A 111122-nucleotide genomic window follows, 5' to 3' on the forward strand; every position below is an offset into this window, starting at 1 on the left:
GGCGGGGGCCGGGAGTGGGACTGGTCCGAGACGGGCACGCGCCACAGCCCGGGCATCCAGCCCGCCGACATCGAGGAGATTCTCCTGCACGGCGCCACCGACGTCGTCCTCTCCCGCGGCATGGACCTGCGGCTTCAGGTGGGCCGGCAGGTGCTCGAGTTTCTCGAGCGGCGGGGCGTCGCGGCGCATGTCGCCGAGACGACGGAGGCGGTCCGGATCTACAACGAGCTGGCGGCGGCCCGGCCGGTCGGCGGGCTCTTCCACTCGACCTGTTGAGGTTCCGGGCCGGGGACGCGACGGTCCGGTTCTTGTCGTACCCGCCGCCTAGTCTCGCCTGATGACCGTGCACAACCTGTCGCGCACCGACGCGCGCCGGCTCGCCGTGCGTGCCCAGTTGCTGGACGCCCGGCGGCCGGACGGGTTGTTCGACGTGGTGCGCCGGTTGACGCTGCTGCAGAACGATCCCGCCGCGCCCGTCGCGCCCAGCGCCGACCTGGTCCTGTGGAGCCGGCTCGGCTCCGCCTACTCGCCGGCGCAGCTGCGTGACGCCGTCGACGAGCAGGCCCTGCTGGAGCTGCGCGGCATGATCCGCCCGGCGGAGGACCTCGCGCTCTACCGGGCGGAGATGGCCGAGTGGCCCGGGCGCCCACCGCTGCGCGACTGGCAGGAGGGCGTGCGGGAGTGGATCGACGTCAACAACGGCTGCCGCGTCGACATCCTCGCCCGGCTGCGCGCCGACGGGCCGCTGACCACACGCGAGCTGCCGGACACCTGCGTGATCCCCTGGCGTTCGTCCGGCTGGAACAACAACCGGAACATCATGAAGATGATCGACTTGCTGGTGCAGCGGGGCGAGGTCGCGGCCGCCGGCGGTCGCGGCGCCGACCGGCTGTGGGACCTGGCCGAGCGGGTCTACCCGGACGAGACGGTGCCTTACGAGCAGGCGCTGCGCATCCGCGAGGAGCGCGGGCTGCGGGCACTGGGCATCGCCCGCCCCCGGTCGCGGGCGGCCCGGGACGATCCGGACGAGGCGGGCGAGCCCGCGACGGTCGAGGGCGTGCGAGGACGATGGCGGGTCGACCCGGCGCTGCTGGACGAGGCCTTCACGGGCCGCACCGCGCTGCTGTCCCCGCTGGACCGGCTGGTCTTCGACCGCAAGCGGATGACCGAGCTGTTCGAGTTCGACTACCAGCTGGAGATGTTCAAGCCGGTCGCCGAACGCCGCTGGGGCTACTGGGCGCTGCCGATCCTGCACGGCGACCGCCTGGTCGGCAAGCTCGACGCCACCGCCGACCGCAAGGCCGGCATCCTGCGGGTCGACGCGATCCACGAGGACGCCCCGTTCGCCAAGGCGACGGCCGCCGCGGTGCGACACGAGATTGAGGAGCTGGCGAACTGGCTCGGCCTGGACCTCGCCCTGCCCGCCTGACCGTCCAGGGTGTCCTGAAATCATTCCAGTCCGGGGAGGCTGACATGAGGATTCGACTGCGGCGGTTACGAATCGGCGCGCGGACCTTTGTGTGGCGCGCGGAGATCCGTCACGTGCAGGCCGAGAACGACTGCCATCGCTGCATCCGGGTCCGAGCCTGGGGCGGCGACAAGCGTGGCCGGACACTCCAGGCAGATCTACTGTCGGTTACCTGGCCATCACCGTGGGTCGCATGCGCGACCGACGGCGCCTACCCCACGTCGGGCGACCTGAGGGCCGTCATCGGCTATGCCCTGGAGAGCGGGTGGCAGCCCGACCTGCGGGGAGGGGAGTTCGTGCTCACCGAGCGAGAGCACGCGGCCCGGTTCTCCCTGACCGGCTTTCTACTGACTGATCGCCTGTGCACGGGTGACGGCGTGGATCCAACGGCCCGGGTGATCGCCGTCCACGAGGCGCGTCAGCGCGCCTGACCGGGCGGACGTTCCGCCCCGTTGGGTAGGCCACGTGGTGTGGCCTGCTCCCCGCTGTTGAGTACCGCGACTCAGGACGGCCGGTTGCGGGTCGCGCAGGCTGTGCATCACGCCCGGCACCGTGCCGGGCAGCTCCTACCCCCACTTGGAGAATGTCGTGGCCAACCAGCCGTCGTCCTCGGCCCAGCCCACCGCCGCCTTCGTCGGCGCTTCCTGGGCGGTACTCGTTCTCGGCGTCGTCGCCTTCGCCGTCGGGCTGTGGAACGCCACGATGGCCCGGAGCGAGAAGGGCTTCTACGCCGCCGTTCTGGTGCTGGGCGTGTTCGCCGCCATCTCCCTGCAGAAGTCGGTGCGCGACCGGGCCGAAGGGCTGCCGGTGTCGGCGTTGTACCTGGGGCTGTCGTGGTCCGTGCTCGCCCTGGGCGTGGTGATGCTGGTGGTCGGCCTGTGGAACAGCGGACTGGCGCTCAGCGAGAAGGGCTTCTACGGGCTGGCGTTCGCGATGACGCTGTTCGCCGCCGTCGCGGTGCAGAAGAACGTGCGTGACACCCTGCAGTTCCGTGCGCCGTCGCGCCCCGCCGCCGCGCCGTTGGTGCCGGTCACGGACCACATGAACGGCATCATCACCGGTTCCTCTTCCCGGTGAGGAGATCCGAGGGCCGGCTGCGGCCCCGGGGCACGGGCCGGGGGACCGCGTTCCCCGGTCAGAGCCGGTAGCCGGGACCGGAGCTAGGGCTGAAAGCCGGAGCTAGGGTCGATGGCCGGAGCCAGGGCGAGGGCTAGGGCTGAAAGCCAGAGCTTGGGCCAGGGCGAGGGCTAGGGCTGAAAGCCAGAGCTTGGGCCAGGGCCAGGGCTGAAGCCGGAGCTTGCGCCAGAGCCAGGCCGGAGCCGGGCCGGGGCAAGGGCCGATAGCCGGGGCCGAGGCCAGGGCCAGGGTCGATAGCCGGGGCCAGCGCCGGGCCAGCGCCGGGCCAGGGCCATCGCCAGGGCCAGGGCTGAAAGCCGGAGCTTGGGCCAGGGCCATGGCCAGGGCCGGGCCGGTGCTTGAACCGGGGCCGGGGCAAGGGTCTATGGCCGGGTCCGGGTCCGGGGCCGAGGCCAGGGCCGGGGTAAGGGCCGCAATCCGAAGCCAGGGCCAGGGCCATGGCCAGGGCCGGAGCCGGGCCGAGGCAAGGGCCCAAAACCGGTGCCGGAGCCAGGGCTGGAGCCAGGGCTGGAGCCAGGGCTGGAGCCAGGGCTGGAGCCAGGGCCGGCGCCAGGGCCGATAGGCGGGGCCAGGGCCAGGGCCAGGGCCAGGGCCGCAAGCCGGAGCTTGGGCCGGGGCGGGGCCGGGGCCAGGCCTGAGCAAGGGCCCGAAGCCGGGCCGGAACCCGGGAGCCAGGGCCGGGAGCAAGGGTCGATAGCCGGGGTCAGGCCGGAGCCAGGGCCGGGGTCAGAGCCGGGCCGGGGCCGGGCCGGGGCCGGAAGTTGGGGGCCGGAAGTCGGGGACGGGCGTGTTGACCTCGACTGAGGTTTAGGTTTTAACGTCCTCTCTCAGCGATTCGTGGCCGAGAGGAAAGCACATGACGACGGACTTGTTTCCCGATGTCGAGCTTGCTGCGCAGCCCGCCGCTTACTGGACCGGCGTGGCCTATGAGGCGCTTATCGCGTTCACTCGTGCGCGGCAGGCCGAGCTCGGATTCACCCAGCCCCAGTTTTGGTTGCTGCGCAACCTGTCCGGCAACGACCTCTCGCCGGACGGTGACGGGATGACCATCCCCGAGCTTCGGCAGGCGATGAGGACCTATCTCCGGGCCGAGGACGATCTGGCCGCCGAGGCCGAGGTGCTCGTGGGGCGCGGCTGGCTGAGCCGGGCGGGGGAGCGGCTGCGAATCACCGAAGCCGGTGAGGAGGCGCGCGTCGGCCTCAAACAGCACGCCCCGGCGATCCGCGCCCGAATCCACCAGGGCATCGACGACGCGGACTACGTCACGACCCTCAAGGTGCTCCGGCAGATGATCCGGAACACCGGCGGTCCCGTGGACTGATCTCCCATCGCCCTTGCCTGTATCCAAGGATCCTAGGACGCCCTGCGAGGAGTGTGCCGGCGCACCTCCGCTGGTCGGAGCGAAATCTGGGTAGCGGTCGCTGGACTCGGGTGTCGACGTCGGCGGCGGCGCCGCAAGTGCGGTCGGCGGCTCGCGGGCCTGGGTTGAAGCTCGGTGCCGGTGCCGGTGCCGGTGCCGGAGTTGGAGGTGGAGGTGGAGTTGGCGTTCGCGGCGGTGCGGCCCCGCGGGCGCGGTTGGCGGCTCGCGAGGCCGGGTTGAAGATTGAACGTGGCTCTCTGAGCCTCCGGTGACCCGGGTGGCGGTCAGCGGCCAACCAGTTCCCGACTTCGCTGCCCAGCGCCTTCGACCTGCCGAGGCGCGGAGGCCTTCGGCGAGGCGGGAGATGGCTGGTCTCCCGTTGCCTGCGGTGGTGGGCGTCAGTCGTCCGCGCGTAGGCGTTCGATCTCGGCGCGGGTGGCGGCGTAGGTCACGCCCAGGTCCGACAGCCTGCCGACTGTGGGGTCGGCGGTCGCCTGGAGTAGCCCCAGCAGCAGGTGCTCGGTGCCGATCCGGTCGTAGCCCAGTTGCCGCGCCTGCCGCGCCGCCCGGACCATCGCCTCCTCGCACGCCTCGGTGAACGGGATGTGTGCGGGCGACGGCTGAGGCCCCGGCACGAGGGCGCCGGCGATCGCATCCTCGGCGGTCGCGCACGAGCCGGCCAGGCTCGTCACGGCGCGCGAGGCCATCCCGTGCCGGACGGTGAGCAGGGCGAGCAGCACGTGCTCCGGCCCGATGACGCGGCTGCGCAGGCCGTCGGCGCGGCGCCGGGCGAGTTCGACGGTGCGCTTCGCGCGATCGTCCAGGTGGGCGAGGGGCGACTGGTCGTTGATCACGGAGTCCTCCGGCGTTCACGTCGTATGCATACATCCAGTGTGCCCGAGTGCTTTTCTCCCGTTTTGCACTTGAAAGATCATCCGGGTGTAGCGTCACCGAGTGGATATTTCCAGTTAAATGCGCACCTTAGGAGAACTGGTATGCGCGCCTCTTTCGACCGGCTGATCTCGTGGACCGGAGTGGTGCTGGCGGCGATCCTCCTCGTCGCGGGTGGGCTGCTCACCTACGCGAGCATCTACATCGGAAACGAGGTGGAGAACCAGCTCACCGCGCAGGACATCACCATGCCGGAGGGCGAGGCCCTCAAGGCGCTCCCGCAGGCCGATCAGGACGCACTGAAGCCCTACGCCGGCAGCCTGATGGACACCGGCCCGGAGGCCAAGGCGTACGCGGACCACTACATCCAGGCGCACCTGAACGCGGCCTCCGGCGGCAAGTCCTACTCGGAGGTCAGCGGCGCGTACCTCGCGCTGAGTGCGGAGCAGAAGGCCAGCCCGCAGGGCCTGCAGCTGGCTGGGCTGCGCATGACCATGTTCCAGGGCAACACGCTGCGGGGTCTGCTGCTCTACGGAGCCGCGTTCGCGACGATGGGCACCATCGCGGGCTACGCGGCGGTCGCCGCGTTCATCGGGGCGGTGGTCCTGCTGATCCTCGGTCTGCTCGGCCTGCGACACGCGCGACGCATGGACCAGGCGCCACCCGCGGCCCCGGACCCGGCCACGACCACCGCGCCGCCGCCCCCGACCACCGCGCCCCCGACTACCGAGGCGCCGGCCACCTGACCGCGAGGCGGCGATCTAGGATCGTCGATCATGGTGGGGAGTTCCGGCAGGGTGCGTGTCGCGGTTCAGATCACGCCGGCGCGGGCGGACTACGCCCAGATCCGGCGGGTGGCCGGCGAGGCGGACGCGCTCGGTGTCGACGTGATCTTCAATTGGGATCATTTCTTTCCGCTCGGCAAGGACCGGACCGGCAAGCACTTCGAGTGCTGGACGGTGCTCGGTGCGTGGGCCGAGTCGACAGCGCGGGCCGAGATCGGCGCGCTGGTCAGTTGCGTCGGTTACCGCAATCCCGACCTGCTCGCCGACATGGCCCGCACCGTGGACCACATCAGCGGCGGCCGGCTGGTGCTCGGCCTCGGTGCGGGATTTCGCGAGGTCGAGGCCACCGAGTACGGGTACCCGTTCGGATCGCCGGCGGAGCGGGTACGGGATCTGGGTGACGCGTTGCGGCGCATCGAGCGGCGTCTCGGCGCGCTGAACCCGCCGCCGACCCGGCGGGTGCCGATCCTGGTCGCCGCCGACGGCCCGGTCGCCCTGCGGCTGGTGGCCCGGCACGCCGACATCTGGCACACGTTCGCCTCGGGCGAGGCGCTCGGCGACAAGTCCCGGCGGCTCGACCGCTACTGCCGCGAGCTGGGCCGGGACCCGGCCGAGATCGAACGCTCGACGTTCGTCAAGGGCGACCCGTGGCAGGTCGGGCCCGAGCTGCGCGAGCAGGGCATCGGCCTGTTCACGGTGATGGCCGACGGGCCCGACCACGACCTGACGGAGCTGCGCCGCTGGCTGACGTGGCGCGACGAGAGCTGACGCGCTATCCGGGTTTGCGGGCGAGTAGGGAGTACGAGTTCGGGAGGCGGCCGTTCCATGCGGCCGCGGACACGCCGCCCGCCCGCCAGAACGGTTCCGGGTACTCGCCGAGGTGCCGCAGCTCCAGGCCCGCGCCGAGCACCGCGTCGACCATCTGGCCGAGGGTCCATTGCCACTCGACCGCGCCGTTGCCGGGGAAGTCGTCGTTGACGTGGCTGCGGTGGAAGTAGCCGCGGTCCGCCCGGATGCGCGGGCGGTCCTCGTCCCAGGTCCACAGGGGAGCGGCCGGATGCGCCTCGTACAGGAAGAGGTGTCCCGCGGGCCGTAGCAGGCGGAAGATCTCCGCGGCCCAGCCGGCGAGGTCCGGCATCCAGATGACCGCGCCTTTCCCGGTGTACACGAGGTCGGCGCTCGCGTCCGCCAGCGGCACGCCGGGCACGGCCCCGACGACGTAGCGGCACCGGACGGCCAGCTCGTCCGCCCGCCGCTGCGCCGCCCGGACGGCGACCTCGCTGTAGTCCACGCCCACGACGGACGCGGCACCGGCGTTCACCAGCGCCACATCGTCCAGCCCATGACCGCTCTGCAGGTGTATCACCGAGGGGCCGGCCACCAGGATCCCGCGCAGCAGGTCGCGTTCGGCGTCGAACAGCGACGTGCCGGCGGCGGCCTGGGCCAGCAGGTCCCGATACTCCACGACGTGTTTGCGGGACGCCCGATTCCAGATGTGCTGATTAGCCCGCGTCGTGGGATCCACGTTGCGATTCTGCCAGGTCCGGTGTGGACCGCCGCCGGCGTCGTTCGGCGCGCCACGCGGGCAGGTAGAGCGGTGCGGCGGCGGCGAGCACGGCGCCGCCGGCCAGCATCGCGGTGCTGAGGCTGGTCGCGGCGGCCAGCGCGGTGAGCGTGACCGCGCCGAGCGCGCCGGCGGGCTGCGACACCATGGAGTTCAGCGAGATGACGCTGGTCCGGTAGGGGCCGTCGACCTGGCGGTGCAGCAGGCCGTAGTGCAGCGGGTTGGACGCGCCGTGCACCGTGTAGCAGGCCAGGTAGGCGATCAGCACGCCGACCGGGCCGGCGAACAGGCCCATCCCGGCGACCGTGGCGCCCTGCACGATCCGCAGCAGCGCGGCGCCGGGCGCGGCGCCCGGCCAGCGCAGCAGCAGCGGGGTCAGCGCGGCGCCGGCCGCCGAGGCGAGCCAGGCCGCCGAGCCGGCCGGGCCGAGCAGCGCCGCGGCCCGGTCGGCGTCGCCGACCACCTCGGCGAGGCGCACCGGCAGCAGGCTCTCGAAGGTGACCATGCCGAAGCCCCAGAACAGCTCGACCGCGACCAGGGCGGCCAGCACCTTGGAGCGGCGCAGCAGCCCGAACGCCTGCCGCACCATCCGGGGCGCCTCGGCGGCCGAGGCGCGCAGCGCGCCGGCGCCCTGCGCCGGGCGTACCTCGGTCATCAGCAGGAGCAGGGTGGCGAGGCCGGCCAGCTGGAGGGCGATGGCGGCCAGCACCGGCAGGACGAGCGCGTCGACCGGGCCGACCGGGCCGAGCGCGACGAGGCCGCCGCCGAGCAACGCGCCGGCGGACATCGCCACCCCGAGTACGGTGCCCGCGTGGCCGAGGCCGGGCTCGTACCTGGCCTCGGGGTCGGCGGCGAGGGTGGCGTCGACGTACCAGGCCTCCAGCGGCCCGCTGTCGAGCGCCCGGTAGACGCCCTGCAGGGCCCAGCACAGGAAGAACAGCGCGAAGGAGTCGGCGACCGCGAACAGCGCCAGCGAGACGAGGCTCACCGTCCACGCGGTCGCCAGCACCGGTCGGCGGCCGAGCGCGTCGGCGAGCCCGGCGGTCGGCAGCTCCAGCGCGAGGACGACCAGGCCCTGCGCGGTGGCGGCGAGGCCGATCTGCGGCAGCGACAGGCCGCGGTCCTGCATCAGCAGGATCATCACCGGGATCATCAGGCCGGTGGAGAACCAGCGCAGGCCGTTCAGCACCAGGAAGCGGTGCCGCACTTGGCGTACCGACAGGCGAGTCATGCCTATGCACAATACTTGTGCATCGCAGTCATGCACAAGTATTGTGCATGCCGGGAGGCTACGTCAGGTACTCGCGGACCTGAGCCCGGGCCTGGTGGATGCGGGACTTCACGGTGCCCTCCGGGATGCTCAGCTGCACCGCGATCTCGCGGTACTCCAGCTGGCAGATGTCGCGCAGCACCATCGGCGCGACCAGCTCCGGCCGGCGTGCCTCGATCCGCTCCAGCGCGTCCAGCAGGTCGAGCCGCGACCCGGCGATGACGCTCGTGGTGCGCGGATCCGGAACCTCCACCGGCGGACGCTCGTGCGCCTCCTCGGCGGCGCGCCGCTTGAGCGACCGGTACGTCTGCCGCGCGCTGTTCGCGACGACCACGTGCAGCCAGGTGCCGAACGCCGACCGGCCCTCGAACCGGCCGATGTTGCGGGCCACCTGCAGCAGCGTGTCCTGGCAGGCCTCCTCCGCGTCCTGCCAGCACGGCAGGAAACGCGCGCACCGGCGCAGCACGTTCGGCCGGATCAGCCCGAGCAGGTCGTTGAGGGCCGCCGAATCGCCCGCGGCCGCGCGGCGCGCGAGCTCATCCTGGTCGATGTCGCTCATCCTGGGCCCCCGGTCGGATGTCGTGGCGCGCGGCTCATACTACGTACGTGTCCATGCCCGCCAGGATCGGCCGATTTCGCGTCATCCGGCGGCTGGGCTCCGGCGCGTTCGCCACGGTCTGGCTCGCCGAGGACGACTCCCTCGACTCCTCGGTCGCGATCAAGGTGCTGGCCGACAACTGGGTACACCACCCCGACGTCCGCGCCCGCTTCGAACAGGAGGCGCAGGTGCTGCGGCGCGCGGATTCCGAGCGCCTGGTGCGGATACACGACGTCGACGAGTTGCCCGACGGGCGGCCGTACCAGATCATGACCTACGCCGCCGGCGGCACGCTCGCCGAGCGGCTCGAGGCCGGGCCGATGCCGGTCCGCGCGGCGCTGCGGACGGCGGCGGACATCGCCCGGGCCGTCGCCGACCTGCACGACGCCGGCGTGCTGCACCGCGACCTGAAGCCGTCGAACGTGCTGTTCGCGACGGTCCGGGGCCGCGAGCGGCTGCTGGTCGCCGACCTCGGCCTGGCCAAGTCCCTCGCGCATGCCTCCGGCTTCACCGTGGCGGCCGGCACGCCGGGCTACATGGCGCCGGAGCAGTCCCGCCCCGGCGGCGGCCTCGACGTGCGTGCCGACGTGCACGCGGTCGGCGCAATGGCGTACCAGATGCTTACCGGCCGGCCGCCGGCCGCCGGAGCCTGCGCGCCGTCGAAGCTGCGCGGGGGGATCTCCCGGCAGGTCGATCAGATCGTGCTGCGGGCCCTGGATCCCGACCGCAACCGCCGCTGGCCGTCGGCCGCGGCCCTCGCCGACGCGTTCGAGAACGTGCTCGACGCCAGCCCGTTCCGCCGGCGTTCCCTGGTCCTGCACGGCGTCGGGCTCCTCGTCGCGGTCGTCGCGGCCGCCGCGCTCGGCGGCTCGGCCTCGGCGAGCGAGCAGGGCTGGACGCGGGTCGCGGACGCCTCCGGCCGGCTCTCGGTCGCGGTGCCCGACGACTGGGCCGGGCAGGCGAAGACCGGCGGCTGGAACCCGGCGGCGGTCGGCCTCGCGGACCTGCGCGCGCCGGGCCTGCTCGTCGGGTCCGACCTCCCCCGATGGTCGGACACGGCGAGCAGGGCCCCCGGCGTCTTCGCCGGCGTGAGCACCGCGATCGGCGGTGCCACGCCGCCGGTTCATGCCGGCTGCACCCGGCAGCCCGACCGGCCGGTCACCGCCGCCGGGCTCGGCGGCACGGTGAGACGGTGGACGAACTGCGCGGGTACGACGGTCACCTACAGCGAGGTCGTACTCTCCTCGGGGCGTGGCGACGGCGTCTACCTCCAGATCAGGCAGACCGACGCGATCGACCGTACGGACGAGGTCCTCGCCGGGCTGCGTTACTCCTAGTTCGATGCCACCGGCGGCGCGTTTGTTCGGGCTTTCGGATCACGAAAACATAACGGGGGAGAGTGTGGAGCTGGACCCGGATCGGCGATGGCTGCGGGAGGCGATTGCGGCCTCCCGCTCGTGTCTGCCGAGCCGAACCGCCTACGCCGTCGGCGCGGTCATCGTCGACGAGCACGGCCGGGAGCGGGCCCGCGGGTTCTCCCGCGACCGGGACCCCGTCGTGCACGCCGAGCAGTCCGCCCTCCTGCGGCTCGGTGGGAGCGGTGCGGACCTGTCCCGGTCCACCATCTACACGTCGATGGAGCCCTGCACCGCCCGCCGGTCCGCGCCGCGCACCTGCGCGGATCTGATCATCGCGGCCCGGCTCCGGCGGGTCGTGCTCGCGCTGCCGGAGCCGCCGCTCTTCGAGCGCTGCCTCGGCATCGAGACGCTGCGCAACGCCGGCATCGAGGTCGTGACGATCCCCGACCTCGGCGCGGAGGTCGAGGCGATCAACGCGGCCCTGCTCGGCTGAGTACGGGGGCTCTGTCAAACCCGGTCGGTGCGGTGCATCCTGTGGGTGATCATCAGTGGCTCAGGGGAGGCCCCGAAGTGGAACAGAGCACAGAGCAGTCCGAACAGGTGCCCGTCGCCGACCCGGACGCGGATCGGTTGCGCGCCGCGCTCGGCCGCCTGGTGGACCGGGGAGTGCTGAACGGCGCGCAGTCCGCCGCGGTCATCGCGGAGTTCGCCGGGCTGCCCGAGCCGTCGCGGGACGGCGGCCTGCGGCGGCTCCTCGGCGAGATCGCCGGCTACGTCGGCGCCGCGTTCGTCGTCGGCGCGTGCCTGCTGTTCCTCGGCGACGAGTGGGACTCGCTCGGCCGGCTGGGGCGGTTCGCGATCCTCGGCGGCATGGCCGTCGCGCTGTTCGCCGCCGGCCTGGCCGTTTGGTGGAACGCGATGTCGGCCGATCGCGACGGGCGCACCGCCTCGCCGGGCGACGACCTGCACCGGCGGCTGGCGAGCACGCTGTTCACCGGCGCCGCTGTCGCCGCCGCCTTCGCGGCGTACGCCAGCCTCGAGTCGGGCGCGAACGGCTACGAGACCTACGTGGCCCAGGCGCCGTTCGTCGCCTCGGTCGCGGGACTCGCGGTGGTCGCCGTCGGATACCTGCTCGCCCGTACGGCCCTCGGCCAGCTCGGGACGGCCGTCGCGGCGTTCTCCGTGTACGCGACGCTGCTGGAACTGATCGACGTCCCGTACCAGCACGAGAGCGGCGTGCTGGGCCTGGGCACGGCGGCGCTCGGCGCGCTCTGGGCCGTGCTCGCCTGGCGGGGGGTGGTGGCGGAACGCCGGCTCGGGCTCGCGATAGCGGTGGCCCTCGCCCTGATCGGCGCGCAGCTCATGGTCATCGAGTCCGGCCAGGGCTGGGACCTGTCCGGGTACCTCCTGACGGCGCTGGTGGCCGGTGTCTGCTTCACCGCGTACGCGATGCTGCGTGACTGGGTGCTGCTGGCCGGTGGGGTCGTCGGGGCGACCGTGGTGGTGCCGGAGGTGCTCTACGAGGTGACCGGCGGCTCGCTCGGGCCGAGCGGCGTCATGCTGGTCGCGGGCGTCACCCTGCTGCTCGGCAGCCTGGCCGGGCTCCGCATCCACGCCACCCCGCCGGCCGCATAGCGTCCTGGGGCGGCGCGGCGATCACCCGCCGCGCGGAGCCGCTCACCTGCCTATCCGGCAGTACCGGCGGGGCAGGGGGACGAGCGGTGCGGCGGTGCGCGTGCCGGCCTGGCGCCGGTGCTGCCGGCGAAGGACCCGCTCCACATGCTGGTCGATGTCCGCCGGGGCGAGCGCCGGCAGGCGCAGGCGCAGCGTCCGGGCGATCCTGGCGCGCGCCTGACGGCCGTCGTCGTCACTGTGGCTCATGGGTCAAACCAAGCGGGCCGGGCGCGGTCGCGTCAATTACGCGGACAGGGACTTGACGATCAGGCCGCGCTCGCGCGCGGCCGGTATCGCCGGTCGACCGCATCGCCGGCCAGCAGGTGGGACAGCTCCTCCGCACACCGTTGTGCGGAGGTGACCGCCGCGGCGGCGATCCGCAGCCGCTCGCCGACGTCGATGGGGCGGGCGGCGACCAGGGCCCGCCGCAGGTTCTGCAATTCGCTCAGGTGGGCGTCCACGACGCCGAGGACTTCGCCGTGCATCGGTATCACCTCACCGAAAGCCTACGAGCGAATTGATTCAGGAAGATGTCCGTCCGTGCCCGGTATCGGAGACATTCACGTTCCGGACATCGAAGCGTGGCGTTCTGCTAGCCGTCCGGGTGCAGCGTGAGGGGGCCCCTTCCCTTCATCGAAGCGACGGTCATGATCGCTCTCCCGGTCGTACTCCTGGCAGCTCTCGTCGGCGTCCTGCTCGCGGCGGCCGACAGCCCTCACGTGCGGGACAAGGCGCGGATCGAGCGGCTCAGCCTGCTGCTGCTCGTGGCCGGCGCGGTGACGATGGCCGGCGGCGGCGCGTTCGTCGTGCACGGCTGGCTGGCCGGCTGACGCCCCGCCCGCCAGTCGACGAATGAGTCGCCGGCGGGTGGCCCGGGACCGGGCCACCCGGTACCCGTGGGCGGCTTCGGTCGACGGCTTCCTCGCCGCGCACGGCATCGTGCCGGCGCCGGCGCGGCGGTGACTACGCGCAGGCCACCGCGAGGCGGCACTCCACCCGGTGCGCGACGGCCAGCAGGTACGGGCCCCGCAGCCGGTGCGCGGCGGCGTTCGACGACCGGGGACCGTGCCGGCGCAGCATGTCGGAGATCCGCTGCTGGACCGCCATCCGGCGCCCGCCCGGTCCGACGGTCTGATCGGCGTAGGTCAGGGCGTCGGCGAGCGGCGACTCCTCCCGGTCGAACGCCAGCAGCGCGTCCTGCAGATGGCGCGCCGCGGCCACGAAGCACGCACCCGAGTGGTGCGCCACCAGCGCGCTGATCCGCGGCGGCCAGCCGTGGTCGTCGAGGTAGCGGGCGCCGTCGAGCGGGTGGAAGCCGGTCTCGCGGACCGTGTCGGCGTAGCCGATGTCGTGCAGCCAGGCCGCCGAGACCAGCACCTCCGGGTCCTCGCCGAGCGCCGCGGCGAGCTCCTCGGCGCGCTCGGCGACGCCGGCCGAGTGCTGCCACCGTTCGGGCAGGTCCGCGAGGACCAGCTGGGCCACCCGCCGCGCCTGATCCACCCGGGTCGTGGAAACGGTCCCATACATGTGTAGAGGCTACGAATCCAGCGGGTGCCGACACCACACCTGGCCTTCAAGACATGCAGTGTTCACCCGCAGGACACCGTGGCTTCAGAGTGGCCCGTCGTCGTTGATCACGAGCTCGGGGTGGTCGACGAGGAACTCGCCGAGCCGGTCGTCGGCCGCGGCCCGGAACATCGCCCGGGTGGCCTCGGTGACGCCCTCGCCGCCGCCGCCGCCGGCGGCGGCGAACGTGCCGCCGTTGGTCCGGATCGGGATCAGGTCGGCGGCGGCCAGGCCCTTCAACCCGAAGATGAAGTCGTTGACGGGTACGCCGTTGGTGTCCATCCGCAGCGAGGATCCCGCGGCCGCCATGACGGCCGACACCTTCGCCGGATTCGTCAGGATGCCTTTGCTGGTCGCCTTCTTGGCCATCGCGCGCAGCAGCTGCTGCTGGTGGCGCTGCCGGTCGTAGTCGCCGTTGGTCGAGTGCCGCAGCCGGGAGAACTCCAGCGCCTCCCACGCCGCCATGTTGCGGCAGCCCTTGCGGAACCACAGCGCGTTGCGCGGGGGAGAGGTCGGATCGGCGCCGACGGCGTAGCTCACCTTGCCCTTGGCGTCGACGGTGTAGTGGCTGGACCAGCTGTCCTTGTCCACGCACATGCGCACCCCGCCCATCGCCTCGAGGATGCCGCGGAACCCCTCGAAGTCGATCACGACCACGCCGTCGAAGTCGATGCCGCTCAGCTTCTGCACGGTCCTGGTCGCCAGCTTGGCCCCGCCGGTCCAGCCGCGGCCGTTCATGGACCCGTACGCGTACGCCGAATTGATCTTCTCGGTGCTGCCGTTGAAGCCCATCGACCGGTCCGCGGGGATCTCGGCGATCAGGTCCCGCGGAATCGAGATCATGTAGGCCTGATCGTGCGAGGCGGTGATGTGCAGGATGAGGATGGTGTCGGACCGGGAGAGTTCGCCCTTTGCCTCCCAGCCCTGCCGGGTGTCCAGGCCCAGCATCAGCAGGCTCATCGCGCCCTCGGGCAGCTCGCCGGCGGGCACGCCCGCCGCGGCCGGGTCGCCGAGCACGCTGGAGGTGGTCTGGATGTTGCCGGTCAGCTGGTCGAGGAGGTATCTCGACGCGACGATTCCGCTGACACTGATCAGCATGAGCGCCGCGCCGGCGGCGGTCACCAGCTTCGCCCACAGGGGTGTCCGGCGGGACCCGCGCGTGCCGGTACGGTCGGCCAGTTGCCGGGGCATGCTGTGACTCCTCGGGGACGGGTCGTGGTGCGGGGAGCCAATCCCATCGTCCTGGCGATCTTCTTTACCCGCGGTTAACGGCGCGGGAAGGCGCAGTGTCCGGCTCGGACGCAACGGATGCCCGGCACGCCACGGAGCTGTGGGCCAGCAGCGGTATCAGCACGGCGCCGGCGGCCAGGTGCATCGCGACCAGCGCGGCGGTCGCGCCGGCGCCGACGGCCGAGCCGATCGGGCCGAGCAACGAGACCAGCAGGACGGCGCCGGCGATGCCGGACCAGATCGCCGCGGCGCGCCGGGTGAGGCGTTCGAGCAGGGCCAGCAGCGCCCAGGCCGCCAGCCCGGCGATCACCGTCGCGAGTACCACCGCGGCCGGCGTCACGGAACCGCCGTCAACCACCAGCTCGACGCCGGCGATCTGATGTGCGAGCGTCCAGACGGTGTACGTCGCCCCGACGGCGGCCACGACGGCGAGGCCGCGAGTCAGGCGGCGCATGCGTACGCATTGGATGTTCATCGGATCCTCCTGGAGTGGCGCTGACATCGGACTGTCCACCAGGATCCGGCGCGCGGGCCTCATCCCGGATCGCCCCAGGGACGGAGACCGGCACGGCGCCGGGTCGTTCTCGCGACCGATGAGCCGCGGCGGCCGGCGGCCTACCGTGAGGTGCATGAGGAGCATGCGTGCGCGGCCGGTCGTTTCCGACGCGGGGTGGGCCGGCGTGCTGGCGGCCCTGCTGACCGTGCTGATCCTGGCCGTGCCGGACGGCCCCGGCACCGTCGGCGCGACCATCGCCGCCCTGTGCTGCGGGCTCGCCCAGGCGGCCTCGCTGCTGGTGATACGGCGGTGGCCGGACGCGGCGATGGGCCTGGCGATCGCGGCCGGGATCGGCATCGAGGCGTTCGCGCCGCAGGTCGGCTGGCTGGGGCTGGCCGCCGCGCCGCTGATCGCCTACGCCCGGATCCGGCCGCCGCGGGTCTCGCTGCGGGCGCTGGCCGTGCTGCTCGCCCTGACGCCCTGGTCGTACCTGCACGGCGGCTGGCCCGAGCTGGTCACCGCCGTCTTCGCGTCGTTGCTCGGCTGGGCGTGGGGCGAGCTGGCCCGGACCCGGTGCATCCGGCGCGAGCAGGAGCGCCGCCGGATCGTCTCGGACGAGCGGGCGCGGCTGGCCCGCGAGCTGCACGACGTGATCGCGCACAACGTGTCGCTGATGGTGGTGCAGGCCGGCGCGGCCGCCGACGTCTTCGACCGGCGGCCGGAGCGGGCCCGGGCCGCGCTCGACACGATCCAGGAGGCCGGCCGCTCGGCCCTGGGCGAGCTGCGGGTCATGCTGCAGGCGCTGCGCCCGGACGGCGCCGAGCCGCGGGCGCCGCAGCCCGGCCTCGACCAGCTCGACGCGCTCGCGGCCTCGCTCGGCGCGGCCGGGCTCGCGGTCGCCGTGAACCGGGCCGGGCCCGCCCGGGTCGTGCCGGCCGACGTCAGCCTGTCCGCGTACCGGATCGTCCAGGAGTCGCTGACCAACACGCTGCGGCACGCGCGGGCGACCAGGGCGGAGGTCGAGCTGCGCTGGACCGACGCCGCGCTGCACCTGGAGATCACCGACGACGGCGCGCCGGGCGCCGCCCGGGCACCCGCACCGCGCGGCGCCGGCGCGGGCCTGGTCGGCATGCGCGAGCGCGCCCGGCTGGTCGGCGGTAGCCTCGACGCCGGACCGCTGCCCGCCGGCGGCTTCCGCGTCTCGGCCCGCCTGCCGCTTGGAGCGCCCGCGTGAGTGTCACCGTCGTGCTCGCCGACGACCAGGAGCTGGTCCGCGCCGGGTTCGCGATGATCCTGGAGGCCCGCGACGACATCGAGGTGGTCGGCGAGGCCGGCGACGGGCTCGCGGCGGTGGCGCTGACCGCCGAGGCCCGGCCCGACGTGGTCCTGATGGACGTGCGGATGCCCAGGATGGACGGCATCGAGGCGACCCGGCGGATCGTCGCGTCCGGCAGCGCCGCCCGGGTCGTCATGCTGACCACGTTCGACCTCGACGAGCCGGTCTTCGCCGCGCTGCGGGCCGGCGCGAGCGGCTTCCTGCTCAAGGACATCCGCCCGGCGGACCTGGCCGACGCCGTCCGGGTGGTGGCCCGCGGCGAGGCGCTGCTCGCCCCGACGGTGACCCGGCGCCTGCTCGACCGGTTCGCGGCGGGCCTGCCGGCCGGCCCGGGGCCGGACCGGCGGCTCGAGCTGCTCACCGCCCGGGAGGCCGAGGTGCTGACCCTGGTCGCCCGCGCGCTGACCAACACCGAGATCGCCGAGCGGCTCTTCCTCACCCAGGCCACGGTCAAGACCCACGTCTCGGCGATCCTGACCAAGCTCGGGCTGCGCGACCGCGTACAGGCGGCGGTCCTGGCCTATGAGACCGGCCTGGTGCGGCCGGGCGCGAACTCCGATCCCGGGTAGCGGGGGTCAGCGCGCCGGCCGGGCCCGCCGCCAGACCGCCCGCTGGACCAGCAGCGTGAGCACGCCGGCGACCACGATCGCCGCCACGTTGATGACCAGTTGCAGGGCGGAGCCGACCGCCGCCTCGTGCGCGCCGTACGCCAGCGCGACCGCGGCGTTGGCCGCCGCGGGGATGGTGGTCACCGAGATCAGCACGCCGACCAGCGTGCCGGTCTTGGCCGAGGTGAGCGACAGCATGCCGGCCACGCCGCCGAGGAGGCCGATCACCCAGGACAGCGCGTCCGGGCGCCAGATGAAGTCGGTCAGCGGCCGCTCCTGCAGCAGCATCGACCGGTCCACGAGGTCGAGGGCGGTCAGCAGCCACACCGCCAGCACCGTGAGGATCATGGCGAGCGGGAAGCCGGCCGCCAGGGCCAGCGCCGAGCGGCGCACCAGCCGCCCGCGGCGCAGCACGACGCCGACGCAGAGGGCCGAGAGCGGGCCGAACTCCGGGCCGACGACCATCGATCCGACGATCAGGATCGGCTGGTCGAGCAGCACCCCGATCGCGGCGATGATCATGGCGATGGTCATGAACGCCAGGAACGAGGCCGACAGCTCGGCCTCCTCGCCGGTCTGCTGCTCGAGCTCCTGCCAGACCACGGCGTCGACGCCGAGGCCGGGCACCCGCCGGGCGGCGCGGCGGGCCGACGCCGACAGCGCCAGGTCGACCCGCTCGACGACGATCGCGCCGTCGCCGTCCAGCCCGAGGCCGCGCAGCCGGTCCAGCACGGTGCTGGCGCCCTCGCGGACGACGTCGAACTCCAGCACGTCGCCGCGCGGCGAGCGAGCGGCGCCGGGCAGCACGACCAGGTGCGTCACCGCCTCGTCGCCGGTCAGCTCGTCGAGCACCGCCGCGGTGCGCGGCTCCGGCGTGATCACCCTGACATGCAGCATCCGGGCAATCTAGTAGCCGAGGTCGCGGCGGCGCAGACCGGCGTAGCCGGCCGCCAGGAAGAACGCGGCGACCAGGCCGATGACGAGCAGCGGCGCGACGCCCAGGTGCTCCAGCGGAACCTGCGGGGTCTGCGCGAACGGCGACGCGCGCCGCACCCAGCCGGGCAGGCCGAACGACTCGGCGAAGAGCGCCACGACCGCGCAGTAGCCGACGACCACCCAGGCCAGCGCCGCGGACGCCCGCGGCGCCCACCCGAACACCAGCACCACCGCGGCGACGATCAGCCACACCGCGGGCAGGTAGGCGAGCGCGACCGCCGCCAGGCGCGGTACCTGGCCGGCGTCCGAGACCGTCAGCCCGTACGCGAGGCCCTCGCCGATCCCGAACGTGAGCAGCACCAGGGCGCTGCCGACCAGGGACACGCTGAGGTGACTCGCCAGCCAGGTGCCGCGGCCGGTCGCCGTCGCCAGCACCGGCTCGGCCCGGCCGGAGGTCTCCTCGGCGCGCAGCCGCAAGGTGGCCGTCACCCCGTACGCCGCCGCGAGCAGGGCGGACAGGCCGACGGTCAGCGCCAGGTACGCGTCGACGACGTCCGCGGTGCCGCCCGGCAGGAACTCGGCGACCTCCGGGTTGTCGCGGAAGTACTGCTCGATGGTGTCGCCGATCGAGCCGTACGCGGCGCCGAGCAGCCCGAGCCCGATCGCCCAGCCGATCAGCGAACCGCGCTGCAGGCGCCAGGCCAGCGCGTACGCGTTGCGCAGCGCGGGGGAGGCGGCGGGCCGGCCGGGCCGGGGCGGCACCAGGCCGGCGCCGAAGTCGCGGTGCCCGAGCAGCACCACCGCGGCCGTAACCAGCAGCGCGGTGGTGCCGAGCGCGAGCAGCAGCGGCCACCACCGGTCGCCGGTATACGGAAACGTGCGCTGGCTCCAGCCGATCGGCGAGGCCCAGGACAGCCCGCCGTCGCCGACGTCGCCGGCGGCCCGCAGCACGTAGGCCGCGCCGAGGACGAGCGCGACTGCGCCGTACACCGCGCGGGCGTTCTCGAAGACCTGCGCCGCGAGGGCGGTGAGCGCGGCGAACGTGATGCCGACGGCGCCGGTCGCGAGGCCGAACAGCAGCGAGCCGGCGACCGGCAGGCCGGTGCCGGCGGCCGCGGCGAACACCAGCACCGCGACGGCCAGGTTCGCCAGCGCGGCCAGCGACAGCGCCGCCGCCAGCGGGGCACGCCGGCCGACCCGGGCCGAGCGCAGCAGCTCGGCGCGCCCGGTCTCCTCCTCGGCGCGGGTGTGCCGGCCGACCAGGAACATGCTCATCAGCGCGACCACGATGGACACGAAGCCGAGGATCTCGAACACGACCTCGCCGCCGATGGTGTCCAGCAGCCGGGTCGGGCCGCTCATCGCGATCACGGCGGTGTTGCCGCCGATCGAGTGGCGCAGCTTCTCCAGGTCCTCGGGGGTGTCGTACAGGTTCTGGCTCTGGGTGGACTGGATCAGCACGAGCAGCGTCGCGCCGAGCAGCCACCACGGCAGGCCGAAACGCTCGCGGCGGAGCATGAACCGCAGCAGGCCCAGGGTTCCGGTCACGATGGCACCCGCTCGGCGGCGGCCTGCTCGTCGCCGTAGTGGCGCAGGAACAGCTCCTCCAGCGTCGGCGGCGTGCTGGTCAGGCTGCGCACGCCGAGCGGGGCGAGCCGGCGCACCACGGCGTCCAGCTGGGCGGTGTCGACGTCGAAGCGGGCGTGGTGGTCCTCGACCACCGCGTCGTGCACGCCCGGCAGCGCCTCGATGCCGGCCAGTGGATCGGCCGTCTCCACCGTGACCGACGTGCGGGTCAGGTGCCGCAGCTCGCCCAGCGTGCCGGACTCGACCGTGCGGCCGAGCCGGATGATGCTCACCCGGTCGCACAGCGCCTCGGCCTCGGCCAGGATGTGGCTGGACAGCAGCACCGTCCGGCCCTGCCGCTTCACCTCGTGGATGCACTGCTGGAAGACCGACTCCATCAGCGGGTCCAGGCCCGAGGTGGGCTCATCCAGGAGCAGGAGTTCGACATCCGCGGCCAGCGCCGCGATCAGGGCGACTTTCTGCCGGTTGCCCTTGGAGTAGGTGCGCGCCTTCTTGCGGGGGTCCAGGTCGAACCGCTCCAGCAGCTCGTCGCGCCGGCGCCGGTCGAACCCGCCGCGCAGCCGGCCGAGCAGGTCGATGACCTCGCCGCCGGTGATGCCCGGCCAGAGCGTGACGTCGCCGGGCACATAGGCCAGCCGGGAGTGCAGGGCGACCGCGTCGCGTACCGGGTCGCCGCCCAGCAGCCGCACCTCGCCGGCGTCGGGCCGCAGCAGCCCGAGCAGCACCCGGATCGCGGTGGTCTTTCCCGCGCCGTTCGGCCCGAGGAAGCCGTGCACCTCACCCTGCGCGACGGTCAGGTCGAGACCGTCGAGCGCCGTGACCCGGCCGAACCGCTTGGTCAGGCCGGCTACCGAGATCGCATTTTCCATGTTTCAGAAGCTACACTTGCTTCACACATTTGTGAAAGGTGGTTCGCATGTCCGGCGCAACTGGACGAGACGAGGCCGCGCTACGCGGCTTCGTGGAGGACATGGCCCGGCTGCTGGCCGACTGGGGCTTCCCGCGGATGGCCGGCCGGGTGGTGTTCACGCTGATGGCGGCCGACGAGCGGTCGCTGAGCGCGGGGGAGCTGGCGGAGCGCCTCGACGTCAGCCCGGCGGCCATCTCGGGCGCGGTGCGCTACCTGACCCACCTCAACATGGTGACGCGCGAGCACGTGCCCGGCTCGCGCCGGGACCGCTACCGCCTCGTGGACGACTCCTGGTACGAGGTGACCGTCGCCAAGATGACCCTGCTCAAGACCCTGGCCGACGCCGCCGCGCTGGGCGCCGCCGCCGCGGGCGGGCCCGACACCGTCGCGGGGGAGCGCCTGGCGGGCATGAGCGACTTCTACAACTGGGTGCAGGACAACCTGCCGGGCCTGCTGGAACGCTGGGCCGAGCTGAAGGCCGCGCGGGGCGATCAGTCCTAGGCGCCGACGTGGATGCCGGGCCGGCGGTCCGGGTCGGGCTCGTACTTGCGGACGATCTCGCGGACCACCGGCGCGGTGTCGCCGCGGCCGAGCAGGAAGTACCGGACCATGTGCACCAGCGGGCTGCCCTCGGCCCAGGCGAAGTAGCAGTGCGGGCGCACGCCGGTGGTGTCGCGCAGGGCGAGCAGCACGGCGGCGATCGCGTTGGGGCCGGCGGGCGCGTCCGCGCGCAGGATCCGGTGCGGGCCGACCCGCACGCCCCGCACGGTGAGGGTGTCGCTGAACTCCGACGGATCGATGACGTCGATCTCCAGGAACAGCACGTCGGCGGTGCCGGGCACGGGGTTGTCGCCGCGCTGCTCGCGCTCCTTGAGCCGGTACTCGGCGGTGTCGCCGGCCTGGCGGCGGTTCGCGATGATGTTGATCTGGTGGTCGTGGTCGAGGGTGTCGGTGATGAACCGGCGGGCCGTCTCGTCGAACTCGATCCGGTCGGCGCGCAGTTCCGTCGTGCGGGACACCCGGGAGATCAGCGAGACCGTGATGATGCCGGCGACGAACATGGCGGAGATCGCGATGCCGTCGGGCTTGTCGACGATGTTCGCGATCAGCGCGTACGCCAGGATGCCGGTGAGCAGCGCGAGGCCGGCCGTGGCCAGGCGCTGGCGGTGGCGGAACGCGGAGACGGTGACGGCGAACGCGCCGGAGACCATCATGGCCAGGATGCCGGTGGCGTAGGCACCGGCCTGCGCGTCGACGTCGGCCTTGAACGCGATGGTGAGCACCACGCTGATCGCGGTGTACACCAGCACGACCGGGCGGACGGCGCGGCCCCACTCCGGCGCCATGCCGTACCCGGGCAGGTAGCGGGGCACGATGTTGACCAGGCCGGCCATCGCCGAGGCGCCGGCGAACCACAGGATCAGCACGGTGCTGATGTCGTAGACGGTGCCGAACGCCTCGCCGAACTGCTCGTGCGCCAGCCACGCCAGGGCCCGGCCGTTGGCAGCCCCGCCCTCGGCGAACTCGCCGGCCGGGATCAGGATCGTGGTGACCAGGCTGCTGCTGAGCAGGTAGACGCTCATGATGGCCGCCGCGGTGGTGAGCAGCTTGCGGCTGTTGCGGATCCGCGACCGCAGCCGCTGCTCGGCGTCGGCGCCGTCGGAGGCGACCAGCGGCATCATGCTCACCCCGGTCTCGAAGCCGGAGAGGCCGAGCACCAGCAGCGGGAACGCGAACAGGGCCGGGCCGACCAGGTCGGCGAAGCTGCCGCCCTGGCTGGTCAGCGCGGTCGTCCACGCCGACCACGCCGTCGGCGAGGTGAACACCTCGACCAGGCCCGCGCCGATGATGATCGCGTTGAGCCCGAGGAAGATCGCGACCAGCGGGATGGCGACGCTGACGGCCTCGCTGAAGCCCATCAGGAACACCCCGCCCAGGACCAGCAGCAGGACGACGGTGAGCGCGACCGCGTGCCCGTGCAGGAAGCCGGGCGCGTGCGGGTTCTCCAGCACGTGCAGGCTGGCGTCGGAGGCCGACAGGGTGATCGTGATGATCCACGAGGTGGCGACGAAACCGAGCAGGACGAGCACGAAGACCTTGCCGCGCCAGAACGGCAGCAGCTCCTCCAGCATCGCCACCGACCCGGCGCCGTGCGGGCTCTCCTTGGCCACCCGGCGGTACATCGGCAGCATGCCGCACAGCGTCAGCGCCACGATGATCAGCGTCGCCAGCGGGGAGACCGCGCCGGCCGCCGCGATCGCGATGGCCGGCACGTAGGCCAGGCTGGAGAAGTAGTCCACCCCGGTCAGGCACATCACCTTCCACCAGGCGTGCTGCTCCGCGTGCGCCTCGGCGGCGGCCGGGCCGACCGGCTGCACCTTGTGCTGGAGCAGCCACCGGCCCAGCCCGCCGACGGGCTGTGCGTGTGTCGCGACGACGTCGACCACCGCCGGCACGGCGTGCTCTCTCTTGACCATGGGGCATCACGGTACGACACCCCGGCACGGGTCGATCAGGTACGGTCGGCGAGCGTCCAGTCGCGGACCTCCGGCATGTCCTCGAGATGCTCGACGATGTACGCGTCGTGCCGGGCGAGCTGCGCCACGCACCAGGCCTTGAGCTCGGTGGCGCCGCGCGGCAGCCGCTTGGCGTTGTTGATGGCGTCCATCACCAGGTGGTAGCGGGAGACCTGGTTGCGCACGGTCATGTCGAACGGGGTCGTGGTGGTGCCCTCCTCGATGAACCCGCGCACGTGGAACCGGTCGGCGTCGGGGCGCCCGTGCACCAGCTGATGGATCCCACCGAGGTAGCCGTGGAACGAGGAGATCACGTCGACGGTGTCGGTGAACAGCTCGGTGAACTGGGTCTCGCTCATGCCGTGCGGGTGGTCCTTGGGCCGGGGCAGCGTCATCAGGTCGACGATGTTGACGACCCGGGTCTTGAAGCCGGGCAGCCGCTCCTTGAGGATCTGCGCGGCGGCGACGGTCTCCATGGTGACCACGTCGCCGGCGCAGGCCAGCACGATGTCCGGGTCGCTGGTGCCGTCGTCGGTGCCGGCCCACTCCCAGACCCCGGCGCCGCGGGTGCAGTGCTCGATCGCCTCGTCCATCGTCAGGTACTGCAGCTGCGGCTGCTTGTCGATGACGATCAGGTTGACGTACGAGCGGGACCGGAAGCAGTGGTCGGCCACCGACAGCAGACAGTTCGCGTCCGGCGGCAGGTAGACCCGGGCCACGTCGCCGTGCTGGGTCAGCACCACCTGGATCAGGCCGGGTCCCTGGTGCGAGAAGCCGTTGTGGTCGTTGCGCCAGCACGTCGAGGTGAGCAGGACGTTGAGGCTGGGCACCTTGGCGCGCCAGGGCAGATTCCGGGCCTCCTGCAGCCACTTGCCGTGCTGCACGGTCTGCGAGGCGCTGACCATCGCGAACGCCTCGTAGGTGGCGAACATGCCGTGCCGCCCGGTGAGGTTGTAGCCCTCCAGCCAGCCGTGGCAGCTGTGCTCGGAGAGCACCTCCACCACCCGGCCGTCCCGGCCGAGCTTGACGTCGTCCGGGGTGACCCGCTCCATGAAGGTCCGGTCGGAGACCTCGAAGACCGCGCCGAGGCGGTTGCTGTTCGTCTCGTCCGGGCAGAAGAGCCGGAAGTTGTCCGGGTTGCGGCGGTAGATGTCGCGCATCAGCTCGCCGAGCTTGCGGGTCGATTCCGCGCGCAGCTCCGCCGGGCGCGGCACGTCGAGCGCGTAGTCGCGGAAGTCGGGCAGGTCCAGGTCGCGGGTGAGCAGGCCGCCGTTGGCGTGCGGGGTGGCGCTCATCCGCAGGTCGCCCTTCGGCGACTGCTCCCGGATCAGGGCGTTGGGCGCGCCGGTACGGTCGAAGAGCTCTTCCGGACGGTACGACTTGAGCCAGCGCTCGAGCATCGCCAGGTGCTCGGGGTTGTCGCGGACCCCGGACAGCGGTACCTGGTGCGAGCGCCAGGTGCCGGTGACCTTGATGCCGTCGACCTCGTCCGGCCCGGTCCAGCCCTTCGGCGACCGCAGGATGATCAGCGGCCAGGTCGGCCGGCTGCCGTCCCAGTCGCCCTCGCGCGCGGCGGTCTGGATCTCGCGGATCCGCCGCCAGGCGGTGCCCAGCGCGGCGGCGAAGCGGAAGTGCATGCCGGGCACGTCGTCGCCCTCGACCTCGACCACGTCGTAGCCGTGACCGCGGAGCAGGGCGCGCACCTCGTTCGGGTCCTTGCGGGCCAGCACGGTCGGTCCGGCGATCTTGGCGCCGTTGAGGTGCAGGATCGGCAGGACGGCGCCGTCGTGCTTGGGGTTGAGGAACGAGACGCCCTTCCAGGAGCCTTCCAGGGGCCCGGTCTCGGCCTCGCCGTCGCCGACCACCGCGATGGCGAGCAGGTCCGGGTTGTCCATCACCGCGCCGAACGCGTGGACGAGGACGTAGCCGAGCTCGCCGCCCTCGTGGATCGAGCCGGGCGTGGTCACCGACACGTGGCTGGGAATGCCGCCGGGGCTGGAGAACTGCCGGAACAGCCGCAGCATGCCGGCCTCGTCCTGGCTGATCTTCGGGTAGATCTCGGTGTACGCGCCCTCGAGGTAGCCGGCGGCGACCAGCGCCGGGCCGCCGTGCCCGGGCCCGGTGAGGTAGATGGCCTGCTGGCCGGTGTAGCGGATCAGCCGGGACACGTGCGCGTAGATCAGCGAGAGGCCGGGGCTGGTGCCCCAGTGGCCGAGCAGCCGCGGCTTGATGTGCGCCGGCGTCAGCGGCTCGTGCAGCAGGGCGTTGTCCTGCAGATAGATCTGCCCGATGGTCAGGTAGTTGTTGGCGCGCCACCAGGCGTCCAGCCGGGCGAGGTCGGTCTCGTCGAGTTCGGGGAGCGTACGAGGTTCGGTCACGACCGCGGTCACAGCGATATCCCCTTCGCAGTTCTCGGCTTGTCTCGAGCGTAGATTCGGGCGAGACCCATGCCGAGGTACAGAAGGTTTCCCCGGCGGGACTTTCGGCCCTCCTGCACGTTAACCCTGGGATCCGCCCCGGCGCCGTGGAACGGCGATCGTTAGGGCCGATCGGCCCTAACGGCGCCGGCGATCTTCGGCGATCTTGGGTGGATGCGCGCAGCCGTTGTGACGGGTTTCGACCGGCCGGTCGAGGTCCGGGAGGTGCCCCTGCCCGAGCCCGGTCCCGGGCAGGTCCGGGTGCGGATCGAGGCGTGCGGGCTGTGCCACACCGACGTGCACGCGGCCCGCGGCGACTGGCCGGTCCGGCCGCAGCCGCCGTTCGTGCCCGGCCACGAGGGCGTCGGCGTCGTCGAGAAGGCGGGCGCGGGCGTCACCCGGCACGCCGTCGGCGACCGGGTGGCGATCCCCTGGCTGGAGCGCGCCTGCGGCGTCTGCGAGTACTGCGTCACCGGCTGGGAGACGATCTGTGCCCGGCAGCTCGACACCGGCTACGCGGTCGACGGCGGCCACGCCGAGTTCGCCGTGGCCGGCGCCCGGTACGTCGTGGGCGTTCCGGACGGCCTCGACCCCGCCGAGGCGGCACCGTTGACCTGCGCCGGGGTCACCGGCTACCGGGCGGTCCTGGCCGGCGGCGTCGGCCGGGGCGACCGGGTGGCGGTTTTCGGCATCGACGGCACCGGCCACCTGGCCCTGCAGTACGCCGGGATCCTCGGCGGCGAGTGCGTCGCGGTCGACGTCACCGAGGAGAACCTGGTCCTGGCCAAGGGGCTCGGCGCGGCACACGTCGTCAACGCCGCCGAGACCGACCCGATCTCCGCGATCGGGGCGCTCGGCGGCGCCGATGTCGCCGTCGTCCTCGCACCCGGCCCGCGGGCCGCCGAGCAGGCGCACGCCTCGCTGCGCCGCGGCGGCCGGCTGGTCCTGGCGTCGCCGCCGGGCGACGACGGCATGCCGGTCTTCCAGCCGGTGCTCAAGGACGTCCGGGTGTTCGGCTCGATCGTCGGCACCCGCGCCGACCTGGTGGAGGTCTTCCGGCTGCACGCCGCCGGGCGCGCCCGGGTGCGCTACGAGACCCGCCCGCTGGACCGCGTCAACGAGTCCATCGAGGACCTGCTGGCCGGCCGGGTGCCCGCGAGCCTGGTGCTGCTGCCCTGAACCCGGCAACCCGCCGGTTCAGTGTGGGTGTTCGCCGAGCAGGCGGGTGGCCAGGACCGCGGCCTGGGTGCGCCGTTCCAGGCCGAGTTTGGCGAGCAGGCTGGAGACGTAGTTCTTGACGGTCTTCTCGGCCAGGAACATCCGGCCGGCGATCTCCCGGTTGGTGAGCCCTTCGGCGACGTATTCGAGGATCTTGCGTTCCTGTTCGGTGAGTGAGGCCAGCTCGCGGGGCTGCTCGACGCCGTTGCGGATGCGTTCCAGTACCCGTTGGGTGACGGCCGGGTCGAGTAGCGACTGTCCGGCGGCGACCCGGCGGACGGCGTCGACCAGGTCGGTGCCGCGGATCTGTTTGAGGACGTATCCGGAGGCGCCGGCCATGATGGCGGCGAAGAGCGCCTCGTCGTCCTCGTACGAGGTGAGGATCAGGCCCTTGATCGTGGAGTCGACGGCCCGGATGTCGCGGCAGACGTCGATGCCGTTGCCGTCGGGTAGCCGGGCGTCGAGCACGGCCACGTCGGGGCGCAGCGCGGGGATGCGCCGGGCGGCCTCCTGTGCCGAGCCGGACTCGCCGACCACCTCGATGTCCCCGTCGGCCTGTAGCAGGTCGAGCAGGCCACGGCGGACCACCTCGTGGTCGTCGAGAAGAAAGACCCGGATCATGCGTTCCTTTCTACTGCCGGGGGCCCGGCGTTCCAAGGGCCGAAGGTCCCGGAGTACTCCTGCAGGTCGATGCACCGTGACCACCGGTATCGCCGGACCGGGCCCGCGGGCTAGCCTGACCATCATGGTCGCAGGAGCGGACGGAGGGAGCACCGACAACCAGCCGTCCCTCGGGTTGACGCCGTTGTCGCGGGTGCGCCTGGACGAGCTGCTGCAGGAGATGCTCGACCGGGTCGGCGAGGTGGTGACCAGCCGGGAACGACTGCGCGCCCTGCTCGACGCCGTCGTCGGCATCGGCACCGACCTCGACCTGCGCAGCACCCTGCAGCGCATCGTCGAGTCGGCGTGCGCGCTGGTCGGCGCCCGCTACGGCGCGCTCGGCGTGATCGGCGCCAACCGCACTGAGCTGTCCGACTTCATCACCCACGGCATGGACCCCGCCATCCACGCGAAGATCGGCGACCTGCCGCACGGCCGCGGCGTCCTCGGCCTGCTGATCACCGACCCCCATCCGGTACGCCTGCCGGACATCAACAAGCACCCCGCCTCGTACGGTTTCCCGCCGCACCACCCGCCGATGCACAGCTTCCTCGGCGTGCCCGTACGCACCCGCGACCAGATCTTCGGCAACCTCTACCTGTCCGAGAAGCAGGGCGCCGACGAGTTCAGCGAGGACGACGAACAGATCGTCGTGGCCCTGGCCGCCGCGGCGGGCGTCGCCATCGACAACGCCCGGCTGTTCACCCTCGCCCGGCGCCGGGAACGCTGGCTCGCCGCGACCGCCGAGATCACCGGGGTGCTGCTGGGCACCGTGCGGCGCACCGAGGCGCTGCGGCTGATCGCCCGCCGGGCCCGCGAGGTCGCCGACGCCGAACTGGTCATGGTGATGCTCTACGACGAGCAGAACTCGCGTTACACGATCGAGGTCGTCGACGGCACCGACCCGGACTACGAGGCGCTGGAGGGCAAGCTGATCCCGGTCGACACCGCGCGCGCGGCGGAGTTCGGCCGGGAGAAGTACCGGGCGGTGGAGAACCTACGTGCGGCGACGGAGTGGCCCGGGCCGGTGCCGGACAGCCCGGCGCTGGCGGCGCCGCTGGCCGGCTCCAACACCCTGCACGGCGTCCTGATCGTCACGCCGCGGGCCGGCCAGCACCCCACCGACGAGGACGCCATGCTGCTGTCCGCGTTCGCCGGGCAGGCCGCGCTCGCCCTGGAGCGGGCGCGCGCGCAGGACGAGCGCGAGCAGCTCGTCGTCCTGGAGGACCGCGAACGGATCGCCCGGGACCTGCACGACGTCGTCATCCAGCGGCTGTTCGCCACCGGCATGCAGCTGCAGGGAGCGATCGCGCACGCCGGGCGGCCCGAGGCGATCAAGCGGGTCAACGCCGCCGTCGACGACCTGGACGCGACCATCCGCGACATCCGGCGCTCGATCTTCGAGCTCCGCGCGCCGGTGGGCCCCTCGCTGCGCCTCGAGCTGCGCGACGCGGTCGGCGCCGCCGCCGGGCCGCTCGGCTTCCGGCCTGTCCTGGACACCTCCGGGCCGGTCGACAGCGCGATCCCGGACGACATAGTCCCGGAGCTGCTCGCGGTCCTGCGCGAGGCGCTGGCCAACGTCGCCCGGCACGCCGGCGCCGAGAGCGTGCGGGTGTCGGTGCGTGCCGCGGACGACGAGGTCGTCCTGCAGGTCGAGGACGACGGGGTGGGCATGGACCCGGCGCTGGCCCGCGGCGGCGTGGTCAACATGGGCGAGCGCGCACACGACCTGGGCGGCTCGTTCGAGGCCGGCTCCGGCCCCGGCGGCAAGGGCACGACGGTCACCTGGCGGGTGCCGCTCGCCGGCTGACCGCCCCTGTCTCCTCCTGCTCGCTCCCCGATTCGTCTGCGGTGAACGCTCAAATCCGGATATCATCGGATATTGGCCGCTCGGACGCGACGGGATCGTCGGCGCGACGCCACCGCCCGCCCGCGATGACGCGGACGCCGGGCCGGCTGGGAAACCTCAGAGGTGCAGACATCGACCGAGGAGGACGTAATGACAACCACCAGCCGGCATGCGGCCCACCTCGAACAGGTCGAGGCGCCTGGCCACATGCTCACCAAGGCCGCCGCCCGGGCACTCGCCATTCTCCGGATCTCCGTCGGCTTCGTGTTCCTGTGGGCCTTCCTGGACAAGATGTTCGGCTTCGGCTACTCCACCCCGACCGAACGGGCCTGGATCAACGGCGGTTCGCCGACCAACGGCTTCCTGTCCAGCGTCGACATCGGACCGTTGCAGGGCTTCTACAACGACATCGCCGGACAGACCTGGGCCGACTGGGGCTTCATGCTCGGCATGCTCGCCATCGGATCGGCCATGGTCCTCGGCATCGGCCTGCGGATCGCGGCCTGCGCCGCCACCGCGATGATGGCCATGATGTGGATCGCCGAATGGCCGCTCGCCCAGCAGAACAGCGCCGGCGAGCCGAGCGGATCGACCAACCCGATCGTCGACTACCACGTCGTCTACGCGGTCAGCGCCGTCGTCGTGGCGCTCACCTACGCCGGGCACACCTGGGGCCTGGGCCGTCAGTGGGTGAAGCTGCCCTTCGTGCAGAAGCACCGCTGGCTCATCTGAGCTCTTGACCACGCCCGGCCGATCACCCGGCCGGGCGGCTCATTGCTCGAGCTGATCGACGATCCGCCGCCGGAGCGCCGGGTCGACCCTGCGGTCCCGCATGGACCTGCGCAGCAGGCCGAGGTCGCCGCCGTGCCGGCGCAGGTGCGCGATCAACGGCAGGTAACGGTCGGGGCGATCCCGGACCAGCTCGGAGACCAACCGCAGCTCGAGACGGACCGCGGGGACGAGGCGGCCCTCCACCGCGACGTCGACGTAGTGCCGCCACGGGCCGCTACCCATGCACTCGATCGTGTCGGTGTCGACCGGCCGCTCGACGGTGCTGAAGCCGACGTCGATCTCCCCGACCGCGAAGCGGGCGTAATACTGGCCGGGATCGGGGAGCCAGACCGGCGCGGTGAGACAGGGAAACCCGGCCAGGGCCGCGACGAACAGGTCCACATCGGATCGCCGCGCCACCAGGATGTCGATGTCGCCGGCCGGCAGCCGGACGCCCTGCGCCAGCGCGGCGCCGGTGCCGACCAGCCGGTATCGCGGCACCGGCCCGTCCGGCCCGGCGCGCCGCAGGACCAGCGACAGCGTCCGGAACAGCTCGGCCCGGTCGCGCAACGGCCTTACCGCGCCACCCGGATCCATCGGCCGATCGTGTCACCGGGGTACGACACTTCCCGGCGCGCGACCGTCAGCCGGCGGTGACGCGGTAGACGGCGCCCGCGAGGTCGTCGCTCACGTACAGGGCGCCGTCGGGGCCCTGCACGGCCATGACCGGCCGGCCCCAGCGCGAGCCGTCCTTGCCCTGGAACCCGGTGAGCAGCGTCTGCTGCGCGCCGAGGGTGCCGTCGCGCCAGGCGAAGAACGACACCTCCGGCGCCCGGGGCGGGTTGCGGTTCCACGAGCCGTGCACGCCGACCAGGGCGCCCGGCCCGTACCCGCCGGCCAGCCCGGGCGAGGTGGCGAAGCTGAGCCCCAGCGGCGCCGAGTGCGCGCCCATGCCCTGCTCGACCGGCGGCAGCGCGGCGCAGGCGAGCTTGCCGCCGTCGGCGTTGGTCTGCAGGTCCCGCACGAACGGCCGCCGGGTGTAGCTCAGCGGCGAGTCCTTCTCGCCCGGCTTGAGGTCCGGGTCCGGGTTGCAGTACGGCCAGCCGAGGTCGCGCCCCTGCTCCAGCCGGGCCAGCGGCTCGAACGGGTGGTCGTTCACGTAGGGCTGCATGACCTGGCCCCGGTCCGAGCCGCCGTCGCCGTCGTAGTCGCCGTCGTGCGGGTACGCGATGTTGTCCCGGTGGTTGACCGCGGTCCACACGGCGCCGTCGGGATCTACCGCCAGCCCGGTGCCGTTGCGCACGCCGCGCGCGAAGACCGTCGGCTTTCCGCCGCCGGCGGTCGCCCGCAGGATGGTGGCCCGCTCCGGGTCCGCGTCCCGGTCTTTCTCCGAGATGTTGCCGGTCGAGCCGATCGAGACGTAGAGCTCGCCGTCCGCGCCGACCGCCACGCTCTTGAGCGCGTGCGAGTAGGCGCCGCGCAGCTCCGGGCTCCGCTCGTCGGGTAGCCCGTCCACCACGACCCGCTTGCCGGACACCGCACCGGCCCGGTACGCGAAGGCGTCCACCCGGTCGCTCTCGGCCACGTAGAGCGTGTCGCCGTCGAAGGCCAGCCCGTGCGGCTGGTGCAGCCCGCCCACCAGGGTGCGCTGGGTCGGCGCGGCGTCGCCCGCTCCGGGTACCAGCTCGACGACGTCGCCGAACGCGGGCCGCGACACCAGCAGCCGCCGGTCCGGCGTCCAGGCCAGCAGCCGGGCCTTGGGCACCCGGGCCCACACGGTGACCGTCCAGCCGGGCGGTGCCTGCAGGCGGCGGGCCCGGTCGAACGGCTCCGCGCCGGTGCCGGCGAGCGGGCGCACCTGCGTGGCGGCCAGCGCCGGCACCCCGGCGACGGCCGAGGACGGCACCGAGGTGCCCGGCGGGGTGCCGGCCGGCGGTCGTGCGGCCGGCCGGTCGGCGGAGCACGCGGCCAGCGTGAGCGCGAGGCCGCCGGCCACCGCGGCACGCGCGATCATCTTCATCGCTGCATCTGTACGCACTAATCCGCCGCTTGGCAACCCGCGCTCGTCCTACGGTGTGTCGATGCCGGGTATGCGGGTGACGATGACGAGCGAACCGGCCCGGCCGGGCCGGGTCAACGAGGACTTCGCCGGCGCCGTACCGGCGGCGGCGGTGCTGGTCGACGGCGCCGGCATCCCCGGCGCCGAGTCGATCTGCCGGCACGGCGTCGCCTGGTACGCCGGCCGGCTCGGCGGCAGCCTGCTCGGCCTCCTGTCGACCGGCCCGGAGCGCGCCCTCCCGGCGCTGCTCGCCGACGCCATCGTGCGGGTGACGGACGAGCACCGGGACACCTGCGACGTCGCCGACCCGATCAGCCCGTCGGCGGCCGTCGCCGTGCTGCGCCTGTCCGCCGGCCGCGTCGATCACCTGGTGCTCGGCGACGCGGTCCTCGTGCTCGACCGCGCGGACGCGGCGCCGCTGGTCGTCACCGACCACCGCGAGGCGGACATCGCCCGGTCGTACCTGCCCGCGCTCGCGGCCGCCGCCGGGGACGGCGACGACTACCGGCGGATACTGGGGGAGTTGCGCGCCAACCGGAACTCCCCAGGCGGCTTCTGGGTGGCCAAGGACGACCCGGGAGCGGCGGACCAGGCGGTAACCGGGAGCACCCCGATCGCCGGGCTGACCGGTGCAGTCCTGCTCAGCAACGGCGCGAGCCGCATCGCGGACCGGTTCGGCGCGGCCGGCTGGCCGGAGGTCCTGGCCGTGCTGGCGTCGAGCGGACCCGCCGAGATCATCCGCCGGGTCCGGCGCGTGGAGGCACGCCACGCGGTGACCCCGGACGACGCGACGATCGCGCACTGCACCGACCTCGACGAGACCTGACCGCCGACCCGGGTACGCCGGCTCACACCGGCGCCGCGCCGGCCATCACGTCGCCCGGCCGCCGGGCCAGCGTCCGCCGCCGGAGCCAGCCGAAGTAGGCGGCGAGCGCGACGTAGAGCGCCGCGAAGACCGCGGCCGCGGTCTTTTCGTGCCGCGGGGCGGGCCCGAAAATCATCGCCGCGACGAGCAGGGCCGCGTAGCCGATCAGCACGGCGGCGATGGCGCTGTCGGTGCCGGCCCACCGGTTGGCCGCATCCGCCGCACCCCGCCGCGCCTGCGTGGTCAGCTCCCACACCAGTACGACGGTGGCCGCCGTCGTGAGGAGCAGGTGCGGAGCCGCGAGCCAGGGATCGGCGGACACGTACCCGATTCTGGTCATCTGGACCGTCGGCGACGGGGAGAAGGGCACTCGCGTTTGACGGTCGCCGGGCCCGGGAAATGCCGGTGCCATGCCGGACGAGAAGCACAGGATCCCGAACGAGGACGAGAAAGAGCGCTGGGATCGGAATTTCGCCGATCTGCTGCAGGAGCTGCGGGTGGCGCAGACCGGCGTCCAGATCTTCTTCGCATTCCTGCTGACCATGCCGTTCAGCGCCGGCTTTCCGCAGACCACCGCCGTACAGAAGGATGTGTACATTGTGGCGCTGCTGTCCGCGGCGGTGTCCACCGCGATGATCATCTCCCCGGTGGCGTTCCACCGGGCGCTGTTCCGGCAGGGCCGCAAGCCCGAACTCGTCCGGTACGCGCACCGGATGGCCACCGGCGGGCTCGCGTTCCTGCTGGTCTCGATGGTCAGCAGCATCTTCCTGATCGTCGACTTCCTGCTGAGCCGCCCGATGGCGATCGTGCTGAGCATCTTCGCGGCGCTGGTCTTCCTCGTCTTCTGGGCTGGCATCCCCTGGTACCGGCGCAACTGGATCGACGAGGACGCCGAGCAGGAGTGACCTCCACCCCGGCGTGGCGGGAGACGCCGGCCGGCATCTCCCGCCACCGCGGTGTGCGCTACACGGCCAGGATGGCCAGGACCTGGTTCAGCAGGTCGGCGAGCTGAGCCAGCGGGAACGGCAGGCCGCCGTCGAGCAGGCCGACGATCGCGCAGAGCAGGTTGCCGAGCAGATTGCCGGGACCGGGGTACGCCGTGATGTCGAGGACCACGGTGTTGAGGTGAACCACCAGGCCGAGCAGGTTCAGATCCAGCGGGCCGAGCACCAGGTGCAGGATGTTGCAGGCCGGCGGCAGGGCGCTGTCGGCGCTGGAGCCCGGCAGCTGCACCGGCAGGGTGACCGCCTCGTCCGCGGTGCCGACGACGTCGCCGGCCGAGTCCGTCAGCACCGCGTGCAGGGTGCCGACGGCGACCAGCTTGTCGTCCTGGACGGCGAACTCGGTCGGGCTGAACGTGCCGGTGACCTGTCCGATGCCTCCCACCGCATCGGTGAAGGTGCCCTCGACGGCGGAGGTCATCTCGCCCTCGGCGGCGGCGTTCTGGGCTGCGGGTTGCTGAGCGGGTGCGGCGGCGGCAGGCGCCGCCGCGATCGCGCCGGCGGTGGTCAGTGCCAGCGCGCCGGCCAGCAACACCTTCGGGATGGTCGTCAGTCGCATGTGGTTCCCTTCCATCGATGAACGTCGTAGCGCCACCGGTGCCCGAGCGAAGACCTGCAAAACCGACGATCAGCTCGTGTGGAATACATATGGTGCAAAGTTGATCAATATAGGGCGGATGCCGCCGTTCCGACCTGCCCTTTCGTGGGTCGTCCTCGACTCGATACGTGGACCCGAAACCCAGCCGTCCCACATGGTGATATTCCGTCAAGGCCCGTCGGGGCATGCCGACATGTGACGTACCTCGCTGGAACCGGCCGGGTGCGCCTATTGGAAGGCACGGATGATGTCTGCTCGCCGACGCCGGGAACTGCGGCAATCGACCATCAACAAGGCCGCCATCGGAACGCTGGTTCTCATCACCGGGCTGCTTGTCCTCGCCGTCACGCTGGTGACCTCGGCGGTCGGCGCCGAGAAGCAGGCCTTCGAGCGGCAGGCGAGGCTCAAGGCGCTGGGGATCCAGTTGCAGGCCGCCTCGGACCACCTCACCGACGAGGCCCGCCTGTACTCGGTGTCGGGCGACCGCGCCCACCTGACCAATTACTGGGACGAGATCACGGTGACAAAGACGCGGGACAACGTGCTCGCGCAGCTCAAGGAGCTCGGCGCCACCGCGGACGAGTTCGCGCTCATCGACCAGGCCAAGGCCAACTCCGACGCGCTGGTCAAGACCGAGTCGCGCTCACAGCGGCTGATGCTGGAGGCCGCCGGTGCGGCCGAGTCCGACATGCCGCCGGCGATCGCGCAGACCGGGCTCTCCGCCGCCGACGCGGCGCGCGGCCCGGCCGCCAAGCGCGAGGTGGCCCGGAGGATCATGTTCGACGCCGACTACGCCGCCAACAAGGCGATCATCACCGGGCCGATCGAGAAGTTCCAGCACATGCTCAACGAGCGGTCGGCGCGGGCGGTCGCCGACGCCACCGCCAAGACCGGCGCCTCGGTCGCGCTGCTGATCGTGCTCGCCGTCGTGCTGCCGCTGGCGATGGGCGGGGTGCTGTATCTGCTGCAGTCGAAGGTCGGCCGCGTCATCGTGGCGTACACCGAGGCGCTGCGGGTGCGCGACCCCGACGACCTCACCTTCCGGCTCACACCGGCCGGCACCCGGGAGCTGTCCGGCCTGGCCGAGATCCTCAACGAGGAGCTGGCGAGCAAGCTCGTGCTCGTGCACGGCGTCGCCGCCAGCGTCAACGCGCTCGCCTCGGCCTCGCACGAGCTGTCGATCACCGGCGAGCTGGTGGCCGACAACGCCGAGCGGGCCAGCGCGCAGGTCGGCGTCGTGAACGCGGCCGCCGACGACGTCGCCGGCCATGTGCAGAGCGTCTCGGCCGCGTCCGAGGAGATGGGCATGTCGATCCGCGAGATCGCCGAGAACGCCAACGACGTCGCGCAGGTCGGTACCGACGCCGTGGTGCTCGCCGAGGCCACGAACAAGACCATCACCAAGCTCGGCGAGTCGTCGCGGGAGATCGGCGACGTGATCAAGGTGATCACCGCGATCGCGCAGCAGACCAACCTGCTGGCCCTCAACGCCACCATCGAGGCCGCCCGCGCCGGCGACGCGGGCAAGGGCTTCGCGGTGGTCGCCGGCGAGGTCAAGGACCTCGCGCAGGAGACCGCCAAGGCGACCGAGGACATCTCGCTGCGGATCACGACCATCCAGGACGACACCCAGGGCGCGGTCGCGGCGATCGCGGAGATCACCCACGTCATCGACAAGATCAACGAATATCAGACGATCATCGCCAGCGCGGTCGAGGAGCAGACCGCGACCACCAACGAGATCAACCGCAGCGTGTCCGAGGCCGCCTCCGGATCGGGCGAGATCGCCGCCAACCTCGCCGGAGTCTCCCAGGCCGCGCAGGGCGTCGCGGACGGCATCGCCGAGGCCAAGCGCGCGACGGCCGAGCTGGCCCGGATGGGCTCCGGCCTGCAGTCGATGATCGAGCGCTACCGCTACTGAGTGCCGGTACCGGGCACCGTCGCGGAACGGCGACGGTGCCCGGCTCAGTGCCGGATGCCGGCGAGGGCGAAGAACTCGGCCCTGGTCGCGGCGTGTTCGCGGTGCAGGCCGCGCAGCGCCGACGTGACGGTCCTCGTGCCGGCGGCCCGGATGCCGCGCAGCGACATGCACATGTGCTCGGCCTCCAGCACGACCGCGACGCCCCTGGCGTGCAGGCTGCTCTGCAGGCAGTCGGCGATCTGCTGGGTCAGCCGCTCCTGCACCTGCAGCCCGCGCGAGAAGTGCTCGACGACCCGGGCGAGCTTCGACAGCCCGACGATGCGGTCGGCGGGCAGGTAGCCCACGTGCGCCACGCCGTGGAACGGCAGCAGGTGGTGCTCGCACAGCGAGCGGAACGGCACCTCGCGGACCAGGACGAGCTCGTCGTACCGGTCGTCGTTGGGGAAGGTGGTCAGGGTGAACGGCCCGCTGGTGAGCAGCTCGGCGTAGGCGGCGGCGACCCGCCTGGGCGTGTCCGCCAGGTGCTCGGAGCCGATGTCCTGCCCGAGGGCCCGCAGCAGGGCCCGCACGGCGTCGGCGGCCGCCTCGACGTCCACCGGCACCGCGTCGTGGACCAGCCGCAGCTGCGGCGCCCGGGCGACGCTGTCGTGGTGGTCCTCGAGGGACCAGGCGGTGCTTGTCATGGTTGCTCTCCGTGTCGTCGGTCAGCGGCGGTCGGTCGCGAGGCCCGTCGCCAGGCGGGCCAGGGCGAGCGCGCCGAGCAGCAGCCCGAAGTCCCGTAGCGCGACGTCGTAGTAGTCGCCGAGGACCAGCAGGTTGACGATGATGCCGCCGAGCCAGGCGGCGACCAGGTAGCCGCCGAACCGCGGCATGACGGCGACCACGATGCCCGCGACGATCTCGATCACGCCGACCGCGAGCATCGCCTGGTGCGCCGAGCCGGGCACGAGCCGGTCGAACGCGGGCGCGAGGTAGCCCTCCCAGTCGGTGAGCAGGCCGGCGAACTTGTCCAGGCCGAACAGGATCGGCGCGACGGTGAACCCGATGCGGAGTATCCAGAAGGCCTGGAGCACCGGATCCCGCCGGATCTGCTCGGTGGCACCGGCCGAGAGGCCGGGGTCGATGCGGGCCATGGCGAGCTCCTTTCTAACGGAAAGTTTTACTGACGTTAGAAGGCGCGACGGGATTTCGTCAAGGTGTGTGTCCGTTAGAATGGGTGCCGTGACCGACGACTTCGTGGCCGACGTGACCAGCGTCGCGGCCCTCAGCGAGCCGGTGCGCCGCCGGCTGTACCGCTACGTGGTCTCCCGGGACGCGCCGGTCAGCCGGGAGGACGCCGCCGCGGGCACCGGGGTCGCGCACCACGTGGCCAAGTTCAACCTCGACCGGCTCGTCGCCGACGGACTACTGGAGGTCCAGTACAGCCGCCCGCCCGGTCGCGGCGGACCCGGCGCGGGCCGGCCCGCCAAGCTGTACCGCCGCGCGGGCCGGGACATCGCGGTGACCCTGCCCGGGCGCCGCTACCACCTCGCCGGCCAGGTGATGGCCGAGGCGATCACCGCCGCCGGCCGGGCGGGCGTCCCGCTCGCCGAGGCCCTGACCGCGGCGGCGAGAACGACCGGCCGCCGCCTCGGCGAGGCGGCCGGCGGCCCGCGGCGGCCGCCGGCGGAGCGGGTCACGGAGATCCTGGAACGCCACGGCTACGAGCCGCGCCCGGCGAACCACGAGATCGTCCTCGCCAACTGCCCCTTCCACAGCCTCGCCGCCGAGTACCCGGAACTGGTCTGCGGCATCAACCTCGACCTCGTCGGCGGCGTCCTCGACGCGGTCGGCGCCGGCGACCTGTGCGCCCGGCTCGACCCGGCGCCCGGCCGCTGCTGCGTCACCATCGCGAGCTCATTGCCGGCGCGTGCCTGATTCCTCGCCCTTGTCGGGCGGGCGCACGTTGTTGAGCACGGTCTGGCCCTGTTGATCGACGAAGCGGGTGAACAGGTGCTGCGCGAACCCGAACACGAGCGCCCAGGACAGGATCTGCGCGGGCGTGTCGAGGGCGCTGAGTCCGGGAATGAACTGGCCCCGGATGAGCAGCACGCCGAGAAACGCCGTGATCGCGCCCGTCGGCAGCTTCAGCAGGGTGAGCAGAACGGGCAGGTTGAGCGACTCCGAGGAGCCGCGGAAGCCACCGATCGCGGCGGCGGCCGCGATGGCGGCGGCGCTCAGCCCGATCAGCTCGACGGTGAGGTGGTCCCAGGGCTTGGCGGCCTGCTCGACTCGTTCGTTGAGCTCGGGACCGGGCTGCTGATCGGCGGGCAGCCGGTCCGAGTAGGCGGTGGGGCAGACCACCACGCTCTCGCCGGACTCGAGGGCGGGCTGGAAGCACAACGGCACCCGGGTCGGGTACAACCACCCCAGCGCGGCGATGCCGATGGCCAGCAGCATCAGGCCGATGACGGCGGCCACCAGAACGTTGCGGAAGCTGCGCAGCCGAAGCTGCTCGCGGAGCGCCTCCGAGCTCGCGCCCCGCACGATGGTGACGATCTTGCGGCGCTCGCTCTCGATGATCTCGTCGGCCTCTTCCAGGTCGATCGGCCGGACGGGCCTGTCGACCCGGGCGTGATCCGGGTCCTTCGCGCCGAGCCGCTGCGCGATGCGCTCGAACTCCTGCCGGCGCGGGTCGCTCGGCCGCAGATGCCGCTGCACGTGGTTGAGCAGGCCCGGCATCTGCCCGAGCAGGTACGCCGGCTGGGCGAATCCCAGCAGATTGGCCTCGGCGGCGTCGAGGTTGCTCATCGCTCGCTGGATGGACGGCGCGACGTGGAACGGCCTTCCCATTGGCTTGATCCTCAGGGCCGCCTCCCTGGCGGCCCGAAGGTGCACCGGGACGGCGTCCATGAGCGCCTCGTACTGGGAGTCCGAGCAGTGCCTGCACATCCACGCGGTCAGCGTTTCCAGTTCGGCGGCCCGCGTCAGCGTCCCTTCGCGCCACACGCCGGACGTCGGCCCGCCGATCTCGCCGACGGCGGGGATGGCGGGGATGTCGAGAGGGCTGAGCCTTGCGGCCAAGTCAGTCATTTCGCTGCCTCCTGGGCACGACTCCGGGAGTCGTCACCAGAAATGACGGCCTTGGCGCGGCCCTGATGTGTGCCGCCCGAGTCGGAAGCCGGACAGCACCGCCGGTCAGCGGGTGGCCGCGTCGGCGAGGATGTTGCCGAGCCTCGCCCGGCATTCGGCGACGAAGGCGGGATAGGTGTCGCGGTAGTAGGAGACCCCGCTGACGCCCACCGCGACCGCCCACGCCCGGGCCCGGTCCCAGGTGTGCTCGTCGAGGTCCGCGGCGTCCCAGTACGCCCGCCGCGCCGCCGCCGGCAGGTCCCAGACGGTGGCGTGCTCGGCGTCCGGTGCGCCGACGGAGAGCGCCCCGAAGTCGATGACGGCCCGCAACCGCCCCTGCGCCACCAGCAGGTTGGTCGGCTTGAGATCGCCGTGCAGCCAGACGTGTGGCCCCGCGGGCTCGGGCAGCGCGACGGCGTCGCGCCAGAGCCGTTCCAGGGTGTCGACGTCGAGGCCCGCGTCGGCGGCGGCCCGGCAGTCCGCGAACGCGGCGCTGATCCACTCGTCGCAGGCCTTCAGGTCGCCGCCGCGGTACCAGCTCAGCTCGCCGGCGCGGCTCGCGCCCATGAGGTCGAGGCCGTGCAGCTCCCGCACGAACGCGGCCAGCTCGGTGCCGAGGGCGGCCCAGTCGCGCACGGTGTCCGGCCCCGGCTCGGCGCCGTCGATCCAGCGGAATATCGACCAGGGCACCGGAAACGCGGCGCCGGGCCTACCGGCGTGCACCGGCTCCGGGATCCGGTACGTCAGCAGCGGCGCCAGCCGGGGCAGCCAGGCCTGCTCCTTGCGCAGCGACGACGCCTTGGCCGCGGTCCGCGGCAGCCGCACGAGCAGCTCGTCCCCGAGCCGGTACATGACGTTCTCGGTGCCCGCGCCCGCCGGCGACAGCGGCAGCGCGGCCAGGTCGGGGCGCTGGTCGGCCAGCAGCGACCGGACCACGGCCTCGTCGATCGGGATCTCGCCCTCGTGCAGCATCACACCCGGCATCCTGCCGCCCGCGGGCCGCCGGTACGAGCCGATTTCCGGTACGCCGTCAGGCGATCGACCGGGCCAGCTCGGTTACCCGGCGCAGGTGTCCGGCCCTGGCCGCCGCCCAGTCGCCGGTCCCGGTGCCGGCGCTGGTGATCCGGCCGCCGAGGACGTGCAGCTCGGCGGACTCGGCGCGGGCGCCGATGCGGTCCTCCAGCATGGTGGTTCGCATGGCCGCGTAACACCCCGACGCCTCGAGCTCCGCGACGCTGTATCCGGCCGTGCACACGATCAGCGCCCGCCGCGCCGGCCGCACGCTCATCGGCTGGTACGCGAAACCCACCGTCCACACCCGGTCGAACCAGCCCTTCAACAGCGCGGGGCAGTCGGCCCACCAGACCGGATAGATGAACGCCCAGACATCCGCGGCGCCGAGCCGGGCGTGCTCGGCCGCGACGTCGTCCGGCAGCGGCGCCCCGGCCCGGTAGGCGGATTCGCGCTCGTACTCCTGCGCGCTGAGCTCGCCGCGGAACCCCATCGCGTACAGGTCGGACAGCGTGCTGGTGTGGCCCGCGTCGCGGAGCCCGCCGGTGAACGCGTCGAGCACCTCGCGGGTGAAGCTCGTCGCGCTCGGGTGGGCGTACACGATGTGAACCTGCGCCATGTTTTAAGGCTCTCTTATGAATGGCCGGGCTACGGTCCTGCCGTCAGTGGCCCGACGAGCCGATCGAGGTACTCATGCTGCCAGTCATGGTCGCCGCAATGGACGCCGGACGGCGTCCGCGGCGGGAGCGCACGATCGACCGGCTGGCCGGGCGGAAGCTGGAGTACGTGCGGCTCGGCCACGCCATCGTCCTGAGTTTCTCGGGCGGGCTGCAGGTGCTGATCGAGTCACCGGCCCGCCTGACCGGGCCGGGCGGCCGGTTCGACGTCGAGCCGGGCGAGAATCCCTCGGACGTCCTCGCGATGCTGCTCGGCGACGTCGTCCGGGCGGCGCGCGCGACGAAGGCCGGCGAGCTGCGGATCGCCTTCGGTGGCGGGTCGGAGCTGTCGGTCGGCGTCGACGTCGACTTCGAGTCCTGGGCGGTCGCCGGCCCGGCCGGCTTCCTGATCGTGTGCCTGGCCGGCGGCGAGCTGGCCGTCTGGGGCGAGGCCCGGCCGGCGCGCGACTGACCTACCCGACCGGCGATGACGCGTGCAGCACGTGGTCGAGCAGCTCCGCGATGGCGTGCTCGTCCACTGTGGTCGCCGGGTCCCGCTCGTACTGCTCGATCGCCTGCCGGACGGCCGTGAGCCGGGGGCGCCGGGCGAGCGCCCACCGCGCGGCCCGCGGCTTGGAGCAGTGCGCGTTCTCGACCGCGAAGTGCCAGATGCGGCAGGCGGTGAGGACCATGAAGGCGGCGTGCGCGGCGTCGTCGGTCAGCGATCGCCAGGTCAGCAGCCAGTGCCGGCCACGGTCGACGACCCAGTCGGTGGGCACGGGCCCGATCACCTCACCCGGCGCGGCGCCCCAGAGGGTACGCCCGTCGGCGCGCGCCATGGACAGCTCGGCGAGCAGGTCCGGGGCCGCCACGCGGCGTTCGATCTCGAGTCCGGTGCGGTGGCGGCCGACGTACAGCTCCAGGGCGGGCGCCCGGACCGGCGCGGCGGCGGACTCGGACGTCACCACATGCAGGTCGATGGCGGCCGCGCCGCCGGCGTCCGCCTGACGTACCAGGCGCTCGACGGCCGCCGCCCGCGCGTCGGTGAGGCCGCCGTCGACGACGGCGAGCAGGTCGATGTCGCTGCGGCCGGGCCGGAATCCGCCGGCGGACAGGGAGCCGTGCAGGATCACCGACCGGAGCGGGTCGCCGGCGATGCCGGCGACGGAACGGGCGAGCGACTCCGCGGCGGCCATGGCGCTGGACACCCGTCACAGGCTACCGGCCCCGGCTTGGAAAAGTGATATCACTTTGCTAGTGTCGAGACATCAATCGACACGAAGGAGCCCCACGTTGACGGACCACCTCGATCTGCCGGCGCCTCAGGTACGCGAGCGCATCGCCCGGGGCGCCTCGGGCTGGCCGGCCCTGGCCGTGGGCGCCCTGGTGATCGTCCTCGGCGGCGTCTCCTGCGTCGTCGGCGCGCTGCGGCAGGACCCCGCGGCCCGCTGGAGCCTCGTCGTCCTCGGCCTCGTGCTCGTGCTGGCCGCCTCGATCGCCCTGGCCGGCCTCACCCCGGTCGCGCCGGGCGAGGCCCGCGTCCTTCAGCTGCTCGGCCGCTACACCGGGACCGTGCGCACCGACGGACTCCGCTGGGTCAACCCGCTCACCGCCCGGCGCCGGGTGTCCACCCGCATCCGCAACCACGAGACCGACGTGCTCAAGGTCAACGACGCCGACGGCAACCCCATCGAGATCGCCGCCGTCGTCGTCTGGCAGGTCGAGGACACCGCCCGCGCCGTCTTCGAGGTCGACGACTTCATCGAGTTCGTCGCCATCCAGACCGAGACCGCCGTCCGGCACATCGCCAACAGCTACCCGTACGACTCGCACGACACCACCGCGATGTCCCTGCGCGACAACGCCGACGAGATCACCGCCCGGCTGTCGGAGGAGATCGGCGTGCGGGTCGCCGCCGCCGGCGTGAAGATCATCGAGTCCCGGCTGACCCGCCTCGCCTACTCGCCCGAGATCGCGCACGCCATGCTGCGCCGGCAGCAGGCGAACGCCATCGTCGCGGCCCGCACCCGCATCGTCGAGGGCGCGGTGGGCATGGTGGAGATGGCCCTGGTCCGCCTCGCCGAGAACGACGTCGTCGACCTCGACGAGGAGCGCAAGGCCGCCATGGTCAGCAACCTGCTGGTCGTCCTCTGCGGCGACCGGGACGCCCAGCCCGTGGTCAACACGGGAACCCTCTACTCATAGGCGCACATGGCCACCGAGCGAAAGAAGCTGCTCCTGCGGCTCGACCCCGCCGTGCACGACGCGCTCGCGCGCTGGGCCGCGGACGAGCTCCGCAGCACGAACGCGCAGATCGAGTACCTCCTGCGCACGGCCCTCGCCGACGCCGCCCGCCTGCCCGGCGGGGTCGGCCGGATGCGCCGACCCGGCAGACCACCCTCCACGCCCGAGCCGGAAGAGGAATGACATGGCGGTACCCGACAGCCTTCCGCAGCGCATCTACCTGCTGGCCTACAACCCGGACAAGGGCCGGGTGGGCATGGGCACCAACCTCGGCGCCATGCTCCGCGCGGCGGCCCTCGCCGACCTCTACCTCGCCGGCCGCCTCATCGACGAGCACGGCCGCGCCGCCGTCGTCCGGCGGCCCGGCCACGATCCCGTGCTGGAGGCGCTCGTCGAGGAGATCGCCGGCTCCCGGCCGCGCAAGTGGCAGCACTGGGTCGGCCGCCGTCACCGCGCCGCCGTCGGCGCCGTACGCCGGCAGCTCGGTGACAACGGCTGGGTCCGCCTCCAGCCACACCGGATCCTCGGGCTGTTCCCCACGACCAGGGTGACCATCCGCGACCCCCGCGTACGCAAGGAGCTCCTCGGCCGGGTCCGCGCCGCGCTGAAGGACCCCATCGGCCGGGTCGACCCCGCCGACGCCGCGCTCGTCGCCATCGTCACCGCGGGCGACCTCAGACTCGTCCTCGACCGCCGGGCCCGGCGCGCCGGCAAGCGGCGCATCCAGGAACTCACGGACCTCAGCGCGCCGATCGGCACCGCGCTGCGCAGATCGATCCAGGAGGCCGCGGCCGGTGGGGGCTGAGCAGTGGCATCCTGAGGTCATGCCAAGCGTGTACGAGGCCGCCGGCGCCGCCGAGGGCATGCTCCTGCTGGCCGGTGCCTGGCATCGGCGGGTGATGGACGACGAGGTCGTAGGCCACGCGTTCAGCCACGGCTTCCACCCGCGGCACACCGAGCGCCTCGCCGCGTACTGGGGAGAGGCCCTCGGCGGGCCGGCCACCTACACGGAGCGCTACGGCGACGAGACCTCGGTCGTGCGGATGCACAGCGGCAACGGCGCGCACGAGGAGATGGACCGCCGCGCGATCGCCTGCTTCGACCGGGCCCTGGTCGACGCGGGCCTCTCGGCGGAGCCACTGCGCGGCGTGCTGCACGACTACTTCGCCTGGGCGACCATGACGACGATGGCCCGCTATCCGGATTCGGCCGACGACGTCCCCGCGGGCCTGAGCATCCCGCGCTGGAGCTGGGACGGCCCGGTCACACCATGACCGGGTGCCGCGGCTCGTAGAGGCCGAGCTCGCTGCCGCCGGGCAGCCGCAGCGCGGTGCGCACACCCCAGCGCTCCTCGGTGACCGCGGTGCACTCGACGCCCTTGGCGGACAGCTCCGCCATGGTCGCCGCGAGGTCGTCGCACATGAGGTAGAGCTCGTGCGCCGGCTCGCCGTCGGCCGGGTGCATCGCGAGCTCGGCCGGCGGCAGCCGGAAGATCAGCCAGCCGTGGCCGGCGTCGACGTGCGGGTAGCCGAGCGTGTCCCGGAAGAAGTCCCGGTCGGCCTCCGCGTCGCGGCTGTAGATGATCACGTGCGCGCCATTGATCATTCACCGACCATAACGCCGGGCACCGACGCCTGACCGAAGACCGCGACATCGGCGTGAGCCGTGTCGACGGCTGGATCGACTCGGCCCGCAAAGATCTCAGGACCGAGACGAGCCGGCGATCCGCGGCATGCCCACAGTGTGAAACGCGAGGGCGAAAGCGTGATTTCAAGGGCGGGGCGTGGTCCGATTTCGGGACGGGGCGGTCCGCGCGTGGCATCGCCCGGCACGAAGGGATCTGCGCGATGGCAAAGGTCATCTCCTCGCTGTTCGTCTCCGCGGACGGCGTGGCCGAGGTCGACCCCGACTGGCACTTCCCGTACTTCGACGAGAACATGGGCCGCGCCGTCGCGGAGGACTACGACGCCGCCGACGTGCTGCTCCTCGGCCGGGAGACCTATGACAGCTTCGCCGGTGCGTGGCCCGGCCGGGAGGCGGCGGGCGGTGACGACGCGCCGTTCGCCAAGCGGATCGGCGACGCGCGCAAGGTGGTCGCGTCCCGCCAGGCGCTGGAGTTCTCCTGGCGCAACTCCGAACTGATCAAGGGCGAGCTCGTCGAGGCCGTCGCCGCGCTCAAGGCCGACGCCGGGATCAAGGGCGTCCTCGTCTGCGGCTCGATCTCGGTGGTGCAGCAGCTGTTCGCCGCCGGGCTGGTCGACGAGCTGCGCCTGCTGGTCCACCCGGTGGCCGCGCGCAAGGGCCGCCGGCTGTTCGACGACGGCGACGTGCCGTACCACCTGAAGGTGACCGCGACCGAGGTGTTCCCGACGGGCGTGATCCGCGTGATCTACGCGCCGGTCGTGACGCCCGCCAAGGTCGGCTACGAGGAGATCACCGAGCTGGTGCCCGACGCGAAGTAGCGACGTAGGCCGGTTGGCGACGATCGATTACGGTCATCGAGATGGTGAGCTTCCCGGTCGACGATGTCGTCCCCGTCGTCGAGGTGTTGCCGACGCGGCCGCTCGGCGAGCTCTTCGCCGGCGCGCTGACCGTCGGCGGGGACCCGGCGCGGCCGGTGCTCGCGCCGGACGGCGTGGATCCGCTGTTGAGCGCGGTCGGCCGGGCGTTCGCCGAGCACCGCCCGCTCGTGCTGTCCCCGGACGCGGTGTGGCTGACCATCGCCCGGGGCGTCGCCCAGCATGTTCACCTGCACGCCGAGGAGCTGCGGCCGCGGCTCGTCTCGCATGCCGACCGCAAGCGGCTCGAGGTCGACCACCTCGGCCCGATGCCGGCGGACGCCGAGTCGTGGCGCGGCTTCGTGAACTCGTTCGGCAAGCTGCTCGCCCACGAGGTCGCCGATGCCGGGCTGTTCGCGTGCGACTTCTCCACCAGCACCGACGTCGAGCGCGTCGCGGGGCAGATCGTCCTGCTGGACGTGTACTCGCCGTACTTCTCGCTCTGGCTCACCTGCGTGTGCGGCATCCCCTCGATCACCCTCACGGGCACCGTCGACGACTGGCGCAGGATCCGCGAGCGGGTCGACGCGCTGCCTGCGTTCGGGCTGGAGCGCTGGTGCCGGTCGCTCGCGCCGATCGCCGACCAGTTCGTGCGGGCCGCGGCGGGCGACGTGGACACCGCGTTCTGGCGGCGCATCTACAACCCGGCGGACGCGTACGGCGGTGACGTGATCACCGGCTGGGCGGCGCGGCTGTACCCGTACCTCAAGGGTGACGGCGCCGTCGACCGGCCGAATCCGTTGCTGAAGCTGCCGATCGACGAGCCCCGCGACCTGACGACGTCCGGCCGCATGGGCTACGACGGTCCCGGCGTGCGCAGCGACGCCGTCCCGGCCACGCTCTCCCGGGTGATCGTGAACGTCGCCGACCAGGCTGCGGGACGCCACCGAACGGTCGCCCTGCACGCCGGCCTGGTCGCCGTCGCACAGGACGGCGACGGCGCGCTCGCGCCGATCGCCGGGTGGCAGCTGAGCCGGGCGGAGCCGCAGATCGACGACGTGATCGACCGGATCCTCCGCGATCATCAAGCCACGCCGCCCGACGCCGGCGCGCGCATGTTCTTCGCCGACGCCGACCTCGCCGCGCTGTACCGGCGGATCGGATCGGCGACCCTGCTCGACGGCGCGTGGCGGGTTCGGCCGGTCGCCGACCATGTCCACACGTTCCGCGGCGACGCCGGCCCGAGCATCGTCACGGTCATCGACCTGCCCGACGGCCGCAGCGTCGGCGCGGCCGCCGACGACGAGACGGAGACGATGCACTGGCTCGTCTGCCGGGTCGAGACGAACGCCGACGCCGACGACCCGCTCACCGTCCTGCTCGACCACCCCGCCGACGTCCCGGTCTACGGCACCTCGCTGGCCAGGTTGCTCACCGCCGCCCTCGACAACGGCGGAGACATCGGCCATCTCGAAACGGGCCGGCTCGACGACCTGGACTGAGTCCGCGATCGTACGGGATCGCCCGCACCGGCCGCGTGGATTCCGATGACCTTCCGCTGGCCCGGTTCGCTTGCGGTATTCGGGACTTTCGGCCCCTGTGGATCCGGCAGGATCGGTGTGGAGTGATCCCGGATCGCGTGATCCCACGGGTCGTGGACTGGGGGACTGAGGCACATGGCGGGCGCGGCCGAGGGTGCGGGACGGGCGCTACTTGCGGCGGGCGGGCTGTTGCGGCGGGCCGAGGTCTCCGCCGACGGTCGGACGCTGCACCAGATCGGCGGGCGGGAGGCGGACGCCTTCTACCGGGACCGCTGGTCCTACGACAAGGTGGTGCGCTCCACGCACGGCGTGAACTGCACCGGGTCGTGCTCGTGGAAGGTGTACGTCAAGGACGGCATCATCACCTGGGAGCAGCAGCAGACCGACTATCCCAGCGTCGGCGCGGACCGCCCGGAGTACGAGCCGCGGGGCTGCCCCCGCGGCGCGGCGTTCTCCTGGTACACCTACTCGCCGACGCGCGTGCGCTACCCGTACGCGCGGGGTGTCCTCGTCGAGATGTTCCGCGAGGCCAAGGCCCGCCTGGGTGGCGACCCCGTCGCCGCCTGGGCCGACATCCAGGCCGACCCGGAGCGCCGGCGCCGGTACCAGCGGGCCCGCGGCAAGGGCGGCCTGGTGCGGGTGAGCTGGGACGAGGCGCAGGAGCTGGTCGCCGCCGCGCATGTGCACACGATCGCGCGGCACGGCCCGGACCGGGTGGCGGGGTTCTCGCCGATCCCGGCGATGTCGATGGTGTCGCACGCGGTCGGCGCACGGTTCCTGTCGCTGATCGGCGGCTCGATGCTGTCGTTCTACGACTGGTACGCGGACCTGCCGGTGGCCTCGCCGCAGATGTTCGGCGACCAGACCGACGTGCCCGAGTCGGGCGACTGGTGGGACGCCTCGTACCTGGTGATGTGGGGTTCGAACGTGCCCGTCACCCGTACGCCGGACGCGCACTGGATGGCCGAGGCGCGCTACCGCGGGCAGAAGGTCGTCGTGGTGTCGCCGGACTACGCCGACAACGTGAAGTTCGCCGACGAGTGGCTGCCCGCCCAGCCCGGCACCGACGGCGCCCTCGCGATGGCGATGGGCCACGTGATCCTCAAGGAGTTCTTCGTCGAGAAGCTCACGCCGCGGTTCGCCGACTACGTCTCGCGCTTCACCGACCTGCCGTACCTGATCACGCTGGAGCCGGTCGACGGCGGCGGGCACCGGCCCGGCAAGTTCGTCACCGCCGCCGACCTGGGCGAGACCGGCGCCGAGGCGGCGTTCCGGCCCGTCGTGTGGGACACCGTCACGGACGCGCCGGCGGTGCCGAACGGGTCGCTGGGCGACCGGTTCGGCGAGGCCGGCGTCGGCCGGTGGAACCTCGACCTCGGCGCGATCGTGCCCCGGCTGGGCTGCGCGGGCGGCGCGGCCGTCCAGGTGGCGCTGCCCCGCTTCGACAACGACACGCCGGAGCTGATGGCGCGCGGCGTGCCGACCGCGCGGGTGGCGGGCAAGCTGGTCACCACCGTCTACGACCTGATGCTCGCGCAGTACGGCGTGGCGCGCCCCGGCCTGCCGGGTGTCTGGCCGGCCGGCTACGACGACCCGGCGGTGCCGTACACCCCGGCGTGGCAGGAGCCGATCACCGGCGTGCCGGCGGCCGCGGTGGCCCGGATCGCCCGGGAGTTCGCCGACAACGCCGAGCGCTCGGGCGGCCGGTCGATGATCCTCATGGGCGCGGGCACCAACCACTGGTTCCACTCCGACACCACCTACCGGGCGATGCTGGCGCTGACCACGCTGACCGGCTGCCAGGGCGTCAACGGCGGCGGCTGGGCGCACTACGTCGGGCAGGAGAAGTGCCGGCCGGTGACCGGCTGGTCGCACCTGGCCTTCGCCCTCGACTGGGTACGCCCACCGCGCCAGATGATCGGCACCGCGTTCTGGTACCTGCACACCGACCAGTGGCGCTACGACCGGTACAACGCCGACGTCCTCGCCTCGCCGCACGCCAAGGGCGAGTTCGCCGGCCGGCACACCGCCGACCTGCTCGCCAAGTCGGCGCGGCTGGGCTGGATGCCGTCCATGCCCACCTTCGACCGCAACCCTCTGGACCTGGCCGACGAGGCCCGGGCCGCCGCCCCGGACGACCCGGCCGGCTACGTGGCGCGGGAGCTGGCCGACGGCCGGCTCGGGTTCGCCTGCGCCGACCCGGACGCGGAGCGGAACTGGCCGCGGGTGCTGACGGTGTGGCGGGCGAACCTGCTCGGCTCGTCGGCCAAGGGCAACGAGTACTTCCTGCGCCACCTGCTGGGCACCGACGCGTCCCTGCGGGCGCAGGAGACCGAGCCGGACAAGCGGCCGCGGGACGTCGTCTGGCACGACGAGGCGCCCGAGGGCAAGCTCGACCTGCTGCTGTCGCTGGACTTCCGGATGACCTCGACCACGCTCTTCTCCGATGTGGTGCTGCCCGCCGCGACCTGGTACGAGAAGCACGACCTGAACACCACCGACATGCACCCGTTCATCCACGCGTTCACCCCGGCGATCAGCCCGCCGTGGCAGACCCGCACCGACTTCGACGCCTTCCACGGCATCGCCAAGGCCTTCTCCGAGCTCGCCGGGCCGCGCCTGGGCGTGCGCCACGACCTGGTCGCGGCGCCGCTGCTGCACGACACCCCCGACGCCATGGCGACGCCGGGCGGGATCGTGCGGGACTGGAAGACCGGCGAGGCTCCCGCGGTGCCGGGAAAGACGATGCCGAAGTTCGTCGTGGTGGAGCGCGACTACGGCGCGGTCGCGGCGAAGCTGGGCGCGCTCGGGCCGCTGCTCGACCGGCTCGGCACCACCACCAAGGCGGTCACCGTCGACGTCAAGCCGGAGATCGAGTTCCTCGGGAAGGTCAACGGGACCGTGCGCGGCGGCGTCGCCGACGGCCGGCCCCGCCTGGACACCGACATCCGGGCCTGCGAGGCGATCCTCGCGCTGGCCGGCACCACCAACGGCCGGGTCGCCACCGAGGGGTTCGGGTTCCTCGAGCGGCGTACCGGAAGGAAGCTGGCCGACCTGTCCGCCGAGCACGCGGGCAAGCAGATCCGCTTCGCCGACTGCCAGTCGCGGCCGGTTCCGGTGATCACCAGCCCGGAGTGGTCCGGCAGCGAACACGGCGGGCGCCGGTACTCGCCGTTCACCATCAACGTCGAGCGGCTCAAGCCGTGGCACACCCTGACCGGCCGCCAGCACTTCTACCTCGACCACGACTGGATGCAGGAGCTCGGCGAGGAGCTGCCGGTGTTCCGGCCGCCGCTGGACATGCACAAGCTCTTCGGCGAGCCGCGGCTGGGCGCCAACGGAGAGCTGGAGCTGACCGTCCGCTACCTGACCCCGCACTCGAAGTGGTCCATCCACTCCGAGTATCAGGACAACCTCATCATGCTCACCCTGTCGCGGGGCGGGCCGACGATGTGGATGAGCGAGGCCGACGCCGCGAAGATCGGCGTCAGCGACAACGAGTGGATCGAGGCCGTCAACCGCAACGGCGTCGTGGTCTGCCGCGCCGTGGTGACGCACAAGATGCCCGAGGGCACCGTCTACCTGTACCACGCGCAGGAACGGGTCATCGACGTGCCGAAGGCCGAGATCAACGGCCGCCGCGGCGGCATTCACAACTCGCTGACCCGGCTGCTGATCAAACCGAGCCACCTCATCGGCGGGTACGCGCAGCTGTCGTTCGCGTTCAACTACCTCGGCCCGACCGGCAACCAGCGCGACGAGGTCACCGTCATCCGCCGCCGATCGCAGGAGGTCGAGTACTGATGCGCGTCATGGCTCAGATGTCGATGGTGATGAACCTCGACAAGTGCATCGGCTGCCACACCTGCTCGGTCACCTGCAAGCAGGCGTGGACCAACCGCTCCGGCGTCGAGTACGTGTGGTTCAACAACGTCGAGTCCCGCCCCGGGCAGGGCTATCCGCGTACGTATGAGGACCAGGAGCGGTGGCAGGGCGGCTGGACCCGGACCCGGACCGGGCGGCTCAAGCCCCGCGCGGGCGGCCGGATCAAGAAGCTGTTCAGCATCTTCGCCAACCCGAAACTGCCGGCCATGCAGGACTACTACGAGCCCTGGACCTACGACTACGAGCACCTGCTCACCGCGCCCGCCGGGGGCACCGACACGCCCGTCGCCCGGCCGAAGTCGCTGCTCACCGGCGAGGACACCAAGGTCACCTGGTCGGCCAACTGGGACGACTCGCTGGCCGGCGGCAACGAGATCGCCGCCGGCGACCCGGTGCTGCGGAAGCTGTCCGATCAGGTACGCCAGGAGTACGAGAAGGCGTTCCTGTTCTTCCTGCCCCGGATCTGCGAGCACTGCCTCAACCCGTCCTGCGCCGCGTCGTGCCCGTCGGGGGCGATCTACAAGCGCGCCGAGGACGGCATCGTGCTGGTCGACCAGGACCGCTGCCGGGGCTGGCGGATGTGCGTCACCGGCTGCCCGTACAAGAAGATCTATTTCAACCATCGCACCGGCAAGGCCGAGAAGTGCACGTTCTGCTTCCCCCGCATCGAGATCGGGCAGCCGACCATCTGCTCCGAGACGTGCGTCGGCCGGCTGCGCTACCTCGGACTGATGCTGTACGACGCGGACCGGGTCGGCACCGCTGCGGCCGTGAAGGACGAGCAGGACCTGTACGAGGCGCAGCGTTCGGTGTTCCTCGACCCCAACGACCCGGAGGTCGTCGCCGCGGCCCGGGCGGCGGACATCCCGGACGACTGGATCGCCGCGGCGCAGCGGTCACCGATCTGGGATCTGATCATGAAGTACGAGGTGGCGCTGCCGCTGCACCCGGAGTACCGGACGATGCCGATGGTCTGGTACATCCCGCCGCTGTCCCCGGTCGTGGACATCCTGCGCGACACCGGCCACGACGGCGAGGACCTGAACAACCTGTTCGGCGCCGTCGACGCGCTGCGCATCCCCGTCGACTACCTCGCCGGGCTGTTCACCGCCGGCGACCCGGGCCCGGTGACCGGCGTGCTGCAGCGCCTCGCCGCGATGCGCGCCTACCAGCGGCGGATCAACCTCGGCGAGGAGCGCGACGAGTCGCTCGCCGGCGCCGTGGGGATGACCGGACCGCAGATGGACGACATGTACCGCCTGCTGGCCATCGCGAAATACGAGGAGCGTTACGTCATTCCGGCCGCGCACGCCGAGGACGCCCACCACCTGGAGGCACTGGGCACCGAGTGCAGCCTCGACTTCGAGGGCGGCCCGGGGATGGGTGGGTCGGGGCCGTTCGGTGAGGCTTCCGGCACCCCGGCGCCGATTTCGGTGGAGAACTTCCACATGCTGCGCGACCGGCAGACCGCCGACTCGACCGCCGCGCCGGAGGGCAAGCAGGGCCGGGTCAACCTGCTGAACTGGGACGGCAAGGGCAACCCCGAGGGGCTGTTTCCGCCGCGGAAGGACGAGGGCGAGTCGTGACCGCGACCAGCGAAGACATCCACCACGACGCGGCGCGCGACGCCGCCGAGCCGGCGTGGCGGGCCGTCGCCGCCCGCGCCGCGTCGCTGCTGCTGCGCTACCCGGACCGGGACACCCTCGCGGTACTGCCGACGCTGGAGGCCGCGCTCGACGGCCTGCCGGCCGCGGTGGCGCACCCGCTGCGCCTGGTCGCCGAGCATCGCGGGCACACCGATCCGGGCCGGCTCGTCACCGCGTACGTCGAGCTGTTCGACTTCCGCCGCCGGTGCTGCCTGCACCTGACCTACTACACCGCCGGCGACACCCGGCGGCGCGGCGAGGCCCTGGTGCTGTTCGCCGGCGCGTACAAGGCCGCCGGCCTGCGCGTGGTCGACGGGGAACTGCCGGACTACCTGCCGGCCGTGCTCGACCTCGCCGCCGCCGACGACGGGGGATGGCGGCTGCTGCGCGAGAACCGGGTCGGGCTCGACCTGCTGGCCAAGGCCCTCGACGCGGAGAACTCGGCGTACCGGCACGTCATCGCGGCCGTCCGGGCGATGCTGCCGCCCGCCCAGCCGGGCGACATCGCCGCCGCGATCCGCCTGGCCCGGACCGGGCCGCCCGTCGAACAGGTCGGCCTGGAGCCGTTCGGGCCCGTCGACACCATCGGAGGCCGCAGATGAACACGCTGCTCTGGGTCGTCTACCCGTACCTGGCCGTCGCCGTGCTCGTCGGCGGGCTGATCTGGCGCTACCGCTACGACAAGTTCGGCTGGACCACCCGCTCCTCGCAGCTGTACGAGTCGGCGGTGCTGCGCTGGGGCAGCCCGATGTTCCACTTCGGCGTCCTCATGGTCCTGGTCGGCCACATCGGCGGCCTGCTCATCCCGAAGTCGTGGACCGAGGCCGTCGGCGTCACCGAGCACGCCTACCACCTGATGGCCGTGTTCGTCGGCACCGTCGCCGGCTTCTGCACCCTGATCGGCATGGCCATCCTCATCGCCCGCCGCCGGCTGACCGGGCCGGTGTTCGCCGCGACGACCAGGAACGACAAGGCCATGTACGTGGTGCTCGCCGCGGTGATCGTCCTGGGCCTCTGGGCGACGCTGCGGGCGAACGTCGCCGGGGACGGCTACGACTACCGCGAGACCATCTCGCCGTGGTTCCGCTCGCTGTTCTACCTCAGCCCGGACCCGGAGATCATGGCCGGCGTCCCGTTCGGCTTCCAGATCCACATCATCGCCGCGTTCGCGCTGTTCGCGTTCTGGCCCTTCACCCGGCTCGTGCACGCCTTCAGCGCGCCCGTCGGCTACCTCACCCGCCCGTACGTCGTCTACCGCAGCCGCGACGCCCGCGCCGGCCTGCGCCCCGCCCGCCCCGGATGGGGGGGCCCGCCGCGATGACGACAACCACCACGGCGGGGCGCGGCGCCACGCTGAACCTGGCGCTGGCCACCGTCGGATTCACCGTCAACTTCTGGGCCTGGGCGCTGCTCGGCCCGCTCGGCCCCGGCGTCAAGGAACGCCTCGGCCTCAGCTTCGCCGCGCAGTCGCTGCTGGTCGCGGTGCCCGTCGTGGTGGGCTCGCTGGGCCGCATCCCGGTCGGCGCGCTCACCGACCGGTACGGCGCCCGGATCATGTTCCCGATCGTCAGCCTCCTCACCATCGTGCCGGTGCTCACCCTGACCGTCGTGTCGTCGTACCCGGCGCTGATCGTCACCGGGTTCTTCCTCGGGCTCGGCGGCACCACCTTCGCCGTCGGCGTTCCGCTGGTGTCCGGCTGGTACCCGCCGGCGCGCAGGGGCTTCGCCATCGGCGTCTTCGGCATCGGCATGGGCGGCACCGCCATCGCCAACTTCACCACCGTCAAACTCGCCGAGACCTACGGCAAGAACACCCCGTTCCTGCTGGTCGCCGCGATCCTCGCCGGGTACGCCGTCCTGGCGTTCCTGTTCATCCGCGACGCGCCGAACCGGCAGCGACCCGCCGGCTCCGCGTGGGCGCGCACCGCCGAGGTCAGCCGGCTCGCCGTGACCTGGCAACTGTGCTTCCTCTACGCCGTGGGCTTCGGCGGCTTCGTCGCCTTCAGCGTCTACCTGCCCGCGTATCTGCGCACCGTCTACGACCTGAGTGCCAACGACGCCGCCATGCGCACGGCCGGCTTCGTGGTTCTCGCCGTCATCGCCCGGCCCACCGGCGGATGGCTCTCCGACCGGTTCCACCCGGTGCCGGTCCTCGTCTGGTGCTTCTCCGGCACCGCCCTGTTCGCCGTCGTCCAGGCGTTCCAGCCGGCGCTGATGCCCGGCGCCACCATCGCCTTCCTCGGCCTGGCGGCCTTGCTGGGCGCGGCCAGTGGTGCCGTATTCGCCCTCGTCGGCAAGGTGGCACCCGCCGACAAGGTCGGCACCGTCACCGGCGTGGTCGGCGCCGCGGGCGGCCTCGGCGGCTTCGTGCCGCCGCTGGTCATGGGCTGGGTGTACGGCGTCGAGGGCTCCTACGCCATCGGGCTCATGCTGCTGTCCGACGTGGCCCTCGCGGCTGCCGTCTACACCGCCGTCAAGATGAGCGGTCTCGCGCGCCGCCCCGACGCCGGCTGAGGGGCACGAGAGCGGCCCGGTCACCCCAGGGCATGCTCCAGCCAGACCCGGTAGGCCGGGGGCAGGATGAGTGCGGACAGGAACACGATGGCCACGACGAGCAGACCCAGCGCGACGCCGGCGGGTACGCCGATCCGGGCCGGCGCCGCGTTCGCCGGTTCACCGTCGGCGCCGGCGGGAGGCCGAGCCCGGTACCGGTGGAGCAGTGCGCCGAGCGCGCCGGCGGTGACCAGGGCGGGAACCGCGATGAGCAGGGCCTGCATCATGATCCAGTGGGCCCGGATGCCGAGCAGTCGCAGGGTCACGCCGTCGAGGCACTGCCCCGCCGGCGGCGAGGTTCCCGCGAAGTCGGCGTAGCAGGCGAACGGACCGGCGAGGTAGGTGTCCACGGCCGCGGCGAGGACCGTCGTCAGGCAGGCGGTCAGCGCGACCAGTACGGGCCGGTGCGGCCCGCGGCGGATCACCACCACGGTCATCGCGACGGCGACGGCGACGGAGGCCAGGACAAGGGTGGCGTTGTCGTAGACCGTGACGAAGGGGACTCCGCCGTCGCCGGCCGCTCGCACCCGGCCGGGCAGGACCTGCCTGGCCAGATAGGGGAGTGCCGCTACGGCGACGGCCAGGCCCGCCGCGCAGGTGAGTGCGGCGACGAATGCCGGCCCCAGGGCGATCGGCCGGGACCGTGGGCGGCCGAGACCGGCCAGCACGGGTATCAGCCACATCAGCATCAGGCCGGGCAACGTGAACGGGTTGTACACCAGCAGCGCCATGGGCCAGAAGTCGGCCCCGGCCACCGCCGCCACCCATGCGTACCATCCGATCTGCGCGCCGGCCGCGGGTGAGCCACCCGATTCGGCGGCGAAGCCGTCCTCGAGCAGGGCGGTGCGGAGCCACACGGCGAACCAGACCGCGCCCACGAGAACCGTGACCGCGACGATGGCCGGCATCGCCCAGCGTGGAGGATCGGGCCGTCGGAGCACGCCCCGGGCCGCCGACGTGACCCAGGCGGCAAGGAACACCGCGCCGACGGTCAGCACTGATGTCGAGATGAGCCATGACGACAGGCTCGTCGAGAGTCCGGAGTCCGACGCCTCCCGCAGGTTCAGGAAGGTTCCGGCCTGGTAGCCGCCGACCATGGCGACGGGGTACAGCAGCCACGTCCGCCACGTCGGCGTCGCCGCCGGATCCCGCGCCGTGGTCCGCCAGATCGCGGCGGCGAGCAGCCCGGCCGCCGGCCCGCCCACGACCAGCCCCACCGCCGACACGGACAGACTGGCATCGGCCAGGATGGTCGTGCCCACCAGGAAGACGACGTTGGCGCAGACCAGGCCGGCGGCGATGCCGATGCCGGCCGGTTCCCAGAAGCCGGCCGTGTACAACCGGCCGGGGTCGCGGACCGCGTCCAGGCGGTGCCGCGGGTGGGGATGGGTGCCCCATCGGCGCCACGCCGGCGGTGCGGGTAGCCGGCTGAGCACCGAGGGCAGTGCGCTGCCGGCGCCGTCGACCGCCGCGGACGTCGCGTCCGCATGGGTCTCCCGCTCCCGCAGGATGGCGTTGCGGGTCAGGTAGACGAGCGCGGTCAGCGCGGCGAGGGAACCGAGCCGGTACGCGGCACCAGCAGGGTTGTGCGCAAACGGGAAATCCTCCCAGCGCCATTCCAGCGGTGCGGTGAGCAGGCCCGGATGCAGCATGAGGACGAGGTACGGAAGCAGCACGACGCCGGCGAACGCCCTCCAGGTGCCGACCGCGAAGTAGGTCTTGTCCACGTCGGAGTTACGCAGGTGAGCCAGCTCGTGCAGCACCACGGCGCGGAATTCCGCCGGCCTCGTCGCCCGCAGTATCACCAGCCCGGCGTCGATCTGGACGTACCGATGCCACGGCAGACCGAAGGCCTGGCCGCCGGCGGTCCCGGCGTACGGCGCGAGTCGCCAGTCCGGTGGGCGGGGCAGCCCCATCTGGCGACTGAGCCGGTCGAGGTCGCCGACCAGCGCGGCCTGACCATCGGCCGTGAGTCTTCTGAGCCGCCGTCGGCGAACGATCCACCATGGATGCGTGAGATAGGCGACGGTGGCCGCCCCGAACAGCACCACCAGGCCCGCGCCGACGAATGCCGCCCGATCGAGCGTGACCGGATTCATGCACGACTGCAGGCGCCGGCTGGCCTCTCGGATCTTGTCTGGGTCGGCCGTGGCCAGCGCCGCCGGTAGGTCGGCGTCGGCCTGGCATACCTGCAAGGCATCGCTGAGGTGCGCCGCCTTGGCCGGGAGGAGGAAATAGATGCTGATGAAGGCCAGCCCGCTGGTGGCCGCCACGGCGGCGATGAGCAGTAGGAAGCGCAACAGCGATGCGGTCGGCACGCTGCCCTGACCGCGGGCAGGCGCCGGTGGGGCATCCTCCGCGCGGTCAGGTGCGGGCGGCATCACGTTCCGTCGTGGGTCAGGCCCTGCCCGGCGACGGCGTCGGCGATGAGCTCGGCCTGGTCGGCCGGCACGCCGCCCTTCAGCGCGACCCGCTCGACGATCTGCCGTACGTGTGACCACTGTTCGGCGGTGAGCACCAGCTCCGGACCCGGCGTCACCTCCGCGGGCGCGCCCCGCTTGAACAGCCGCCGCAGCGCCGCGGCCGTGACTTTCGTGCCCCGCGCGGCCGCGCTCTCCACCAGGTAGCGGACGGTCTCGTTCATGGCCGCGAGCAGCACCGGGGTGAGCAGCACCGTCAGCTCCGGCAGGCCGAACGCCAGCGGGCCGAGGGCCTTGTCCCGGTCCCGGCGGCTGAACCCGCTCGGATCCGCGAAGTACGCGTCGCTGAGGAGCAGGAACAGGTCGCCCTGTTCGGCGGGGGAGAACTCGGCGACCAGCGGCTCCGCGAGCTCGCGCACCAGCGTCTCGTCCAGGTCAGCACTCAACGGGTACCTCCGGCGCAGGGATCCCAGGCGCCTCAGCATAGTCAGTGCTCGATGGCTCGGGATGCCGCTCGGCGGCGTCTCGTTTGGAGTGTCGGGGATGAACCGGAACGCCCTCCTCCGGTTGCGCTTTTCATCTGCGGGGAGTGAGGCGGTGTCCGTTTTGTCGGGCCATCGTCATCGGTGGACAGGAAGGTCGGCCTGAGAAGGGGACGAGCATGGCTATCGACACGTTCATGGTCTTCGTCGCGGTGTATCCCGACGTCGCGGCCGCGGAGGCGGACTACGAGCTGGTGAAGGACCTGCATACCGAGGCGAGGCTGATCGACGCCTACGACGCCGCCGTGGTGGAGCGGCGGGCCGACGGCAAGACGAAGATCGTCAAGAAGCACGAGACGCCGACCCGGGTCGGCGGGGTGCTGGGCGGCAGCGTCGGGCTCGCCACCGGCCTGGTCGTCGCGCTGTTCCCGTTCGCGGCGATCGGCGGCGGTCTGCTGGCGGCCACCGCGGCCGGCGGGGCCGTGCTCGGGTCCGTCGCGGGCCACGCGGCGGCGGGGATGAGCCGCAAGGACCTCAAGGAGCTCGGCGAGCACCTCGACGAGGGCCAGGCCGGGCTGGTGGTGGTCGCGGTCTCCGACATGGGCGCCAAGGTCGAGCGGGCCATGAAGCGCGCGGCGAAGCTGGAGGCCCGGGAGCTCAAGGCCGACACCGCCGCGATCGAGCAGGACGCCAAGAACGCCGGCGCCGAATAGGCGCAGCCGCATCGGGGGTACCCGGGCCTCCTCGGCGCCGGGTCCCGCCGATGCGGAAACCATCCCCGTCGGATGAGGAGCGCCCGTCCCGCCCGGGTGACTCTTGGCGGGCATGTCGGCGGGACCCACCAGGCCGACAGTGCGAGGGGGACCTCAGTGACGAACGGCACCGGCACCATCGAGCAGAATCCACCCGGCACGGCCGGCGGGCCGCAGACCTGGTACGCACAGGACCCCGCCGCGGTGCTGACCGCGCTGGGCAGCGACGCCGAGCAGGGCCTGAGCCGCGCCGAGGCGGCCACCCGCCTGTCGCGGTACGGCCCGAACCAGATCGCCCGCGAGAAGCCGCCGTCGGTGTGGGCCATCACGCTGCAGCTGGTGCGCGACCCGATGAACCTCATGCTGATCGGCGTCGTGGTGGTGAGCCTGCTCATCGGCGAGGTCTCGACGGCCGTCATCGTCGGCCTGCTCATCGCGCTGAACCTGGTCCTCGGCGTCCGCCAGGAGCTGACCGCCCGGGCCAGCGTCGACGCCCTGTCGCGGATGCAGGTGCCCGAGGCCCGGGTGCTGCGCGAGGGCGAGACGGTGGTCGTGCCGGCCGCCGACCTGGTGCCGGGCGACGTCGTGCACCTGGAGGCCGGTGACCTGGTGCCGGCCGACGGGCGCCTGCTGCGCGCGGCGACGCTGGAGACCCAGGAGGCCGCGCTGACGGGGGAGAGCGCGCCCATCGCCAAGAGCGCCGCCACCCTGCCGCCCGGCGAGGTGGCGCTCGGCGACCGCGCCAACATGGCGTTCCAGAACACCTCGGTCACCCGCGGCACGGCCGCGATCGTCATCACCGAGACCGGGATGCGCACCCAGATGGGCCAGATCGCGACCTTGCTGACCGGGGTGACCCGGACCCGGTCGCCGCTGCAGCGCGAACTCGACTCGCTGACCAAGGTGCTGGGCCTGGTGGCCTGGACGGCGGTCGCCTTCATCGTCGTGGTGGGCTGGATCCGCGGCATGGCGCTGCAGGACCTCCTGCTGCTGGGCACCGCCATGGCCATCTCGGCCATCCCGACCGGCATGCCGGCGTTCGTCTCCGGCCTGCTGTCCGCCGGCGCCAAGGACCTGGCGCAGGCCAAGGCCGTGGTCAAGAACCTCACCGACGTGGAGACGCTGGGCGCGACCAGCGTCATCAACACCGACAAGACCGGCACCCTCACGATGAACGAGATGATGGTGTCGGTCATCTACGCCGACGACACCTGGTACTCCGTCGAGGGCGAGGGCTACCGCAAGTCCGGACGGATCACCTCGGTCGCCGGCGCCCCGGTGCCGGACTTCACCAACCTGGCCATGGGCGTCGCCCTGGACAGCGACGCCATGGTGCGCGACGACGGCGCGGTGGTCGGCGACCCGACCGAGGCGGCCCTGGTGGTGCTCGCGGCCAAGCTCGGCGTCGACGCCGAGGAGACCCGGCGCGCCTATCCCCGGCTGGCCGAGGTGCCGTTCGACTCCGACTACAAGTTCATGGCCACCTTCCACCGGATCCCGCTGGACGGCACGGAGCGGGTGATCGAGCTGGTGAAGGGCGCACCGGACGTGGTGCTGGCCCGCTGCGGCTGGGCCGGCGGCCCGCTGCGCAAGGGCCGCGCGCCGATGGCGGACGCGCGCGCCGGCATCGAGGCGGCCAACCAGCGGATGGGCGGCCAGGGCCTGCGGGTGCTCGCGTTCGCGGCCCGGTTCATCGAGCCGGACGAGATCGCGGCGGTGGAGACGGACCCGATGTCGCTCACCCGGGATCTGGGCTTCGTCGGCATGGTCGGCATCGTCGACCCGCTGCGCGCCGAGGCCAAGCAGGCCGTCGGGGTCGCGCTGCGCGCCGGCATCGACGTCCGGATGATCACCGGGGACCACGCGGTCACGGCCAGGGCCATCGGCGAGACCCTGGGCCTCGGCCCGGGCGCGATCAGCGGTGCCGAGCTGCAGCAGCTCTCCGACGAGGAACTGGTCCGGCGGCTGCCGCAGCTGCACGTCTTCGGCCGGGTCACCCCGCAGGACAAGCTGCGGCTCGCCCGGGCCATGCAGGAGCAGGGCCAGATCGTCGCGATGACCGGCGACGCGGTCAACGACGCCGCGGCGCTCAAGCAGGCGGACATCGGCGTGGCGATGGGCAGCGGCAGCGAGGTCACCAAGCAGGCCGCCCGGATGATCCTCACCGACGACAACTTCGGCACGCTGGTGCACGCCGTCGAGATCGGCCGGCGGGTCTACGACAAGATCGTGGCGTACGTCCGGTTCCAGATGACGCAGCTGCTGGGGCTCGTCATGCTGTTCGTCGCGGCCACCGCGTTCAACATCAACGAGGGCGTGGCGCTGACCCCGTCGATGGTGCTCTACCTGCTGTTCACCGCTACCGCGGTCGGCGTGATCGTGATCGCCGTCGACCCGGGCGATCCCGAGGTCATGCGGCGGCCGCCGCGCGACCCGCGGATCACCATCACCAACCGCGGCGCCGTCCTGCTCTGGCTGCTCTACGCCGCCGCGCTGTTCGTGGCCGGCCTGGTGCCGCTGGTCGCCGGCCCGGACGAGCCGAGCGCGACCGGGCCGAGCGCCTCGGTGACCATGACGTTCGTGGTGCTGGGGCTCGGCACGGCGTGCAACGCGCTGACCAACCGCCGCGACCCGGCCTCCGGGCTGGGCCCGCCGATCCTCAAGGCCGCGGCGATCGCCCTGATCACCGTCGCCCTCGTCGTCCTGGCCACCCAGGTCGACTTCCTGCGGCAGAGCCTGCTCACCCAGCCGCTGACCGGCCCGCAGTGGCTGGCCTGCATCGGGCTCGCGCTGGTCCTGCCGGCGGTCATCGAGACGGTCAAATGGATCCGCCGCTCGCGGACGCCCAAGGCGGCGCTCGACGTACACCTGGCGGTCGAACCGCGGCGAGCGCGGGCGGACGACGTGCCGGCAGCCGGCTGATCAACGGAGGAACCGACATGGCCAAGCACCAGCCGACCGCCGAGCGCCGGGCGGAGGACACCGCCCTGATGGCGGAGATCGAGTTCGGCGCGAACGGCGGCAAGCCGCAGCCCCGGATGAAGGGCAAGGAGTATCTCCGCGAGCTGCGCCGCCTGCACGGCGAACTCGTCGCCATGCAGGAGTGGGTGAAGCGCACCGGCGCGAAGATCTGCATCATCTTCGAGGGGCGCGACACGGCCGGCAAGGGCGGCACCATCAAGGCGATCACGGAACGGGTGAGCCCCCGGACCTTCCGGGTCGTCGCCCTGCCCGCGCCGAGCGAGCGCGAGCGGTCGCAGATGTACCTGCAGCGCTACGTCCCGCACCTGCCCGGCGCCGGCGACGTGGTCATCTTCGACCGGAGCTGGTACAACCGGGCCGGCGTCGAGCGGGTGCTGGGATTCTGCACCGAGGAGCAGGCGAAGGGGTTCCTGCGGGTCACCCCGGACGTGGAGCGGGCCATCGTGGACTCCGGGGTCATCCTGCTCAAGTACTGGCTCGAGGTGGGCCCGGACGAGCAGACCCGCCGCCTGGAGAGCCGCATCAACGACCCGCGCAAGGTCTGGAAGCTGTCCGACCTGGACCTGCTGTCGTACAGCCGGTGGTACGACTACGCCCGCGCCCGCGACGAGATGTTCCGGGCCACGGACACGTCCTGGGCGCCCTGGTACGTGGCGCACAGCGACGACAAGAAGCGGGCCCGGCTCAACATCATCAGCCACCTGTTGAGCAGCATTCCGTACACCCCGCTGGAGCACCGGGACGTGACCCTGCCGAAACGGCAGAAGGCACACGGCTACGACTCCGACCATCTGATGGTCCGGCACATCCCGACGCCGTTCTGAGCCGATGACAGACACCAATTCGAGGCCCGACGCGGGCCGCGCCGCCGGCCTGGGCGTGCTGATCGCGGCGTGCGTGTCGGCGCTGGTCGTCAACGCGAACACCTCCGCGGTCACGATCCTGCTCCCGGCGATCAGCGCGGACACCGGCGCGCCGCTCGACCAGCTGCAGTGGGCGGTGACCGGCTACATGCTGGTCGGCGCCGCGGTGATCGTGACCTCGGGCGCCCTGGGCGACGTCCTGGGCCGCCGGCGGGTGTTCCTGGCCGGACTCGTGCTCTTCGTCGCCTCCTGTGTCCTGATCGCCCTCGCCGGCAGCGGCGGCGGGGTGATCGCCGGCCGCATGATCCAGGGTGCCGCGGGCTCGACGATCCTCGCCTGCGGCATGAGCCTGCTGTCGGCGGCCTCGTCCGGGGCGGCGCAGATGCGGGCGATCACGATGTGGGGCGCCGCGTCCGCGGCGGGCGCCGCCGCCGGCCCGCTGGTCGGCGGCCTGCTCGTCGGCGCGACCGGCTGGCAGGGCCTGTTCTGGATCGACGCGGCGATCGCCGCCGCGCTCATCCCGGTGACCCTGTCCCGGGTCACCGAGTCCCTCGACCCGCACCGGTCCCGCTCGATCGACATGGCTGGCACGGCGCTGATCGCGGTCGTCCTCGTCCCGCTGGTCCTCGCGCTCAGCGAGGGCGGAACGTGGGGCTGGGCCTCCCCGGCGACGCTGGGCTGCCTGCTCGTCTCCGTGCTCGCCGCGGTCGCGTTCGTCGCCGTCGAGCAACGGGTCGCGGCGCCGATCGTCGACCTGCGGCTGCTGCGCAACGTGGTGCTGGTCGGCGCGACGCTCGCGATCCTGCTCGTCGCCGGCGCGATCAACGCCCTCATGTACCTGATGAGCCTGTACTTCCAGGACCCCGCGGCGTTCGGGATGAGCGCGCTCGAGGCGGGCCTGGCCACGCTGCCCGCCGCGGCCGCCATGATCGCGATCACCCCGCTGATCACGCCGTTCGCCGTGAAGATCGGGCCGGGCCTCGCGATCGCGATCGGTTTCGCCCTGGCCGCCGGGGCCTTCGCCGCCCTGGGTTTCGTCACCGCCTCCTGGTCCTACGCCGCGTTCGTCCTGCCGCTGATCGTCGTCGCCATCGGGCTCGGGCTCGCGAACGGCCCCGCGTCCGCCGCGTCGACCGCGGTGGTCTCACAGGACGAGGTCGGTCAGGCGTCCGGCATCTCGAACATGGCCCGCTACATCGGCGGTTCGCTGGCCGTCGCCGCCGCGGCGACGGTCTCCACCGCCGTCACCGACGCACACCGCGCGGCCGGCGACCCGGCCGACGTCGCGCTCGCCGCCGGCCTCTCCCGCGCCTCGCTCCTGATGACCGTCATGTCCGCCGCCGGCATCGTGCTCGCGCTGATGGTGCGGCACCACCGCGCCGCGCAGGCGCGCGCGATCGACCGCGCCGCGGCCGCGGCGTCGACCACACACACCATCCCGACCGGACCGTAGCCACACCCACCTCGCGGCCAGGGAGCACCGATGGGAACGCTCGACAGCGACGATTCCCCGTACGTCTCCACCGGCCGGCTGCCGTCGCCGGAGCAGGTGCGGCACTCGCTCGACGAGGCGTACGAGCGCTACCGGAACGAGACGGCGGGGGAGTGCTCGCGGGTCTACCCGGCCCTGGCCCGCGTCCCGGCCCACCTGTACGGCATCTGCGCGGCCGGTACCCGGGGCGGACTGCACGCGGTCGGCGACGCCGACCACGGGTTCACCATCATGAGCGTCGCGAAGCCGTTCGTGTTCGCGCTGGTCTGCGGGACGCTCGGACCGCAGGAGGTCCGGCGGCGCCTGGGTGTCAACGCCACCGGGCTGCCCTTCAACTCGCTCGCCGCGGTGGAACACGGCCCGGGCGGCCGGACCAACCCGCTGGTGAACCCGGGCGCCATCAGCACCGCCAGCCTCGCGCCGGGCGACACCACCGAGGCCAAGTGGGGCTTCCTCCACGAGGGCCTGTCGCGCTTCGCCGGCCGGGAGCTGTCGCTCGACGAGGACGTGCACGCCTCGGCGTCGGCGACCAACCATCGCAACCGTGCGCTGGCCGACCTGTTGCAGACCTACGAGCTGCTCGGCTGCGACCCGATGGACGCGGTCGACCTGTACACCCGCCAGAGCTGCCTGCGGGTCAGCGTGCGCGATCTCGCGACGATGGGCGCCACCCTGGCCAACGGCGGGGTGAACCCGCGCACGAACGAGCGCGTGGTGGCGGCCTCCGTCTGCCATTACGCCCTGGCGGTGATGGCCACCGCCGGCCTGTACGAGACCTCCGGCGACTGGCTGTACGACGTCGGGGTCCCCGGCAAGAGCGGCATCGGCGGCGGCATCGTCGTCGTCTCGCCCGGCAAGGGCGCCCTGGCCACGTTCGCGCCGCCCCTGGACGCCTTCGGCAACAGCGTCCGCGGCCAGCTCGCCGCCCGGTTCCTGTCCTACCGCCTGGGGCTCACCCTGTTCGCGTCCGAGCCGGCGGGTTAGCCCCGGCGGAACTGCAGGATCCGGGCGATGCCCGGCTGGTCCGGGTCGTCGGTGATCTCCCGGCCGTCGAGCCAGCAGCCGATCAGGTGGGCGAGCTCGCCGGGGTGGCTGAAGTTCATCGCGTGCGCCGCGCCCTCGATCGCCGCGATGGTCAGGTGCGGCGGCGCCAGGCGGCCGACCTCCTGCACCCGCCGGGGCGGCGGCATGAGCGGGTCCCGGGTGCCGACGACGGCGAGGGTGGGCACCGGGGTGCGCAGCATGCGTTCCAGCGAGGGGAACCGGACCAGCTCGCCGAACAGGTGCAGGGCGTTCACCGGGCCGAAGTGCAGGTAGTCGGGGAGCACCACGGGGAGCATGCGCGGGTTCTCGCGCAGCGCGTCGCGCGCGAGCTGCAGCAGGGCCCGGGCGAGCGGCTGGTTGTGCACCCCGCCCGCGGGCGAGGCGAGCACGACGCCGGCGACGCGCTCGGGCGCGCTGTGCGCGACCTCCAGGCACACCGGCCCGCCCATCGAGTTGCCGACCAGCACCGCCTGCTCGGCGCCGAGCGCGTCGAGCAGGTCCAGCAGTGCCCACGCCAGCGAGGGGATGCCGAGGGTGTGGCCCCAGCCGGCGCTGCGGCCGTAGCCCGGCAGGTCGGGGACGAACGTCGTCGCGCGGTGTGCCAGGGCCCGGGCGGTCGGCAGCAGGTAGCCGCCGGAGACCGCGAAGCCGTGCACGTGCACGATCGGGGTCGAGCCGGGTATCTCCGGGCCCCGGCGCACGAAGACCGGACGCCCCTGGACCTCGACCCGCAGCTCCCGCCAACCCGCCTCGGTCATGCCGCCAGTGTCACAGAGGACGACGGGCGACCGTCCCATCCGCCGCGGATGAGCCGTCCAGTGATCATCCGTTCCGAATGATCCCCCGTCAGCCGACGGCGAGTGAGACGGCGAGGGCCGTCATGAGGGCGGCGATCGCCGCGTCGACGATCCGCCACGCCGCCGGCCGGGCGAGCAGGGGTGCCAGCCGGCGGGCGCCGAGGCCGAGCGCCGCGAACCAGAACAGGCTCGCGGTCGCGGCACCGGCGCCGAACGCCCACCGGTGGGGGTGGTGGTGCGCGACGGTGCCGAGCAGCACGACGGTGTCCAGGTAGACGTGCGGGTTGAGGAAGGTGAACGCCAGGCAGGCCAGGAGCGTGACGCGCAGCGTGGCCGGCGGGCGGTCGAGCGGGGTGAGCGCGGTCGGCCGCAGGGCGCGGCGCGCGGCCAGGGCCGCGTAGCCGAGCAGGAACGCCGCGCCGGCCCACCGCACGGCCGTCAGGACGGTGGGCGCGTCGGTCAGAGCGGCGCCCAGGCCGGCGATGCCGGCGGCCATCAGCATCGCGTCGGCGGCGGCACAGATCGCCACGACGGCCAGGACGTGTTCGCGGCGCAGCCCCTGGCGCAACACGAACGCGTTCTGCGCGCCGATGGCGACGATCAGCGCGAGGGAGAAGCCGAACCCGGCCAGCGCGGAACCCACGTCAGCCAAGCTAGGAGGTCTGGCTGATGCACTCCAGCTAAAGTTTCTTCAGCCACGTTAGAATCGGTAATGATGCTCGACCCATCCCAACTCGCAACCTTCCAGGCGGTCATCGAGCACGGCAGCTTCGACGCGGCCGCGCGCGCACTGCACGTCACACCGTCCGCCGTCAGCCAGCGCATCAAGGCGCTGGAGCAGGTCGTCGGGCAGGTGCTCGTCCGCCGGGCCCGGCCGTGCGAGCCGACCGCCGCGGGACGGCCGCTGGTGCGCCTGGGCGGGCAGGTGGCGCTCCTGGAGCACGAGGCCCTCGACGCCGCGCGCGGCGCGCTGAGCGGCCGTGCCCGCACCCGCCTGGCCGTCGTCGTCAACGCCGACTCCCTCGCCGGCTGGTTCCTGCCGGTCCTGGCCGCCGTGCCCGGCGCGGACTTCGACCTGCACACCGACGACGAGGGCCACACCGCCGACATGTTGCGCGACGGAACCGTGATGGCCGCGGTCACCACCGAACGCGCCGCCGTGCAGGGCTGCCGGGTGCAACGACTGGGCGCGATGCGCTACCTCGCGGTCGCGGCACCCGAGCGGCACTCGGCCTGGTTCGCCGGGCGCGACCTCGCGGCGGCGTTCGCCACCGCACCCGTGATCCGCTTCAACCGCAAGGACAACCTCCAGCACCGCTTCGCGCGCACGATCACCCGGCGTGAGATCGACCCTCCCACCCATTTCGTGCCGGCCCCGACGAGCTTCACCGAGGCCATCCGCCTCGGCCTGGGCTGGGGCCTGGTTCCGGAGGACGTCGCCCGCGGCGACGTCGCCGCCGGTCGCCTCGTGGACCTGGCCGAAGGCCGACACCTGGACGTGCCGCTGTACTGGCAGTACTGGCGCCTGGAGTCGCCGGTGCTGGCGGCGCTGACCGCGGCCGTCCGGACCGCGGCGGCCACCGCGCTTCGCTAGACCGACGACCGGCTCAGGAACCGCCGCTCGAGCCGGCCCGACGCCGGATCCCGCTTCACCTGCTCGGTGCCGACCCAGCCCGACCGCTCGTAGACTCCGATGGCCCGCTCGTTGTCGGCGATCACCCACAGCTCGAGCCGTTCCCGCCCGATCGCCCGCGCGTGCTCCGCGACGCCGCGCAGCAGCCGGGTGCCCACGCCGGCGCCCCAGGCGCCGGGGTCGACGGCGAGGTAGAAGAGCTCCAGGGTCCGCGCGCGGGGCGCGACCAGGGCGAAGCCAACCGGCCGGCCGTCGCGCCGGGCCAGGAGCAGCCGAGCACCCGGGAGGGCGAGGCGCCGCCGGATTCCCGGCGCGGTCTCCTCGACGGAGGCCGGCTCCGGGTCGCCGTCGCGGAGCGCCTTCGCGCGGGCCCAGATCGCCGCGGACCCGTTGACCGCGTCCGTGCCGCGGTCCTCGGCCACCTGCACTGAGCTACTCACACCGGGCATTCTGCCAGCGCCGCGCACCCGGCGGCGGCCCCCCGTGCGGCCGCCGCCCTAGTCCACAGGACTACGCGAGCCGGCGCCGGATCCACCACAGGCAGAACCACGACAGCCCCGCGGTCAGGGCGAGCAGGATCCCGAACTCGCGCCACTGCAGGGCCCAGAACCGCTCCTGCGGCACGTAGACCTGCTCCTGGCGGAGGTTCTGCGTCGCCAGCCACTCCTTGCACGCCCCCATGCCCTGCTTCGACTCCGGGCCGCACTCGGCCGGGTCCACCGGGCCTTTGAACGTGTCGCCGGTGGTGTCGATCACCCGGTTCGAGAGGATCCAGGCGCCGGTCACCGACGGTTCCAGCTCGACGTGCGCGTCGTTGCCGCCGATTCCCAGCCCCTGCAGCCGATCGAAGTCGGCCGCGGTGGTCGACGTCTCCGGCTGGGCCAGCGCCGGCCGCACCAGCAGCGGGGAGGCCACCTGCGCGAGCGCCACCACGAGCAGGGTCACCGCCATCGCGACCACGGTGCGCCGTAGCAGCATGCCGAGCGTCACGCCCAGGACGAAGGCGAACACGGCGTAGCCCACCGGGACGAGACCGCGGGCGGCGAAGACGATCGGGCCGATCCGGTTCCCGTACGCCTGATCGATCGGTTCCGCCCAGAGCGTCATGGCCAGGCTGGTCAGGCCGGCGAGCAGCGCGACCGCACCCGCGCCGGCGGCGAGCTTGACCAGCAGCCAGCGGCGCCGGGAGACGGTCTGGCTCCACACCATCCGGTACGTGCCGGTCTCCAGCTCGCGGGCCACCATCGGCGCGCCCCAGAAGAGCCCGACGAGGGCCGGCAGCAGGTACATCGCGGCTATCCCGGCCCAGTAGACCGCGGCCGCCGCGGTGTCGCCCGCCTGGGCCAGGAAGCTGTCGGCGACGTCCTGACAGTCGGCCTGGCACGCGGTGAAGCCGCTGGTGCGCGCCAGCTCGGTGAGCCCGGGCCAGGTGAGCGCCACGCCGGCCAGGATCAGGAGCACGATCGCGGCGCCGGAGAGCGCCTGGGTCCGGGACTGCCGCCAGGTCAACCAGATCATCGCTGCCCCTCCAGCACCCGCAGGCGGCCGGCGGCCGCCTCACTCATGTACGCCAGCACGATGTCCTCGAGATCCAGGCGGTCCACCTGCCACGACGGGTCGTCGATCGGCGCCGAGCTGCGCACGATCAGGGTGGACTGGACGTCGGTGTGGCTCTCCTCCACCACGGCCCGGCCACCGCCGAGGTCGGCCGGATCCCGGCGCGGCCCGACCAGCCGGTGGTGCGTGGCGATCAGCTCCTCGACGTCCCCGGCCACCCGGACCCGGGACTCGCAGAGCACGATCAGGTAGTCGCAGACCCGCTCCAGGTCGGCGACCAGGTGCGAGGACATGATGACGCTGACGCCCTGCTCGGCGGTGAACTCCATCAGCCCCTGCAGGAAGGCGCGCCGGGCGAGCGGGTCGAGGGCCGCCACCGGCTCGTCGAGGAGCAGCAGGTCGGGACGCTTGGCCGCGGCGACGGTGAGCGCGAGCTGGGCGCGCTGGCCGCCGGAGAGCTTGCCCGCCTTCTGCGCGCGGTCCAGGCCGACCTGGGAGACCCTCCGCTCGGCGAGGCCCGAGTCCCAGGACGGGTTCAGGTGGGCGCCCATGCGCAGGTGCTCGGCGACGGTCAGCCCGGCGTAGACCGGGGTGTCCTGCGCGACGAAGCCCACCCGGGGCGAGCCGCTGGCCGGCCGGGCGCCGAGCACCCGGATCTCGCCGGCGGTCGGCGCGAGCAGGCCGCAGGCCAGCTGCAGCAGCGTCGACTTGCCGGCGCCGTTCGGCCCGACCAGGCCGACGACCCGGCCGGCCGGCACGTCGAACGTGCAGTCGGACAGTGCGGTGCGGCGCCCGTACCTGTGTGTCAGGCCGGCCGTCTCCAGTGCGCTAGTCATGCTCTCGCCTCCGAAAACCTGCGAAACGTGCTGAGGAACAGCGCCTCGATGCTCTCGTCGTCGAGGCCCGCGGCGCGGGCCTCGGTCAGCCAGCGCTCCAGCTCCTTGCGCAGCGGCTGGTGCGCGACGGAGTCGTTGCCGAGCGTCCGGGTCACGAACGTGCCGAGCCCGGGCCGGGCGGAGACCAGACCCGCGTACTCCAGCTCCCGGTACGCCTTGAGCACCGTGTTGGGGTTGATGGCGACCTTGGCCACCACCTCCTTGACGGTGGGCAGCTTGTCGCCCTCGTTCAGCACGCCCAGCCGCAGCGCGTGCCGCACCTGCTGGATGAGCTGCATGTACGGCGCGACGCCCGAGCGGGCGTCCAGATGGAACTCGATCACCACGAACCTCTATTCATCTAGGCGCCTAGTACATTAGCTATGTGCGCCGGGCATGAAAAGACCCAGCAAGCTGTGCGCTTGCTGGGTCTTTGAGAAAGCGTGTCAGTACTGCCGGGACGGGTCCGCGGCGATCTCGGTGTCGGTGCGGGCGTATTGCCATACCCGGACCTCGTCGATGGCGCCGGACCACTGGTCGGTGGTGCTGCCGCCCCAGTGCGCGCCGCCGATCCGCAGCGGGCCGTTGCCGTGCCACAGGGTGACGCCGTCCGCGGTGCCCTGAAGCTCGCCGTTGACGTACAGGCGGGTCTGGTGTGCGGCGGCGTCGTAGACGCCGGTCAGCCGGGTCCATTCGCCGATCACCGGTGAGCCGGTGGAGCGGGCGTGCTCCCAGTTGTTCGGACCGGTGCTGTCGCTGGTGGGCACGTTGAACACCCAGCGGTCGGAACCCTTGTTGTACTGCAGGTAGAACGCGCCGATGCCGGCGCCGTCCTGACTGACGGCGACCTGGTAGTTGTTCTTGTTCGCCAGCTTCACCCAGGCGTCGACGGTGAAGCTCTGGTCGGTGCGCAGCACCGGGCCCGCCGTCTTGGCGACACCGGCGCCGTCGAGCTGCAGCGCCCGGCCGCCGTTGATGCCCACGCCGCGCGCGGTGGTCCCCGACATGACCGCCGGCCGGCCGTTACCGGAGCGGTCCTGCGCGTCGCCGGCCGTCTCGGCGAAATTCCACTGGCCGGTCGGCGCGTTCCTGATCTCGGTGTCGGTGCGGGCGTACTGCCACACCCGGACCTCGTCGATGGCGCCGGACCACTGATCGGTGGTGTCGGTGCCCCAGCGGGAGGCGCCGATCCGTAGCGGACCGTTGCCGTGCCACAGGGTGACGCCGTCCGCGGTGCCGTGCGGTACGCCGTTGACGTAGAGGCGGGTCTGGTGTGCTGCGGCGTCGTAGACGCCGGTCAGCCGGGTCCACTCGCCGATCACCGGTGAGCCGGTGGAGCGGGCGTGCTCCCAGTTGGTCGTGTCGGTGCTGTCCTGGTCCGGGACGTTGAACACCCAGCGGTCGGAACCCTTGTTGTACTGCAGGTAGAACGCGCCGATGCCGGCGCCGTCCTGGGTGACCGCGGTCTGGTAGTTGTTCTTGTTCGCCAGCTTCACCCAGGCGTCGACGGTGAAGCTCTGGTCGGTGCGCAGCACCGGGCCCGTGGTCTTGGCGAAGCCGGTGCCGGTGAGCTGCAGCGCCCGGCCGCCGTTGATGCCGGCGCCGCGCGCCGTGGTCCCCGACAGCGTCGCCGGCTGGCCCACGCCGGTCACGTCCGCGGCCGTGCCGGACGCCTCGTCGAAGGTCCAGTGCCCCAGGTTCGGCGCGGAGGTGCGCCAGCGCGCGGCACCCCGCAGCGCCGAATGATCGGTGATCGTCGGGTCGGCGTAGGGCGCTTCCTGGACCGCGTCGCCCACCACGTCGGTGAAGTGCTCCCGGCTGAGGAAGATGTAGTCCAGCTTGCGGTGCAGCTGCGGCTCGGCCTGATTCCAGACGTCGAACGTCGGCTCGCCGCTGCGGCAGCGGGTGGCCGATGACGGGCAGGGCACGCAGTTCGCCCGGTCCGCCGGTGCGGCCTGTTCGCAACCGCCGACGGTATCGACGGCGGCCTGGAAGTACTGGCCGTCGGCCTCGTCGACCTCGGTGAAACGGCCGGTGCCGTTGTCCATGCCGTAGAAGCCGTTCAGAACCGTGCCGAAGGGCGACCGGTTGAGGTCCCCGCCGACCACCACCGGGATGCCGGCGTCCAACCACGGATCCACGATCTCCTTGACCCGTTCGCCCTGGTACTGATTGAGGGTGTAGTCACCGTTGGCCGGCGCGGTCCAGTGCGTCGAGCAGACCCGCGCGAGCCTGCCCTGCGGGAAGGTGTCGCCGCACAGCAGGAAATGCTGTTCCCCGGCCGCGCCGGGCCGGTCCAGCCGGTAGACGCCCCGCCGGGCAGCGCGCGCAGGCCGCGAGCGAAGAGCGCGACCCCCTCTTCCGGCGAACTCTGGGCGTTCCTGGGGTCCTTGCAGCGGTCCGCACTCATGGTCGTGACGAACACACCCACGTAGCCGCGCGGCGTCAGCTCGTCGTCAGCGGCGTCGTACTGATTCCGGCAGACCTCGTTGAGGAAGACCGCGTCGGCGCTCCAATCGGTGATGTTCTGTACGACGTTGGCGACGCGCTGCGGGACCTCGCCACGAGTCGCGTCGGTCATCTCGGTGGTACAGCGCCATGCGCTGCTGCCGCCGGAACCGCAGATGTTGTAGGACAGGAAGCGCAGCGGCGGTGCGCCGCCCGGATCGACCACGTCCGCGTGACCCGGCGCCGCGGCCGACGCGACCAGGCCGGCGGCCACGCAGGCCGCCGCCGCGATACGAGCCACCGACCGGCGCCATGCTGTCGACCGTGGACGGTCGCCGTTGTTCCTGCTCACAGGCTTCCCCCGTTTGAAGATCATTTGACTGGCGGGAGTATAGGGCCGGTGAAATGCGGTCGGAGGCCGTAGGTGATCGGTGCTACCGTTCCCCACGCCGAAAGGGGAGATGGTGCCGAAGCTGAACCAGATCATCGCCGTGGAGAAGGGCGTGAAGAGCAAGTCGTTCGCCGACCTGAGCGAGGCTCACCACGCCGTGCAGAAGACCGGCCCGCTCGCCGGCATCTCCCGGACGTACCAGCCGAAGGACGAGGAGGGTGAGCAGCTGCCCGCCGAGTCGACGCGGGTACAGATCAAGGCCGAGGACATCCTGCGCGGCGTCTCGGGCACGCTGACCCGGCTCTTCGACGTCACCGCGACGAAGGACTGGACCAACTGCGTGGCGCGCGCCGACGTGGTGGTCGACGGCCGCACCATCGCCGCCCAGGTGCCGGTGACGTACCTGCTGTTCCTCGAGAAGCAGCTCGTCGACCTGCACACGTTCGTGAAGAAGCTGCCGGTGCTCGACGCGGCCGAGTCCTGGCTGCGCGACGATTCCACGGACAGCTGGCGCACCGAGCCGGTGCGGACCAACCGCACCAAGAAGGTGCCGCGCAACCACGTCAAGGCCGAGGCGACCGAGAAGCACCCCGCGCAGGTCGAGGTGTACTACGAGGACGTCACCGTCGGGTACTGGACGACCGTGAAGTTCTCCGGTGCGCTGCCGGCGAAGCGGGTCAACGAGATCCTCGAGCGGGTGCTGGCGCTGCAGACCGCGGTCAAGTTCGCGCGCGAGGAGGCCAACAACACCGAGGTCGCCGACCAGCGGGTCGGCGCGGCCGTCTTCGGCTACCTGTTCGGGTAGCCGTCACCGATTCCCCCGTGGGAGCGCGGGGGTGCGCCGGAAACGGCGCGAAGCTGACAGCTGAGGCTGAAGCTGAATCCACCGGTGACAGTGCGGGTTCGAGTCCCGCCCCCCGCACCAGCGCGCGGGGGTAGCCCAACTGGCAGAGGCAGCCGGTATGAGACTCAGATTCTCGCTCCAACGTCAGCATTCATCACCGATCACCAGGTCGACCGGGCACGGACGATGACAGCGGATGCCGGTTCAAGTCCGGTCCGCCGCGCTTCGAGCGGCGGTAGTTTAATGGCAAAACCCGATGTCGTGACGAATGATCCGGGCCCTTAAACGTGCTGGTGTGTGCAATTCGGTGGTCACCAGAGGCCCGGGGATTGGCCATATCCCCGGGCCTCGCCACGTCCGGACAGTCGAGTGTGGGACGAGAGCTGGGGCCCCGCGCACCGCTCGCCTGCGCGGCGCGGAAGGCCGATGAGGCCGGTTGGGAGTTCGCTGCCGCCCAGATGGTTGGGCGCGGTTACCCGCCGGCTCCCGCGCTCGACATCGGAATGGGTTGCAGCGACTGCATGGTGTAGCGCGAACGCCGTCCGGCCGCCGACCGCCGCCGTTTCGGCTGATCAGCGCCGATGCTCTGCGGCATACGCTGACCCCGTTCCCTTTCCGGCGTCGGCGGCCATTCCTCTGCGGATCACCTCGGGCAATGCGCCGGGCCGCATTCGGATCCGCAGACGATCGGCAATGTAGATTCGGCGATCCACCCCCGCAATCCGTCAGGACCGATGCCGTGGAGTCCGGCAACAGCTCAGCCGGTTACGCGCGGATTCGGTTCGATTCCAGTCAAGCGGAGGGCGATGATGAGCATACCCATCATTCCGGGCGGAAACCTCCCCCCTCCTCCCGACCCGGGTGTCCCACCGGGACAGCATTACGCCTACGGGCAGCAACCTGGCGAATTCGCCACACCGGTACCACCGCGCAGGAACAAGAGTCTGGTGCTGTGGATCGCGGGTGGAGCGACAGCCTTCATCCTGTTGTGTTGCGGAGGCCTGGCCGTCATCGGATCCCAGATCGACGATGACCAACCCGGAGCCGGGGCATCCTCCGCACCGCCGACGACTACCGCCGAGCAGCCGACGACCGGGGCGCCGGCGGAAACCACCCAAGCACCCCCTGCGGCGACCGAAGCGGTGCCTTCGCCCACGAAGCCGAAGCCGGCGCCACCGCCCGTCCAGACTGTCGGTGACGGCACGTGGCTCGTCCCCGCGGACGTCAAGCCCGGCAATTACGCGGTGACCGTGCCCGAAGACTCCACCGGCTGCTACTGGCAGCGGTCGAAGAACGCCGAAGGTGACCTGGACGCCATCCTCGCGAACGACAACGTGAATGCGGGAGCCCATGTCGTGTTGACGATCCGCAAGACGGACAAGGCGTTTACCTCCAACGACTGCGGCGAGTGGAAGACCGCGCCGACCTCGGGACCCAAAGCGACGACCTTCGGTGAGGGAACCTGGGCAGTCGACATCGACATCGCGCCGGGCACCTACGCGGTGACCGTGCCGGCTGATTCGAGTGGGTGCTATTGGGAGCGGATGAAGAGCCTCAGTGGGGGTCTTGGCGGGATCGTCGCGAACAACAATGTGGATGCCGGTTCCCGGGCTACTGTCACGATCAAGTCTTCGGACAAGGGTTTCAAGAGCAGCGGATGCGGCACCTGGAAACGACGTTGACGGGCGGGCTGGGATAACGCGTGCGGGGATTGACCCTCGAGAAGGTCGAGGGTCCAGCATTCTCCTCATGAACACCGAACTGTTGAGAACGACGCTGCTGACCGCCTGGGGACCCGACACCTGCGACCCGCACGACCTGGCGGACTGGCGGCCGGAGAACCCGTCGCGGGGTCAGTGCGGGGTGACGGCCCTGGTCGTGCAGGACCTGCTCGGCGGGGAGCTGATCCTCGGCGAGGTACACGTCGGGCGGGTCAAGGTCGGTTACCACTACTGGAACCGGCTGCCCGACGGCCGCGACGTCGATCTCACCGCCGACCAGTTCCACCCGCACGAGGTGGTGACCGGCGGCGTGGTGCAGGAGCGCGGACCGGGTGTTCCGGTGGTGCGCTGCCGGGAGCAGTATGAGCTGCTGCGCCGGCGGGTGCTAGCCGCGCCCGCCGCCGGCACCCCCTGACGCCGGCTCAGCCCCGGTGGCCCGCCAGTTCCAGCGCGTACCGCTGGTACCACCGCCCCGCCGCCGGAGCGCCGGCGGTGCAGGCGCCGTCGGACTCGCCGGGGCGCTTGACCCACAGGAAGGCGTCGGCGAGCGGGTGTCCGGTCTCGACGGTGGGCGCCGCGCCGAGGGCGCGCCCGGGCGGGTTGCACCAGTGCCGGTCGCCGGCGCCCTGCCGCGCGGGGCCGTTGCCGTTGCGGCTGGTGTCGACGACGAAGTGCGCGCCGCCCAGCAGGCCCGACAACGCCGTGCCGTACGCGATGTTGTCCGCGGTGTGCTCGAAGTTCGCGACGTTGAGGGCGAAGCCGTGTGCCCGGTCGATGCCCGAGGCCCGCAGGGCCGGGGCCATCCGGTTCGGCTCGACCCAGGTCGGGTTGCCGGCGTCGAGGTACACCCGCACGCCGGGCTGCGCCCGGAACGCCTCGACGGCGGCGCCGAGCAGCCGGTAGCGGGCGGCCGCCGCGGCGGCGTCGAGGCAGCCCTCGGCGGCCTGCGCGACGGCGTCCGGCTCGAGCACCACGATCGCCCGGTGGCCGGCCAGCGCATCCGCGAGGGCGCCGATCCACCGGAGGTACGCGGCGTCGTCCCGCGCTCCGCCGACGGAGTGTCCCGAGCAGTCCCGCCCCGGCACGAAGTACACGGAGAGCACCGGGACCTGCCCGGCCGCGGCGGCCGCGCGCACCAGCCGGGCGGCGCGGTCGGCGTATCCGGGTGCCTCGTCGGCGAACCAGGCGGCGGTCGGCTGGTCGGCGATCCGGCGGATCGCCGCGGCCTCGCCGGTGCGGCCCGCGGCCTCCAGCCGGCGCAGCTGATCGGTGGCCAGGCCGGACCGCTCGGCGAACAGCGGCCAGCCCGCGAGCCGGCCGGCCGGGGCGGCCCCGGACCCGGTCGGATCCGGGGCCGCCCCGCCGGTGTGCGCCTGGTTCGTCCCGACCCCTCCCAGGACGAACCAGGCGACCGCGCCGAGCAGCAGCGCGGCGCACAGGACGGCCACCGTCACCCGCGGTGGCCGGCGGACGCGCAGCGGTACTCGGACGTGGCGGGGCATGGATCAGCGCACCTGCACCCAGCGGCCGGTCGACGGCACGCCCTCGGCGTCGATGAGGTAGAGCAGATACCAGCCGGAGGGGACGAGACCGCGCTCCTTCGGGATGGACAGGGCCAGCCCGCCCGGCGCGGTGGTGATGTCGAGGGCGACGGAGCGCTGGTCGACGTCGGTGACGTGGGTGACGGCGCTGGGGCGCATCAGCCGAGCGGCGCGGATGCCGGCGGCGTCGGCCGTGGCGAACGTGACCGTCGTGCCCCGCTGGACGGCGGCGGGGCCGCCGTCGATGGTGGGACGGTCGCCCTTGTACAGATACGGCGGCGAGTAGACCTCGATGCGCTGCTCGAAGGTGCCGGGGTTGCGTCCGGTGGGGTCGTACAGCGGGTCGCTGCCCATGGTGATGACCCGGCCGTCGGGCAGCAGGATCGCCTCCGAGTGGTAGTTGCGGCCGATGGTGGAGTCGGCCGCGTCGGCGAAGCGGTTGCCGGACGGGTCGTAGATCTGGGTGTTGAACAGGTCGCTGCGGGTCTGGCCGCGGTACTCGCCGCCGCGGTAGCCGGAGGAGCCGCCGGTGGTCAGCACGGTGTCGTCGGGCAGCAGCACGGTGCTCAGGTAGCGGGCCGGCTGTGGCAGGTCCGGGCCGGGCCGGTAGGCGGGTTTCGGTTCGTCCAGATCGGCGATCGCGGTGCGCCGGGTGGAGACCGGCGATTCGCCGATCTCGCCGCCGCCGAAGATCATCACCTTCTGGTCCTGTGCGGGTGGGAGCAGCACCGAGGAGCTGGTCTCGGTCATCCGCGCGTCGGGCAGTCCGGGTACGACCTGGAACTTGTTGTTCGTCAGGTCCCACAGGCCGGGGGTGCGGCCCTCGGTGTCCGAGCCGTAGCCGGAGTTCGAGCCGGAGAAGAAGAGCCTTCCGTCCTGCATGAGGTGCAGCGCGGGGTAAGTGGGGAAGACGCGCTTGAGCTTCGGCGCGTCGACCCAGCGCCGCTGCTCGGTGAGGTAGCGCTCGTTGTCGCCGGGCAACATCCGGCCGAACCCGTCCAGGCCGGACACGGCGAGGACGTCGCCGTTCGGCGTCTCGGCCAGGGTGGGGTACCAGCGGGGCTGCACCATGTCGCCGGTGCGCTGGTAGCGCTCGGTGATCGGATCGAACTCGTAGGACGTGTCGTCGCCGCCGTACTCCTGCTTCTCCCGGGTGATCTTGTCGGAGAGGCCGTAGAGGTTGCGGCGGTCGGCGCCGGTGAGCCCGGCGAGGGCGTACTGGCCCGGGGCCCGGACGATCGCGGCGTCGCCGGCGCGCTCGGCGTCGACCCACACCTCGGCCTCGCCGGCGTGGGTCATCACGGCGTCGCCGTGCTTCATGGTGGTCGCGGCCGGCACGGTGACGTCGGCGCGGGTCAGGTACGCGAGGCCGTTCCGGCCGGTCAGGCGGGTGCCCTTGGGGAAGAACCGGGGCCCGCCCGCCGCCGACTCGTTCTTGATCTTCATGACGCCGGCGGGGTGGTCGATGTCCTTCTCGAGGACCTCGTAGGACTTCGTGCCGCCGGCGATGAGCAGCTTGCCGCTGGCCAGGAACGTGTGCCCGGCGCAGAACACGTCGGTGGGGGTGGGCACCTCGGTGAACTCGTCGTTCGCGGGGTCGAAGAGCACGGTACGGAACGTGCCGGCCTCGAAGTTGTCGCGGTTGTTGCCGCTGCCGGCGATGATCAGGACCTTGCCGGTGCGCAGCAGCGCCGCGTGGATGGCGTTGACCCGGAAGTTCTCCGGCACCGGCAGGCGCGACCAGTGTCCGTACCTCTGCGTGTACGACAGCCGGTTGATCTGGAACTCGTGCAGGGCCTCGGCGCCGAAGGCGACCATCGGCCGGTTGACGACGACCAGGACGGTCAGGACCAGCAGGGAGACGAATCCGCTGAGCAGGCGGCGGGTCGCGGTCGGACGGGGACGAGGGTTCATGCGTACGACTCCACGGGCTTGAGGGCGGGCTCGGTCGTGGCGCCGGCGTCGGCGCGACGCCGGCCCCGTACCAGCCAGATGGCCGGCGGGAGGAGACAGATGACCAGGTTCAGGGCGGGCCAGGCCCACATCGCGCCGTGCACATGCCCGGCGATCGGTGCGACGGCCAGCAGCACGGCGTAGAACGCGGCCCAGCGCAGCCCCGGCGCGAACGTCAGCAGCCGGTCCGGGCTGGCCGAGTCGCCCTTGGGCGTCACCACGAAGTTGCTGCGCCTGCGCAGCACGGCGCCGAGGAACGACGACACGTAGATCGGCGTGGACAGCGTGGACGCCAGCATGCCGGCGAGCCCGGAGGAGCCGGACTCCTCGTGCGGGCTGACGTTGTGCCGGCGGTTCCACACATAGAGGCCGACCTGGAAGAGGGCCGCGTCGACGTAGAGCATCAGCCACACCTCCTGCGGCACCTGCACGCCCTTGGCGCCCAGCACCAGGTAACAGGCGGCGTTGGCGGCGCCGAGCAGCCAGGCCAGCGCGGTAAGCGGGTAGTAGGACAGCAGCAGCGCGTAGTGCAGCGACCGGCGTACGCCGAGCCGGCGCGCGACCTTGCCGAATGACGTGACGGCTACCTCGTCCGTGCCGCGCGACCAGCGGTACTGCTGGCTGAAGTAGTCGGTCCACGACGAGGGGCCTTCGCCGACGGCGAGCACGTCGGGGGTGTACACGGAGCGCCAGCGTGCGCCGGTGTCGGGATTACGTCCACTGTGTACGACCAGGCTGGTGGCCATGTCTTCGGTGATGGAGTCCTGTAGGCCGCCGATGCCGCGGAGTGCGGAGATGCGTACGGCGTTGTTGGTGCCGACGAGCATGGAGACGCCGAGGCGGTTGCCGGCGCGCTGCAGCAGGGAGTGGAAGAGGTATTGCTGGGATTCGGCCCAGCGGGTCACGACGTTGTCGTAGTTGCCGTAGATCTGTGGTCCGACGACGAAGGCGACGTCGGGGTCGCGGAAGTAGCCGAGCAGCCGCTCGCAGAAGTTGGGTAGCGGCACGTGGTCGGGGTCGACGGAGACGAAGACGTCGTACTGGTCGCCGTTGGCGTCGACCCAGGAGTTGTAGTTGCCGTGTTTGGTCTTGGCTTTGAAGGCGCCGGCGGGGGTGTTGTACTCGGCCCGGCCCTTGCGGCTGAAGTGCAGCACGCCGATGCGTTCGCACATCTGCCGGACCTCGTCGTCGTTGCCCTCGTCGAGCAGCCAGACGTCGTAGCGGCCGGCGTGTCGGATCGCCCGGGCGGCGCGCAGGGTGCGTTCGACCATGTCGACGGGTTCCTTGCCGGGCACGATCGTGGTCAGGAACGCGACCCGCAGGTCGGCCTGCGGCACCACCGGAACCGGGTCCCGGGCCCAGAGGGTGGCCAGGCACAGTGTCACGACGTTGACCAGCCGGAACAGCTCGATCAGCGCGGTCGCCACGATCATGAAGATCGTCGCCGCGTAGAGCCCGGGGTGCAGGCCGCGCTCGGGGACCTCGATGGAGGAGAGCAGCCAGGCGAAGAACGTGCTCTCGAACGCGAACGCGAAGAGCGTGATCAGCACGGTCGCGATCGGCCGGCGCCGGGCCAGCGGCCGCATGCCGACCCGGTACCCGTCAGCGGGCGCGGGCTCGGCCTGGCCCGCGAGGACGCTGAAGCCGGCGTAGTCGTAGCCGTCCGTTCTGCCGGAGGTTGTTTCTGTGACGCTCATCGACGGTTCTCTCACCTCACGGGCGGTCGCCCGGTTGAAAAAGGGGTGTCACCGAAGGTGACTGGAACGGAATGGCCAGTGACCGTCCTTTGCGGACCGCCGTAAATGCCAGACGTATTCACACGTTTATCAGCGTGATAGCGGTCCGGCTCATGAATGCGCTCTGACAGTTCCACACGAGGGCGGCGAAACCATAAATGTGAACCTTAAACGTGAGGGGCGACACGTAGATATATACGCAGCGTTGCCAACGGTTGCGACACGGCGTAGTCGATCGCCATTCCGATATGTCGCAATTACCCCGATCGTGGTGCGCATTGTCTTTCGAGAGGTCTGTGACTGCGCACCATGCGCTGACCGTTTCGCATAGTCGATTGTGGACCCTTTGCTGTGCGTCACTTTCTGTGATGGTCATTACAGGAAATTCGCGAACGCGAAACATTGTCGGGTTACGAATTCTGAAAGCCGGCGGAAATGCCCGTCAGTTGCGGCGGATGGCACGGGCGGCGCGGCGAAGGATCCGATTCAGGATCGCGTCGTTCCGGTCCGCCTGCCGGCGCAGGGATTCGGCGTGCCCCAGCATGCCGACGATGGTGTCGATGGCGGCCCGGAGCACCTGGCCGTCGTCGAGCGAGTCCGGGGTGGTCGCCGGCCGGACGCCGGCCGGCCGGAGCTCCGCGAGGTCGCCGACGACGTGGCACGGATATTCCCGCAGCTCGGCGATCTGGCGCTCGGCCAGCTCGTACACCCAGTCGGCCCGGTCCGGGCCGACGCCGATCCGCAGCTCGTTACCGGCCTGCTTCAGCACGGCGTTGACCAGGTGGTGCTGAACGACGCGCTGGTACGGCGTCCGGTGCGGGTACCGGTCGCCCAGCGCCTGGTTGACCCGGCGGAGCACCTCGATCTCGGCGGCGCCGAGCGACGCGTTCGCGACGGGCGCGGCGAGCTCGCAGAGCCCGTCCGGGATGCCCAGGACGCCGGCGAACCGGTGCCAGAGCAGCTCCCGCGGCGCGGTCGGCTCCGGGACCGTCAGCAGGTGCCGCCGGCCGGGCGGGACCAGGTCGCCCCAGCGGCGCAGCATGCGGTTCGCCGTGTGCAGCTCCCAGAACGCCTCGAAGCTGCCGCGCTCGACGTCGCGCAGGAACGTCCCGAAGCGCCAGACCCGGCGTTCCCGGATGCTCTGCTGCCACATCGACGGGAAGGTGCGCCAGAGATCCCGGCCCGCGACGAGGACGTGCACCTCGGCGGGCCCGAGACTGGACACCGCGCGGTCGGCCTGCGCGGCGGTGGCGCCGCCCAGCGCCTCGTTGCTGATGATGACGTCGCCCGGCCAGGCGGCGGCCTCCCCGGCCATCCGGTCCCAGGTCCAGGTGGCGCCGGGGTCGCGCCAGGGCACCTCGCGCAGGTCGGTCATGGCGTCGTCGTGCGCGGAGCGGGTGCCGGGCAGCAGGATGCCGGCGCGCCTCAGCCGCGGGTGGTTCTTCCAGAGCACGTCCTGCACGAAGGTGCTGCCCGTCTTCGGCGCGCCGACGTGCAGGAACACGCGTCTCGCCATGCCGCCCCCGAGATCACCCGCGAATGTCGACCGCCAGGGTGGCATATCGAATGGGCGCGGGGAACCACGGGAACCACACGTTAACCGGACGGCCTACTGGGCGACCTTTGCCATTTCCCTGATGGCGACGGCGGCGCGGACGAACGCGTTGTCGGCGAGGTCGCCGATGGTCTCGATGCCGAATGCCTGCCGCAGTCCCTCGGCCTCGGCCTCGGAGATGCCGGAGAGCGCCGACACGGGTGCGTCGACGAGGTCCACCAGATTGCTGGATCGGTACTCTTCGTCGAGAACGGCGTCGAGGTTCACGGAGACTGCCATCGGTGTGTCCTCCCTCGTGCGTCGGGCGCCGGCCGGACGCGGCCGGGCCGCAAGCCGATGTTCCCACACCGGGCCGGGCACCGCCGCGCCATCAGGCGGTCCCTTGTAGATCTGACAGCGGGGGTGGCGGGCCGGCGGTAGGGTCCGTGCGCATGACCAGAAGGATCTTGATAACCGGCGCGACGGGGCACCTCGGCTCGCGGCTCGCCGAGCGCGCCGCGGCCGGGTGGTCGGTGACCGGCACGTACTTCAGCAGCACCGACCCCAACGGCCACGAGTGGCTCGACGTGCGGGATCCGGCCGCGGTCCGTGACCTGATCGAGCGGGTACGGCCGGACGCGGTGATTCACACCGCGACGGGGCGGGACGACTGGCGGGTCATGGCGGACGGCGCCGCGCACGTCGCCGTCGCGGCGGCGGCGCTGGACGTCCGGCTGGTGCACGTGTCCAGCGATGCGATCTTCTCCGGTGAGGCGGTCGAGTACGACGAGTCCGCGTTGCCCGACCCGGTGTACCGGTACGGCGCCGCGAAGGCAGCCGCCGAGACCGCGGTCCTGGCGGTCCGCCCGGAGGCGGCCGTGGTGCGCACCTCGCTGATCCTCGGCGACGGCCGGGGGCAGCACGAGACGCTCACCTACGACCTGATCAGCGGCGTGCGCGACGGCGCGCTGTTCACCGACATGATCCGCAAACCGGTGCACGTCGACGACCTGGCCGACGCGCTGCTCGAGCTGGCGGCCGGCGACTACCGGGGCATTCTCAACGTCGCCGGGACCGACGCGATCGACCGCTACGAGCTGGGCGTGCTGACCGCCCGCCGCGCGGGCCTCGACCCCGCCCGGATACCCGCCGGGACGATCGCGGAGTCCGGGCTGCGGCTGCCCACCGACGTGCGGCTGCGCACGGACCGGGCGACCGTGCTGCTGCGTACCCGGCTGCGCGGCGTGCGGGAGTTCATGGCCGGCTGACGGTCATCCCCAGTCGTGGCGGGCGGCGTACCAGCCGAGCTGCATCCGGCTCTGCACCCCGGCCAGGTCCATCAGGTGGCGCAGGCGGCGCTGCAGCGTACGCAGGGAGAGGTCGAGCTGGGTGGCGACCGCCTGATCGGTGAGCCCGGCCAGCAGCAACGCCAGGATCTTCCGGTCCAGGGCGGTCGGCGCGTCCGCCTCGACGTCCTGGGTCTCCGGCCCGCCGTCGCCGTCGAGCGCGGCGACGTCGAGCGGGTGCGCGTGACGCCACACGATCTCGAACAGCGCGTCCATCGCGGTCAGCAGCCCGGCGCGGTGCAGCAGGACCGCGCCCGGCTCCTCGCCGGGCGTGACGGTCAGGGGCACGAGGGCGAGCTCGGCGTCGGCCAGCATCAGCTTGATCGGCAGCGATTCGACCACCCGCACCTCGACGCCGTCGCGCAGCGACTCGATGGTCTCGGCGACCACGCCGGGCTCGGCGAGCGCCGGGCGGTCGATCACCACCCGGTACCGCACGCCCTGTGCCACCAGCTGCGACTCCACCGGGTTGGCGCCCGGCGGCACGGCGACGAAGGGCGTGGTGACGAAGCTGCGTACCTGGCTGCGGGCGGCGTGCTGCACCTGGGCGAACCGGTGGCGGATCGCCTCGACGCCGGTGACCACCTCGATCAGCTCGCTGATGCTGCGGCCCGCCATCGCCTTGCGGTGCTCCTCGGCGAGGGTGACCAGCGCCAGCTCGGCGCTGCGCAGCTCCGCCCGCCGCTCGCTGATCATGGCGCCCAGCGCGACCGCGGGCGGCGCCGCGGCGAACGCACCGTCCGGAGTGGACTTCACCAGGCCGCACGCCACCAGGTTCGACAGCGCCGCCGCGATCTCGGGCGTCGGCACCTGCAGGGCCTCGCCCAGCTCGGCCGGGCCGGCCTGCGCCCGTCCGGCGAGCGCGCTGTACACCGCCTCGTCCTCGGGGTTCAGGCCCAGCGCACCCAGCATCGGTGCCCGTCTCCTCTCCACCCGTAGACGCGGAGAGAGTATGCGCCACGCACGCGTGTCCTGCCCACCCCCGGGCCCCGGGACGTCGCCGCCCCAGGGCCCGTCGAGCGGTTTCATCGGAGGCCGTAGGCCCGGATGATCTCCTGCTTGATGGCGAAGCCGGCGTCGGTCGTGCCGGTGGCCCGCACCGACACGTAGCCGCCGGGCTGCCTCGGCAGCCGGAGCGCGCCGTTCCACCAGCCGCCGCCCTTGCGCAGCGTCACCGGCTGCCAGGTGGTGCCGTCGTCGTACGACACCTCCAGCGTCACCGCGGTGACGTTGCCGGTGCTCGGCCCGCCGCCGGCCTGGGGGACCGGCTTGACGCGGATCTCCTCGGTGCGGCCCGCCCGCGCGTCGCCGTGCAGGTCGGTGTCGAGGCGGTACTCCAGCTGCAGCAACGCCATCGGCTCGAACTTCTCCGAGTCGTTGGAGCTGGAGACGAAGTCCCACTCGGTGTGCGTGCGGGTCGACAGCCGCCACTGCTCGGCCGGGCGGGAGGCGTCCAGCACCAGGTGGTACGGCAGCGTCCCGGCCGGGACCGCCTTCCACTGCAACGAGGAGGACAGCTTGTTCTCGTGCAGCAGCGTGCCGCCCTGGTACAGCTTCAGGTTGGTCGGCACCGAACCCCATTCGAGGTTGCCGCCGTGCTCCAGGTGGTCGCCGGACGGGCTCCACGCCTGCACGTTGATGGTCATGAAGTCGCGGTAGCGGCTGTTCTGCACCGCGAACGTCCGGTTGAACGCGGGCCGCACCGCCGGCGCGAACCAGTCCAGCCTGGTCGTTCCCTTGGCGTACGTGTTGCGGTTGGAGCTGTCCGTCCAGGTGCCCTGTGCGTGCGTCTCGTGCCAGAGCTGCCCCGGGGTGACCCACTCGGTCCGCGTGGCGGGGTGCCACTCCCGCTCGGGGAATCCGAGACCCGGGATGAAGGTCACGTCGTATCGGCCGCCGCTGCCCTCCGTCGCCTGCGTGGGGTTGTGGTAGTGCGCGTCGATCCGGGCGAGGTCGCCGGTGCGCGGATGGTAGGTGAGCGCCTTGTCCGGCACCTTGCCCGAGTACGTGCGGGTCAGGTCGTAGACGTAGGTGGCGTAGGGCACCTGGTTGGTGAGGAGGTGCCGCCGGCCGGTCCGGGCCAGGGCGATCAGTTGCGCGCCGGCGTCGCGGTGCACGGTGGCGACCGTGATCGGCGAGGCGCCGACCGACTCGTTGAGCACGCCGACACCGTCGTTGACGACCAGCAACAGCTTCGCACCGGCGGCAACGGCGGCGGCGGTACGGTCCGGCGCGCTGACCGCGCTGCTGCGGGTCACCACGACCGCCTTGCCCTTGGCGTCGAGCGTGGCGTAGTCGGAGGCCGCGCCGTTGCCCGCGTACACGGTGGGCAGGAGGTCCCGGCCGGCGGTGAGGGTGCTGCCCGGCTGGACGGTGGCCTCGACGGGCCGCAGCCCGACGGCGTCCAGGCTCAGCAGCGGCTCGCCCCGGCGCCACCGGTTGACCATCGTGAACGACCCCTCGGTGACCTGCTCGGTCGGCGAGAGGTACAGGTCGTCGTACTTGACCGGAATCTGGAACGCGTCACGGAAGCTGTCGCCGCCGGCGTACCCGACGGTGTAGTCGATCCGGCGCTGCCGGTCCTGGCTGCGCCGGGGCGTGGTGGTGTCCAGCAGGCGGGCCTTGGAGGCGTCCAGGACGACGGTGGCTCCCGAGCCCTTGAGCACCGTCTCCGGATCCACCAGCACGGCGAAGCCCAGCGAGTCGGGTCGCTCGCCCGCGACGTCCAGGAACGACTCGACGGTGTACGTGCCCGGCGGCATCCGCACCGTCTGCTCGCCTGTGACGGAGTAGTAGTACGGGTCGGGGTCGCCCGCCTTCTTGACCACCACGGTGGAGGTGGCGGGCTTGCCGTCGCGGCCCAGGAGCTTGATCTTCAGGTCGTACCGCTCGTCCTCCTTGATCAGGCCGAGCGAGGTCCGGGTGACCGCGGCTCCGGTGGCGGCGTCGGTGCCGACCAGGTAGCCGGAGTACTGGCCGCCGCCGGCCTTGGTCGGATCGCCGACGACGGGGACGCTCGCCTGGCCGCCGGCCGGCACCGTCACCGATGCGGCGCCCGCCGAGAACGGGCCGGCTCCGGTGGTGGCGAGGTGCAGGGTCACGGCGGTGTCGCCGGAGTTGGTGAACGTCACCTGCTTGGTCACCGGCGCGTCGGTCGGCTCGTGCGGCCAGTCGAAGTTGCCGAAGAAGACCGGGCCGCTCGCCCGGACGCCGCCGCGGACGGCGGCGGCGACATCGAGCCGGCCGGTGCCGACCTGGTACGGCGTGTACCCGGCGGCCAGGCCCTTGGCGCTGCTCATCAGCGCCTCCTTGAGCTGCCGGCCGGACCAGTCGGGGTGGCGCTGCGCCAGGATCGCCGCCGCGCCCGACACGTGCGGAGTCGCCATCGAGGTGCCGCTGATCGCTCGGTACGAGCCGGTGCCGGAGGTCATCTGCTGCGAGCGGGCGGCGGTGATGTTGACGCCGGGCGCGGTGATGTCCGGCTTGAGCGCGCCGCTGCGCGCCAGCGGGCCGGTGCTGGAGAAGGCCGCCAGGCGGTCCTGCTTGTCGACGGCGCCGACGGTGAGGGCGGCGGCGGCCGCGCTGGGCGAGCCGATGGTCTGCGGCCCGCTGTTGCCGGCCGCGATGACGAAGAGCGTGCCGTACTGCTCGGACAGGGTGTCCACCGCGACCGACATCGGGTCGGTCCCGTCGGAGAGCGTCGAGTCGCTCAGGCTCATGCTGACGATGTCCGCCCCGGACGCGGCCGCCCACTGCATGCCGTCGAGCACCCACGAGTCCTGGCCGGAGCCGCCGTTGTTGAGGACCTTGCCGACGACCAGGTCCGCACCGGGCGCGACGCCCTTGTACGAGCCGCCGGAGGCCGCGCCGGTGCCCACGATCGTCGAGGCGACGTGCGTGCCGTGGCCGTTGACGTCGGCGGTGTCCTCGCCCGGCACGAAGCTGACCTTGTCGTCGATCTGATCGGCGAGGTCGGGGTGGCCGGCGTCGATCCCGGTGTCCAGCACCGCGACCTTGACGCCGCGCCCGTCGTAGCCGGCGGCCCACGCCGCGGGCGCGCCGATCTGCGGCACGCTCTCCTTCAGGTCGGCGGTGACCCGCCCGTCCAGCCAGAGCTTGGACACCCCGCTGCCGAGCGCGGTGGGGGCCTTGCCCGCGCCCGGCGCGATGGTGGTCCAGAACGAGCGGGTCTGCTTCTTGTCCACCGCCAGCGCCGCGGCGCCGACCCGCCGCAGGTCGCGAACCAGCGTCGCGCCCTTCGGGGTGACCGGCGCGGCGGTCCGTGCCTTACCCGGCGGGTAGGCGCTGATCACCGGAAGGCTCGCGGCCTTCGCGTCGTCGTAGCCCATCTCGATGAGATCGGTGACGTTGAACAGCCGCCGGTCCAGCCGGTCGCCGCTGAGCAGCGGCAGGACCTCCTCGGGCAGGACGAACAGGTCGCCGCCGCTCTGCTGCAGGCGGACGCCGCCGACGGCGTCGTCGGGCCGGTCGACGTCGACCGTCTCGGCGCCGGCGGCGGAGGCGGTCACCGTGACCACGTCGCCGGTGATCAGCGTGATGGTGTGCCGGGAGTCGACCGCGGCGGTGGCGGGCGGGCCGGGGACCGTGGCGTTCGCGGGTGCCGGGATCGCGGCTGTCGCGGCGATCAGGCCGGCCGCTGCCGCGGCGGCGATCAATCGGCGCCGCGCCGGTCCGGGTGCGGGTGGCTGCGTGGGGGATGGCATGCGTGAAGTTCTATCGCTTCCCCAGCAGCCGGTGAACACCATCGGCTGGCGGAATCGCGCCAGGGCACAACCCCGCCATTGATCGCGGCCGTTATGGGGCGGCGGCGGGCAACTGGCTGTCGACGTCGGTCAGCATGGAGGAGAGGGTGCGGGCGTAGCGCTCGGCGGCGGAGGCGGTCGCGGCGGCCACCCTCCGGCGTTCGCCGGGCAGAGCCGCGTGGCGGCCGGAGAGCTCGCGGCGCAGCGCTTGCAGCTCGGACAGGTGGCAGTCCAGCAGGTTCAGGATCTCGCCGTGCATCACACACACCTCACTCGACGATGCGATAGCTCCTAGCGGGCCGGCGCGGCGGCCCTGTTGGGGAAAGGGAGTGGCGCAAATCCGCTGGACCGGCCCCACTCCGCCGATCCTGCACGACGGGGACCGGCCCAGCGCGTGCAGCTACTACTTCTTGGACTTCTTCTTGTCCTTCTTGGACTTCTTGGCCTTCTTCGCCATGACCATGCTCCCTTCTCTTCGTCCGGGCGGGCGGCATGGTCCGGCCACGGCCGCCCTGACGCAGGTGAACCTGCGATCAACGTCAGGTGACCGAAGGATCTACGATCAGCAACGTCTCCGACACGGTAACTACTGAGATCCACAGTTGCCAAGGGCCCACGCTCACCCCTTTCAGATGGTCTTCTGGGTGGTCCCGTCCCGCTGATATTCCCGGCCTCCCGAATGCCGGGAATCGTTGTCACGGCACGGAATCGCTCCGGTTCCGCGCACCAGCAAGCCACCAATTGCGGTCGACCTGGAGGAATGAACAAGATCCAGGAGGGGGTCGTTTATGGATCGCCGTGACCCGTCATAGCGCCGGGGACTGATCCGCGGCAGGCGCATCACCTCGCGCGGATGATTGTGACGGCGGCCCTCGGCACCATGGCGCCCTGATAATCGGCTCGTCGTCCGGCCGTCTGCTACGTAGCATCGGCGACCGTGATCAACAACTGGCTCGATGGAGTGGAACGGGTGGCGGTGCTCACCGGCGCCGGCATCTCGACGGATTCCGGTATCCCGGACTACCGGGGTCCGGCCGGCGTCTGGACCCGCGATCCGGGGCTGGTCAAGGCGTTCACCTACCAGTCCTTCATGGCGGACCCGGAGGTCCGGGCGGCGTTCTGGGACACCTATCTCGACAGCCCCGCCTGGCGGGCCCGGCCGAACCCGGCGCACCACGCGCTCGCCGGCCTGGAACGCTCGGGGGTGGCGGTGCGCGTCCTGACGTAGAACGTCGACGGGTTGCATCAGGGCGCCGGATCCAGCGCGCGCAAGGTGCTCGAGCTGCACGGCTCGATGCACGAGGTGGTGTGCACCGGTTGCGGCCGGCGCACGCCGAGCGCGCAGGCGATGGACCGGGTCCGGGCGGGCGACCGCGATCCACGCTGCGTCGACTGCGCGGCGATCCTCAAGCTCGCCGTGGTGCTGTTCGGCGAGCACCTCGATCCCGCCGTCACCGGCCTGGCCGAGCGGATCGCGGCCAACGCCCAGCTCATGCTCGCGGTCGGCAGCTCGCTCAGCGTCGAACCGGTGGCCTCGCTGTGTGCCGTCGCGGTGAACGCCGGCAACCGGCTGGTGATCGTCAACCGCGACCCGACCCCCTACGACGACCTCGCCGTCGAGGTGATCCGGGAACCGATCGGGGTCGCCCTGCCGCGGATCTGTGCCGCCGTCGCGGGCGCCGCCCCGGTCGCCGGATAGCTGTCGGGCGGCCGCGCTACCCTGCCTGGCGTGTTCGTCTTCGGCAACAGCGATCAGCCCGAGGACTCCCGGCCGCGGTGCCGGGGTCCGTGGCTCGCGGCCGCCGTCGCGACCCTCGCGGCGGCGGCGCTCGCCCTGGCCGGCGCGACCTGGTATGCGGGCCGGGGCGAGGCGACCGCCGGCTATTCGTGCGCGTTCCTGGCCGGCCCGGACGAGGCCGAGGTGAAGGCGGCCGAGGAGCTCTGTCACCGCAAGGCGGCCGACCGGTTTCGGCGGGCCGACATCGTCAACCCGGGGCCCATCGGCCACGAGGGCACCGCCTGGTTGATGCGCGACGCGCTCCATCGCGCCTTTCTCTGCCCGCCGCCCGGACCGGTCGGCTGCGATGACCGGCGCGCGCTGCGCCCGGCGACCGACGCCGACGTGGCGACCGCGCGGGTTGCGCTCGGCTCGGCGGGCCTGCCCGACAGCGTCGTCCGCCTCGCCGCCGGCGAGGATCCCGCGCCGGCCGGCGCCCTGGTGTACTCGTTGCTGATGGGCGACGGCTGCGTGGTGGGCTACCTGGACCTGGCCTCGGGCGAACAGTGGTACGAGGTGGCCGGCCTGCTGCCCAACGGCCGCTGCCTGGCGTGACGCTCAGCCGATCAGGCCGAGGGCGCGCTCGGCGATGCCGGCCGGCGCGGTCGCCGGCGAGCCGGCGTCGAACGGTGGTCGCGGGTCGTACTCCATCGCCAGCTGGACGGTCTGTGCCGTCGCTACGTCGGTCATCCGGGCCAGCAGGGTCAGGGCCATGTCGATGCCGGCCGAGACGCCCGCGGCCGTGATGATCCGGTCCTCGATGACGACGCGCTCGCTCACGGGCTCCGCGCCGAAGGCCGAGAGGTGTTCGAGCCAGCCCCAATGACTGGTCGCCCTCCTGCCCTTCAGCAGCCCGGCGGCGCCCAGCAGGAACGATCCGCTGCACACCGACGTCGTCCAGCTGGTGCGCTCGTGGGCGACGGTGATCCAGTCGAGCAGGGCCCGGTCCTGGAGCGCCGCGGCGGTGCCCGGCCCGCCCGGCACGACGATCACGTCCGGGTGCGGCAGGTCCGCATAGGACTTCGTCGCCGCCAGGGCGAGGCTGCCCTGGTCGTCGAGGACCGGGCCGGGCCGGTCGGCCACGAACGTGACCGTCCAGCCCGGCGCGAACGCCAGGACCGTGTACGGCCCGACGGCGTCGAGCGCGGTGTAACGCGGGTACAGCGGGATGGCGACGTGCATGTTCACGACTCCTCGGTGGGTACGGGCTGGGCGGTCCGGAATCTGCGGCGGTAGTCGCCGGGGGAGATCCGCCAGTGCCGGCGAAAGGTTCGGTAGAGGGTCTCCGACCCGCCGAGCCCGGACTCCCTGGCCACCCGGTCCAGCGGGTCCGCGGTGACCTCCAGCAGCCGCCGGGCGGCCTCCGCCCGGCTGCGCTCGACGTACCGGCCCGGCGACATGCCCGTCTGCGCGGTGAACAGGCGGGAGAAGTGGCGTTCGCTCATCGCGCTGCGGCGGGCGAGTGCGGACACGCTCAGGTCGCCGGCGGGATTGTCGTCGATGAACGCCTGCAGCTCGCGGAACCGTTCGCTCGGCGGCGTGGTGGCCCGCATCGGGGTGCTGAACTGGCTCTGCCCGCCGGGCCGCTGCAGGTAGACGACCAGGCCCCGGGCCACCTGGCGGGCGAGTTCGTGCCCGTGGTCCTCGGCGACGAGGGCGAGCGCCAGGTCGATCCCGGCGGTGACCCCGGCCGAGGTCCAGACGTTCTCGTCCCGGACGTAGATGGCGTCCGCGTCCACCCGCACCCGCGGGTAGCAGGAGGCCAGCCGGTCGGCCGCGAGCCAGTGCGTGGTCGCGCGGCGGCCGTCGAGCAGCCCGGCGGCGGCGAGCAGGAACGCGCCGTTGCACACCGAGGTGATCCGGCGGCAGTGCGGGGCCAGCCGGGCGATCTCCGCGACCAGTTCCCGGTCCGCCGGCCGCGGCGACAGGGACAGCCCGCCGACGACCAGCAGGGTGTCGATCGGCCCGGTGAGCCCGGCGAGGGGAGTCTGCGCCTGCGTGAGGATCCCGCTCTGTGCGCGGACCTGCCCCGCGCGGACGGCGGCGACCTCCAGCCGGTAGCCGTCCGCGCGGGTGAGCAGGTTCGCGGTCGAGAAGACGTCGGCCGGCCCGGCCAGGTCGAGCAGCTGAAAGCCATCGAAGATCACGACGACGGTACGGCGTTCCATGCACCGATCGTCGCGGGGCGCCGGGCGTGGCGTCAACGACACGAATATTGCAAATCCGGCCACGCCCGGTGCCGTGCTCAGTCAGGAAGCTGGTGCTTCTCGAACCCGATGTAGAGCCGCGCCGCCGCGTTGGTGCCCAGCGCGCCGATCGTCTCCAGCTCGCGCAGCCGCAGCAGGGCCGGGTGCCGCGCGTACTCCTCGGCGGCCTCGGCGAGCCGGCGCAGCGCGTCGACCTCGGCCTCGGTCCGGATCCGCTGCGCGGCGGCGTCGCCCTCGGCGGCCAGCCGGGTCGACTCGACCCGGGCCTGCGCGGCGACCCGCTCGGAGTCCGCCTTGGAGTTCGCCTCGAGGGCCTCCCGGTCGGCGCGGGTGCGCGCCTCGACCATCTGCGCCTCGGCCATCCGCTGCGCGGTCAGCACCCGGTTCATGATGTCCTGCAGGTTGCCCGGGAACACCAGGTCCTTGACGTCGGCGCGAATGATCTCGATGCCGTAGCCGGCGGAGACGCCCTCCACGTCGCGGAGGATGTCCTCGCTGAGCTGGTTGCGGTTGGTCAGGATGGCCTCCAGCGTCATCGACGCCAGGGAGCGCCGCGCCGCCAGCTGCACGTCGCTGTACACCCGGTCGCCGTAGTCGGCGACCTGCTCGATCGCCGCGACCGGGTCGACCACCCGGAAGTGGGTGATGATGTTGACCCGGACCGCGACCTTGTCGGCGGTCAGGATCTCCTGGCCCTTGATGTTGAGCTCGCGCTCGCGCAGGTCGACCGGGACGACCTCGACCTGCGGCAGCCGCTGCCCGGGGTACCGGCGGACGGGCAGGCGGTAGCGGCCCGGCTCGAGTACCTGGTCGAACCGGCCGTCGACGTAACGAAGACCGCGGAAACCGCTGCGGACGATCACCTCATGGCGCTTGGACATGACTCACCTCTGTTTCGGGGACATCCCCGAAGCGAATGGGACGAAGGGTGGCCCCGTAGCGGATCCGATGTGAAGGATCGGTCGCCGGGAGGGCAGCGGACCAGCTTGGTTTGATCGCCAGTGCGTCCGTTGTGGTAGGCGCTTGCTTCTGAAGCCGCCGGGGCCGCAATGAGAATGACAAATGTGCCCGCGCGGCCACAACGCAATTTCCGTGAATGGCCGACCGAAAGGCCACCCAAAGGCGTACGCCGAACATTGCGGACGCACGCGTGCGGGTCCGCACGCCGATGAAGGAGGAAGTTCATGCAGCGACGGATGGCCGTCCTGGGCCGCGCCCTGTTCGTACCGTTGGCGATCGTGGTGGGTGCCCTGGCCGTGGTGTCGCCGTCCGCCGGCGAGACGAGCGTGGCGCTGATGCCGCTGATCGGCTCCGGGACCCACCCGGTCGAGGCGTCGCTCGACTCCTGGGGTGTCGGCAACGGCTGACGCCAGGTGCCCGGCTCCGCCACCCGGGGCCGGGCACTGCAACTCCTCTCATTCGGTGAGAGAAGTTACGTTCTCTTTGCAAGCTCTTGCAGAACGCCGAAACCTGCCTAGGCTGTCGATGCCGATCCTCCAATGGGGACCACGAACTAGCCGGGAGATCCATGCGTTCGCTCAGCAAGACCCTGCTCGCCCTGCTCGTCGGCCTCGCGAGCGTGCTCGCCACGGCGGGCCCGGCCGCCGCGTCCACGCCGCCCCGCAAGCTCGGCGGGCTCGACCTCGGCGCGTACTGCCGCTCGCTCGGCAACGCCGGCGCCGTCCTGGCCGGCCCGACCGCGTACGACTGGCACTGCGCCGGCGCCGACGGCGGCCGCAGCGATCTCACCTTCGACGCGGCCTGCCGCTGGACCTACGCGACCGGCGACGCCGTCGACCGCATCGGCGACTTCCGCGATCCGGCCTCGGTCGAGTGCTGGCTGGTCTCGCCTGCGGCCGTCGCGCCGGACTTCGGGAACTACTGCACCTCCACCGGCCACAGCTCCGCCGAGCTGGTCGGCACCACCGTCTACGACTGGCGGTGCGTCAGGCACAGCCGCGGCGGGCCGACCTACTTCTCGATCGACGTCGCCGCGGTCTGCCGCAAGACGACCGGGGTGGCGGCCACCGTCGAACGGTTCGTGAACTACTACGACGCGCGCACCTGGCAGTGCCGGGTCTGAGCGGAGGGCGGCGGCTCGTCCTCGGCCAAGGGCAGCAGGATCTCGAAGGTGGTACCGACGTTGGGTTCTGAGGTGACGGTGATGGTCCCGCCGGCGTCGGTGACGATGCCGTAGACGGTGGCCAGCCCCAGCCCGGTCCCGTGCTGCTTGGCCTTGGTGGTGAAGAAGGGCTCGAAGATGTGCGCGGCGACCTCCGGCGGCATGCCGGTGCCGGTGTCGGCGACCCGGAGCCTCGCGTAGGCGCCGGCGGGCAGCGACGGCTGCCGGGACGGGTCGCCGGGCACGGCGACCGGCTCGGCCTCCATGGCGATGACGCCGCCGTCCGGCATCGCGTCGCGGGCGTTGATCACGAGGTTCAACAGGATCTGTTCGGTCCGGCTGCGGTCGGCCCGGATGGTGACGGGTTCCTCGGCCGGGTGCGCGACCAGCTCGATGTGCGCGCCGATGCTGCGCTGCAGCAGGGTGCGGGTCTCGTCGATCACGGAGTTGAGGTCGATGAGCTCGGCGTTGGCGGGTTCCTTGCGGGCGAAGAGCAGCAGTTGCCGGGTCAGGTCGCGGGCCCGGTCGGTGGCCGCGCGGGCACGGTCGAGGTCCTTGATCGCCTGCGGGTCGGTGGTTCGCTCGAGGGCGAACTCCAGGTAGCTGAGGTTGATCGCGAGCAGGTTGTTGAAGTCGTGTGCGATGCCGCCGGCGAGCTGGCCCAGGCTCTCCATCCGCTCCGCGCGTGCGGACCGCTCGAGGATCTGCCGGCGCTCGCGCTCGGCGCACTTGCGCTCGGTGATGTCACGTTCGATCCCGGCGCCGCCCACCACGGTCCCGTCGTTGTCGTGCACCGGCGAGACGCTCGTCGTCACGTCGATGACCGTGCCGTCCTTGCGGATCCGCTGGGTCTCCAGCAGGCCGACGGCCCGGCCCTCGGCGGTCTGTGCCAGGACCGTCGCCAGGTTCGCCGCTCGGTGGGGCGGGAGCACCAGGGTGATGGTGCGTCCGATCGCCTCCTGCGCCGTCCAGCCGTACAGGCGCGTCGCGCCGTCGTTCCAGGTGGTGATCCTGCCCTTCAGGTCGGTGGTGATGATCGCGTCCTCCGACGACTCCACGATGGCGGCGAGCATCGACCGGTTCTGGGCGGCCCCGCTGCCGCGGCCCTCGAGGACCTGCTGACGGCGGGCGACGGCCATGCTGAGCAGGGTCGCCCCGGCGACCAGCGAGAGCACCGTCAGCTGGACGGTGCTGCCGGCCAGCCCCTGCCACGACGACGTGGCCCAGGCCGTCAGCGCGGCGAACACCCCGACGGCGGCCACCGCCCAGGGGCGCGCCGAGGCCGCGGCCAGCACCAGCCCGAGCACGACGATCCCGGACAACACCACCCGGGGCGGCGTCGCGAGCTCCGCGACGCCACCGGCGACGATCAGCAGCATCGCGGCCGTCAGTACTCCGGCGTGCCGCCAATGCGCTTCCCTCATCGCGGCCCCCTGGAACAGCTGCGGCACCCATAGGCCCTGAGCTGGACGCGACGGTCAGAAAGTCCCGCTGTTCCGTCGGGCATCACCGGCACCGTCGTCCCGGCGCTTGCGCCCAGCGCTGGGCGGGCCCGTGCACCCAGGATCCCACGCACCCGCCCGGCGAGCCGCCGAACCGCCCGAATCCGGCCTACGGGTAGCGAGCGCCGTTGATCGTGACCCGGAGCGAGTACACGCTGGTGCCCGCGGTGATGAAGAGGTGGTTGCGCTTCGGGCCGCCGAAGGTGAGGTTGGCGGCGGGCTCGGGCAACAGGAGCTTGCCGATCAGGGTGCCGTCGGTGTCGAAGCAGTGCACGCCGTCCCAGGCCGCGGCCCAGACCCGGCCGGCGTCGTCGAGCCGCAGGCCGTCGAAGCGCCCGTTGTCGCATTCGGCGAAGACCTTCCCGCCGGCCAGGTCGCCGTCGGCGGTGACGTCGAAGACGCGGATGTGGCTGGGTTCCTGCCGGGTGTCCGCGATGAAGAGCCGCCGCTCGTCGGGGGAGAAGGCCAGGCCGTTGGGGCGGCAGAAGTCGTCGGCGACCACCCGCAGGTCGCCGGTGGACACCTCGAGGCGGAACACGTAGCAGGCGCCGCCGAGCTCGCTCTCGGCCCGGCCGCCCTCGTAGTCGCTGGTGATGCCGTAGGTCGGGTCGGTGAACCAGATCGTTCCGTCGGCGCGTACCACGACGTCGTTGGGGCTGTTGAGCCGTTTGCCCTGATAGCGGTCGGCCAGCACGGTGACGGTTCCATCGTGCTCGGTACGGGTGACGCGCCGGTTGCCCTGCTCGCAGGTGACGAGCCGGCCCTGCCGGTCGACGGTGTTGCCGTTGGCGTAGCCGGACGACCGGCGCAGGACGCCGACGGCGCCGGTGGTCTCGTCCCAGCGCAGGAGCCGGTCGTTGGGGATGTCGCTCCACACCAGATAGCGACCCGCCGGGAAGTACGCCGGGCCCTCGCTCTTGCGCGCGCCGGCGTGCAGCCGTTCGAGGACGAAGTCGCCGTCGATGTAGCGGAAGCGCTCGTCGAGCATCCGGAACTCGGCGGGGATGGTCTCGGCCATCGCACACTCCTCACGGTTGGCGAATACTGTTTGGCAAACAGCCAACACCACGGAATGTGGTACGGTCAAACTCATATTCTACGAGAGTAGGTTTGATGGACGATACGGACCGGGCGCTGTTGGCGGCGTTGCAGGCCGACGCCACCCAGGCGTACGCGGCACTCGGCAAGGCCGTCGGGCTCTCTGCGGGGTCGGCGCACGAGCGGGTGCGCAAGCTGCGCGAGCGCGGGGTCATCACGCGCACCACCGTCGACGTCGACCCGGCCGCCGTCGGCAGCGGCGTCCTCGCGTTCGTGATGCTCCAGGCCAATGCGTGGATGGGTGATCAGCCCACCCGTGACGCGCTCGCGGCCATCCCCGAGATCCAGGAGGCACACATCGTCGCGGGGTCGGCGTCGCTGCTGGTGAAGGTCCGCACCTCGACACCCGAGCAGCTGCAGGCCGTGCTGCGCCGCGCCTTCGGCGTACCCGGCGTCACCGGCACCGAGACCATCGTCGTGCTGGAGACGTTCTTCGAACGCCCGCTGAACGTCCACGGACGCGAGCCGGGCGCCCCGCCCGTCGACGACGGAGGGACGCCCGGCTCGGGACGGCGATCGACGGCGGCCTAGAACTGGCCGGGCGTGTCGAGCTTGCGGTAGAAGGTGATCTCCGGTGGGCCCTGCGCGCCGGCCTCCTGCATGATCCGCGGGATGTCGGTCTGGCTGTCGAAGAACTTCTGGAACGTCGCCTCGTCCGGCCATTCGTCGATCACGAGGACCTCGTCGCCCGCGGCGGCGAAGGTGTGCCGGGTGGCGCCGACCGCCTGCCCGGCGGCGGAGATGCCCTCCAGCAGTTCGGGGTTGGCGTTGGTGAACCGTTCGAGGGCGTTCGCGTCGGCCTTGAGTCGCAGGATCATGATGACGGGCAACGTGACCTCCAGAATCTCCTGAGAAGTCCACCCTATGTACTTGTAGTGTCCTATCTGGTGCGATTCACCACTACGAGTGACGCCTCAGGAACCCTTGACCCGTACGCCCTCGGCGAAGCGGACGATGTCGTCGCGGGTGAGCGGAATCCGCTCGGCGTCCCAGTCCAGCTCCAGCACCCGGCCCGCGGGAAGTTCGATCCTGAGCAGTCCGGCGCCCGCGAAGTAGGCCGCCCGACGGCCGCCGATCGCCAGCGTCTCGTCCGCCTCCGCGGGATCGAACGGCCCCTCGGTCGTGACCAGGCAGAGCCCATGCGGCGACCGCTTGAAGAACTCCGGGTCGTCGGTGCCCGGCACCGGCTCATCCCGCGGCGCGAGGCAGACATTCCCGGGGCTCTGGTGCTGGAGCGTCAGGCCGGGCGGCACCTCGGCGAAGGTGTACGGCGCGGCCTCGCCCGCGACCCGGCCCGGGCGCAGCCCGGCGGCGAAGCGCAGCACCTGCGCCTCGGTGCGCGGCCCGAAGCTGACCACCTGCGCCCACTGCCCGTCGGCGAGGCGCCACCGGACACCGACGTACGGCTGGCCGCCCGGCGTCCCCGCGTCGGAGTCCCCGGCGGTGCGCACGGTGGCCCGCCGCCCGCCGACCGAGCCCGGGTGGTCCTCCTCGCCCTCCGACTCCCAGGTGCCCGGCACCGGGCCGACCTCGGCGGAGAGCACCGAACCCGGCCACTCGTACTGCAGCACCGTGTTGGTGCCCATCAGGATGACCTCGGGACGGCCCGCCCCGTCCGGCAGCCAGCTCGGTGCCAGGGGAAAGGCGGGCTGCTCCCAGCCGGGGACGTCCCACGCCACCGGGCTGGCAGAGGGCGAGGCGGCGGGCGGGCGCGGCGGCCGCTCGGACCCGCCGGCCAGCGCCACCGGCACGGCCACCACCGCGGCCAGGGCCAGCGCGGCCGACCCGCCGGCGATCACGGCCCGGCGCCGGCGGTCGCGGGCCACCCCGGCGTTGACCAGCCCGAGCAGATCCGGCCGGGACGCCGGTTCCGCCGCCCGGTCCCGCAGGACGGTACGCAGGTCGTCTTCGAGGCTCACAGCGATGCTCCCGGCTTCAGGGTTGACGGGGTCAGGTCGGCGCGCAACCGGGCCAGGCCGCGGGCGGCGTGCACCCGGACGGTGCTCGGCGAGGACCGCAGGATCTCGGCGATCTGCCGGTCGTCGAGATCCTCGTAGTAGCGCAGCACCAGGACGGCGCGCTGCGTCCGGGTGAGCCCGGCGAGCAGGCCCCACATGTCCTCGCGAGCGGCGTGCTGGTCGGCGAAGTCGCCGAGGACCGCGGCGTGGGCCGGCTCCGCGCTGGGCCGCTCGCCGCTGGAACGGCGGCGCAGCCAGGAGATGTGCGACCGGACCAGGGCGGTACGCAGGTAACCGTCCGGCTGCTCCGCCTCGATGCTCGCCCAGCGCCGGTGCGCCTTGACCAGCACCTCCTGCACCAGGTCCTCGCCGAGGTGCCGGTCGCCGCAGAGCAGGTGGGCGAAGCGGCACAGCGCCTCGCCTCGCACCCTGACGTACTGCTCGAATCCGCTGTGCACGCGTCCCCCGCCCCACCGCGCCGAAAGTCCTCTCCATCAAAGACGCCCCACGCACCCCCATCCGCTTACCGCAAGGGGGAGGAGGTTGACCGCCGGGCCCAGAATCGAGGCCATGCAGCCCTTCGAACCCTTCACCGGTGTCCTGGTGCTCCCCGACCGGACGGTGTTCGGCAGCACGTCGCCGGTCACCCTCGAGGGCGGCGACCCGGTCGCGACGATCCGCTGGCACAAATGGACGGCGCGGGCACGCTTCGAGCTCCTCGACGCCGCCGGATCGACGTTGCTGGCCTCGGGATCCCGGGTGGGCTTCTGGGGCCGCACGTACCAGGTGCTCGGCCCGCGGCAGGAACCGGTCCTGGACCTGAGGATCAGCGGGTGGGGCCTGTCCGGGCGCTCCGTGATCACGCTGCCCGGCGGCCGCGTCCTGCACGCCAAGGGCAACTGGACGGCGCGGAGGTTCGCGGTCGCCGACGAGGCCGGCGCGCCGGTCGCCCGGCTGGTCACCACCGGCTCGAGCTTCAGCCTGCGGCCCGACAGCTTCGCCCTGGAGCTGACCGCCCCGGTGCTGTCGATCGTCCAGGGCGCCGGGCTCGCGCAGTGCCTGCGCGCCGCCGCCGAGGCGGAGCGGGACTCCGCCGCGGTAGCCGGCTGAACCACACCGCACCGCACCGCTGATCGTCGATCCACATCGGGCTATGATCCGGGACACCGTGGGGGCAGGCGGTGAGCGGAGGTGCCACGGTGAGTGAGAGCCGGGGATGGTTCGAGCCGTCGCCGCGCGCCGATCCGGTCGTCCCCGCGCCGGAGCCCGCGCGGCCGCCGACGGTGGCGGCGCGCGCGGTGATCGTCTACCAGGACCGGCCGCGTCGGCCCTGGCGGCTCTGGGTGTTCACCCTCGCGCTCGTCGCCCTGACCGTCGGTGTCGTCCTCGGGCAGACGGTCGCGTACGAGCCGGTGTACCGGCCCGCGGCCGGCGCCGAGGCGGTGCCCGCCGGGTCCACGTCGCCCGCCCAGCCGTGGCCGGACGCCGCGCACCGGGTGACCGCGCCGCTCGGCTCGGTGCGCACCCGGCTCCTCGAGATCGCCGGCGCGACGGCCGTGCTGCGCGTGCGCAGCGAGGACCTCGGGGAGACGCTGCTCGACATCGCGACGACGGACCGCGGCGCGCTGCCGGTGCTGACCGACGGCGCGCGGGGTTCCCGCCTCGAACTGATCCGGACCGGCGAGGCCGGCACGGCCGGCGCCGAGATCCGGCTCAACGCGAAGGTGGCGTGGACCCTGCGGCTCACCGGCGGCGCGACGGAGCGGAACATCGACATGCGGGCCGGCGGCCTGCGCGGCATTGCGGTCGACGGCGGCACCGCGCACGTCGTGCTGCAACTGGGGAAGCCGAAGGGCACGGTGCCGCTCACGATGACCGGCCCGGTCGGTGAGTTGGTCGTCCACGCCGGCGCCGGAGCGCCGGTCCGGTTCCGCCTGGGCGGCGGCGCCGGCACCGCCGTCGTCGACGGGAACACCCACCGCGGGGTCGAGGCCGGCGCCGAGTTCGCCCCCGATGGCTGGCAGGCCGCCCGGAACCGTTACGACGTGGTCACCTCCGGCGTGGTCACCTCGGTCGTCGCCGCTAGCCGTTCGGGTGGATGACGACCTTCAGCCCGGTGCGCGCCGCGGCGGTGGTCATCGCGGCGCCGGCCTCGTCGAGTGCGAAGACGTCCGTGACGAGCGGCGCCAGGTCGACCAGCTTGCGCGCGGCCAGGTCGATGGCGCGGGGGTAGACCTCGCCCATCCGGCGCACCAGCACCAGGGTCAGGCCCTTGCGGCGGGCCAGCGCCGCGCTGAACGTGGTGCTGTCGCCGTCCGGGATGCCGACCAGCACCACCCGGGCGCCGGGCCGGGCCAGCCGCAGCGCCGTGTCCACCGCGCCGTCGGTGCCGGAGACCTCGAAGACCACGTCCGCGACGCCCTCGGCGCCGGCCGGCTCCGCGCCGAAACCCGCAGCGGCCGCCATCCGGTGCGGCAGCGGCTCGGCGGCGAGCACCCGGGTGGCGCCGTGCCCGCGGGCCAGCTGGACCAGCAGCAGACCGATCGGGCCGCAGCCGACCACCGCCACCGTCGCGGCCATCCGCAGGTGTGCCAGGTCGAGCGCGTGCAGCGCGACGCCGAGCGGCTCCAGCAGGGCGCCGTCGTCGGCGGAGAGCCCGTCGGGCAGCGGGTACAGGCGGTCGGCCGGCCAGGTCAGGAACTGCCGCAGGCCGCCGTCGCGGGCGCCGTGGCCGGCGAAGACGATGTCCGGGCAGAGGTTGCCGTGCCCCGCGCGGCAGGGCGGGCAGGCGCCGCACGGCAGGGCCGGGTCGATCGCGACCGCGACGCCGTCGTCCGGTCCGCCGCGGATCACGCCCGCCATCTCGTGGCCGAGCACGAGCGGGCGGGCCAGCACGGCGTCGCCGATCCCGCCCTCGGTGAACCAGTGCAGGTCGGAGCCGCACACCCCGACCGAGGTCACCTCCACCAGCCGCTCGCCGTCGCCGGCCGGCCGTGGCCGCCGTTCGGTGTGCAGCCGGACGTCCCCGGCGCCGTGCAGTCGGGCCACTCGCATGCTCAGCTCGGTCACCTTTGGACGCTAACACCGGCGCCCGGATCGCGGGCCGCCGATGGATCAGTCATGATCAGCGGCATGGACCGACCCGAGGCGCACCGACCATGACCGCCGCCGACCTGCGGGCGATGCTCGTCGCCGGCCGCGTCACGCACGCGCCGGGCGTCTACGACCCGGCCAGCGCCGCGCTCGCGGTCCGGGCCGGGCACCGGGCCGTGCACCTGTCCGGCCCGGCGGTCGCGGCCACCATGCTCGGCGCGCCGGACCTCGGCTTCGCGCCGGCCACCCAGATCGCCGACCGGGCCGCGATCCTGGTGCCGGAGCTCGGCGGCGTGCCGCTGCTGGCCGACGCGGACGTCGGCTACGACGACCCGGATCACGCGGTGTGGACCGCGCTCGCCTACCAGCGGGCCGGCATCAGCGGGCTCTGCCTCACCGACGGCGAGGACGCCGGCCTCTCGGCGGTCCGGATCGCCGCGCTGGCCGAGCGGGTGCCCGGGGTCGTGCTGATCGCGCGGGTCCGGGCCGGCACCCTCGACGAGACCTTCGAGCGCTGCCGGGCGTACGCGGTCGCCGGCGCGGACGCGGTTCTCCCCGTCGGCGTCCCCGAGGCGGACGTCGGCAGGCTGCGAGTCGTGCTGCCCGGCGTACCCATGGTCGTCTGCCGGTCCGAGGATCAGGCCGGGGCCGGCGACGGCCGCCTGACCGACGCCGAGCTGGCCGGGTTCGGGCTCTGCCTGGTGCTGCATCCGCTCGCCGCCGTGCTCGCCGCGCTGCGGGCCGCGTCGCTCGCCTACCGCGCGATCGCCGAGGAGGGCGACGCGGCGCGGGTCGACCGGCTGCCGCCGGCGGTCCTCGCCACGCTGTCCGACCGGCCGACCGTGGAGCCGACCGACAGGATTGACACCTGACCGGGTGATCCGCCCGTGCGAGATCGAAGATCACCTGTTCGGCCGGTATCCGCACGCCGGAAATTCTGTTTAAGTCAGGGGTTATTTATGACTTGACAATGGTAAAGCGTGCCCGAGAAAAGGTAGTCATGCGGAAACTGACGCGGATACACCGCAACCCCATTCTTCGTGCGGTGTTCTGCGGCGCGGTCGTGCTGATGTCGGCGACGACCCTTACCCGGGCGGACGCGACCGTCACCGCGACCGCGGCGGCCACCGTTCAGCCGGGAAAATTCTCGGGGCCCGCGTTCGACGCCTGTACGGCACCGTCCAGCAAGAGCATGGCGGCGTGGAAGGCATCGCCGTACAAGGCGGTCGGCATCTATTTCGGCGGCAACAACCGGGGCTGCACCCAGGCCAATCTCACCGCCGAATGGGTACGTACCCAGGTCAAGGCCGGCTGGCACCTGATCCCGCTCTACGTCGGCCCGCAGGCGTCCTGCACCCTCGCCACCAAGAAGAAGAACCTGATCGACAACGCGAAGGCCGCCGCGCAGGGTGCCGCCGCCGCGCAGGACGCCGCCGTGCAGGCGCGCGCGCTCGGCCTGGCCGCGCAGAGCGTGTTGATCTACGACATGGAGGCGTACCGGAACGGCGACGCCGCCTGCCGCTCCGGCGTCCTGAAGTTCATCAGCGCCTGGACCGCCCGCCTGCACGACCTCGGCTACCTCTCCGGCTTCTACAGCAGCATGGACTCCGGCGTCGCCGATCAGGTCGCCAACTACGCGGTGGCCGGCTACGTGCGCCCCGACTACCTCGACTTCGCCCGCTGGGACAAGATCGCCACCGTCACCGACCCGGCCATCCCGCCCGGCCACTGGTCGCCGCACCGCCGGATGAAGCAGTACCACGGCGACCACAAGGAGACCTGGGGCGGCGTCACCATCAACATCGACAGCAACCTGGTCGACTTCGCGCCGCTGCCCGTCGCGAAGCTGTCCGACTACAACCGCAACGGCTGGTCGGACGTGCTGGCCCGGACGTCGAGCACCGGCAACCTCTTCCTCTATCCGGGCAACGGCACCTACACCGACGAGAAGGCCCGGCGGAAGATCAGCGGCGGCTGGAAGTCCATGAACGCGCTGGTCCGGATCGGCGACCTGAACCGCGACGGGTACCCCGACGTGGTCGCGCGGGTGGCCTCGAACGGCTACCTGTACTTCTACCCGGGCAAGAGCGACGGCAGGCTCGGCTCGCGCAAGCTGCTCTCGAAGAGCTTCAAGAAGATGCGCGAGATCACCGCGATCGGCGACCTGAACAAGGACGGGTACCCCGACCTGGTCGCGGCGCAGACCAGCAACCACAACCTCTACCTCTACCCGGGCGCGAAGGGCACCAAGCTGGGCGCCCGCAAGGTGATCTACGCGGGTGGCTGGCACACGATGGGCGAGCTGGCCGGCGTCGGTGACTTCAACCGCGACGGCCACGTCGACCTGGTCGCCCGCCAGACCGCGACCGGCACGCTGTTCCTGTACCCCGGCCGCAAGGGCGCGCTCGGCGCCAGGAAGCAGCTCGCCACGGGCTGGAAGGGCATGCGCGACCTGATCGGCGCCGGCGACTTCGACCGGGACGGCTACACCGACCTGGCCGCGGTCCTCAAGTCGAACGGCAGCCTGATGCTCTACCGCGGCACCGGCACCGGGCTCAACCCGGGCCTGCGCCTGGCGACCGGCTACGGCGGTCGCTCGCCGCTGCTCTGAGCCGGGGCGAGGAAACCCGTCAGCAGGCGGGCCCACTCCACGGGCCGCTCGAGATGCGCGTCGTGTCCGGCGTCCGCGATGACGGCGTGCGCGACGCCCGGCCGCAGCTCCCGCATGCGGGTCACCTCGGCCGCGGGGGTGGTGCCGTTCCCGCCGTACGCCAGCAGGGTCGGCGCCCGCACGTCGCGCCACTCCGTCCAGCGGGCCCGCTCCGCGACCGGCTCGATGGCGGCCCGCATCACCTCGGGCTCGAACCGCGGCCACAGCCCGTCGGCGCGCCGCTCCAGGTCGCCGGCCCAGGCCCGGGCGATCGGGGTCGAGCCGAGGAATTCGGCCGCGGCCCGCTCGTCGGCGAACGGCACCGGCCAGGAGGCGAACCAGTCGCCCAGCCGGGCCGGATAGTCGTCGTCATCGGCGCGACCGCCGACACCCGCCTCCAGCATCACCAACCGGCTCACCAGGCCGGGATGCCGGGCGGCGGTCAGCATCGCGGTGTGCCCGCCCATCGACTGGCCGACCAGCGTCACCGGCCCGCCGCCCGCGAGCCGGTCGACGACGGCGGCCACGTCGTCGACGTACGCCGAGCGGGAGAGGTCCCGCGGCCGGCGGGTGGAGTGGCCGTGGCCGCGCTGGTCGATCGCGATGACGCGCCGGTCCGGCAGCAGGCTCTCGGCCGTCGGCCACATCTCCCGGGCGCTCCCGGCCAGGCCGTGCAGCAGGACCACCACGTCGCGGCCCGATCCGGCGTCCAGGCAGGACACCCGGACGCCGTCGCGGTGGATCTCCACTCTGTTCATCCCGGCCATTGAACTCCGGCGGCGCCGGCATGATCAACGGATAATCCCGCCCGCGCGGGTGGCCGGGAGGCCGCGGACCTCGGCGAGCACGTCGGCCCACGGGAACGAGCCGCCCGGAGCGGTCCGGGAGCGGTCCGGCCGGGTCTGCTCGGTGAGCACCACGCAGACGCCCTCGTCGCGCAGGCAGGCGATGCTGCGGGCGTAGGCGCCGTGGCCGGCCAGGGCGCGGTTCACCCACGGGGCGACGATGATCGGCTTGTGGTCGCCGATGGCCTCGCAGACCACGCCGACGGCTAGGGTGTCGCAGATGCCGTTGGCCAGCTTGTTGACCGTGTTGAAGCTGGCCGGCGCGACCACGCAGGCGTCGGCGCGGGGCAGGACGTCCGGGTCGGCGGGGTTCTTGTACGCCGACCGGACCGGGTGGCCGGTGAGGTCGGCCAGGTGCGGCAGGTCGACGAACCGGGCGCCCATCGGGGTGGTGATCACGCACACCCGCCAGCCGTCGTTGATGGTGTCGGCGATGAAGTCGTAGCTGCTGGCGGCGTTGCTCACGCCGCAGATGACGGCGTAGAGCACGGGGGATGCCGGGATCAAGTCGGGCCTCCTGGGCGCGCGCGGGGGAGTGGTGGCCGGTGAAAACAGCGCGTGGGCCCGGTGGTCCGAGCCCACGCGCCCTGGGCGCCTTGTCGGAGACGCTCAGCCGGCGATGTCGAACTCGCCGTCCTTGGCGCCGCCGACGAACGCGGCCCACTCGGCGGTCGTGAAGATCAGCGCCGGCCCGTTCGGGTCCTTGCTGTCCCGGACGGCCGCGCCGTCCTCGAGCAGCGCGACCTCGACGCAGTTGTTGCCGCCGTTGCCGTTGCTGCGGCTGCTCTTCATCCACTGTGCGGCGTTCAGCTCGGGAGGATTCATGATCGGCTCTCCATTCGATGTGCGGGATCAACGGCGGCTCTCGCTCGCCCGGTCGGCCCGGCACGACGATCGTCGATGCCGTGCTGCCACCCAGCCTGTGACCGGGCGGCTGCGCAGGGTTGCCTGCGTGGCAACGTCGTCGCCGGAGCTCAGGAGGGGCCGAGGACCCCGCACCGTTCGGCGAGGCCGCGCAGGTCGGCACCGCCCGCCCGGCGATGGCTCTTGTCCAGCAGCTCGCTGACGCAGCGCGACACGACCGGGCTGAGCCGGACCCGCAGCGGCGCGGCGCGCTCGGCGCGGCGGAACGCCTCGATCGCCTCCGGGCGGCGGTCCAGCCGCTCGAAGGCCCGGCCGACGTCGACCCAGAGGTAGGACATGCGCTCCCGGTTGGGCACGGGCCGCCGGCAGAGCGGGTACGCCGCGTCGACGGCGATCGCGGGGTCGCCGGCCTCGACCTCGATCGCCACCCGGTGCATGATCACGTTCCAGGTGGCGAACGAGGTGTGCCGCGCGATCAGGGACGGCCCGTCGAGCAGCTCGGCGAGCCGGCCCGCCTCCGCGACCAGTTCCCGGGCGCCGTCGATGTCGCCGAGTTTGGCGCTGGTCGAGGCGGCCACCAGCAGGCAGGAGCCGCGCGCGGCCAGGCCTTCGGAGTCCGCGACCGGCGTCGCCTGCGCCATGGCCTGCGCCGCCGCCCGGGCCCGCCGCAGCGCGCCGGCACCCACCAGCGCATGCGCCTGCGCGTACGCGGCGAAGCCGAGCGTCGCCGGGTCGACGGTGTGTTCCGCGGCCGCCCGCATCCGCTCGGCGGCCATCCACGCCAGGTCGTACTCGCCGAGGTTGCGCATCATGAACATCGCGGCGTACGCGGCGATGACGACCCGCTCGTACGCCGCGGGCGTGCCGAGCATCATCGCGCTCTGCTGTGCCCAGCGCAGCAGGTCCGGCACCACCCGCGCCTGGCCGACCGGGTCGCTGGAGTTCATCAGCAGGTCGAGGCCGTCGACGCCGGACGCGATCTCCGCCTCGGAGCGGGTCGGCCCGCTCGGGTCGAGCAGCGCCAGCCGGGTCTCCATCACCCCCGGCCGGATGTCCTCGAGCGCCCGGCCCCGCGCGGCGTACGGCTGATCGGTCAGGTCCGGCACCGGCACCTGCAACGCCGAGGAGATCCGGTTCAGCAGGGCCCGGGAGTTCAGCGAGCGCTCACCGCGCTCCAGCCGGGAGAGGTAGGGCTTGCTGATGCCGGCCAGCCCGGCCGCCTGATCGAGGCTCAGCCCACGCGAGCGCCGGTAACGCCGGATCCGCTGGCCGATGCGCACGTCGTCGCTCATCAGCGCCCCCCTCGTGACAGCCGCTAAGCGCAGTGACCTCGGTGAGGAACCTGATCAGATTCTGCGCGGGCGCACGGTGGCGACGCACCTTTGTCTGCCGGTCAGGCCGGCGACATGGCCGGCTCGTCGTGCTGCTCCTGGTCGGCCGCCTGTTCGTCCTGGTGACGGCCCTGTGCGTAGGTGGCCAGCGCGGCGACGGCCCACAGTACGTCGCAGCACGTCGTCACCGCGACGAAGGCGACCGGCCGGATCAGGGTGACGAGCCCGGGCAGGACGACCATCGCCAGCGTGGCGACGGTCAGCCCGGCCGCCGCCGCCGGGGACAGCAGCCGCCAGGCCCGGCGCAGCCCCTGACCGGGTTCCGCAAGCACTACGCAGCCGGCCAGGCCGGCCACGGTGAGCACCAGGGTCGAGAGCAGGTCCGTCGCGACGTCTATCGCCAGTTCGGTGGCCCTGTCGTGCACGACGCCGGAGAACGACAGCAACATCGACGGCGTCATCATGACGATGAAGCAGGCGGCCAGCCACAGCCAGAGTGCCCCCAGCCGGGCGGCGATCGACCGCCACACCACGGCGCCGGGCCGGGTGCCCGCGGCCGCTCGGGCCGACTCGAAGCCGACCGTGCCGGCCAGGCAGATCATCAGCGGAATCGGGGCGAGGACGATGTAGGCGAGGGCCCAAAGCGGAAGGATGATCACGCCGAAGCCGCCGACCAGGGTCGTGAGCACGTCCCAGGACCGCACGATGAGGTAGTACGTCGACAGCCCGGCGAGCAACGCGACGAGGGCGAGCGGCGCGGCCGATCCCGCCAGGATCGCGGCGACCTGCCGGATCCACCCGCCCAGCCCCGGACCGGCCGCCGGGACCGGCAGATCGTCGGCACCCGGCTCCAACTCGTCCGCCGCGTCGTCCGCCTCCGGCAGGTCCTCGTCGGCCCGGTCCGCCTTCGGCGCGGTCTCGACTTCGTCCGCCGCGGCCTCGGGCTGGGCCTCGTCCGGCTCCGGCACAGTCTCGGCCTCGTCCGCCGGCGCCTCGGACTGGGGTTCGTCTGCCGCGGCCTCGGGCTCGGATTCGGGCGCCGCAGCCTCGGGCTCGGGTTCGGCCGGATCCGGTGTGGCCTCGTCGGGGTCGGCCGTGCCGGGATCGGCGGCCTCCGGCGGCGCCGTCTCCGTCTGTTCCGGTTCGGGGGAGGCCGGCGCGGGCACCGACGTCTCGGCGTCGCTTGATTCGGAGGCGGCGGTGTCCTCGGTGCCAGTCATAGCGGACACCCTGCACTATCAGTGGATCATGCGCTACCCCGTCGGTGGCAGGTCGCGGGTCAGCACCTTCCCGGTCGCGTTGCGCGGCAGCCGCGGAAGAAAGACCACATCCCGGGGTACGCAGAACCGCGCCCGGTGACCACGCACGTGATCGCGGACCTCGTCCGCGGTGAGCGCCCCACCGGGGTGAAGCACCAGGTACGCCGCCAGCCGGCTGCCGTACTCGGCGTCGTCGACCCCGACCACGGCCACCTCGCGGACCTGCGGCAGGTCGGCGAGCAGGTTCTCGACCTCGGACGGGAAGACGTTCTCCCCGCCGGACACGATCATGTCGTCCTCGCGGCCGTCGACGAAGACCCGCCCCGCCGCGTCCAGGTGCCCGAGGTCGCCGGTGGCCAGCAGGCCGTCGCGGACCTCCCGGGACCGGCCGTTGGTGTAGCCCTCGAAGAGCATCTCGTTGCCGACGAACAGCCGGCCGACCGCCCCGGGCGGCACCGGGGCGCCGGCCGCGTCGAGCACCGCGACCCGGGTGCCGTGCGGCGGCCGGCCCGCCGTGTTCGGCGCGGCCCGCAGGTCGGCCGGGGTGGCGATCGACGCCCAGGAGACCTCGGTCGAGCCGTACACGTTGTAGAGGACGTCGCCGTACCGGTCCATGAACCGGGTGGCCAGGCCGCCGGGCAGGGCGGAACCGCTGACCGCGACCACCCGCAGCGGCGGCCGGCCGCCGGCCGGAGCGGCCTCCATGAGCTGCTGGAGCATGACCGGGACGGCGACCAGGGCGGTGCACTCGTGGCGCACCATCGCGGCGAGCGCGTCGGCCGGGTCGAACCGGCGGCGCAGCACGACGGTGGCGCGCAGCGCCAGGGCGATCTGCAGTCCGGCGTAGCCCCAGGTGTGGAAGAGCGGCGCGGCGATCAGCACCCGCTCGCCGGCGCGCAGCGGGATCCGGTCGATCATCGAGCAGAGCGGGCCGAACCCGCCGGGCGTGCGCCGCATCGCGCCCTTGGGCACGCCGGTGGTGCCGGAGGTCAGCACGATCGTGCGCCCCTCGCGCTCGGGCGGGCCGAGCAGGCCGGGCGGCGCCTGGTCGATCAGCCTGCCGCGCTCGGCCTCGCCGATGCCGTCGACGCCCTCGGGCGGCGCGAACTCGTCGTCGTGGATCAGCGTCCGGAGTCGCTGGTCACGGGCGACGGCGACGAGCTGGGGCCCGGAGAGCCCGGTGTTGATCAGCACCGGGTCGGCGCCGAGCGAGGTGACCGCGACCAGGGTCTCGATCATGCCGACGGAGTTGCGGCAGAGCAGCCCGACCCGGTCGCCGGGCCGGACCCCGGCCGTGTCGCGCAGGGCGCGGGCCAGCCGCTCGGCCCGGTCCAGCAGCTCGCGGTAGGTCAGGCCACCGCGTTCGTCGGCGACGGCGAGCCGGCCGGGGTCGCGGGCGGCGGCCTGCCGCAGCTCGCCGGCGAGGCCGAAGCCCCACCGGCGCAGCA

The 111122-nt window shown here is 72.4% G+C and carries 110 protein-coding genes, 1 tRNA gene and 1 pseudogene (2 of these 112 cut by a window edge); 53 read left to right on the plus strand and 59 right to left on the minus strand.

Translation table 11 applies throughout. The features are described from left to right. The 5 genes from ACIBSW_RS20580 to ACIBSW_RS20600 all read left to right on the plus strand — a co-directional run. Positions 1-276 carry the 3' end of an MTH938/NDUFAF3 family protein gene (locus tag ACIBSW_RS20580; RefSeq protein WP_354728503.1) on the plus strand. 510 nt of this gene lie to the left of the window's left edge, so 276 of the gene's 786 nt are visible here — the last part of the coding sequence; its start codon lies beyond the left edge, outside the window; it ends in the stop codon at positions 274-276. Positions 277-337: 61 nt separating this feature from the next. After that, positions 338-1429 carry a DNA glycosylase AlkZ-like family protein gene (locus ACIBSW_RS20585; protein ID WP_354728505.1) on the plus strand — a complete coding sequence of 364 codons (1092 nt, stop codon included), beginning with the start codon at positions 338-340 and terminating at the stop codon, positions 1427-1429. Between the two features lie 44 nt (positions 1430-1473). After that, a complete protein-coding gene (locus ACIBSW_RS20590; RefSeq protein ID WP_354728507.1) occupies positions 1474-1899 on the plus strand; it encodes an integrase in 426 nt (141 codons plus the stop codon). A 157-nt stretch (positions 1900-2056) separates the two neighbouring features. Next, positions 2057-2545, plus strand: a complete 489-nt coding sequence (gene yiaA / locus ACIBSW_RS20595) for an inner membrane protein YiaA (protein ID WP_354728509.1) — start codon at positions 2057-2059, stop codon at positions 2543-2545. A 916-nt stretch (positions 2546-3461) separates the two neighbouring features. After that, positions 3462-3926, plus strand: coding sequence for a MarR family winged helix-turn-helix transcriptional regulator (locus tag ACIBSW_RS20600; protein WP_354728511.1), 465 nt, complete (start codon positions 3462-3464; stop codon positions 3924-3926). A gap of 437 nt (positions 3927-4363) precedes the next feature. On the opposite strand, the gene ACIBSW_RS20605 is transcribed toward ACIBSW_RS20600, so the two are convergent. Next, positions 4364-4819, minus strand: coding sequence for a Clp protease N-terminal domain-containing protein (locus ACIBSW_RS20605; RefSeq protein WP_354728513.1), 456 nt, complete (start codon positions 4817-4819; stop codon positions 4364-4366). Between the two features lie 141 nt (positions 4820-4960). Between ACIBSW_RS20605 and ACIBSW_RS20610 the strand changes: the two genes are divergently transcribed. After that, entirely contained in the window at positions 4961-5602 is a 642-nt protein-coding gene (locus tag ACIBSW_RS20610; RefSeq protein WP_354728515.1) for a hypothetical protein, read from the plus strand. Positions 5603-5653: 51 nt separating this feature from the next. Beyond that, on the plus strand, positions 5654-6409 hold the full coding sequence (locus tag ACIBSW_RS20615; protein WP_354728517.1) for an LLM class F420-dependent oxidoreductase: 756 nt from the start codon (positions 5654-5656) through the stop codon (positions 6407-6409). A 4-nt stretch (positions 6410-6413) separates the two neighbouring features. On the opposite strand, the gene ACIBSW_RS20620 is transcribed toward ACIBSW_RS20615, so the two are convergent. The 3 genes from ACIBSW_RS20620 to ACIBSW_RS20630 are packed head-to-tail and all read right to left on the minus strand — an operon-like array spanning position 6414 to position 9034. Then, entirely contained in the window at positions 6414-7166 is a 753-nt protein-coding gene (locus ACIBSW_RS20620; RefSeq protein WP_354728519.1) for a class I SAM-dependent methyltransferase, read from the minus strand. Beyond that, a complete protein-coding gene (locus ACIBSW_RS20625) occupies positions 7144-8436 on the minus strand; it encodes an MFS transporter (RefSeq protein WP_354728521.1) in 1293 nt (430 codons plus the stop codon). The genes ACIBSW_RS20620 and ACIBSW_RS20625 overlap by 23 nt, the downstream gene beginning before the upstream one ends. Positions 8437-8494: 58 nt before the next feature. Beyond that, on the minus strand, positions 8495-9034 hold the full coding sequence (locus tag ACIBSW_RS20630) for an RNA polymerase sigma factor (protein ID WP_354728523.1): 540 nt from the start codon (positions 9032-9034) through the stop codon (positions 8495-8497). Between the two features lie 53 nt (positions 9035-9087). On the opposite strand from ACIBSW_RS20630, the gene ACIBSW_RS20635 reads away from it, so the two are divergent. The 3 genes from ACIBSW_RS20635 to ACIBSW_RS20645 all read left to right on the plus strand — a co-directional run bounded on the left by ACIBSW_RS20635 (position 9088) and on the right by ACIBSW_RS20645 (position 12066). After that, positions 9088-10410: a serine/threonine-protein kinase gene (locus ACIBSW_RS20635; protein ID WP_404799414.1), complete on the plus strand. Its 1323-nt coding sequence runs from the start codon at positions 9088-9090 to the stop codon at positions 10408-10410. Between the two features lie 64 nt (positions 10411-10474). Further along, on the plus strand, positions 10475-10924 hold the full coding sequence (locus ACIBSW_RS20640) for a dCMP deaminase (protein ID WP_354729604.1): 450 nt from the start codon (positions 10475-10477) through the stop codon (positions 10922-10924). Positions 10925-11001: 77 nt separating this feature from the next. Further along, on the plus strand, positions 11002-12066 hold the full coding sequence (locus ACIBSW_RS20645) for a DUF2157 domain-containing protein (RefSeq protein ID WP_354729602.1): 1065 nt from the start codon (positions 11002-11004) through the stop codon (positions 12064-12066). A 42-nt stretch (positions 12067-12108) separates the two neighbouring features. Here the strand turns inward: ACIBSW_RS20645 and ACIBSW_RS20650 are convergent, their stop codons facing one another. Further along, positions 12109-12312 (minus strand): hypothetical protein, encoded by a 204-nt coding sequence (locus ACIBSW_RS20650; protein WP_354729600.1) that lies wholly within the window; start codon positions 12310-12312, stop codon positions 12109-12111. A gap of 59 nt (positions 12313-12371) precedes the next feature. Further along, the gene (locus tag ACIBSW_RS20655; protein WP_354729598.1) at positions 12372-12590 is read right to left on the minus strand and encodes a hypothetical protein; all 219 of its coding nucleotides are present in this window, start codon (positions 12588-12590) and stop codon (positions 12372-12374) included. 162 nt (positions 12591-12752) lie between these two features. Between ACIBSW_RS20655 and ACIBSW_RS20660 the strand changes: the two genes are divergently transcribed. Next, entirely contained in the window at positions 12753-12935 is a 183-nt protein-coding gene (locus tag ACIBSW_RS20660; protein WP_354729596.1) for a hypothetical protein, read from the plus strand. A gap of 133 nt (positions 12936-13068) precedes the next feature. On the opposite strand, the gene ACIBSW_RS20665 is transcribed toward ACIBSW_RS20660, so the two are convergent. The 3 genes from ACIBSW_RS20665 to ACIBSW_RS20675 form a co-directional block, all read right to left on the minus strand. Continuing rightward, positions 13069-13632: an HD domain-containing protein gene (locus ACIBSW_RS20665; protein WP_354729594.1), complete on the minus strand. Its 564-nt coding sequence runs from the start codon at positions 13630-13632 to the stop codon at positions 13069-13071. An 84-nt stretch (positions 13633-13716) separates the two neighbouring features. Then, entirely contained in the window at positions 13717-14862 is a 1146-nt protein-coding gene (locus tag ACIBSW_RS20670) for an LCP family protein (RefSeq protein ID WP_354729592.1), read from the minus strand. Between the two features lie 64 nt (positions 14863-14926). Beyond that, a complete protein-coding gene (locus ACIBSW_RS20675) occupies positions 14927-15355 on the minus strand; it encodes a DUF6069 family protein (RefSeq protein ID WP_354729590.1) in 429 nt (142 codons plus the stop codon). A gap of 175 nt (positions 15356-15530) precedes the next feature. Between ACIBSW_RS20675 and ACIBSW_RS20680 the strand changes: the two genes are divergently transcribed. Beyond that, positions 15531-16631, plus strand: a complete 1101-nt coding sequence (locus ACIBSW_RS20680) for a histidine kinase (protein WP_354729588.1) — start codon at positions 15531-15533, stop codon at positions 16629-16631. Beyond that, positions 16628-17302, plus strand: a complete 675-nt coding sequence (locus tag ACIBSW_RS20685) for a response regulator transcription factor (RefSeq protein WP_354729586.1) — start codon at positions 16628-16630, stop codon at positions 17300-17302. The genes ACIBSW_RS20680 and ACIBSW_RS20685 overlap by 4 nt, the downstream gene beginning before the upstream one ends. A 6-nt stretch (positions 17303-17308) precedes the next feature. Here the strand turns inward: ACIBSW_RS20685 and ACIBSW_RS20690 are convergent, their stop codons facing one another. Genes ACIBSW_RS20690 through ACIBSW_RS20700 form a run of 3 tightly spaced genes read right to left on the minus strand, consistent with a single transcriptional unit; the run spans position 17309 to position 20733 of the window. Then, on the minus strand, positions 17309-18238 hold the full coding sequence (locus tag ACIBSW_RS20690) for a DUF389 domain-containing protein (RefSeq protein WP_354729584.1): 930 nt from the start codon (positions 18236-18238) through the stop codon (positions 17309-17311). Positions 18239-18247: 9 nt separating this feature from the next. Beyond that, the gene (locus ACIBSW_RS20695; protein WP_354729582.1) at positions 18248-19825 is read right to left on the minus strand and encodes an ABC transporter permease; all 1578 of its coding nucleotides are present in this window, start codon (positions 19823-19825) and stop codon (positions 18248-18250) included. Further along, positions 19822-20733, minus strand: a complete 912-nt coding sequence (locus ACIBSW_RS20700; RefSeq protein ID WP_354729580.1) for an ABC transporter ATP-binding protein — start codon at positions 20731-20733, stop codon at positions 19822-19824. The genes ACIBSW_RS20695 and ACIBSW_RS20700 overlap by 4 nt, the downstream gene beginning before the upstream one ends. Before the next feature lie 47 nt (positions 20734-20780). On the opposite strand from ACIBSW_RS20700, the gene ACIBSW_RS20705 reads away from it, so the two are divergent. Beyond that, a complete protein-coding gene (locus ACIBSW_RS20705; protein ID WP_354729578.1) occupies positions 20781-21275 on the plus strand; it encodes a MarR family transcriptional regulator in 495 nt (164 codons plus the stop codon). Here ACIBSW_RS20705 and ACIBSW_RS20710 read toward each other — a convergent pair. Beyond that, positions 21272-23251 (minus strand): amino acid transporter, encoded by a 1980-nt coding sequence (locus ACIBSW_RS20710; RefSeq protein ID WP_354729576.1) that lies wholly within the window; start codon positions 23249-23251, stop codon positions 21272-21274. The genes ACIBSW_RS20705 and ACIBSW_RS20710 overlap by 4 nt on opposite strands. A gap of 35 nt (positions 23252-23286) precedes the next feature. Next, positions 23287-25680 (minus strand): phosphoketolase, encoded by a 2394-nt coding sequence (locus ACIBSW_RS20715; protein WP_404799401.1) that lies wholly within the window; start codon positions 25678-25680, stop codon positions 23287-23289. A gap of 201 nt (positions 25681-25881) precedes the next feature. Between ACIBSW_RS20715 and ACIBSW_RS20720 the strand changes: the two genes are divergently transcribed. Further along, positions 25882-26886: a zinc-dependent alcohol dehydrogenase gene (locus tag ACIBSW_RS20720; RefSeq protein ID WP_354729281.1), complete on the plus strand. Its 1005-nt coding sequence runs from the start codon at positions 25882-25884 to the stop codon at positions 26884-26886. Positions 26887-26904: 18 nt separating this feature from the next. Here the strand turns inward: ACIBSW_RS20720 and ACIBSW_RS20725 are convergent, their stop codons facing one another. After that, positions 26905-27546 (minus strand): response regulator transcription factor, encoded by a 642-nt coding sequence (locus ACIBSW_RS20725; protein WP_354729283.1) that lies wholly within the window; start codon positions 27544-27546, stop codon positions 26905-26907. Positions 27547-27670: 124 nt separating this feature from the next. Here ACIBSW_RS20725 and ACIBSW_RS20730 point away from each other — a divergent pair, with 124 nt between their 5' ends. Further along, complete coding sequence (locus tag ACIBSW_RS20730) at positions 27671-29395, plus strand: GAF domain-containing sensor histidine kinase (protein ID WP_354729285.1); 1725 nt, start codon at positions 27671-27673, stop codon at positions 29393-29395. A 189-nt stretch (positions 29396-29584) separates the two neighbouring features. Next, positions 29585-30166, plus strand: a complete 582-nt coding sequence (locus ACIBSW_RS20735; protein ID WP_354729287.1) for a hypothetical protein — start codon at positions 29585-29587, stop codon at positions 30164-30166. A 39-nt stretch (positions 30167-30205) separates the two neighbouring features. Here ACIBSW_RS20735 and ACIBSW_RS20740 read toward each other — a convergent pair whose 3' ends face one another. Together ACIBSW_RS20740 and ACIBSW_RS20745 are read right to left on the minus strand one after the other, a co-directional pair. Beyond that, positions 30206-30802 (minus strand): hypothetical protein, encoded by a 597-nt coding sequence (locus ACIBSW_RS20740; protein WP_354729289.1) that lies wholly within the window; start codon positions 30800-30802, stop codon positions 30206-30208. Positions 30803-30848: 46 nt separating this feature from the next. Then, positions 30849-32225, minus strand: coding sequence for a gluconolaconase (locus ACIBSW_RS20745; RefSeq protein ID WP_354729291.1), 1377 nt, complete (start codon positions 32223-32225; stop codon positions 30849-30851). Between the two features lie 61 nt (positions 32226-32286). Between ACIBSW_RS20745 and ACIBSW_RS20750 the strand changes: the two genes are divergently transcribed. Further along, positions 32287-33090 carry a hypothetical protein gene (locus ACIBSW_RS20750; protein ID WP_404799402.1) on the plus strand — a complete coding sequence of 268 codons (804 nt, stop codon included), beginning with the start codon at positions 32287-32289 and terminating at the stop codon, positions 33088-33090. 22 nt (positions 33091-33112) lie between these two features. Here the strand turns inward: ACIBSW_RS20750 and ACIBSW_RS20755 are convergent, their stop codons facing one another. Beyond that, a complete protein-coding gene (locus tag ACIBSW_RS20755; RefSeq protein WP_354729295.1) occupies positions 33113-33451 on the minus strand; it encodes a hypothetical protein in 339 nt (112 codons plus the stop codon). An 88-nt stretch (positions 33452-33539) separates the two neighbouring features. Between ACIBSW_RS20755 and ACIBSW_RS20760 the strand changes: the two genes are divergently transcribed. After that, entirely contained in the window at positions 33540-34034 is a 495-nt protein-coding gene (locus ACIBSW_RS20760; protein WP_354729297.1) for a DUF6328 family protein, read from the plus strand. Positions 34035-34092: 58 nt separating this feature from the next. On the opposite strand, the gene ACIBSW_RS20765 is transcribed toward ACIBSW_RS20760, so the two are convergent. Next, on the minus strand, positions 34093-34689 hold the full coding sequence (locus ACIBSW_RS20765; protein WP_354729299.1) for a hypothetical protein: 597 nt from the start codon (positions 34687-34689) through the stop codon (positions 34093-34095). A gap of 286 nt (positions 34690-34975) precedes the next feature. On the opposite strand from ACIBSW_RS20765, the gene ACIBSW_RS20770 reads away from it, so the two are divergent. Further along, the gene (locus ACIBSW_RS20770; RefSeq protein ID WP_354729301.1) at positions 34976-36649 is read left to right on the plus strand and encodes a methyl-accepting chemotaxis protein; all 1674 of its coding nucleotides are present in this window, start codon (positions 34976-34978) and stop codon (positions 36647-36649) included. 44 nt (positions 36650-36693) lie between these two features. Here the strand turns inward: ACIBSW_RS20770 and folE are convergent, their stop codons facing one another. Together folE and ACIBSW_RS20780 are read right to left on the minus strand one after the other, a co-directional pair. Beyond that, positions 36694-37332, minus strand: coding sequence for a GTP cyclohydrolase I FolE (gene folE / locus ACIBSW_RS20775; RefSeq protein ID WP_354729303.1), 639 nt, complete (start codon positions 37330-37332; stop codon positions 36694-36696). Between the two features lie 21 nt (positions 37333-37353). After that, positions 37354-37782, minus strand: coding sequence for a hypothetical protein (locus ACIBSW_RS20780; RefSeq protein ID WP_354729305.1), 429 nt, complete (start codon positions 37780-37782; stop codon positions 37354-37356). A gap of 88 nt (positions 37783-37870) precedes the next feature. On the opposite strand from ACIBSW_RS20780, the gene ACIBSW_RS20785 reads away from it, so the two are divergent. Continuing rightward, a complete protein-coding gene (locus tag ACIBSW_RS20785; RefSeq protein WP_354729307.1) occupies positions 37871-38566 on the plus strand; it encodes a helix-turn-helix domain-containing protein in 696 nt (231 codons plus the stop codon). On the opposite strand, the gene ACIBSW_RS20790 is transcribed toward ACIBSW_RS20785, so the two are convergent. The 3 genes from ACIBSW_RS20790 to ACIBSW_RS20800 all read right to left on the minus strand — a co-directional run bounded on the left by ACIBSW_RS20790 (position 38546) and on the right by ACIBSW_RS20800 (position 41390). Further along, positions 38546-39721, minus strand: coding sequence for a hypothetical protein (locus ACIBSW_RS20790; protein ID WP_354729309.1), 1176 nt, complete (start codon positions 39719-39721; stop codon positions 38546-38548). The genes ACIBSW_RS20785 and ACIBSW_RS20790 overlap by 21 nt on opposite strands. 105 nt (positions 39722-39826) lie before the next feature. After that, a complete protein-coding gene (locus ACIBSW_RS20795; RefSeq protein WP_354729319.1) occupies positions 39827-40732 on the minus strand; it encodes an aminoglycoside phosphotransferase family protein in 906 nt (301 codons plus the stop codon). A gap of 58 nt (positions 40733-40790) precedes the next feature. Then, a complete protein-coding gene (locus ACIBSW_RS20800; protein WP_354729311.1) occupies positions 40791-41390 on the minus strand; it encodes an NAD(P)H-dependent oxidoreductase in 600 nt (199 codons plus the stop codon). Positions 41391-41476: 86 nt separating this feature from the next. On the opposite strand from ACIBSW_RS20800, the gene ACIBSW_RS20805 reads away from it, so the two are divergent. Then, positions 41477-41899, plus strand: a complete 423-nt coding sequence (locus tag ACIBSW_RS20805; protein WP_354729313.1) for a DUF6188 family protein — start codon at positions 41477-41479, stop codon at positions 41897-41899. 1 nt (position 41900) lies between these two features. On the opposite strand, the gene ACIBSW_RS20810 is transcribed toward ACIBSW_RS20805, so the two are convergent. Further along, positions 41901-42635, minus strand: coding sequence for an aminoglycoside adenylyltransferase domain-containing protein (locus tag ACIBSW_RS20810; RefSeq protein WP_404799403.1), 735 nt, complete (start codon positions 42633-42635; stop codon positions 41901-41903). Between the two features lie 85 nt (positions 42636-42720). Here ACIBSW_RS20810 and ACIBSW_RS20815 point away from each other — a divergent pair, with 85 nt between their 5' ends. The 4 genes from ACIBSW_RS20815 to ACIBSW_RS20830 are packed head-to-tail and all read left to right on the plus strand — an operon-like array spanning position 42721 to position 44945. Next, a complete protein-coding gene (locus ACIBSW_RS20815; RefSeq protein ID WP_404799404.1) occupies positions 42721-43632 on the plus strand; it encodes an SPFH domain-containing protein in 912 nt (303 codons plus the stop codon). A gap of 6 nt (positions 43633-43638) precedes the next feature. Continuing rightward, positions 43639-43854 (plus strand): hypothetical protein, encoded by a 216-nt coding sequence (locus ACIBSW_RS20820; protein WP_354727023.1) that lies wholly within the window; start codon positions 43639-43641, stop codon positions 43852-43854. 1 nt (position 43855) lies between these two features. Then, on the plus strand, positions 43856-44476 hold the full coding sequence (locus ACIBSW_RS20825) for a GPP34 family phosphoprotein (RefSeq protein ID WP_354727025.1): 621 nt from the start codon (positions 43856-43858) through the stop codon (positions 44474-44476). A 19-nt stretch (positions 44477-44495) separates the two neighbouring features. After that, a complete protein-coding gene (locus tag ACIBSW_RS20830) occupies positions 44496-44945 on the plus strand; it encodes a group II truncated hemoglobin (protein WP_354727027.1) in 450 nt (149 codons plus the stop codon). Here the strand turns inward: ACIBSW_RS20830 and ACIBSW_RS20835 are convergent. Then, positions 44935-45276: an extradiol dioxygenase gene (locus ACIBSW_RS20835; RefSeq protein ID WP_354727029.1), complete on the minus strand. Its 342-nt coding sequence runs from the start codon at positions 45274-45276 to the stop codon at positions 44935-44937. The genes ACIBSW_RS20830 and ACIBSW_RS20835 overlap by 11 nt on opposite strands. Positions 45277-45518: 242 nt before the next feature. Between ACIBSW_RS20835 and ACIBSW_RS20840 the strand changes: the two genes are divergently transcribed. From ACIBSW_RS20840 to ACIBSW_RS20870, 7 genes are all read left to right on the plus strand, one after another. Beyond that, complete coding sequence (locus tag ACIBSW_RS20840) at positions 45519-46133, plus strand: dihydrofolate reductase family protein (protein WP_354727031.1); 615 nt, start codon at positions 45519-45521, stop codon at positions 46131-46133. A gap of 41 nt (positions 46134-46174) precedes the next feature. Beyond that, positions 46175-47671: a DUF4419 domain-containing protein gene (locus tag ACIBSW_RS20845; protein WP_354727033.1), complete on the plus strand. Its 1497-nt coding sequence runs from the start codon at positions 46175-46177 to the stop codon at positions 47669-47671. A 174-nt stretch (positions 47672-47845) separates the two neighbouring features. After that, positions 47846-51514, plus strand: coding sequence for a nitrate reductase subunit alpha (locus ACIBSW_RS20850; protein WP_354727035.1), 3669 nt, complete (start codon positions 47846-47848; stop codon positions 51512-51514). Next, on the plus strand, positions 51514-53181 hold the full coding sequence (gene narH / locus ACIBSW_RS20855) for a nitrate reductase subunit beta (RefSeq protein WP_354727037.1): 1668 nt from the start codon (positions 51514-51516) through the stop codon (positions 53179-53181). The genes ACIBSW_RS20850 and narH overlap by 1 nt, the downstream gene beginning before the upstream one ends. Beyond that, positions 53178-53843: a nitrate reductase molybdenum cofactor assembly chaperone gene (narJ, locus tag ACIBSW_RS20860; RefSeq protein WP_354727039.1), complete on the plus strand. Its 666-nt coding sequence runs from the start codon at positions 53178-53180 to the stop codon at positions 53841-53843. Before narH ends, narJ begins: the two co-directional genes overlap by 4 nt. Next, on the plus strand, positions 53840-54562 hold the full coding sequence (gene narI, locus ACIBSW_RS20865) for a respiratory nitrate reductase subunit gamma (RefSeq protein ID WP_354727041.1): 723 nt from the start codon (positions 53840-53842) through the stop codon (positions 54560-54562). Before narJ ends, narI begins: the two co-directional genes overlap by 4 nt. Further along, entirely contained in the window at positions 54559-55755 is a 1197-nt protein-coding gene (locus ACIBSW_RS20870; RefSeq protein WP_354727043.1) for an MFS transporter, read from the plus strand. Before narI ends, ACIBSW_RS20870 begins: the two co-directional genes overlap by 4 nt. Before the next feature lie 20 nt (positions 55756-55775). Here ACIBSW_RS20870 and ACIBSW_RS20875 read toward each other — a convergent pair whose 3' ends face one another. Beyond that, on the minus strand, positions 55776-58112 hold the full coding sequence (locus ACIBSW_RS20875; RefSeq protein ID WP_354727045.1) for a M48 family metalloprotease: 2337 nt from the start codon (positions 58110-58112) through the stop codon (positions 55776-55778). Positions 58113-58174: 62 nt separating this feature from the next. After that, complete coding sequence (locus tag ACIBSW_RS20880; protein ID WP_354727047.1) at positions 58175-58660, minus strand: hypothetical protein; 486 nt, start codon at positions 58658-58660, stop codon at positions 58175-58177. Between the two features lie 215 nt (positions 58661-58875). Between ACIBSW_RS20880 and ACIBSW_RS20885 the strand changes: the two genes are divergently transcribed. From ACIBSW_RS20885 to glsA, 5 genes are all read left to right on the plus strand, one after another. Beyond that, the gene (locus tag ACIBSW_RS20885) at positions 58876-59409 is read left to right on the plus strand and encodes a DUF1269 domain-containing protein (RefSeq protein WP_354727049.1); all 534 of its coding nucleotides are present in this window, start codon (positions 58876-58878) and stop codon (positions 59407-59409) included. A gap of 156 nt (positions 59410-59565) precedes the next feature. After that, positions 59566-62370 carry a cation-translocating P-type ATPase gene (locus ACIBSW_RS20890; protein ID WP_354727051.1) on the plus strand — a complete coding sequence of 935 codons (2805 nt, stop codon included), beginning with the start codon at positions 59566-59568 and terminating at the stop codon, positions 62368-62370. A 17-nt stretch (positions 62371-62387) separates the two neighbouring features. Continuing rightward, positions 62388-63254, plus strand: coding sequence for a polyphosphate kinase 2 (gene ppk2, locus ACIBSW_RS20895; protein ID WP_354727053.1), 867 nt, complete (start codon positions 62388-62390; stop codon positions 63252-63254). Positions 63255-63258: 4 nt separating this feature from the next. Continuing rightward, positions 63259-64746: an MFS transporter gene (locus ACIBSW_RS20900; RefSeq protein WP_354727055.1), complete on the plus strand. Its 1488-nt coding sequence runs from the start codon at positions 63259-63261 to the stop codon at positions 64744-64746. 30 nt (positions 64747-64776) lie between these two features. Then, positions 64777-65769, plus strand: a complete 993-nt coding sequence (gene glsA, locus ACIBSW_RS20905) for a glutaminase A (protein ID WP_354727057.1) — start codon at positions 64777-64779, stop codon at positions 65767-65769. On the opposite strand, the gene ACIBSW_RS20910 is transcribed toward glsA, so the two are convergent. Beyond that, positions 65766-66587: an alpha/beta fold hydrolase gene (locus ACIBSW_RS20910; protein ID WP_354727059.1), complete on the minus strand. Its 822-nt coding sequence runs from the start codon at positions 66585-66587 to the stop codon at positions 65766-65768. The genes glsA and ACIBSW_RS20910 overlap by 4 nt on opposite strands. Before the next feature lie 88 nt (positions 66588-66675). Then, the gene (locus tag ACIBSW_RS20915) at positions 66676-67269 is read right to left on the minus strand and encodes a LysE family transporter (RefSeq protein ID WP_354727061.1); all 594 of its coding nucleotides are present in this window, start codon (positions 67267-67269) and stop codon (positions 66676-66678) included. A gap of 72 nt (positions 67270-67341) precedes the next feature. On the opposite strand from ACIBSW_RS20915, the gene ACIBSW_RS20920 reads away from it, so the two are divergent. Beyond that, entirely contained in the window at positions 67342-68220 is an 879-nt protein-coding gene (locus ACIBSW_RS20920) for a LysR family transcriptional regulator ArgP (protein WP_354727063.1), read from the plus strand. Here ACIBSW_RS20920 and ACIBSW_RS20925 read toward each other — a convergent pair. The 6 genes from ACIBSW_RS20925 to ACIBSW_RS20950 all read right to left on the minus strand — a co-directional run bounded on the left by ACIBSW_RS20925 (position 68217) and on the right by ACIBSW_RS20950 (position 73440). Then, the gene (locus tag ACIBSW_RS20925; protein ID WP_354727065.1) at positions 68217-68726 is read right to left on the minus strand and encodes a GNAT family N-acetyltransferase; all 510 of its coding nucleotides are present in this window, start codon (positions 68724-68726) and stop codon (positions 68217-68219) included. The genes ACIBSW_RS20920 and ACIBSW_RS20925 overlap by 4 nt on opposite strands. A gap of 43 nt (positions 68727-68769) precedes the next feature. Beyond that, a complete protein-coding gene (locus tag ACIBSW_RS20930; RefSeq protein WP_354727067.1) occupies positions 68770-69777 on the minus strand; it encodes an ABC transporter permease subunit in 1008 nt (335 codons plus the stop codon). Then, positions 69774-70652: an ABC transporter ATP-binding protein gene (locus ACIBSW_RS20935; RefSeq protein WP_354727069.1), complete on the minus strand. Its 879-nt coding sequence runs from the start codon at positions 70650-70652 to the stop codon at positions 69774-69776. Before ACIBSW_RS20935 ends, ACIBSW_RS20930 begins: the two co-directional genes overlap by 4 nt. Then, complete coding sequence (locus ACIBSW_RS20940) at positions 70649-71035, minus strand: GntR family transcriptional regulator (RefSeq protein WP_354727071.1); 387 nt, start codon at positions 71033-71035, stop codon at positions 70649-70651. Before ACIBSW_RS20940 ends, ACIBSW_RS20935 begins: the two co-directional genes overlap by 4 nt. Before the next feature lie 102 nt (positions 71036-71137). After that, complete coding sequence (locus tag ACIBSW_RS20945; protein ID WP_354727073.1) at positions 71138-72832, minus strand: LamG domain-containing protein; 1695 nt, start codon at positions 72830-72832, stop codon at positions 71138-71140. Continuing rightward, entirely contained in the window at positions 72754-73440 is a 687-nt protein-coding gene (locus tag ACIBSW_RS20950) for a hypothetical protein (protein WP_354727075.1), read from the minus strand. The genes ACIBSW_RS20945 and ACIBSW_RS20950 overlap by 79 nt, the downstream gene beginning before the upstream one ends. Positions 73441-73603: 163 nt before the next feature. Here ACIBSW_RS20950 and ACIBSW_RS20955 point away from each other — a divergent pair, with 163 nt between their 5' ends. From ACIBSW_RS20955 to ACIBSW_RS20970, 4 genes are all read left to right on the plus strand, one after another. Beyond that, on the plus strand, positions 73604-74335 hold the full coding sequence (locus tag ACIBSW_RS20955; protein WP_354727077.1) for a hypothetical protein: 732 nt from the start codon (positions 73604-73606) through the stop codon (positions 74333-74335). 25 nt (positions 74336-74360) lie between these two features. Further along, positions 74361-74455 (plus strand) — tRNA-OTHER (locus ACIBSW_RS20960). Between the two features lie 866 nt (positions 74456-75321). Continuing rightward, on the plus strand, positions 75322-76056 hold the full coding sequence (locus ACIBSW_RS20965; protein ID WP_354727079.1) for a hypothetical protein: 735 nt from the start codon (positions 75322-75324) through the stop codon (positions 76054-76056). A 67-nt stretch (positions 76057-76123) separates the two neighbouring features. Next, on the plus strand, positions 76124-76510 hold the full coding sequence (locus ACIBSW_RS20970; protein ID WP_354727081.1) for a hypothetical protein: 387 nt from the start codon (positions 76124-76126) through the stop codon (positions 76508-76510). Between the two features lie 7 nt (positions 76511-76517). On the opposite strand, the gene ACIBSW_RS20975 is transcribed toward ACIBSW_RS20970, so the two are convergent. The 5 genes from ACIBSW_RS20975 to ACIBSW_RS20995 form a co-directional block, all read right to left on the minus strand. Next, positions 76518-77597, minus strand: coding sequence for a glycoside hydrolase family 6 protein (locus ACIBSW_RS20975; RefSeq protein ID WP_404799405.1), 1080 nt, complete (start codon positions 77595-77597; stop codon positions 76518-76520). 3 nt (positions 77598-77600) lie between these two features. Beyond that, positions 77601-79550 (minus strand): galactose oxidase-like domain-containing protein, encoded by a 1950-nt coding sequence (locus ACIBSW_RS20980; protein ID WP_404799406.1) that lies wholly within the window; start codon positions 79548-79550, stop codon positions 77601-77603. Next, positions 79547-81286 (minus strand): glycosyltransferase family 2 protein, encoded by a 1740-nt coding sequence (locus ACIBSW_RS20985; RefSeq protein WP_404799407.1) that lies wholly within the window; start codon positions 81284-81286, stop codon positions 79547-79549. The genes ACIBSW_RS20980 and ACIBSW_RS20985 overlap by 4 nt, the downstream gene beginning before the upstream one ends. A 481-nt stretch (positions 81287-81767) precedes the next feature. Beyond that, complete coding sequence (locus ACIBSW_RS20990) at positions 81768-82841, minus strand: hypothetical protein (RefSeq protein ID WP_354724199.1); 1074 nt, start codon at positions 82839-82841, stop codon at positions 81768-81770. A 93-nt stretch (positions 82842-82934) separates the two neighbouring features. Continuing rightward, on the minus strand, positions 82935-83147 hold the full coding sequence (locus ACIBSW_RS20995; protein ID WP_404799408.1) for a hypothetical protein: 213 nt from the start codon (positions 83145-83147) through the stop codon (positions 82935-82937). 164 nt (positions 83148-83311) lie between these two features. Between ACIBSW_RS20995 and ACIBSW_RS21000 the strand changes: the two genes are divergently transcribed. Further along, positions 83312-84127, plus strand: coding sequence for a sugar nucleotide-binding protein (locus tag ACIBSW_RS21000; protein WP_354724203.1), 816 nt, complete (start codon positions 83312-83314; stop codon positions 84125-84127). A 3-nt stretch (positions 84128-84130) separates the two neighbouring features. Here ACIBSW_RS21000 and ACIBSW_RS21005 read toward each other — a convergent pair whose 3' ends face one another. The 3 genes from ACIBSW_RS21005 to ACIBSW_RS21015 all read right to left on the minus strand — a co-directional run bounded on the left by ACIBSW_RS21005 (position 84131) and on the right by ACIBSW_RS21015 (position 89227). Beyond that, positions 84131-85117, minus strand: coding sequence for a helix-turn-helix domain-containing protein (locus ACIBSW_RS21005; protein WP_354724205.1), 987 nt, complete (start codon positions 85115-85117; stop codon positions 84131-84133). 113 nt (positions 85118-85230) lie between these two features. Continuing rightward, the gene (locus ACIBSW_RS21010) at positions 85231-88929 is read right to left on the minus strand and encodes a S8 family serine peptidase (RefSeq protein ID WP_354724207.1); all 3699 of its coding nucleotides are present in this window, start codon (positions 88927-88929) and stop codon (positions 85231-85233) included. Positions 88930-89020: 91 nt separating this feature from the next. Further along, entirely contained in the window at positions 89021-89227 is a 207-nt protein-coding gene (locus tag ACIBSW_RS21015) for a hypothetical protein (protein ID WP_354724209.1), read from the minus strand. Positions 89228-89944: 717 nt separating this feature from the next. Here ACIBSW_RS21015 and ACIBSW_RS21020 point away from each other — a divergent pair. Both ACIBSW_RS21020 and ACIBSW_RS21025 read left to right on the plus strand, forming a co-directional pair. After that, positions 89945-90667 (plus strand): annotated as a pseudogene (locus ACIBSW_RS21020) (SIR2 family NAD-dependent protein deacylase). Positions 90668-90697: 30 nt separating this feature from the next. Beyond that, positions 90698-91300, plus strand: a complete 603-nt coding sequence (locus ACIBSW_RS21025) for a hypothetical protein (protein WP_354724211.1) — start codon at positions 90698-90700, stop codon at positions 91298-91300. A gap of 3 nt (positions 91301-91303) precedes the next feature. On the opposite strand, the gene ACIBSW_RS21030 is transcribed toward ACIBSW_RS21025, so the two are convergent. The 3 genes from ACIBSW_RS21030 to ACIBSW_RS21040 form a co-directional block, all read right to left on the minus strand. Next, positions 91304-91927, minus strand: coding sequence for a DJ-1/PfpI family protein (locus tag ACIBSW_RS21030; RefSeq protein WP_354724213.1), 624 nt, complete (start codon positions 91925-91927; stop codon positions 91304-91306). A gap of 2 nt (positions 91928-91929) precedes the next feature. Next, positions 91930-92913 carry a DJ-1/PfpI family protein gene (locus tag ACIBSW_RS21035; RefSeq protein ID WP_354724215.1) on the minus strand — a complete coding sequence of 328 codons (984 nt, stop codon included), beginning with the start codon at positions 92911-92913 and terminating at the stop codon, positions 91930-91932. 77 nt (positions 92914-92990) lie between these two features. After that, the gene (locus ACIBSW_RS21040) at positions 92991-93833 is read right to left on the minus strand and encodes an SPFH domain-containing protein (protein WP_354724217.1); all 843 of its coding nucleotides are present in this window, start codon (positions 93831-93833) and stop codon (positions 92991-92993) included. A 303-nt stretch (positions 93834-94136) separates the two neighbouring features. On the opposite strand from ACIBSW_RS21040, the gene ACIBSW_RS21045 reads away from it, so the two are divergent. After that, a complete protein-coding gene (locus ACIBSW_RS21045) occupies positions 94137-94319 on the plus strand; it encodes a hypothetical protein (protein ID WP_354724219.1) in 183 nt (60 codons plus the stop codon). Positions 94320-94480: 161 nt separating this feature from the next. Further along, positions 94481-95035: a hypothetical protein gene (locus tag ACIBSW_RS21050; RefSeq protein WP_354724221.1), complete on the plus strand. Its 555-nt coding sequence runs from the start codon at positions 94481-94483 to the stop codon at positions 95033-95035. Here ACIBSW_RS21050 and ACIBSW_RS21055 read toward each other — a convergent pair. Both ACIBSW_RS21055 and ACIBSW_RS21060 read right to left on the minus strand, forming a co-directional pair. Continuing rightward, the gene (locus tag ACIBSW_RS21055) at positions 95002-96498 is read right to left on the minus strand and encodes a PAS domain S-box protein (RefSeq protein ID WP_354724222.1); all 1497 of its coding nucleotides are present in this window, start codon (positions 96496-96498) and stop codon (positions 95002-95004) included. The genes ACIBSW_RS21050 and ACIBSW_RS21055 overlap by 34 nt on opposite strands. Positions 96499-96685: 187 nt before the next feature. Then, the gene (locus ACIBSW_RS21060; protein ID WP_354724224.1) at positions 96686-97594 is read right to left on the minus strand and encodes an SMP-30/gluconolactonase/LRE family protein; all 909 of its coding nucleotides are present in this window, start codon (positions 97592-97594) and stop codon (positions 96686-96688) included. A 92-nt stretch (positions 97595-97686) separates the two neighbouring features. Between ACIBSW_RS21060 and ACIBSW_RS21065 the strand changes: the two genes are divergently transcribed. Next, positions 97687-98205, plus strand: a complete 519-nt coding sequence (locus ACIBSW_RS21065) for an Lrp/AsnC family transcriptional regulator (RefSeq protein WP_354724226.1) — start codon at positions 97687-97689, stop codon at positions 98203-98205. Here the strand turns inward: ACIBSW_RS21065 and ACIBSW_RS21070 are convergent. The 3 genes from ACIBSW_RS21070 to ACIBSW_RS21080 all read right to left on the minus strand — a co-directional run bounded on the left by ACIBSW_RS21070 (position 98202) and on the right by ACIBSW_RS21080 (position 100090). After that, the gene (locus ACIBSW_RS21070; protein ID WP_354724228.1) at positions 98202-98492 is read right to left on the minus strand and encodes a hypothetical protein; all 291 of its coding nucleotides are present in this window, start codon (positions 98490-98492) and stop codon (positions 98202-98204) included. The two genes, ACIBSW_RS21065 and ACIBSW_RS21070, sit on opposite strands and share 4 nt — an antisense overlap. Before the next feature lie 96 nt (positions 98493-98588). Further along, on the minus strand, positions 98589-99593 hold the full coding sequence (locus ACIBSW_RS21075) for a hypothetical protein (RefSeq protein ID WP_354724230.1): 1005 nt from the start codon (positions 99591-99593) through the stop codon (positions 98589-98591). Then, positions 99590-100090 (minus strand): SigE family RNA polymerase sigma factor, encoded by a 501-nt coding sequence (locus ACIBSW_RS21080; RefSeq protein WP_354724232.1) that lies wholly within the window; start codon positions 100088-100090, stop codon positions 99590-99592. Before ACIBSW_RS21080 ends, ACIBSW_RS21075 begins: the two co-directional genes overlap by 4 nt. Before the next feature lie 112 nt (positions 100091-100202). Here ACIBSW_RS21080 and ACIBSW_RS21085 point away from each other — a divergent pair, with 112 nt between their 5' ends. Beyond that, on the plus strand, positions 100203-100742 hold the full coding sequence (locus tag ACIBSW_RS21085; protein ID WP_354724234.1) for a hypothetical protein: 540 nt from the start codon (positions 100203-100205) through the stop codon (positions 100740-100742). 89 nt (positions 100743-100831) lie between these two features. Next, positions 100832-101734, plus strand: coding sequence for a hypothetical protein (locus tag ACIBSW_RS21090; protein WP_354724236.1), 903 nt, complete (start codon positions 100832-100834; stop codon positions 101732-101734). Here the strand turns inward: ACIBSW_RS21090 and ACIBSW_RS21095 are convergent. Beyond that, on the minus strand, positions 101715-102701 hold the full coding sequence (locus ACIBSW_RS21095; protein ID WP_354724238.1) for an alcohol dehydrogenase catalytic domain-containing protein: 987 nt from the start codon (positions 102699-102701) through the stop codon (positions 101715-101717). The two genes, ACIBSW_RS21090 and ACIBSW_RS21095, sit on opposite strands and share 20 nt — an antisense overlap. 89 nt (positions 102702-102790) lie before the next feature. Here ACIBSW_RS21095 and ACIBSW_RS21100 point away from each other — a divergent pair, with 89 nt between their 5' ends. Both ACIBSW_RS21100 and ACIBSW_RS21105 read left to right on the plus strand, forming a co-directional pair. Then, complete coding sequence (locus ACIBSW_RS21100; RefSeq protein WP_354724240.1) at positions 102791-103597, plus strand: isocitrate lyase/phosphoenolpyruvate mutase family protein; 807 nt, start codon at positions 102791-102793, stop codon at positions 103595-103597. Between the two features lie 128 nt (positions 103598-103725). After that, complete coding sequence (locus ACIBSW_RS21105; protein WP_354724242.1) at positions 103726-105336, plus strand: glycoside hydrolase domain-containing protein; 1611 nt, start codon at positions 103726-103728, stop codon at positions 105334-105336. On the opposite strand, the gene ACIBSW_RS21110 is transcribed toward ACIBSW_RS21105, so the two are convergent. The 6 genes from ACIBSW_RS21110 to ACIBSW_RS21135 form a co-directional block, all read right to left on the minus strand. Continuing rightward, positions 105309-106133 (minus strand): alpha/beta hydrolase, encoded by an 825-nt coding sequence (locus ACIBSW_RS21110; protein ID WP_354724244.1) that lies wholly within the window; start codon positions 106131-106133, stop codon positions 105309-105311. The two genes, ACIBSW_RS21105 and ACIBSW_RS21110, sit on opposite strands and share 28 nt — an antisense overlap. 33 nt (positions 106134-106166) lie before the next feature. Then, on the minus strand, positions 106167-106727 hold the full coding sequence (locus ACIBSW_RS21115; protein WP_354724246.1) for a flavoprotein: 561 nt from the start codon (positions 106725-106727) through the stop codon (positions 106167-106169). 102 nt (positions 106728-106829) lie between these two features. Then, the gene (locus tag ACIBSW_RS21120; RefSeq protein ID WP_354724248.1) at positions 106830-107045 is read right to left on the minus strand and encodes a DUF397 domain-containing protein; all 216 of its coding nucleotides are present in this window, start codon (positions 107043-107045) and stop codon (positions 106830-106832) included. Positions 107046-107194: 149 nt separating this feature from the next. Beyond that, complete coding sequence (locus tag ACIBSW_RS21125; RefSeq protein ID WP_354724250.1) at positions 107195-108376, minus strand: helix-turn-helix transcriptional regulator; 1182 nt, start codon at positions 108374-108376, stop codon at positions 107195-107197. Between the two features lie 101 nt (positions 108377-108477). Then, positions 108478-109635: a hypothetical protein gene (locus tag ACIBSW_RS21130; protein ID WP_354724252.1), complete on the minus strand. Its 1158-nt coding sequence runs from the start codon at positions 109633-109635 to the stop codon at positions 108478-108480. A gap of 33 nt (positions 109636-109668) precedes the next feature. Then, positions 109669-111122: the 3' portion of an AMP-binding protein gene (locus ACIBSW_RS21135; protein ID WP_354724254.1), read on the minus strand. 88 nt of this gene lie beyond the right edge of the window; 1454 of the gene's 1542 nt are visible here — the last part of the coding sequence; the start codon falls outside the window, past its right edge; it ends in the stop codon at positions 109669-109671.

Source organism: Actinoplanes sp. NPDC049668, from assembly GCF_044465445.1.
GTDB lineage: Bacteria > Actinomycetota > Actinomycetes > Mycobacteriales > Micromonosporaceae > Actinoplanes.

Bases quoted from the DNA above. Each gene is read 5' to 3' on its own strand.
- ACIBSW_RS20670 (WP_354729592.1), bottom strand. From the start codon at position 14,862: ATGCCCCGGCAACTGGCCGACCGTACCGGCACGCGCGGGTCCCGCCGG.
- ACIBSW_RS20675 (WP_354729590.1), bottom strand. From the start codon at position 15,355: ATGCGCCGCCTGACTCGCGGCCTCGCCGTCGTGGCCGCCGTCGGGGCG.
- ACIBSW_RS20665 (WP_354729594.1), bottom strand. From the start codon at position 13,632: ATGTATGGGACCGTTTCCACGACCCGGGTGGATCAGGCGCGGCGGGTG.
- ACIBSW_RS20750 (WP_404799402.1), top strand. From the start codon at position 32,287: ATGCCGGGTATGCGGGTGACGATGACGAGCGAACCGGCCCGGCCGGGC.
- ACIBSW_RS20850 (WP_354727035.1), top strand. From the start codon at position 47,846: ATGGCGGGCGCGGCCGAGGGTGCGGGACGGGCGCTACTTGCGGCGGGC.
- ACIBSW_RS20790 (WP_354729309.1), bottom strand. From the start codon at position 39,721: ATGACTGACTTGGCCGCAAGGCTCAGCCCTCTCGACATCCCCGCCATC.
- ACIBSW_RS21120 (WP_354724248.1), bottom strand. From the start codon at position 107,045: ATGAATCCTCCCGAGCTGAACGCCGCACAGTGGATGAAGAGCAGCCGC.
- ACIBSW_RS21130 (WP_354724252.1), bottom strand. From the start codon at position 109,635: ATGACTGGCACCGAGGACACCGCCGCCTCCGAATCAAGCGACGCCGAG.
- ACIBSW_RS21050 (WP_354724221.1), top strand. From the start codon at position 94,481: ATGCGTTCGCTCAGCAAGACCCTGCTCGCCCTGCTCGTCGGCCTCGCG.
- ACIBSW_RS20720 (WP_354729281.1), top strand. From the start codon at position 25,882: ATGCGCGCAGCCGTTGTGACGGGTTTCGACCGGCCGGTCGAGGTCCGG.
- ACIBSW_RS21030 (WP_354724213.1), bottom strand. From the start codon at position 91,927: ATGCACGTCGCCATCCCGCTGTACCCGCGTTACACCGCGCTCGACGCC.
- ACIBSW_RS20910 (WP_354727059.1), bottom strand. From the start codon at position 66,587: ATGACCGAGGCGGGTTGGCGGGAGCTGCGGGTCGAGGTCCAGGGGCGT.
- ACIBSW_RS21040 (WP_354724217.1), bottom strand. From the start codon at position 93,833: ATGTCCAAGCGCCATGAGGTGATCGTCCGCAGCGGTTTCCGCGGTCTT.
- ACIBSW_RS20660 (WP_354729596.1), top strand. From the start codon at position 12,753: ATGATCGCTCTCCCGGTCGTACTCCTGGCAGCTCTCGTCGGCGTCCTG.
- ACIBSW_RS20840 (WP_354727031.1), top strand. From the start codon at position 45,519: ATGGCAAAGGTCATCTCCTCGCTGTTCGTCTCCGCGGACGGCGTGGCC.
- ACIBSW_RS20725 (WP_354729283.1), bottom strand. From the start codon at position 27,546: ATGATCCGGGTCTTTCTTCTCGACGACCACGAGGTGGTCCGCCGTGGC.
- ACIBSW_RS20765 (WP_354729299.1), bottom strand. From the start codon at position 34,689: ATGCGACTGACGACCATCCCGAAGGTGTTGCTGGCCGGCGCGCTGGCA.
- ACIBSW_RS21060 (WP_354724224.1), bottom strand. From the start codon at position 97,594: ATGGCCGAGACCATCCCCGCCGAGTTCCGGATGCTCGACGAGCGCTTC.
- ACIBSW_RS20770 (WP_354729301.1), top strand. From the start codon at position 34,976: ATGTCTGCTCGCCGACGCCGGGAACTGCGGCAATCGACCATCAACAAG.
- ACIBSW_RS21125 (WP_354724250.1), bottom strand. From the start codon at position 108,376: ATGAGCGACGACGTGCGCATCGGCCAGCGGATCCGGCGTTACCGGCGC.
- ACIBSW_RS21085 (WP_354724234.1), top strand. From the start codon at position 100,203: ATGCAGCCCTTCGAACCCTTCACCGGTGTCCTGGTGCTCCCCGACCGG.
- ACIBSW_RS20830 (WP_354727027.1), top strand. From the start codon at position 44,496: ATGCCAAGCGTGTACGAGGCCGCCGGCGCCGCCGAGGGCATGCTCCTG.
- ACIBSW_RS20870 (WP_354727043.1), top strand. From the start codon at position 54,559: ATGACGACAACCACCACGGCGGGGCGCGGCGCCACGCTGAACCTGGCG.
- ACIBSW_RS20635 (WP_404799414.1), top strand. From the start codon at position 9,088: ATGCCCGCCAGGATCGGCCGATTTCGCGTCATCCGGCGGCTGGGCTCC.
- ACIBSW_RS20800 (WP_354729311.1), bottom strand. From the start codon at position 41,390: ATGGCGCAGGTTCACATCGTGTACGCCCACCCGAGCGCGACGAGCTTC.
- ACIBSW_RS20780 (WP_354729305.1), bottom strand. From the start codon at position 37,782: ATGGCCCGCATCGACCCCGGCCTCTCGGCCGGTGCCACCGAGCAGATC.
- ACIBSW_RS20980 (WP_404799406.1), bottom strand. From the start codon at position 79,550: ATGAACCCTCGTCCCCGTCCGACCGCGACCCGCCGCCTGCTCAGCGGA.
- narI (WP_354727041.1), top strand. From the start codon at position 53,840: ATGAACACGCTGCTCTGGGTCGTCTACCCGTACCTGGCCGTCGCCGTG.
- ACIBSW_RS20585 (WP_354728505.1), top strand. From the start codon at position 338: ATGACCGTGCACAACCTGTCGCGCACCGACGCGCGCCGGCTCGCCGTG.
- ACIBSW_RS20700 (WP_354729580.1), bottom strand. From the start codon at position 20,733: ATGGAAAATGCGATCTCGGTAGCCGGCCTGACCAAGCGGTTCGGCCGG.
- ACIBSW_RS20690 (WP_354729584.1), bottom strand. From the start codon at position 18,238: ATGCTGCATGTCAGGGTGATCACGCCGGAGCCGCGCACCGCGGCGGTG.
- ACIBSW_RS20835 (WP_354727029.1), bottom strand. From the start codon at position 45,276: ATGATCAATGGCGCGCACGTGATCATCTACAGCCGCGACGCGGAGGCC.
- ACIBSW_RS20970 (WP_354727081.1), top strand. From the start codon at position 76,124: ATGAACACCGAACTGTTGAGAACGACGCTGCTGACCGCCTGGGGACCC.
- glsA (WP_354727057.1), top strand. From the start codon at position 64,777: ATGGGAACGCTCGACAGCGACGATTCCCCGTACGTCTCCACCGGCCGG.
- ACIBSW_RS21100 (WP_354724240.1), top strand. From the start codon at position 102,791: ATGACCGCCGCCGACCTGCGGGCGATGCTCGTCGCCGGCCGCGTCACG.
- ACIBSW_RS20610 (WP_354728515.1), top strand. From the start codon at position 4,961: ATGCGCGCCTCTTTCGACCGGCTGATCTCGTGGACCGGAGTGGTGCTG.
- ACIBSW_RS21015 (WP_354724209.1), bottom strand. From the start codon at position 89,227: ATGCACGGCGAGATCCTGAACCTGCTGGACTGCCACCTGTCCGAGCTG.
- ACIBSW_RS20805 (WP_354729313.1), top strand. From the start codon at position 41,477: ATGGTCGCCGCAATGGACGCCGGACGGCGTCCGCGGCGGGAGCGCACG.
- ACIBSW_RS21105 (WP_354724242.1), top strand. From the start codon at position 103,726: ATGCGGAAACTGACGCGGATACACCGCAACCCCATTCTTCGTGCGGTG.
- ACIBSW_RS20740 (WP_354729289.1), bottom strand. From the start codon at position 30,802: ATGGATCCGGGTGGCGCGGTAAGGCCGTTGCGCGACCGGGCCGAGCTG.
- ACIBSW_RS21110 (WP_354724244.1), bottom strand. From the start codon at position 106,133: ATGAACAGAGTGGAGATCCACCGCGACGGCGTCCGGGTGTCCTGCCTG.
- ACIBSW_RS20930 (WP_354727067.1), bottom strand. From the start codon at position 69,777: ATGATCTGGTTGACCTGGCGGCAGTCCCGGACCCAGGCGCTCTCCGGC.
- ACIBSW_RS21005 (WP_354724205.1), bottom strand. From the start codon at position 85,117: ATGCTGGGTGCGCTGGGCCTGAACCCCGAGGACGAGGCGGTGTACAGC.
- ACIBSW_RS20920 (WP_354727063.1), top strand. From the start codon at position 67,342: ATGCTCGACCCATCCCAACTCGCAACCTTCCAGGCGGTCATCGAGCAC.
- ACIBSW_RS20990 (WP_354724199.1), bottom strand. From the start codon at position 82,841: ATGGCGAGACGCGTGTTCCTGCACGTCGGCGCGCCGAAGACGGGCAGC.
- ACIBSW_RS20825 (WP_354727025.1), top strand. From the start codon at position 43,856: ATGGCGGTACCCGACAGCCTTCCGCAGCGCATCTACCTGCTGGCCTAC.
- ACIBSW_RS20735 (WP_354729287.1), top strand. From the start codon at position 29,585: ATGACAACCACCAGCCGGCATGCGGCCCACCTCGAACAGGTCGAGGCG.
- ACIBSW_RS20630 (WP_354728523.1), bottom strand. From the start codon at position 9,034: ATGAGCGACATCGACCAGGATGAGCTCGCGCGCCGCGCGGCCGCGGGC.
- ACIBSW_RS20705 (WP_354729578.1), top strand. From the start codon at position 20,781: ATGTCCGGCGCAACTGGACGAGACGAGGCCGCGCTACGCGGCTTCGTG.
- ACIBSW_RS20795 (WP_354729319.1), bottom strand. From the start codon at position 40,732: ATGCTGCACGAGGGCGAGATCCCGATCGACGAGGCCGTGGTCCGGTCG.
- ACIBSW_RS21045 (WP_354724219.1), top strand. From the start codon at position 94,137: ATGCAGCGACGGATGGCCGTCCTGGGCCGCGCCCTGTTCGTACCGTTG.
- ACIBSW_RS20885 (WP_354727049.1), top strand. From the start codon at position 58,876: ATGGCTATCGACACGTTCATGGTCTTCGTCGCGGTGTATCCCGACGTC.
- ACIBSW_RS20730 (WP_354729285.1), top strand. From the start codon at position 27,671: ATGGTCGCAGGAGCGGACGGAGGGAGCACCGACAACCAGCCGTCCCTC.
- ppk2 (WP_354727053.1), top strand. From the start codon at position 62,388: ATGGCCAAGCACCAGCCGACCGCCGAGCGCCGGGCGGAGGACACCGCC.
- ACIBSW_RS21000 (WP_354724203.1), top strand. From the start codon at position 83,312: ATGACCAGAAGGATCTTGATAACCGGCGCGACGGGGCACCTCGGCTCG.
- ACIBSW_RS20975 (WP_404799405.1), bottom strand. From the start codon at position 77,597: ATGCCCCGCCACGTCCGAGTACCGCTGCGCGTCCGCCGGCCACCGCGG.
- ACIBSW_RS21070 (WP_354724228.1), bottom strand. From the start codon at position 98,492: ATGATCCTGCGACTCAAGGCCGACGCGAACGCCCTCGAACGGTTCACC.
- ACIBSW_RS20655 (WP_354729598.1), bottom strand. From the start codon at position 12,590: ATGCACGGCGAAGTCCTCGGCGTCGTGGACGCCCACCTGAGCGAATTG.
- ACIBSW_RS20900 (WP_354727055.1), top strand. From the start codon at position 63,259: ATGACAGACACCAATTCGAGGCCCGACGCGGGCCGCGCCGCCGGCCTG.
- ACIBSW_RS20650 (WP_354729600.1), bottom strand. From the start codon at position 12,312: ATGAGCCACAGTGACGACGACGGCCGTCAGGCGCGCGCCAGGATCGCC.
- ACIBSW_RS20820 (WP_354727023.1), top strand. From the start codon at position 43,639: ATGGCCACCGAGCGAAAGAAGCTGCTCCTGCGGCTCGACCCCGCCGTG.
- ACIBSW_RS20600 (WP_354728511.1), top strand. From the start codon at position 3,462: ATGACGACGGACTTGTTTCCCGATGTCGAGCTTGCTGCGCAGCCCGCC.
- narH (WP_354727037.1), top strand. From the start codon at position 51,514: ATGCGCGTCATGGCTCAGATGTCGATGGTGATGAACCTCGACAAGTGC.
- ACIBSW_RS21055 (WP_354724222.1), bottom strand. From the start codon at position 96,498: ATGAGGGAAGCGCATTGGCGGCACGCCGGAGTACTGACGGCCGCGATG.
- ACIBSW_RS20680 (WP_354729588.1), top strand. From the start codon at position 15,531: ATGAGGAGCATGCGTGCGCGGCCGGTCGTTTCCGACGCGGGGTGGGCC.
- ACIBSW_RS21035 (WP_354724215.1), bottom strand. From the start codon at position 92,913: ATGGAACGCCGTACCGTCGTCGTGATCTTCGATGGCTTTCAGCTGCTC.
- folE (WP_354729303.1), bottom strand. From the start codon at position 37,332: ATGACAAGCACCGCCTGGTCCCTCGAGGACCACCACGACAGCGTCGCC.
- ACIBSW_RS20710 (WP_354729576.1), bottom strand. From the start codon at position 23,251: ATGGTCAAGAGAGAGCACGCCGTGCCGGCGGTGGTCGACGTCGTCGCG.
- ACIBSW_RS20760 (WP_354729297.1), top strand. From the start codon at position 33,540: ATGCCGGACGAGAAGCACAGGATCCCGAACGAGGACGAGAAAGAGCGC.
- ACIBSW_RS20845 (WP_354727033.1), top strand. From the start codon at position 46,175: ATGGTGAGCTTCCCGGTCGACGATGTCGTCCCCGTCGTCGAGGTGTTG.
- ACIBSW_RS20590 (WP_354728507.1), top strand. From the start codon at position 1,474: ATGAGGATTCGACTGCGGCGGTTACGAATCGGCGCGCGGACCTTTGTG.
- ACIBSW_RS20935 (WP_354727069.1), bottom strand. From the start codon at position 70,652: ATGACTAGCGCACTGGAGACGGCCGGCCTGACACACAGGTACGGGCGC.
- ACIBSW_RS20985 (WP_404799407.1), bottom strand. From the start codon at position 81,286: ATGAGCGTCACAGAAACAACCTCCGGCAGAACGGACGGCTACGACTAC.
- ACIBSW_RS20745 (WP_354729291.1), bottom strand. From the start codon at position 32,225: ATGAAGATGATCGCGCGTGCCGCGGTGGCCGGCGGCCTCGCGCTCACG.
- ACIBSW_RS20625 (WP_354728521.1), bottom strand. From the start codon at position 8,436: ATGACTCGCCTGTCGGTACGCCAAGTGCGGCACCGCTTCCTGGTGCTG.
- ACIBSW_RS21010 (WP_354724207.1), bottom strand. From the start codon at position 88,929: ATGCCATCCCCCACGCAGCCACCCGCACCCGGACCGGCGCGGCGCCGA.